Here is a 92,607-nt window from a genome sequence, read left to right on the forward strand (position 1 = left end):
AGACCCCCTCGGGAGGTGCTCGCCTCCATCATCTCTGTCAGCTCTCCTCGTGGAATCGCAGCCACCGGGTCAGGATCGCCTCCAGCGCCACCCGGTCCTCTGTGGAAAGCTGTTCCACCAGCCGTCGTTCGTTGGCCATGTGCTCGGTGAAGGCCGTGTCGATCACCCGCACTCCCTCCGGGGTCAGCGCCACGATCCGGCGCCGCCCGTCCCGCTCGGCCGCCCGCCGCTCCACCAGCCCGGCCGCCACCAGCCGGTCGATGCGCTTGGTCATCGCCCCCGTGGTCACCATGGTGTGCTCGGCCAGTTCCCCGGGAGCCCGCTCGTACGGCGCGCCCGCCCGCCGCAGCGTGGCCAGCACGTCGAACTCCCCCTCTCCCAGCCCGTGCCGCGCGTAGAGCGCGACCAGTTCCCCGGTGAGGTGCGCGGCCAGCCGGTGCAGCCGCCCGATGACGCCCTGCGGCGCGACGTCGAGGTCGGGCCGCTCCCGCCGCCACGCCTCCTGGATCCGGGCCACCCTGTCCCCATTAGCTTCCATAGAAGCTATATTAGCTTCCATGGAAGCCAGATGGCGGTGGGCGCTCATCACGGCGATCGCGCCGATCGCATGGGGCTCCAACTACTACGTGACCCGCTGGTTCCTGCCCCCCGACGCCCCCTTGTGGGGCGCGCTCCTGCGCGCCCTGCCCGCCGGCCTCCTGCTCCTCCTCCTGGCCCGCCGCCTGCCCAGCGGCTCCTGGTGGTGGCGTGCGCCCGTCCTCGGCACCCTCAACGTGGGCGCCTTCTTCATCCTCGTCTACCTGGCCTCCCAACTCCTCCCCTCAGGTGTCGCCGCCACGATCATGGCCGCCTCGGCCGTCGTGCTCATGCTGCTGGCCTGGCCCCTGCTCGGCGAACGCCCCGCCGTGCTCGCTCTGACGGGCGGCGCGATCGGGTTCGCCGGCGTCTGCCTGCTCCTGGTCAACGGCGGGACGGCGGTGCGGCCCTGGGGCGTGGCGGCCTCCTTCGCCGCCATGCTCATGTCCTCGCTCGGCTTCATCCTCACCAAACGCTGGACGCCTCCCGTCTCGGCCACGGCCGCCACCTCCTGGCAGCTCCTCGGCGGCGGCCTGGTGATCGCGCCCTTCGCCCTGCTGGTCGAAGGCGCCCCGCCCGCGCTCGACGGGGCCGCGCTGCTCGGCTTCGGGTACGTCACGGTGATCGCCACCGCCCTGGCGTTCGTGGCCTGGTTCGCCGGGCTGCGCCACCTGCCCGCCGCCTCCGTGGGACTGGTCGGGCTGCTCAACCCGGTCACCGGGGTCCTGCTCGGCACCCTGCTCGCGGGCGAGCCGTGGGGCTGGCGGCAGGCGGCGGGGACGGCGCTGGTGCTGGCCGGGGTGGTGATCGGGCAGCGAGTCACGGCCGGTGGCGAGGCGCCGAAGCACCGGGGTGGTGATCGGGTAGCGCGCCGCAGCCGGGCGGAGCGCTGAAACGGTCACGGGGCCCCCGGCGTCCGCCGGAGGCCCCGCTGTTCGACGGTCACGACGCCGACCGGCGAACCGCTGCTAGCCGCAATGCTCGAACGGGCTGGTGTACGAGCTGTTGCCGACCGATCCGCCCCACTTCACGCAGGTGTTGGGTGCGGCGGCACTGACCGGGCCGGCGTAGTAGGAGAAGTTGCCCTTGTCCTCGGCCCTCGGACTGCCCTGCACCTCAAGGAAGGCGCTGGCAGGCGAGGCGGTGCCGAGCTGGGTCTGCTTCATCGTGGCCACGCAGTTCTTGCCCGAGGCCGCGCTGTAGAGCAGGTAGACCGTGCCGTCGGTGCCGAGCGGCGCGGAGTCGATGACCGAGTAGCCCGTTCCGCAGACCGACGCCGGCGTGTGCGGGTTGCTCGCGCCGCCGGTGATGTAGCTCATGTACTTCGCCCAGTCCCAGTTCGGGCCGGGGTCGGTGTGGTCGTTGCCGGGTACTTCCACGTGGCCCAGGATGTTCGCCCGGGTCTTGGGGATGTTGTACCTGTCGGCGATGTTGCGGACCAGCGCGGCGGACGAACGATACATCTGGTCGGTGAACCAGGCGGCGTTGTCGATGTAGCCCTCGTGCTCGATGCCGATGCTGTTGGTGTTGGCGTTCCTCGCGTGCCAGGCCCGGTCCTTCTCCCGGACCATCTGCGTGATCTGCCCGTCGGAGGAACGGATCACGTAGTGCGAGGAGGTCTTGGCGCGGACGTCCTGGAACCAGGAGATCGTCCCCGCGTAGGTGCCCTGCGCCACGTGGATGATGATCTTGTTGATCGGTGCGCTCGCCGGCCGGTTGGCCACGGTGTAGTTCGACGAGAGCGCCGGCTTCCAGATCGCGTCCGGGTAGTCGACCGCGGCCGCCTCCGCGAACGGCTCGCCGTCCGGGCCGCGCTCAGGCTGTACGGCCTGGGCCTTGACGGTGACGCCCCTGGTGTCGATGCCCGTGGACAGCGCCTCGTAGACGGCGTCGGCGTAGATCGTCGCCGTGTTGGAGCTGCCCCCGTAGGCGCCGACCGCGGCGTACCACTTGGACAGGTCCTTGCGGGCGCCGGCGTCCATGCCGAGCGCGTCCGCCTTGGCCCGCAGGACGGCGGCACCGCCCAGGATGTTGGCGGCGTCGTCGGCCCGCAGCCGCTCGACCGGCGTCGAGGTGATCTCGGCGGCCTGCTGCACGGCCTTCGGGACCAGGTGCATCATGCCGTAGCCGCCGCTGGCACTGGGCTTGCCCTGGTGCCCGTCGAGACGGCTCTCGGCGTAGGCGAGCGCGACCAGGAGGTCGCGGGGGACGTCGTAACCGCTCGAAGCCTTGGCGAAGGCGTCGGACAGCGGGTTCGACTCAGCGGTTGCGGCCTGCTGGCCGGACATCACGAGGAGTCCGGCCAGGGCGAGGATCCTGATTCTCATGAACCGCAGTGCTCGAAGGGGGAGTCGTAGGCGGCGGAGCCGATGCTGCCGCCCCACTTGACGCACTTGTTGGGCGCGTTGGCCGTCACGGGGCCCGCGTACCACTGGAAGTTGCCGCTGTCGGTCTTCCTGGTACTTCCTTGGACTTCCAGATAGGCGCTGACCGGGGAGGCCGTGCCGATGTTGGTCGCCTTGATGGTGGCCACGCAGTTGTTGCCGTTGGCGTTGTTGTACAGCAGGTAGGTCTGGCCCTGGTTGCTGCCGAGGGCGGCGGAGTCGATCACCTTGTAACCGGCGCCGCAGACCGTCTCCGGCGTGTGCGGGTTGGTGTTGCCGCCACCGCAGTTGCGCGAGGTCACGGTCTGGTTCGGGTAGCCGAAGGTGACGCCGTTGAAGACGGCCTTGCGGATGTTGCCCGGGTAGCCGGTGCCCTCGCGGACCTCGAAGTGCAGGTGCGGGCTGATGTTGTTGCCCGGCTTGCTGGTGTTGCCGACCGTACCGATCGCCTCGCCCTGGGTCACGGTCTCACCCACGGAGACCGAGCGCCGCTGCAGGTGGGCGTAGTACGTGGTCCAGCCACCACCATGGTCGATCTTCACCAGGTTGCCGAAGCCGTTCTCCGAACCCTGGTGGGAGGAGATGGTGACGGTGCCCGCACCGGCGGCCACGACGGTGTCGCCGAGGTCGGCGTCCGCGGTGCTGCCCCGGTTGAAGTCAAGTTCCCACGACCGGTGCGCACTGCTGTTGCTGGAGTTTCCAACCCAGGCCTGGCCACAGGGGAATGGCAGTTGCAGACTCGGTGCGGCGGCGACGCCGACATCAGGACTGGTGGGTTCGGGTTCGGCCGAGGCGGCCGAAACCGTGCCGAGAGAGAGTAAGAAGGCGATGCCCGTGACCAATGCCACTCTGAGCTTCATACACGATCCTCTCGCGAAAATGGATCTCTGACACCAGGGTGTGCATAAGGCGCACAAGAATCGTTCAGAACAGATACAAAGGGCTGTCGGTTCTCTAAAGGGAGCGGATGCGCTCATGTCGGTCACCTTCTCTGTGCTCGGACCGTTGGAAATCAGATCCGCAGGCCAGATCACGCGGATCTCTGGCAAGAAGACCCGGCTGCTGCTCGCCACGCTGCTGCTGAACGCGGGGCACGCGGTCGGTACCGACCAGATCGTCGAGGTGTTGTGGCCGGAGCGCCCGCCCCGCTCCGCGCAGGCGAACGTGCGCACGTACGTCAGCACACTGCGTTCGGACCTCGGCGGCGGCTATCTGCGCGGCGACGGCTGCGGCTACGCGATCGAGGTGCCGGACGGCGCCCTCGACCTGCTGGAGTTCGAACGGCTGGTCGCGGCCGGGCGGCGCGCGGAGGCGCTCGCGCTGTGGCGCGGGGCGCCGCTGTGCGACCTGCCCGGCAGCCCGCTGTGGGACCGCAGGCTCGAACCCCTCAGAGAGGTACGGCTGCGCGTCGCCGAAGAACTCGCCGTCAGCCGGCTCGAACAGGGCGAGCACGCCGAGGCCGTCGCCCAGTTGCGCGGCCTGCTGGCCGAACACCCCTACCGCGAGGACCTGTGGCAGCAACTGCTGTCCGCCCTGCACCGGGGCGGCCGGAAGGCCGAGGCGCTGCGCACGTACGGCGCGATCCGCGCCCAGCTCGTGGACGAGCTCGGCGTCGAGCCCGGCCTCGACCTGCGCAGGACCTACGAGACGATCCTCGCGGACGAGGAGCCCGGCTCGGTGCCGATGCAGCTTCCGCCCGATCTGCCGGACTTCACCGGCCGGGAGGTCGCGCTGGCGGCGCTGGCCGGCCCGTTCCGGCTCGCGGTCGTGTCCGGGCCGCCCGGTGCCGGCAAGACCGCGCTCGCCGTCCGCGCGGCGTACGCGCTGCGCGAGCGCTACCCGGCGGGGCAGCTCTACCTCGAAGTGGGCGACAGGGACCCGGCCGACCTGCTGGCCGAACTGCTGCGGGCGATCGGCGTCGGATATCCGCCGCCGTCGGTGGCCGAACGTTCGGCGCTGCTGCGCTCGCGGCTGGCCAACCGGCCGATGCTGCTGGTGCTCGACGACGTGGTCTCCGTCGAGCAGGTACGGCCGCTGCTGCCGGGCAACGACAGCGCGGTGCTCATGACCAGCGGCCAGCGCATCGCCGGGCTGCCCGGCGCCCTGAGCGTCGAGGTCGGCGGGCTCACCCCCGACGAGGGGCTGCGCCTGCTCGGCCGGATCGTCGGCAGCGACCGGGTGGCCCGCGAGCCGGAGGCGGCGCTGGCGATAGTGGCCGCCTGCGGGGCACTGCCCCTGGGCGTCAGGAGCGCGGGCGCCCGCCTGGCCGCCCGGCCCGGCTGGTCGCTGGCCGTACTGCGGCAGCGGCTCGACGACGACCGGCTCGGCGACCTCAAGGAACTGCGTGCCAGCCTCGACCGCACCTATACGCGGCTGCCCGGCGAGGCCGCCCGCATCCTCGGCACGCTCGGCCTGCTCGGCGAGTTCGCGCAGCCCGGCTGGGTGGTCGGCGCCGCGCTCGACCGGTCGCGTGCCGACGACGTGACCGACCTGCTCGTGGACGCCAACCTGCTGCGCCTGGTCGGCACCGATCCGGTGGGACAGCCGCGCTACCTGGTGCCGGAACTCATCGGCACGCACGCCCGCCGCCGCGACCTGGACCCGGCCGGGCTGGGGCGGGTGCTCGCCGCCTGGACGGTCGCCGCGGAGCACGCCATGCGCAGGCTGCCCACCACCGTGTTCAGCCTCACCTCCGCGCGGGCGCCGCGCTGGGCGCTGCCGCCCGCGATGCTCGACCGGCTGACCGCCGACCCGGCCGGTTGGTTCGAGGCCGAGCACGACGCGCTCGTGGGGGCGGTGACGGTGGCCGCGCTGTCCGGGCTGGCCCAGTCGGCCTGGGGGCTGGCCGCCGCGATGGTGCCCTATTTCGACCTGCACTGCCATTACGACTCGTGGGAGCGTACGCACCAGGTGGCGCTGGCCGCCGCGAGAAGCGCGGGAGACCGGTACGGCGAGGCCGCGATGCTGCGCGGCCTCGCCCAGGTGAGCCTCTACCGGGACCGGTACGAGGAGGCCGCCGAGCAGTTCATCCGGGCCCGGACCATCTTCCGCGAGCTGGGCGACGTCAGGGCGGAGGCCACCTCGATCTGCGGGCTGGGTGCGGTCAGCCAGTTCGACGGCAACCTTCCGCAGGCGCTCGGCCACTTCCGGCGGGCGCTGTCGATGTTCCTGGAGCTCGGGGACCGGAGGGGGGAGGCGTTCACCCGCCAGGCGATCGGCCGTTTCCACCTCAGGACCGGCGACCGGGCGCAGGCGTCGCGGTGGCTGGAGCAGGCCATGCGGCTGGCGCAGGAGCTGGGGGACTCCCACCGGGAGGGCTGCGTGAGCCTGCAGATCGGGCGATTACACCGGGAGATCTCCTTCCACCGGCACGCTCTCGACATCTTCGAGTCGCTGCGCGACCGGCACTGCGGCGCGTACGCCCTGCAGAGCCTGGCCGGGCTGCTGGTGGACAGGGGCGAGTGGTCGCCCGCCTCCGACGGGCTCGAACGCTCGCTGCTGATCTTCCAGGAGCTGGGTGACCGGAGCGGCGAGGCGCAGACCACGCAGATGCTCGGTGAGCTGCACCGCTCGGCCGGACGCGGCCGGCTCGCCCGCGACTACCTGGAGCACGCGAGCACGCTGCGGCGCAGCTTCTAGGGGAGGACCCGGCGGAACAGGCGGCGCAGCCGGGACTTCGGGGGCGTGCCCTTCAGCGCGTCCAGGCTCTCGGCGGCCGTGGGGCGTTTGCCGGGGTTGTGGTCGAGCATGCGGCGGACCACGTCGGGCACATCGGGTCCGTGGGCGTCGGGGCCGGTGGGCAGCTCGCCGGTGAGGAGCTGGTAGGCGAGGACACCGGCCGCGTAGACGTCGGCGGCGCCGGTCATGCGGTCGGGGCGGGCCCGGCACTCGGGGGCCACGTAGTGGTAGTCGAGCACGTTGGACAGCTCGTGGGCGACGGTGTAGGCGCGGGCGCCGGGCTTGGCGTAGTCGAAGCCGGTGAGGACGGCGTGGCCGTCGTCGGTGACGAGCACGCTGGCCGGGGTGAGCGCGCGGTGGATGACGCCGTTGGCGTGCAGGTGGGCGAGGCCGCGCAGCATGTCCTGGATGACGCCGAGCCGGACGCCGGTGCCCAGCCGCAGGTGCAGGGCCTCGCCGTGGACGTCGTCGAGGACCAGGACGAAGCGGCTCTCGTCGTCGATGGCGAAGAAGTCGCGCGAGCGCACCACGCACGGGTGGGGCGGCACCTTGGCCAGCGACTGGTAGGCGTTGGCGATGCGCTGCCGTTCGGCCACCCGGTCGTCGTGGTCGGCGAGCGGGTCGGCCTGGTAGACGCGCAGGAGTACGGTCTCGCTGCCGGGCAGGGTGGCGTTGAAGGCGCGGTACTCGGTGACGCGGGCGTCGCCGCCGAGTTGCTCCTCGACCTCCCAGTTGCCGAATCTGGGCGGGGCGGTGCTGCGCCGAACGGTCTGGTTGAGGGCGTCGAGGATCTCGGTGAGGTACGGCCGGACGTCGGGGCTGCACCCTCTGCGGACGCGGGAGACGTCGCTCAGCGTGGTGATCAGCGCGTCGAGGGAGGTGACGTTGACGGCGTCGCGTCCGCCGGGGTCGACGAGCTGGGCGTCGGGGGAGCTGAGGACGACGAGGCTGTCGACGTACACGCGGGAGAGGCGGCGGTGGCTGTCGACGAGCAGGCCCTTGACCGCTCTGGCGGTGCCCCTGAGTTTGGTGACGGGGGAGCCGTAGGCGCCGCTGCGCGGGGGGAACCAGCGGGAGCCGGAGACCTCGATGCGGCCTCTGGTGCCCTTGACGTCGACGACGACGAGGGAGTGGCCGGTGAGGACGATGAGATCGACCTCGAACAGGTCGTCGCCCCGGGGGACCTCGACGTTGTGCAGGAGCAGCCAGTCGTCGGGCGCGTGGTCGCGAAGGTGGGCGATCACCCTTCTCTCGGCGTCGTTGACCGGAATTCCGCCGCCGACGATCTCAGCCATAGCCGCAATCCTCGCACGGTTTCAGTTGACAACATGTTGTCGTTTTGACAGAATGTTGCCATGAAGCGAATCGTTCACCACGCTGTGTACAACACCTTCGCCGACTGGGAGACCGGGCACGCGACCGCGCACCTGCGCTCCATGGGCGGCTTCGAGGTCGTCACCGTCGGCGCCACCCTCGACCCGGTGACCAGCATCGGCGGCATGCGGGTCCTGCCCGACATCACGCTCGACCGGCTCTCACCGGCCGACAGCGCGCTGCTGATCCTGCCCGGCGCCGAAGCCTGGGACGGCGGTGACCTCGACGCTTTCGGGCGTCAGGCCGTCCGCTTCCTCGCGGCGGGCGTGCCGGTGGCGGCCATCTGCGGCGCCACCGGCGGGCTGGCCAGACAGGGGGCGCTCGACGGGCGGCGGCACACGAGCAACGTGCTGCAGTACCTTCAGGCGCAGCCCGGCTATGCGGGCACCGAGCACTATGTCGAGGCCGACGCCGTCACCGACGGTGACCTGATCACGGCCGGGGCCACCGAGCCGGAGGCGTTCGCGCGGGAGATCTTCGCCAGGCTGGAGGTGTTCTCGCCGGAGGTGCTCGACGCGTGGTTCCGGGTGTTCAAGGACAGTGACGCGTCCGCGTACGAGGTGCTGGCGGGAGCATGAGCGAGCCGCACGAACTGCTGTCGGCCAGCGCGTTGGCGGCCTTCCGGCTCAACGGGCAGTTCCTGGAGGCGGCCGAGGGGCTGGCCCGGCCGGTCGGGCTGACGGCGGCGTGGTGGCAGGTGCTCGGGGCGGTGCTGCACGAGCCGATGCCGGTCGCGGGGATCGCGCGGGTGATGGGAATGACCAGGCAGGGGGTGCAGCGTATCGCCGACCTGCTGGCGGAGAAGGGGATGGTGGAGTATCAGCCCAATCCCGCGCATCGGCGGGCCAAACTGGTCCGGCTGACGCCGGAGGGGCGGGCGGCGGTCGAGCGCATCGCCCCCGCACACCGGGAGCTGGCCGCGCGACTGGCGGCCGAACTGGGCGACGACTGGCCGGCGTGCGTGGCGGCGGTCGCGCGCCTGTCCGCCGCGCTGGACCAGGTGCTCGACTGACTGCCCACCGGGTTTCGGCGGGGTGGTGGGGCTGGGAGCATGGGGCAATGGCCACACGTGACTGTCCGTGCGGGTTGCCCGCTTCCTACGACGAGTGCTGCGGGCGGTTGCACCGCGGGCCGGCGCGGGCGCTCACCGCCGAGCGGCTGATGCGCTCGCGGTACAGCGCCTACGCGGTCAAGGACGCCGCATACCTGCTCAAGAGCTGGCATTCCAGCACCCGGCCGGATCAGCTCGGGTTCGAGCGCGGCCTGCGCTGGGAGGGCTTGGAGGTCGTCGCGGTCACGGGCGGCAGCGCCGTCCACACCGAGGGCACGGTGGAGTTCGTGGCGCGCTTCAGCCGGCGCGGGCAGTCGGGGGAGATGCGGGAGACGAGCAGGTTCGTCCGGGAAGCCGGAGAGTGGGTCTACCTCGACGGGAAGTGAGTCCCTCGGGGAGGCCGGAGAGTGGGTCTACCTCTCCCACAGGTGAGTCCCTAGGGTGGACGCCATGGCGGACCGCCCGGAACTTCGCGCCGGTGACCACGACCGAGACCGGATCGCCGAACAGTTGCGCGACGCCGCCGGAGACGGGCGGATCGACCTCGACGAGCTGACCGACCGCCTCGACCGCGTCTACGCCGCCCGCACCCTGAACGAACTCGACACCGTCGTCGCCGACCTCGTCGTCCCCGCCGCGCAGGTGCCCGTCAAACCTCTCGAACTGCACACCAGGGGCGGCAGGCTCCGGCAGGTCGGGCAGTGGACGGTCCCCGCCCGGATCAGCGCGCGGGCCGGGCGATGGGGGACGGTCGTCATCGACTTCACCCAGGCCGACTGCCCGCACAGCGAGGTGCGGATCGACCTGGAGGTCACCTCCTGGTTCGGCGACATCGTGGTCGTCGTGCCGCGCGACTGGTGGGTGCGCGACGACGGCCTCCGGCGCCGGCTGCTCGGCGCCGTGTTCAACCGGCCGCCCTCGCCGCCGTCGCGGGCGCCGGTTCTCGTACGGTTGACCGGCACTGTCCGCACCGGCGACGTGTGGGTGAAGTACCGCTAGTTACTGTGGGCTCATGCGCACATGGCTGACGGAACGGTTCGGCGTGACGGTGCCCCTGGTCGGGGCGCCGATGGCGGGGGTCGGCGCCGGGCGGCTGGCCGCAGCGGTGTCGGCGGCCGGGGCCCTCGGCATGATCGGGGTGCCCCCGGCGGCCGGCGGCTCGTGGATCGCCGAGCAGGCGGAGATCGCGGGCGCGGGCGGGCGACCGTACGGGATCGGGTTGATGGCCTGGGTGCTGCGCGACGGCACGGACCAGCTCGGCGCGGTCCTCGACGCGCGGCCCGCCCTCGTGTCGGTGAGTTTCGGGCCCTACGCCGAGTACGTCGAGCCGCTGCGTGCGGCCGGGATCACCGTCGTCACCCAGGCGGGCACCACCCGGGAGGCGATCGACGCCGAGCGCGCCGGGGTGGACGCGGTCGTCGCCAGGGGCGGCGAGGGCGGCGGGCACGGGCGTGCCGACGTGGCCACCCTGCCGCTGCTGCAGGGCGTCCTCGACGCGGTACGGATCCCGGTGCTGGCCGCCGGCGGCCTCGCGGGCGCACGCGGGCTCGCGGCGGTGCTCGCGGCGGGCGCGGCGGGCGGCTGGGCGGGTACGGCCTTCATGGCGTGCGAGGAGTCCGAACTGCCGGAGGGCGCCGTCGGCAGGCTGCTGGCCGCCGGCGAGGACGCCACCGCCTACGGCCGCGTCTTCGACGTCGCTCAGCGGCTGGACTGGCCGGTGGAGTACGGCGGCCGCGCCCTGCGCAACGCCTACTTCGACCGGTGGGCGGGCCGCGAGGACGAACTGGCCGCCGACGAGCGGGCGCAGGCCGAACTCGCCGACGCCCGCAAGGCGGGTGACTACGACACGGCCTACATCTACACCGGCGCGGGCGTCGGCCTGATCCGCGAGCGCCTTCCCGCCGCCTCGGTGGTCGCCGGGTTCGCCGAGGCGGAGGGGTTGCTGCGCAGGTTCTGCTGAGGGCCGGCCCGTGCGATGGCGGCCCTTGCGATGGCGGCCGGTCAGGTGCCGGCTCGCCCGTGCGATGGCGGCCGGTCAGGTGTCGGCGAGGTCGCCGAGGTCGGGGCGGTTGGTGATGATGCCGTCGACGCCGTACGAGAGCATTCTGCGGGCGACGGCGGGGTCGTCCACCGTCCAGGCGAGGACCTGCATGCCGAGCGCGTGCACCCGCCGCACGTACGAACGGGTGAGCGCCGAGTACGGTGGGTTGATCTGGCGGGCCCAGCCCGCCAGCGCGGGCAGGTCGGCGGCGGCCGGGGTGCCGAGCAGCCCTACCGGGACCTGCGGCAGCCTGGTGTGGAAGGCCCGCGCGGCGGCCCAGTCGAACGACTGCACGACCACCCGCCCCGGCTGCTGCCACCCGGGGTGGGCGCGCAGTTCGTCGGCGACCCTGGCTTCGAGGTCCGGCCGCTGCCCGTCGGTCTTGATCTCCAGGAGGAGGCCGAGGTCGCTGTCGGACATCTCCCGCAGCGTCTCGGCGAGTGTGGGGACGCGCTCGCCGTCATAGTCGCGCTCACCGTCGTCGCGCTCGCCGTCGTGGTCGCGCGCGAACCAGGATCCGGCGTCCAGCCTGCGGATCTCGGCGAGTGTGAAGTCGGTGACCCGCCACGGCGCGCGGCCGGGGAAGACCTGTTCGACGTCGGTGGTTCTGGCCAGGGTGGCGTCGTGGAGCAGGACCAGCCGACGGTCCTTGGTCTCCCGCACGTCGATCTCGAACAGGTCGGCGTCCTGGTCGTCGGCGAGATGGAAGGCGGCGAGGGTGTTCTCGGGCGCGTACGCGGACGCGCCCCGGTGAGCGACGACGACGGGTGCGGCGGCGGTGGCGGGCGAGGCGACGGCCGTCAGCGTGATCGCGATGGCGAGGCCAATACGTCGGACCATGACCTCGAAGCTGGCACCCCGACGTGGACGCCCGTTGAGCGTTGAGTGACGGGACGATTACATTCAGGTAAGTCGGCCGACGTGCGCGAGCGCCTGCTTCAGCACCACGCCCTGTCCGCCCGTCATCTCCTGCTGCACGGCGGGCGAGGCCGCCTCCTCCGGCGTGAACCACACCAGGTCGAGCGCGTCCTGCCGGGGCCGGCAGTCACCGGCGACCGGAACGATGTAGGCGAGCGAGACCGCGTGCTGGCGTGGGTCGTGGTACGGCGTGATCCCCGCCGTCGGGAAGTACTCGGCCACCGTGAACGGCTGCGGCGAGGCCGGGATGTTGGGCAGTGCGACGGGCCCGAGGTCCTTCTCCAGGTGCCGCAGCAGGGCGTCGCGGATGCGCTCGTGGTGCAGCACCCGGCCGGAGACCAGCGCCCGGCTGACCGTGCCGTCCGAGGTGATGCGCAGCAGCAGGCCCACGTGGGTGACCACGCCGGTCGCGTCGACCCTGACCGGGACGGCGTCGATGTACAGGATCGGCATCCGGCCGCGCATCGACTCCAGTTCGTCCGGAGCCAGCCACCCGGGCACGGTTTCGGTCTTTTCGGTCACCCGTCGATCGTACGTCGTAGCCGCCCGCTCGGCACCCCCGCCCCTCCGGACGTCACGGGTCGGCCGCTTCGGATCTCTCGGGCCCGGCGTCGGGGGTGGTCGGCTGGGGTATTGCGGGATCCTGGCGTCGGGGGCGGTCGGTTGGGTCTTCGGGCGTCAGAGGCCGCTGAGGCGGTCCGCGCCGTCCCAGATGTCGATCTCCACGATCAGCCCGTCGCGGATGAGGTAGACGCCCACGGTGGTCATCCTGCCGTCCACCGTGCGCATGAGTCCGGCGGCGCCGTTGACCAGTACGTGCTCGAAGTCCTGCGCGACGGTCCTGAACATCAGCGCCCGCGCCGCGACCTCCGCCGCGCCCTTGATGACCGTCAGCGTGCCCGCCATCTCGGCGCGCAGCAGCACGTCGGGGGCGAGCAGCGCGACCAGGGACTCGAAGTCGCCCACCCGGGCGGCCGACAGGAACGCGTCCACGACCCGCCGCTGCCCGGCCACGTCGGAGTCGGGTACGGCGGCGCCCTGCACCCGGCGCCGCGCCCGGCTGGCGAGCTGGCGGGTGGCGGCCGGGGTGCGGTCGAGGATGCGGGCGATCTCGTCGAACGACACCGAGAACATGTCGTGCAGGACGAACGCCAGCCGTTCCGCCGGATTGAGCTCCTGGAGCACCACCATGAGCGCGAGCCCGACGGAGTCGGCCGTCAGCGCCTCCTGCTCGGGGTCGTCGCCGAAGGTCAGGATCGGGTCGGGGAGGCGGTCCGGCATCGGGTCCTCGCGGCGGGACTCGCGCGAACGCAGCATGTCCAGGCAGACGCGCCCGACGACCGTGGTCAGCCAGCCGCCGAGGTTGTGGATCTCGCCGGCGTCGCTGCGGCTGAGGCGGAACCAGGACTCCTGGACGGCGTCCTCGGCGTCGCCGAGGGAGCCCAGCATCCGGTACGCCACGGCCCGCAGGTGGTGCCGGTGCTCCTCGAAGCGCTGGGCGAGCGCGTCCTTGTCGTCCACGGTGTCCCCCTTTGTCGGGGTCGAGCATACGGGTCAGCCGGTACGGCGCCGCTGCCGGTAGGCGCGTTGCTGGCAGGCGCGGGAGCAGTAGTCGCGGGGGCGGCCGGTGGGGGCGGGGGTGGTGACCGTACCGCAGACCTTGCAGCGTGTTTCATCACGTGTTTCATCACTTATGGAGGCGGCGATGCCGTCGAGGACCCGCTTCAGGCCGTAGGCGAACGGGTCGGCGGGATCGTCGTAGGCGCCCTGCTCGTACAGGCGGTTCAGGGTGGGGTAGCGGAGGTCCAGATGCTCGTAGAGCGTGTCTCTGCCGCCCCACCACTCCTCGTGGGTGACGCCGGTGGACTGCTCCTCGCGGTCGGCCTCGACGAGATGGCGGGCGGCGCCGCCGACGAAGTCGCCGAGCAGCGTCACGGCGGCCACGACCTCGGCGGGCGGCAGACCGGTCCTGACCGTGACGGACAGGGCGCGCTCGAAGTGGGCCACGATGTTGGGGCCCGGCATGCTGCGGGGGCCGCCGGAGTCGAGCAGCCAGGGGTGGCGCAGCGTGAGCGCGAGCAGCCCCCGCGCCCACTCCTCCAACTCCTCCCGCCACCCGGGCGCATCGGTGGCGCCCGCGCCCTCCAGGTCGGCGGCATGGCCACCCGCGCCCGCGCCCTGGCTGTCCGCGCCCGCGTTCTTTGCGTCGCCAGTGCGGTCGCCCGCGCCCGCGTTCTTCGTGTCGGCGGTGTGGCCGGCGCTGCCCGTGTTCCTCGCGTCTCCGGCGCCCGCCGGTTTGGGTGGGCGCAGGGCCTCGGCGAAAACGTGGTCGCGCATCAGGTCGACCAGTTCGGCCTTGCCCGGGACATGGCGGTACAGGGACATCGTGGTGAAGCCGAGCCGCTCGGCCACCCGTCTCATGGAGGCCGCGCGCAGCCCCTCCTCGTCTGCCAGGGCGATCGCGGCGCGCACGATGCCGTCGAGGCTGAGGCGCCGCTTCCCCTCGCTGCTCCACAGCAGTTCGGTGCTGCGCTCGGCGTTCGCCATCCCGGCTCCAGTGTGTATGGTGTACAAAGAATGTGTACATCATACACCGAGGAGGTTCTCATGCTCTTCGTCGATCCCTCCGGCGACGACTCCGGCCCCGGTACGATCGAGCGCCCCTTCGCCACCCTCGACCGGGCCAGGCGGTCCGCGACGCCGGGCACCGTGGTCAACCTCAGGGCGGGCGTCCACCGCCTGAGCGACACCTTCCGCCTCGGGGCGGACGACTCTGGGGTGGTCTACCAGGCGTACGGGTTCGGCACCGCCGTACAGGAGGAGGTCGTCGTCAGCGGCGGCCGGCCGGTCACCGGCTGGCAGCCCGGCGCCGACGGCGTCCACCGCGCCGAGCTTCCGGGCCCGCTCATCCGCCAGCTCTACGTCGCCGACCGGCGCACCCCTCGCGCGTCGATCGCCCTCGACCACGGACTGAGCAGAACCGAGACGGGTTACGTCACGGACCACCCGGCCCCCGCGACCTGGACCGGCCAGGTCGAGTTCGTCTACCGGAGCGTCTACCCCTGGTCCGAGGCGCGCCTCCAGGCGAGCGCGATCTCCGGCGAGGGCGTCACCATGGCCCAGCCCGCCTTCGGCTGGGCGGCGAAGCTGTACCACGCGGTGATGCCCTGGGAGGGCGAGACCTACGGCGCCGACCGCCCGACCTCGGCGGAGAACAGCCCCGCGTTCCTGACCGAGGGCACGTTCGCCCACGCCGACGGCGTACTGCACCTCAAGCCGAACGCGGGCGAGACACCGGGCGCGGGGGCGCCGGGCGCGGGTGCGGAGCCGGGCGCGGGGGCGTCGGCTGCGGGTCAGGAGTCCGGTTCGGGCGAGCTGCCGGTTGCGGGAGTGGCACCCAGTACGGTCGCGGGAGTGGTGCCCAGTACGGTCGTGGTGCCCGTCCTGGAGACCATCCTGTACGCCGAAGGCGCCACCGACCTGGCCTTTCGCGGGATCACCTTCGCCGAGGCGACCTGGCGGCGGCCGAGCACCCCCGAGGGGTTCCTGCACTACCACGGCAACGGCTACTACGACGGCGGCGAGATCAAGGTGGTCACCTTCGCCGAGGGCGAGGCGTCGGTGGCGGTGCCGGGCGACGATGTCGCCATCCCGGGCAACGTCGTCGTCGAGGGCTGCTCGCGGGTGGTGTTCGAGGGCTGCCGGTTCACCCGGATGGGCGCGGTGGCGCTGGAGTTCCGGGGCGCGGGCGAGGACAACGTGCTGCGCGACAGCGAGATCGACGACGTCTCGGCGGGCGGCCTGGTCATCGGGGCGGGGGCCCGTACGCACCGGATCGAGAACAACCGCGTGCACCATGTCGGCGTCGAGTACCACGGCTCCCCGGCCGTGCTGATGGCCGGCACCACCGGCACGGTCGTCGCCGACAACGAGATCGCGGACGTGCCGCACAACGGCATCGTCGTCTACAAGGGCAGCGGCGCCCAGATCCTGGACAACCTGGTGACCAGGTCCATGAGCACGCTGGCCGACGGCGGCGGCATCTACCTGTCGGAGGAGCAGGACGGGGCGGTCGTCCGGGGCAACGCGGTCCTGGACACGCTGACGCCGTACAACTTCGCGCTCTACGCCGACTACGGCGCCGCCGACATCACCTTCGAGGGCAACGTCGTGCGCCGCGCCGACCAGCCGGTCGTGCTGGAGGTGTGGCCGCCGCTGAAGAACGTGAGCTTCATCGGCAACTTCTTCGACAAGGCCCCCGCCCCGCTGGGCGCCGAATGGTCGGAAACAGAAGCCGACACAGAAGCCGGCCCGGAAACAGAAGACGCGGCGAAGTCGATCGTGATCCCCGAAGGGGTGATCTTCACCGGCAACGTCGTGGGCGACGACCCGAGGGCGGAGGCGATCATCGACCGGGCTGGGTGCCGGTGACATCAGCGTAGGGACGCTCCCGGAGACCGGCCACGTCAGAGGCAAGATCGTCCTCACGATGCCCGGCTAGGACTCCAGTGCCACCTCGATCCGCTGCCTGGTGTCCCAGCCGGGTCTGCGCATCGTGAACAGCGTGTACAAGCGGATCGGCAGGAGCAGGGCCAGGTGGGCGGCGCCGTACAGGGGGGCGAGGGCGAAGGTGAGCGTCCGGTGCGGCCGCACCGTCGGATGGCCGGCCGTGCGCAGGTAGCAGAACAGCACCAACAGCACCAGGTACTGGCCCGGCGCGGGCACGACGTACATGAACGGCATGCACACCAGCGCCAGCGTGGACAGCACCCAGCTCACCAGCTCGACCAGCGCCAGCGTCCAGACGAGCGGACGGCGCCGGGGGAAGACGCGCAGGATCCAGAGCGACTCCCGGAGCAACGCGCGGTTCCACCGCGCCTGCTGGCGCAGATAGTGGGCGAGACGCTGGGGCACCAGCGTCTCAGCCCTGGCCGTTGACTGCAGCACCACCCGTCCCTCAAGCAGGCAGTAGCCGGTCAGCCGCCGGTCGTCACCGACGAGCGCGGGCCGTCCCAGGAAACGCTGGGTGAGGAAGTCGCCCAGGTTCGCCCGCACCACTCGGCCTCGGTAGGCCGCCAACGAGCCGCAGCAGCAGAGAACGCTGCCAAGCGCCGAACATGCGGCTCGCTCGTACAGAAAAGCGGCGGCGTACCGCAGGTCGGTGAGCCGGGTCAGCACGTTGACCTCCGCGTTGGCGGCGAGCACCACGCCCGTCACCGCCATGACGCGTCCGTCGGCGAACGGCTTCAGCAGTTCGCCGAGCGCGTCGGGGGCCAGCACGGTGTCACTGTCCACCGTGACGTACACCTCGGACTCAGGGCAGGCGCGGATCGCCGAAGCGAGAGCCTCGCGCTTGCCCCTGTTACCGACCTGTCGCAGGACCCGCACGTCGCCGAACGTCTCGGCGACCTCGACGGCGGCCGTGTCGGCACTGCCGTCGTCGACCACGACCACCGACGCGGGCGGCCTGCGCTGCCCGAGGACCGAGAGAAGGCACCGCCGAAGCGTCTCAGGATCCTCGTTGTAGACGGGCACGATGACCACGACCTCGCCGTCGGGGCCCGTGCCCTCCTCGCGTCTGACCGGCAGATAGCAGAGCGCCAGCAGGAGCTTCACCGTCAGTACGGCGAGGACCAGCACTCCGAGCGGTCCCATGTCGTCGGGCACGCCCCACACGAAGACGGCCACCGTGAGTGGCGCGAAGACGATGAGGCTTGGCAACTGGTTCCCCCGGCTCAGAGCGCTATGGCAGCCACTATGGGGGGCGGGCGTCGCCGAAGCACGGACCACACGCCCGCCTGCGGAGTCGTTTGAGCTTTCATGACGCCGCGTTCACCAGCGGGCCGGTGTTCGGTCGCGGACGCCGGCAGCAGCGGGTCGGAAACTCAGTCGCAGACGCCGGGCAGCTCGCAGACCTTGGCGGCCATCGCCTTGGCGTCGCGTACCTGCTTGGCGAAGTCGGCCGCCCTGGGCTTGTTCCGGGTGAAGCCGGCGCTCTCGGCGTAGGCGATCAGCGCGCTGCCCTTGCGGACCACGATGACGCGCTCGCCGTAGCGGAGGTCCGGCCTGATGTCGTGGCGGCTCACCTGGAGGGCGCCGTCGCCGAGGCGGCGCTCGGCCACCGTGTGCCGGTACATGCCCGTCTTGGCGCACTTCTGGACGGCCGTCTTGTACGCCTCCAGCGCCTCGGTGGCCGCGTTCGCGTCGGCGTACAACGCGACCTGCTCCGCGTACCGGTACTCGGCGTCGCCGCTGGCGGCGGCCGTGCGCATCGTCGTGACGCCGGTGGGCGCGGGGGTGCGGCAGAGGATGAGCGGGGCGAGCCGGGTCGGCTTGTCGCTGACCTCCCAGCCGATCTCCACGGTGCCGAACGGCTTGCGGGCCTGCTTGCTCTCGTAGGTCAGGAATTTGGCGGGCAGTTTCGTCGCGGCGCTCGCGGGGGGTGTCAGGACCAGCCCGAACGCGCCCGCCGCCACCAGTCCGACCACAACAGTCCTCATCGCACTCACCTTTCGTCGATCACTCCGCCCTGGTGAGATGCACGGACGGCGGGCCTGGTTCGCGGCGATCTCCGGCCTTCTACAAGGTGCCACTGCATTGCCGGGCAATGTGCTACATGCCTGGCAAATCCTGATGAACGCTTTGCGGCCGCCATGCCGAACCCCCGGATCCGGCCTGTGCGGGCTCCAGTAGAGTCGTTTGGCAGAACATATCCATTCTCCTGTTCACGCCGAATATCACACCCCTCGACCGGGTCGTGAGCAGTCGTCGAAAATACATAATCCGTGAGGGTGAGGGCGTCCAGTTCATGTCGATAATGTCACGCGGGCTGTTGAGTGTCGGTATGGCCGTCTGCATGGTCGCGACAGTATCGAACGGCGAAGTGCTCCGTGGCGCCTTCGCCGAGGTTGGCGACGGCCCCGCTCCGGCCACGAGCAAAGGCCGTGAACGGGCCTGGTCGATCGCGAACTCGCCGGTCAAGGCGGTCACTGTCACTCCGTCCGGCGTGACAGTGACGATCACCAAGACATTGCGGAACGGCGCACGTATTACTCAAGCCGACGCATTCGAGGTGAATCCCGCCGCCCCGGACGACGAGTATCTAGTGCCCGCGAACGCCAAAGGCGCACCCGGCATCAGCGACCTCTACGAGGGCTTCGAGGTGACCCCGAACGACTGGAACGACGTGGCCAGGCTCACGTTCACATTCTCCCAGCCGGTTCGGAACCCACGACTGCATATTTCGGGCACCGGTGGGGCGACCGGCGACAAGAGCGGTAATCGAGAGGATTACTGGCCGGGACTCGAAATCTCGGCGGGAACCCCCGTCATGCCGACATTCTCCAATGCGGCCGGATTCCCCGGATTCAAGGTGACGAAGCGCGAGATCGTCCCGGCGAGCGTCGCCCGGAGCAAGGAGACGACCTGCGGGGTCGTGTACATGTGCGGGACCGCCCGGGTGGACGGAACCGTGTCGGCGTTCACCGTGGACATGCGCGCGCGCAACGTGCGCAAGACGCGCTCGGCCGGTCAGCCGTTCATGTGGGCGGCCTTCCGCGTCACCCTGGAGGAGGACGAGTCGGACGCCCCCGCCTCGTACGGCGCCGCCACCCACGTCGTCACCGACCAGTTCATCGGCTCCGGCGTGAGCGCCGACAACCTGACGGCGGTGGCCTTCCAGCCGCGCAGGCGGACCGATGCCGACGCCGACAGCCCGTTCCAGCCGCCCTCCGGCGCCCTGACGCCGGGCGGCAGCCTCACCTTGCACGTGCCGGTGACCGGCGCGGGCCGGGGCTCGGCGGTGGCCGGCTGGATCGACTTCAACGACAACGGCCGCTTCGAACCGGGCGAGCGGGCGCAGTCCCTGGTGCTGCCGGGACTGACACGGACGGCGCTGACCTGGACGGTGCCGCGCGACGTGCGCTCGTCGGCCTCGTGGCTGCGGCTGCGGATGGCCGGCGACCCGGCCGAACTGGAGCTGCCGACCGGGTACGCCTCCGGCGGCGAGGTCGAGGACCACCCGTTCGCGATCACGGCGAGCGGCCTCACGATCACCCAGAGCGCCCCGCGCGACACGGCGGCCAAGGGGGAGCGGGTCACCTTCGTCACCACGGTCGGGAACCCGACCGAGTTGGCCCAGCCCGCCCGCGTCGCGATCGGCCTGAGGGACGTCGTGGACGACGCCAGGTACCGGGGGGCGAGCGGCGGCGTCACGCTGACCGGCAAGGAGACGCTCACCTGGGCGGGCGACCTGGAACCCGGTGAGCAGAAGGTGATCAGGGCCTGGTTCCGCGTGGGCGGCCGGGAGTCCGGCAACGGCGAACTGGTCGCGAACGTGACCGGCAGCGGTGTGACCCAGTGCCGGCCGGGCACCCTCATCCAGTGCGGCAGCAAGGTCAAGGTGAAGAGCGGCAAGGCCCGGAAGTCCAAGTAGTCCGGGGTGTCCGGCGTGGCCCAGGGATCATCCCCTGGGCCACGCCGTTTTCGTGTCCACGCCGAAGGGACTCCGGTTCTGGGCGGCCGTGTCCGTGAGACCCACGTTCGAGGGATTCCGGGCCTGGCGGTCCGCATTCGTGGGATTCCGGGTCCGTGGGATTCGGGCGTCCGGCGGTCGGCATTCGTGGGATTCCGGGTCCGTGGGATTCCGGCGTCCGAGAGTTTTCCGTGTTCGAGAGAAGGAGCTCCAGATGAAGCGTTCTTTGCTGAGCCTGCTCACCGTCACCGCCGCGATCCTCGCGGGGACGCCCGCGCCGCAGGCGGGGGCGGCGGAGGTGCGCACCTACGTGGTCTCGCTCGAACCGGCGGCGGCCACCCGCAGCGGGAGCAGTACGCGTGAGCTGGCCAGGCGTCTCGCGGCCCGTTACGACGGCACGATCAAGCACGTGTACACCTCGGCGCTCCAGGGCTTCGCGGCCTCGATGAGCGCGCGGAACGCCCGCAAACTGGCGGAGGACCCGCTCGTGGCGGCGGTCGAGGCGAGCCGGGTGGTACGGCCCATGGCGGTGCCGTCGTGGGGGCTGGACCGGATCGACCAGCGGCGGCTGCCGCTCGACGGCAAGGCCGTCCAGGGCGGCAGCGCGGCCGGGGTCACCGCCTATCTGGTGGACAGCGGGATCCTGCGCACCCACGAGGAGTTCGGCGGCCGGGCGCGCTACGGCTTCGACGCGATCGACTCGGACGCCGTCGCCGACGACTGCTACGGCCACGGCACCCACGTGGCCGGGATCCTCGGCGGCCGGACCTACGGGGTGGCCAAGGACGTGAGCATGGTGGCGGTCAAGGTGCTCGACTGTCAGGGCAACGGGGCGACGGCCGACATCGTGGCGGCGGTCGACTGGATCACGCGGAACGCGCGGCGTCCGGCCGTGGTCAACATGAGCCTGGAGAGCGCCTCCAGCGAGATCATGGACACCGCGGTCGAGGGTTCGCTCGACACCGGTCTCGTGTACGTCGTCGCGGCCGGGAACCGGGGCGGCGACGCCTGCCGCAGGTCGCCGTCCGGGGTGCGGGCCGCGGTGACCGTGGGCGCGACCACCATGCGCGACACCAAGGCGACGTTCTCCAACTGGGGGGCGTGCGTCGATCTGTTCGCCCCGGGCGAGGACGTCGCCTCGGCCTGGAACACCGGCGACACCGCGAGTGCCGTGGCGAGCGGGACGTCGATGGCGTCACCGCACGTGGCGGGCGCGGCGGCGCTGCTGTTGCGTACGCGGCCGGAGGCCACCCCTGCCGAGATTGCCCGATTGATACAGAATCAGGCGACTAAAGGTGTTCTAACCGATATTGGTGCTACGTCGGAAAATAGTCTGCTTTATGTGGAGGACGTACTTTGACGGGAAATGGCAGTGCGATCCGGACTGTTGATCTCGCTATTTGAACCAGCCTCCCTTTAATGCCAAGGAATCCAGGTCGGCCTTTGACTTTAGTCTGGAGAGAATCGGTGGAATAACTCTGCATGACACGGCAAGGTTAGTCATGCATCGTGCAGCCGAATCCAACGGGCGGCGCGAAAATCCATTCGTACACTGGAGGAAGTAACATGCTCCGTCGCATTCTCGTGGGCACCATTGCCGCAGGGGCGTTCCTGGCTGCTTCGGCCACCGCGGCATCTGCGGCGACGTACGGCGGTGACGAGGGCGCCAACGTCCACAGCCCCGCGTCCATCGGCATCCCGGTGCTGAACCACGTCCTCAACGGCGCCGAGGTCGACGTTCTGACGATCGCCCACCTGGAGGACATCAACCTGAACCTCCTCACCAACAACACCAGCCTGACCGACATCGATGGCCGCAAGTACTAAAGGCCATCAGGCAGTCTGAGGTATTCGCTTTCCGAGGCCCGGGTGCCGACGGCCGTCGGCACCCGGATCGGGGCGCAGCAGTAATCGGCCAGCAGCTCGCGGAAGGGCACTCCGCGACGTAGCGGCCGATACCGCCTCTGGCGTGACCCACCCTCAGCAGGGACGCGCCGGAGGCCCTTTTCGGGGACCGAGAAAAAAGCGACAATGCGCGGATCGGCGACGGCCGGTCCGCGCATTCTCATGTCCGCAGCGGGCTACGGCAGCGCCCGCCCGACGGGTCTGCCGCTGGTCGGCGGGGAATGCCGCACCGGGTCCGAGTCGGTCGGTGGGGGGAGTGCCGGGCCGGGGCTCGTGTCGGCCCGGCGGGGCCGGGTCAGTGGCGGGAGCGCCGGACCAGGCCGCGGGTGACGGTTTCGGCGGCGAACCGGGCGCCGTGGACGAAGCGCATCGCCGGGCCGAAGGTCGGCGCCGCCGCCAGGCCGATCGCGAACAGGCCGGGTACGGTCGTCTCGAAGTGGGCCGACAACCTCGGCGCCGAGGCCGGCCGCCCCACCCGGCGGCGCAGACCGGGTTCGAGCACCTCGAAGCGCTCGGCGTCGACGGTGTAGCCGGTCGCGCAGATCACGTGGTCGGTGTGGATCACCTGTTCGCCGGAGGGGCCGGCGAGCTCCAGCCGTACGTCGTCGCCCGCCTTCGCGCCTGTCACCCGCATGCCCAGGTGGACGGGGACGTCGGCGAAGCGCTCGCGCAGCCACCAGGAGCCGGCCGGGCCGAGCGTGGTGGCCACGATGTGCCGCCTGGTCGCGGCGGGCAGGTGCCTGACCAGACCCGGCCGCTCGGCGTACAGCCGCGAACGCCACCCGAGCCCCAGCCCGGACTCGGGCGCCAGCAGCCGGGCCAGCGCACTCCGGTCGGCGACCGGGTCGGCGTTCCAGCGGAGGGTGTCCGTCCGTGCGATGACGCGCGGACGCGCGCCCGCCTCCTTGAGCAGGCAGGCGGTCTCGATCGCGGACTGGCCCGCGCCCACCAGGGTGACGTCCTGCCCGGCGAAGACCGACAGGTTGTTGACCTCGCAACTGTGCGAGGACACCTCCGGCGGCAACGCGGCCAGCTCGCGCGGCCGGTACGCGAAGGGCAGGAAGCCCAGGGCGAGGACCACCGTACGGGCCTCGACCAGGTCGCCGGTCGCCGGTGTGAGCGTGAAGCCGTGCGCGGCCGCCCGCACCTCGCGCACGTCGAAGGGCACCACCCGGTCGGGCAGCGCCCGCTCCTGGAACCAGCGGCCGTAGTCGACGAACCGCTCGACCGGGACCGGCTGGGCGTAGCCGTACGGCAGGCCGAGAAGGTCGCAGTAGGCGCGCAGGGTCCAGGTGCGCTCGGGGTCGGCCAGGTGGGAGGCGTCCGGCTCGGACTTCAGTTTCATGCCCATGGGCATGTGCCGGTGCCACGCCTCCATGGGACGGCCGAAGACCTGGACCGCAAGACCACTGGCGGTCGCGTGTGCCGCCGCTGAGAGGCCGTACGGCCCCGCGCCGACGATGGCCACGTCTAGCATCTCGATCCTCCTGATCGTTTGTCAGCGCCTGTTGAGGCCGCGCAGAGCCGTGTATTTGAGCATCTGGAGGAAGGGCCTGACGTCGTCGCGGCTGTACCAGGCCAACTCGTCGGCACGACGTACCGAACGCAGCCAGCCGGGCCGCGCCGAGGTGCGCACGGAGCGGCGCCCGACGATCTTGCGAAGCAGGTCGTAGTTCTCGACCAGATAGACCCGCCCGTACACCGGCCGGCAGGTCGGCGGCCGGCGTCCGGTGAGGCTGAGGTGGGCGGCCCGCACGACGTCGAGCCCGTTGCCGTCGCGGAACAACCGGAACTGCGCCCCGATTCTGGGATTGAAGTCGAGCAGGTAATAGCGGTCGTCGCGGGCGCTGTAACGGAAGTCCATGTCGAGAATTCCGGAGTAGCGCAGCGCCGCCGCGAGTTCTTTGGCGAGTTCCGCGACTCGCAGATTGGGCAGCCAGCGGCCGAGTGTGGTGAGCCCGGCGGCCGGCGGATAGGCGCGGTCCTTGCATCCGGTGCCCTCGAAGACGCAGCCGGCGTCGGGGTCGAAATAGCCGTGGAAGAACCAGTCGGCGCGCGGCGCGTAAGGGATCAGGCGCTGGAAGAGGAGTTCGTTGTCACCGGCCTGGCCGAGAAGGACGCGGGCCTGGTCGTCGGTGTGGACGACGGAGGTGCCGCCGCCGCTCACGAGCCACGGTTTGGCCCATTTGGCGATGAGCGGGTAGCCGAAGCGCATGGCCGCCCGCCGCAGGTCGCGCATGCTCTCGACCACCACGGTGTCGGGGTGGGCGAGGCCGAGTTCGGCGCAGATCGTGGCGAGTGCGTGTTTGTCGGCGAGGCGGCGGGGGAGTTCGTCGGCCTGTTTGGGCAGGTAGAAGGCGCTGGCCAGCTCGCGGGAGTGCTCGGCCAGCCGGATGGCGCTGATGTCGTCGAGGGGGAGGACGACGGCGCGCTTGCCGATGCGCTCGGCGGCTTCGAGCAGGCTCTCGACGAACGAGGACGGGTGCCAGGTCTGGTGCCCGGCGAGGAATCGCGAGCGGGCGACGGGGCCGGGACGCTCGTCGAGGACGGCGTGAACCTCGACGCCGAGCCTGCCGAGGGAACGAATCGCCGCAAGCGTTCCATGGTGGAACGGATTGCGGTCCAGGCGAATGAGCAGCGCCGGGACATTTCGGTCAATTGGCAGAGAATGTCCCGGGCTGTTATCGCAGCGCTGGGGCGTTCGCAGGTTCACCGCTAGTTCCTATCACAGGGTCCGGTGAAGTCCGCTGCTGCTTCCGTTAATTGACCTTACGGCGTTTTTTGCCGGTGTATTGGCGTGGCCTGGGCGTCTCTAGGTGTCAACACCAGCAATATGGACCTATGCCCCTTAATATCGCAAAGCACGGCTGGCAGTCGGAGTCCCACACCGAGACGGAGCGGGAATAGAGGGCGGCATGAAAACGTGCGGCGTATTTCAGTGCAGACCCGGTAAATGGGCGCTGCTCGGCGGTGCGGTCATGCTCGCGGTGACGGCGACCCAGCCTCTCGGCTCGGACGCCTCCCTGCGTACCCGTGACACCCCCGCCGCCGCCCTCGGCGTCTTCACCGGCTCGGACGCCCAGGGCGTCACCCGCCTGGAGCAACTGGAGTCCTGGCTGGGCCGCGACGTGACGGTCGGCAGAACCTACCTGCCCGGTGACCAGTGGGGCGCCTTCACCGGCCCCTCCTTCATCCTCGACCCGTGGATGCGGTGGCGTGCGGCCAAGCCGGGGCGGGTGCTCGCCCTCAACGTGCCCATGGTCGCGCCCAACGAGGGCAGCATGCCCGACCTCGCCGTCTCCGTCCTGCTGCAGGCGGGCGCGGGCGGCGCCTTCGACCTCATCTACCAGCGGCTGGCGAGCAGGCTGGTCAAGGGCGGCGCCCCCGACACCATCATCGTGCTCGGCTGGGAGATGAACGGCGTCACCTACTCCAGCCGCTGCAAGCCCAACCCGTCGGCCTGGAAGAGCTACTGGCGGCGCATCGTCACCGCCATGCGCGCGGTGCCCGGCCAGCGCTTCCGCTTCGACTTCACCGCCAACCGGGGACTCGACGCCATCGGCTGGACGCAGTGCTACCCGGGCGACGACGTCGTGGACATCATCGGCCTCGACAACTACGACCAGCCGCCCGGCCTGAACTTCTCCGAGTTCGTCACCCAGCCGTTCGGGCTCCAGCACCACGCCGACTTCGCCGCCGCCCACGGCAAGCCGATGTCCTTCCCCGAATGGGGGCTCTTCAGGTACGGGGACCGTCCCGACTACGTGCGGCGGATGCTCGACTGGATCGACCGGCACAACGTCGTCTACCACTCGCTGTCCGACTACTGCCCGCACGGGGTGTGGCGCTGCACCGCCAACCCGCGCTCCGCCGAGGTGTTCCGTTCGACGCTGGCCCGCTCGGCCGCCGGCGCGACGCCCGCCCCGTCGGCCACGCCTGCGGGCACCGGACCGTCCGTGGGACCGACCGGCCCCGCGAACAGCCCGACCGGCCGGCCCGGCGGCCCGGCCACCGCCCCGGGGACGGGCACCGGTACGGGCACCCGTCCCGTGACCGGAGTCCATCCGGACACCCGCCCGAGAACCGGCACCACGCCGGGAGGCCGCCCTGGAGTCGGGCCCGTCATCGGCCCGGGGACCGATTCCGCGCCCGCGGTTCCGCCTGCGGGCGCCTCCGGGCGGCCGGTCACCGGTACGGTGCCCATCTGGACGCCGGTCCAGGACCGGACGCCCGCTCCCGCTCCGGCGCCCAGTCCCGCCTCCACGATCACCGGCACCGTGCCCGTCCAGAAGAATGACCACGCCGAGCCGACGCCGACCACCATGCCGGTGCCGGCGCCGACCCGGCTGCCGGTCATGCGCAGGGGCGACGAGCCGTAGCAGAGGTGAGTTCGGCCAGCAGGTCCAGGGTGACCCGCAGGTCGAACTCCTTCGCCCGGATCACGGCGGCCTGCCCCTCGTCCCAGACGAGCGGCGGGTGCCCCAGCCGCCGGGCCAGGGCGGCGGTGAGCGCGGTCGTGTCGTCCGGCGGCACCAGGGCGCCGACCTCGGGTGTGAGCACCTCGGCCAGACCGGGGATGTCCGTCCCCACGACCGAGCGCCCGCTCGCCAGCGCCTCCAGTGCGATCAGCGGCAGCCCCTCCCATCGGGAGGGCAGCACGACCAGGTCGGCGGCGGCGTACCAGGGCCGCACGTCGGCGGCGGGCCCGGCGAACACCACCCCGGGCCCGGCCACGCGTTCCAGCGCCGCTCTGAGGTCGCCGTCGCCGACCAGCGCGAGCACGGCGTCAGGGCAGCGGCGCCGTACGGCGGGCCAGGCGTCGAGAAGCACGTCCTGGCCCTTCTGTCGGGTGAGCCGCCCGACGCAGACGGCGAGCGGCGCCCCGAGCGGCAGCCCGAGCTTGCCGCGGGCGGTGGCCCGGCCCACCACGTCGGCGGGGACGAACCGGGCCGGATCCACCCCGTTGCGGATGACCACGAGCGGGTGGCGGATGCCCGCGCCCCACCCCTGGGCGGCCTCGCCGTCGCCGACGCAGACGAGGGCGTCCGTCCAGCGGGCGGCCAGGCGTTCCCATGCGGCGGAGGCCGAGGCCATCGGGCCGTCGCAGGCCAGCCAGGACCAGCCGTGCGGCTGGAAGATCGTCGGGATGCGGCCGCGCAACGCGAGGCGGCCGGCGAGCCCGGCCTTGGCCGAGTGCAGGTGCACGACGTCCGGTGCGAAGCCCGCGACGACGGCGGCCAGCGCGCGGGCCTCGCGGAGTGTGGCGGGGCCCGGCGACCTGGTCGCCTCCCAGGGCAGGCACGCGACGCCGCGAGCGGCCAGTTCGCGGGGCAGCGGGCCCTCTGCGGGCGCGGCGACCGCGACGGACCAGCCACGGGCGGCCTGGTCGGCGGCGGCCTCGCCGACGTACCTGGCCACCCCTCCGTCCACCGGCTGGCTGACGTGCAGGACCGACGGCGTCACGAGCCGGGCCGCAGGATCCGCGCCAGGCCGGGCCAGTGGTCCTTGGCCACGGCGGCGGCGCTCGCCCGCCCCTCGACCAGCGCCGTGTAGAACAGCGCCCGCTGGTTGCGGCCCAGCACCAGCCGGTGGCTGGCCACGGGGTGCGCCCCCCACCTGGCCTTGTGCGGCTCGGAGCCGCGCAGCATGCTCAGCGTCGGCAGCCCCCGCTCGTGCGCCTCCCGCAGGCTGTGCCTGAGCACCAGCGCGAACGTGTCGATCCGGCTGCGCAGCGCGGGGTCGGCGCCGTAGAGGTAGCCGCCGCAGAAATCGCGGCCGACCAGGCACAGGTTCGCGGCCACCAGCCGCCCGTCGGCGCGGAACTCCGTCACGCTCGCCTGGCCGCCCGCGACCATCAGGCAGGCGGCCTGGGCGAGGTGGTTCCTGAAGCGGGGGCGCAGGTGCTCCTTGTTGATGCCGCGCCCGGTCCACTGCTGGGCGTGCAGGCGCAGCAGGCCGTCCACGGCGCTCTCCACCCGCTCCGGAGGCACGTCGGTGATCTCGACGCCGAGTTCGTCCACCTTGCGCAGCGAGCGGCGCAGCTTGCCGGCCGACCGCCCGCCGATCCGGGCCAGTTGCTCCTCGATCGGCAGCGCCGCCATCGCCAGGCAGGTGGAGGCGGGCAGGAACCGGCTCTGGCGCGGCCACAGCCCGCCCAGGTAGCCGACCGCCGAGCCGGGCCGGGTCTCCGGGAAGTCCATGACGTCCCAGTCGGGCTGGTCGAGCAGGGCGCGGATCGCCGCCTGGCCCGCCTCCTCGCGCTGGTCGTCGTCGAGCAGGATGTCGGTGAAGTCGGACAGCGCGCCGCCGATCGGGCTCAGCACCCGGCAGCCGAACCGGCGCCCGCGCAACAGCGGCAGGCCCGCCAGCAGCCTGCCGTCCCGCCGTACGAGGATGACGAGGAGTTCGTGGCCCCGGCCGTAGTGCTGCCACCAGGACGTGAGCCAGGCGTGCGTCTGGAACGGCGTCGCGGTCGCGCACCGCCGGTAGAGCTCGTCCCACTCGGCCCCGAGGCCCACCCAGTGCCCCGGCTCGGTGACGGCCAGGGCCTGCCAGTCTTTTCCTGCGAGTGACGCCTTCATACCTCGACCCTCTGCTTGGCCTTCTGCCTGCGGGCGGCGTACTCGCGCGCGGGCGGCTCGCCGCCGTCGCGGCGGGGCCGCCGCGCCGGGCGGACCAACCATGACAGCGCGCCGATCAGGCAGCCTCCGGCGACGCCGACCGTCACGCTGACCGCCGTTCCCGGCGAGGACGGCTGCACCGGCGCGGACGCCGTGGACAGGCCCGCGATGCGTACCCCGGTGTCCACGGCGTGCCGGTTGGCGTAGGAGATGAGCGCCTGGGCGACCGCGTTCGCCTGCGTGGCCGCGTGGCCCGCGTTCGGCGCCGAGGCGCTCAGGCGGATCAGCGGCGCCTCCGGCGAGGAGGAGACGCGGATGGACTGCTGGAGCTCGTCCACTGTGCGGGCGGGCAGCCCCGGCCGCACGGCCGCCGCGATGATCGTCGGCTGCGTGACGATCTTGGCGAACGCCTGGGCGAAGTTGGTCGCCTGGTCGATGTTGGAGCGCTCGTCCGAGACCACGACCACGTACGCCTCCGCCGTGTAGACGGGCACCTTCACCAGCGAGAACACAAGTCCGGCCGAACCACCCAGAAGCGCGGCGGCGACCAGCGGCCACCCCCGCAGGGCCGAGGCGGCCATCTGACGCACGTACTTCATCGACGCTCTCCCGAAACCAGCCTGGCGAAGCGCGGGCGGTCGTCCCGCTCGCGGATCCGCGTGTACAGGGTCTCCACCCGATCGACGTGATGGTGGATGTCGTAATGCCGGACGGCGGCCGGCGGGGGATAGCGCGACGGCCCGGCCGCGACCAGCACGTTGATCGCCTGGCCGAGATGCCACGGGTCGTCCACGATCGGCCGCGCGGCGGGCGCCGCCTGCCTGGGCAACTCCTCCAGGGCGGGGCAGGCGCCGTACAGGACGGGCAGGCCGGAGGCCAGCGCCTCGATGACCGCGAGCCCGAACGTCTCCTCGCGCGAGGGGGCGACGAACACGTCCATGGCCGACAGCAGCGCGGGCACGTCGGCGGCCTCACCCGTGAAGACCGTGCGGTGGCCGAGCCCGAGGCTGTGGACGAGCTTGAGCAGCTCCAGCTTGTCCGGCCCCTCGCCCACCAGCATCAGTACGGCCTGCGGCACCTGCACCATGGCCCTGATCAGGATGTCGAACCGCTTGCCCGCCTCCAGCCGGCCCATGCCGCCGACGACGACCGCGCCCGGCCGGATGCCGAGCCGCGCCCTGGTCGCCTCGCGCAGGATCGAGTCGAACGCGAACGCCTGGCCGACCAGCCCGTTGGGGATGACCTCGATCCGCTCGCGCGGTATCCCCCACCGGTGCAGCAGGTCGGCGGCCGTGGCGGAGACCGCGATCGTGGCGTGGCCGAGGCGTTCGCAGCCGCGCGCTAGCCTGCGCACCGCCCAGGTGACCCGGCGGCCCTCGAAGCGGTGCACGCCGATGGAGTGCTCGGTGGCCACGATGGTGCCGACGCCCGCCAGTCTCGCGGCGAGCCGGCCGTACAGACCGGCGCGGAACAGATGGGTGTGGACCACGTCGAAGCGTCCCTCGCGCATCAGGCGCGTGAGCGGGCGCAGCACGCCGAGGTCGCGGTTGCCGCGCATGCCGAGGTGATGGACGGGGATGCCGTCGGCCCTGATCGCCCCCGCCATCACGCCGGGGTTGCTGAGGACCGCGACCTCGGACTCCATCCGGTGGTGGGCCACCAGGTCGCGAAGCTGCCGTTCGGCGCCTCCTGCGGCCAGCCCGGTGATCACGTGCAGCACCTTCATCCGCCGCGCCCGCTCTTCCACCGGTGCACGGCCCGCTTGGCGTGCAGCCTCAGCCACCGGTCGCGCTGCCCGATGTAGGTGCGCGGCAACGTGTGCGGGCCCGGCCCGGCCGGGTTGATCGAGCAGGCGTAGGCGTACCCGGCCGCGCGCACGGCTTCGACCGCGTCGGCGTCGTGGTCGCCGTAGGGGTAGGCGAGTCCCGCCACGTCCCCGCCCACGATCTCCTCCAGTACGGCCTTGCTGCCCTTGACCTCCTGCTCGACGTCGAACGGGTCGGCCCCGGCGAGCCTCAGGTGGGTGAGCGTGTGCGAGCCGATCTCCATGCCCGCGTCGGCGGCCCGCAGCACGTCCTCGCGGTCCATGAGCGGTTTGCGCGGCCCGAGCGGGTCCCAGTCGTTGGTGCCGCCGAGCCTGCCCGCGACCACGAAGACGGTCGCGGTGAAGCCGTGGCGCAGGAGCACCGGCAGCGCGTGCACGCCGAAGTCGGCGTAGGCGTCGTCGAAGGTCAGGCCGACCAGGCCGGGCGCCGGGGCGCGCAGCAGTTCGCGCACCGACACCCCGCGCAGCCCTCGGCGGGCCAGCCAGGCCATCTGCTCGGCGAAGCGTCCGGGCCTGATCGTGATCAGGTAAGGATCTTCGTCGAAGTGGTCGATCGAGTGGTACATCAGCACGTAGGGCGCGGTCATCGCGGCCTCACCATGGTCATGAACTCCTTCCTTGCACCGGTCAGGGCGGCAATGAGGACGAAGGTGACCGCTACGGCGGAGGCGCCGCAGGTCACGGTGAGGACCGGGTGGAGACCCGTGAGACAGGGGCGGAGGAGGGCGCCCGCCAGCGCGGCGCCGGCCGCGGCGAGCGCGAGCCGGCCGACCGAGGCGGCCATCGCCCTGGCCGGCAGCACGGGCAGCGGCTCGTCCCGGCCCGCGTCCAGCCGCCTGGACAGGAGCACCGCGGTCAGGCTGATGCCCGCCGCGTTGGCGAGTGCGACGCCGCCGACCCCGAGCACGGGCGCCAGGGCGAGCGCGGCGGCGGTGGTGACGGCCAGTCCCGCGCCCATCGCGACCGCCGGGTACCAGGAGGGGCGCGGGCCGCAGAAGAACACCCGGCACAGCACGCCGACGAGCGTGTGGCCGAGCAGGCCGAGGCAGTACACGCGCATGCACCAGGCCGTCGCCTCGGTGTCGGCGGCGGTGAAGGCGCCGTGCTCCAGGAGCAGCCGTACCACGTCGGGGGCGAAGACCAGGAAGAACGCGGTCGCGGCGAGGACCAGCGCCCCGGCGAAGACGGTGTCGGCGTCGACGCGGCGCCCGGCGCCCGGCGCGTCGCCGTCGGCGACGGCCTGGGCCAGCACGGGGAACGACACGGTGGCCACCACGAGCGCGATCACCATCGGGACCTGGGCGATCTTCTGCGCGTAGTTCAGGTAGGAGATCGAGCCGGCGGGCAGCGACGAGCCCACGAACCGCTCGACGAACACCTGGCTCTGCCTGATCAGGGTGAACGAGGCGATCGGCGCGAACGCCCCGACCGACAGCGTGACGGCGGCGGCCCCGAGGCGCGGCAGCCCGACGTGCCTGACGAACGACGGCACCTGGACGGCCACCATGAGCAGCCCGCCCACCGCCACCCCCCAGGCGGCACCGGCGATCCCGAGGCTCTCGTGGGCGAGTACGGCGAAGGCGATGATGCCCACGTTGTAGGCCACGTAGATGGCGGCGGGGGAGCCGTACACCTGCCGGGTGCGCAGGGCCGCGCTGAGGTAGCCGGCCAGGCCGAAGGCGAGGATGGTCACCGAGGCGATCCGCGTGCACGCCACGGCCAGGTCGTGCTCGGCCACCCCCGGGGCCAGCAGCGACACCAGCAGCGGCGCGCACAGCGCGGTGAGCGCCGAGCACAGCACGAACGCGGTGGCCGCGCGGGGCAGCGTCGCCGAGACGACCTCGCGCAGGCCCGTGCCGTCGGCCGCCGCCCGGCTGAACAGCGGGATGAGCAGGTAGGCGAGCGCGCCCTCGATGAGCAGCGGGGCGGCGGTCTCGGGCACCGTCCAGGCGACCAGGAAGGCGTCGGTGCTCGCCGTGGCGCCGAAGATGCCCGCGATGAACAGGTCGCGGGTGAAGCCGAGGCCGGAGCCGAGCACCGTGAGACCGGCCGTCAGGCCCGTGGCCCTGACCAGCAGCTCCCTTCTCTCCCGTACGGTCACCGCGCCGCCACACCGTCCGCCCGCACGGCCCACGCCAGCGTGAACCCGGTCATCACCGCCATGACCACGGTGGGCGGGCCGCCCACGTCGCCGTAGCAGAAGTGGGTGAGCTGCCAGACGAGGAACCCGGTGGCGGTCAGGCTCATCAGCCGCCGCTCCCCGCTCGCCCACGGCAGCTCCGCGTCCTCGCGCGGGCGCGGGGCCCCTCGGCGATGGGACCGGCCGGGCCCCGGCCCGACCGGCCGGGCGGGAGCGCGCGTCCGCAGGCCGCGTGCCGACCAGGCCAGCAGGCCGCAGCCGAGCAGCAGGAACGCCGACAGGCCGAGTATCCCCTGCTCGCTGAGCACCAGCAGGTACATGTTGTGCGGCGACAGCAACTGCTGCCGCCGGTAGCCGTGGTCGGGGTCGGCGGTGTCGCTCGCCGCCGACACATGGACCGGCGCGTAGGTGTCGCGGTGCTCGGCGAAGCCGCGCGGGCCGACGCCCACGAGCATGTGGTCGTGCCACATGCCGACGGCCGCCGCCCAGAGCCCGTACCGGTCGAGGACCGACTGGTCCGGCTGGGTGAAGGAGGTGGTGATCGACGTGACCCGCTGGGTCAGGGTGCTGCCGCCGAGGCCGAGCCCGACGGCGAGGACGGCCACGCAGGCACCGGTGGCGACCAGGCGCAGGGCCGTACGCCAGCTCGACAGCGCCGTCATCACCAGGGCGGTCAGCGCGAACGCCAGCCACGCGCCCCGGCTGAGCGACAGGACCAGCGCGGGCGTCAGCGTGATCACCAGCGCGAGCCCCCACCAGCGCTGCCGCCCGCGCCCCTCCAGCGCCAGCGCCAGCGCGATGACCAGCCCGTAGCTGACGACGCTGGCCATGCCCATGACGTCCACGGCGCCGAAGGTGCCGACCGCGCGGACGAGTTGCCCGGCGAACGAGGCGCCGGTGCCGGTCGCGGCCTGCCAGCAGCCGACGGCGGCCTCGGCGAGCGCGGCGGCGAGCACCGTGCCGAGCACGATCCGGCGGTCGAGGGCGTCGCGGACCGCGACCGCCATCGCCAGCGGCACCAGCACGAAGATCTGGAGGAAGCGCAGCCAGCCGGGCAGCGCGCTGAGCATGTCCGCCGTGGCGAGCGTGGCGGCGGTGACGGCCAGCGCGGGCGGGCCCAGGATCCACAGCCGCCTGGACAGCCGAGGCCGGTTCCGCAGCACCGTGATCGCCGCCGCGAGAATCAGCGTGGCCGCCGCCAGGTCGGCGTAGGAGACGTTGACGTCGGTCCCGGCCCTGGACTGGGGGACGCATGCCATCACCACCGTCAGCGCGGCGAGCAGACTGGGCCGCGACAGGAGCCTGCGGCGGCGGGCGGCCGCGTCGGGGGCCGCGCTCTGGTACAGGAGGGCCGGGTGCATCACGCACCGCCCAGGCGGAGTACGCAGGCGACGGTACGCCACAGGATCCGCAGGTCCAGCCCCGGCGACCAGTCGTCGATGTAGTGGTTGTCGAAGCGGGCCCGGTCCTCGATCGAGGTGTCGCCGCGCAGCCCGTGGATCTGGGCCCAGCCGGTGATGCCGACCGGCACCCGGTGGCGCAGGCCGTAGTGGTCGATCGAGCGCGAGAACTGTTCGACGAAGTAGGGGCGTTCCGGACGGGGGCCGACCATGCTCATGTCACCTCTGAGCACGTTCCAGAGCTGGGGCAGCTCGTCGAGTGACGTGCGGCGCAGCATCCGGCCGACCGGCCCGGTGAAGTGGGAGCTGCCGACGCTCCACCGGGTGGCGGACTCGTGCGCGTCGGACGGGATGATCGTCCTGATCTTGAGCATCTCGAAGCAGCGCCCGCCGAGCCCGACCCGGCGCTGGCGGAACAGCACGCCGGGGCCGCCTTCGACGCGGGCGGCGAGCAGGCAGGCCGCGAGCACGGGGGCGGTGAGCGTGAGCGCGGTCAGCGCCATGGCGATGTCGAGCAGCCGCTTGGTCCCCCAGCCCGGACGCCGCTGGGCGCGCGGCGCCATGGGCAGCACCGGGAAGCTCCTGATGTGGCGGCGCCGGGGCACGAAGTCCAGCACCAGGCTGTCGGGCGCGGGGGCGTACAGGATCTCGTGGCCCCTCGCGTCGAGGGCGTCGACCAGGGTGCGCGACAGGGACAGGTCCCCGGCCACCACGAGGGTCCTGGAGCCGGTGGCGCGCAGGGTGTCGGCGCAGTTCGCGAGGGTGCCGAGGACGGGCAGCCCGTCGTGGGAGGTGCCGATCGGCCAGGTGTCGTCCACGAAACCGACCGGGGTGATCCCGAACTCGGGATGCTCGGCGAGCGTGTTCGCCAGCCTGCGTCCGTGCTCGCTCGCGCACACGACGACGGCTCTGCGGTGGGGGCCGCGACGGCGGACCGTACGGAGGAGGGCGGCCCAGCAGGCGAGGAGCGCGCAGGTGAGGAGCGCGTAGACGGCGCCGGCCAGCAACCAGGTCTGCCAGGCGACGGCGGTGGTGATCCCACGGGTGAGGGCGGGTTCGAGCATCAGCGTGACCAGGCCGACGCAGGCGTACCGGGGGGCGCAGGACCAGACCGGGCGGGCGTCGTGGGCCGGGCGCAGCGAGGCGTTGAGCGTGAGGGCGATCGTCGTGGCGGCGATCACGCTGGTGACGGTCCATCCGGCGGCGACGGCGGCGCCTTGCAGGCACGCGGTCTCGCGGCCGATTCCGGCGAGGAGGCCGCAGACGCGTACGGCACGGAGGCGGACGCCGTAGGCGGGACGGTTGGAGGCTCTGGCCGCACGTGTGGGGGAGTTTTTCTGCAGTGTGGCAGCCATCCCGTGCCTCCAGGGGTCACACTCGTCTTTTCAGCTCCCGAGGGGCCGGTGGGCTGAACGGTTTCGTGGGGCGGCGCCTTTTCCGAAATGCCGTGGAGACGAGCGCCGGTCGATATCTCGGCGCTGCCAAGATCTTTTCGATCGTAACGGCGGAAGGCGCCGGATCGAATGAGGCGAGTCCTCCGTTGAGTTCACCTGAAGGCAAAGATTGTGCTGGCGCGTTGAATATCCGTCGGAATCGCGAAATAGGGGGTTCTTCGGCTTTGGCCCACAGGTAGGTGACCTCGACCCAGTCGTTTCCCGTCATCTTGAGCACGTCCCAGAACAGGCCGTCCGCGAGGTCGATGCCCGCCGGGTTCAGGACCTTGCGGGCCCGGTCGTCGCGGCCCCCGTTGTAGGAGTCCTGGTACGCCGCCTGGGCCTGCGGCCTGCCGTGCGGCAGGTCGGACCACATCTCGCGCTCGTCCGGCGGGTTCCAGTAGTCGTCGCGGATGTTCCACGGGCCGACGTCCCAGACCGGGGCCACCGTGCAGCGGCCGTTGCGCGGGTAGCAGATGCGGACCAGGTAGTCGGTGGCACGGACCGAGGGGTTCAACGCCCGCCGGGACGGCAGCGCGACGAACACGTCCCGCTTGCCGATCGTGTGGCCGTTGGCCGTGCGCTCGCCGACCTCGCCGATCCGGGTGGCGAACACCCGACTGGTGATCTTCTGCGAAGGGGTCTTCTGCGCGGGGGCGGTGGGCGGGTCGGGGCGCGGGGTGAGGCGCAGCCCGCTGATCCGCGGGCCGCCGTACGGGTCGCCGTCGGGCGCGCTCAGCGCGATCCTGACCTGGACGACCTGGGCGGGATCCGGCAGCAGGACCTCACTCACCTGCTCGGCCGGCGACGGCTTCGGCGGCAGGGACGGGCCGAGGTGGGCGGTTCGCGGTGGGGTTGGCGGTGCTGTCTCTGTGGCCGTGCGCCATTCGGTCCACCGGCCTGCCGGGGTGCGGCCGCGTACCTCCAGCAGGACGCGGCCCCTTGCGGGACGTTCGGTCCGCAGTGTCGCGCTCAGCCTGCGGGTGCTGTCACCCGTGTCGATGGGCGGGCTCACGTAGAAGCCCTGATGTCGGCGGGTTCCCCGCACCTGTCTGGAACGGTAGCCCGGGTGCGCGGCCTGGGCCCAGCGCGGGCTCCGCGCCCGCGAACGGAAGGCCCGGGGCGCTCCCGCGCGTTCGGGGGCAGCGGTCAGGCGCAGGCCGTCCGGCGTGTGCTCGACGTTGTGCTGGTCGGTCGTCGTGGCCGTCAGATCGACGGGCACCCCCGCCTCGAACCCCGTCTGCTCGGCCACGGCCACCACAGGCGGGCCGCCGACGACCAGGCCGAACAGCAGCAGTTTCCCGAGAGATCTCTTCATAGAGGCTTACGTCGCAATCGAAGATGGTTTGCCGCACTTGACCTACCCGTGCGCTCGCGACGCGTCCCGCCCTGCCGATCAAGGAAAGGACAAAGAAAGGCCCTGGCGTGTGACACGCCAGGGCCCACGATCGTGGTGCCGTCCTGAGGCACCGGACGCCATGGCCGTACCCACGCACTCCCTGAGGCCGACGGCACCGGAAGGCCGGAAGGAGTGGGACGGCGGCGCCCGCAGGACGCCGGGAAGAAAGCAGTGTTACTTGGCTGCCAGTCCGCTCAGCGCACCGGTGGCCGTCTGGCTGATTCGGCCGATGGCCTCGTTCAGAGTGGCGGTGCTGCTGGGGTCGGTCACCTTCGTCGCCGCCCCTTCGACGAGCGGGGCGACCTCGTCGACGCTCACGATCTCGGCGCCGGCGGTGCCGCGCATGGGCTGCCGCTGCGCCGGGCCGACCACCGGGGCCAGCTCACTGCCGAGGATGTCGGGCATGGCGCCCTTGACGGCCTCGGTCGGGCCCATGAGGGTCGGGCTCAGCGGGTGCGAGGACAGGTTCTGGGTGACCGAGTCGGCCATCGTGCCCGCGTGCTCGGTGTAGTTGGCCAGGTGGTCGAAGACGCTGGGGACGGTGCCCTTGGTCACCGGCTCCAGCATCGGGGCGGCGGAGATGCCCATCGCCCGCTGCGACAGCGAGGCGAAGACGCCGTCCATCGGGTTGTCCTTGTGGGCGACGCCCAGGACCTCGCGGCCGTCCAGCACGCCCATCTCCAGCGGCGGCGTGCCGGCGGCGGTGAAGCCCTTGCCGCCGGTGTCGACGCCCGCGGCGCCGGACAGGTCGCCGAGCGGCAGGCCGTTGCGCAGGTTGTACTGCGGCGTCAGGCGCCTGGTGGTGCCGTCCAGCGAACCGGAGGCGCCGTCCACCGAGCGGGTGAGGCCGTCGATCGGGCTCTTGCTGCGCATGAGCGCGTTGAGCGGTCCGGTCAGCGCCATCAGGGGGTTCTGGCCGCCCTTGCCGCCGCCGCCCATCAGGCTGCCCATGCCGCCGCCGGTGATGCCGCCGAGGGGGCCGCTCTTGCCGCCACCGGCGACGGGGCTCTTGCCGCCTCCGCCGCCCAGCAGGCCGCCCGCGCCTCCGCCGATGCCGCCGCCGACGGGGCCGACGGGGCCGCCCTTGCCGCCGCCGCCCAGCAGACCGCCGCCCAGCAGGCTGCCGCCCGCGGCGCCGCCGAGCAGGTCGGTGATGGGGTCGGCTGACCTGGCCGATGCGCTGGCCAGGGCGGGGGCGGACAAAGCCGCCGCCAACCCCAGTGACACGACCGCGATCGCGGTCGTCTTGATGACTCGTTTCATGATTGCCTTCCCGGCTCGTATCGATCTCGGTCGCGAATCTGAAATCTGCGTGGCGAGTCGATAACTTCCGTAAGCCGCGGCGTACACGCTATGGGCACCACACGATGCGCGCCGTCCCGGCAGAGCTACTGACGGCAGTTGTATCACCACTCACGGGACGGAAGCGGTCCCGTAAAACGAATTTTGACGCACCCCATGTGTCATGGATAAATCGGGAAATAGTGGCGGGCTATTTCGGATATTCGGCAGTCGCGCCCGGCGGTTCCGTCGTTGCGGACAAAGTCGGCCGGTGCCAGATTTTCCGGAGGCTGGGTCCGCCCTTGACCGCCCGCGCCGAACCGGACGCCGGGGATGATGTGCCCGCGACAGGGCGAATTCGAGTGACCGGGCGTCCGGTCACTGGCAGAATCCGGGGACAGGACCACGAACCACCGGAACCAGCATGGACGCACGCCGCCTGAACCGACCCATCCACCGACTCCTCTGCTCCTCCTGCCGGCAGTCCCAGCTGGTCTGGATCAGGCATCTGCTGCGTCCGCGACGCATGCGGCGCCCGGGTTCGTCCTCGCGCACCTGAAGCGTCCCCATTGCTACCCTCTGCTGTTGATCGACTACTAGCCGGGGGGCAGCGTTGAGGATCGTATGCGTGGGCGGGGGGCCCGCCAGCCTGTACTTCTCGATACTGATGAAGCTGCGGGACCCGGCCCACGAGATCAGCGTCCACGAGCGCAACCCTCGGGGCTCCACGTACGGCTGGGGCGTCACCTACTGGCGCGGCCTGCTCGACCGGCTCCAGGCGGGCGACCCGGTCTCGGCCCGCGCCATCAGGGACGCCTCGGTCCGCTGGGGCGGCGGGGTCGCCCACGTGCGCGGCACCACGACCACGCAGCAGGGCGACGAGGGCTTCGGCGTCGGCAGGCACCGAATGCTGGAGATCCTGGCCGAGCGGGCCGGGTCGCTCGGCGTCGAGGTCCGCTACGAGGACGAGGTCACCGCCGAGCCGGACGCCGACCTGGTGGTGGCGGGCGACGGCGCGGGCAGCGCCCTGCGCGAACGCCACGCCGACCACTTCGGCACCCGGACGGACGTCGGCGCCAACACCTACATCTGGCTCGGCACCACCCGCGTCTTCGACGCCTTCACCTTCACCTTCGTCGAGACCGAGCACGGCTGGATCTGGTGCTACGGCTATGGCTACAGCGCCGACCGCAGCACCTGCGTCGTCGAGTGCCCGGTGGAGACGTGGCAGGGGCTCGGGCTCGACCGGATGTCCGCCGCCGAGGGGCTGGAACTGCTCGAACGACTCTTCGCCGGTACGCTCGACGGCCACCGGCTGATCGGGCGCGACGACGGCAGGTCGCAGTGGCTGCGCTTCCGCACCCTGACCAACCGCACCTGGCACCGGGGCAACCTGGTGCTGATGGGCGACGCCGCCCACACCACCCACTACTCGATCGGCGCGGGCACCACCCTGGCGCTGGAGGACGCGATGGCCCTGTCCGGCGCACTCAGCGGATGGGGCACGAGAGAACCCGCGCCGGGCACGCCCCGGATCGCGCCGGAGGCCGAACTGCGGGCCGCAGGACCGACTGGGCCGGCAACGGTGCCGCAGGTCGGAGCCGGGATGGTGTCGCCGGTGGGAGCCGGGTCGGTGTTTCAAGCCGTGTCCCCGCCAGGGCCGGACACGGCCCTGGCGGCTGCGCTGGAGCGGTACGAGCGGGAGCGGAAGCTCGCGCTGCTGTCGGTGCAGAGCGCGGCGCGATACAGCGCCCGGTGGTACGAGAATCTGCCGCGGTACATCGACCTGCCCGCGCCGCAGATGTTCGCGCTGCTCGGGCAACGCCACTCGCCGCTGCTGCCGTACGTGCCGCCGAGCCTGTACTACCGGGCCGACCGGATCGCCACCCGGCTGGAGCCGCTGCGCAAGGCCAAGCGCTGGCTCGGCCCCCGACTGGCCCGCACCCTGCATTCCCGTACCTGAACCACTCGGGAACGAGAGCGCTTGCGCATCCCACTGCCCGAAGCCGGACGACGTGCCGACGGTGGCGACCCAGCGTGTCGGTCTGCCAGACGATGAGGCCGCCCATCCTGAAGATCTCCCGCAGCACGGCTTACGTCGCGCTCGCCGCCGACCAGTAAGTTCGAGCCCTCTGACGGCTTCGTCAGGGGAACACGGCGAGCATCATCATGCTGGTTCCGCCAGCCTGTCGGCTGGGCGGCGCGACAACCCGGTGGCGACGGCGATGATCCAGCAGAACCCGGCCAACAGGGCGAGGTGCTCAAGCAGGCCGGCCGGAGCGGGACGCCAGATGCCCAGCGTGTCGAGGCGGTAGGCGATGCCGGCGGCGAAGGCGAAGACGATGACGAGGGAACCCGAAGTGCGCAGGTAGCGGGCCCAGGCGCGGTTGGAGACGCTCAAGCGCCGGGCGAGGACGAAGGCGGTGCCGCTGAGTCCCGCGAACAGGGCGAGGCCGGCTACCTGGTGGACGCCGCCGGCGGGGGTGAGGCCTTCCGGCTGTCCGGGCGGGTAGCCGAGGGCGGGGTCGGTGGGCACCAGCCCGGCCACGGCCAGGCCGACGGCTGCGGTGGCGATGAGGGCGGGTCCCCAGGTGGCGCCGCGACCGCCGTACAGGGCCTGTCGCAGGCCGATGGCGAACAGGCCCAGCAGCAGGGCGCCGAGCAGGAAGTTCGCGGTCTGCAGCCAGGCGCGCTCGCCCGTGCCGAGTTGGCTGGCGCCGTGATGCCACAGGCTGTAGCCGGGGCGGGTGGCGCCGTCGGCCCACAGCACTGCCGGGACCAGGACACCGGCGGCCAGGCCGCAGCGCAGCAGCCATGTGGTGGACATAGGGGAAGCCCTCCTTGTTCTCCGCGACGCGTGTCGCGGGCCGACCAGACTTCCCGGCTCACCACCTTGTTGAATACACAGACTTTAGCTCATACTGAAACTCGTGAACAGTCCTGAAAACGACAAGCTGCTGGAGTGGGCCGAGCAGGTCGCCATGCGCCTGGCACGCGACGGTGTGCCGCCGATCGCCGGGCGGATCCTGGGCTGGCTGATGGTCTGCGATCCGCCGGAGCAGTCGGCCGGCCAGATCAGCGCCGCCATCGGCGCCAGCCGCGCGTCTTTGACCATGAACCTGCGGGTGCTGACCGGCATGGGTTTCCTCACCTGGCGGACCCGGCCGGGCGATCGCACCATGTACTACCGGATGGCCGACGACGCCTGGCAGGCGGTGGTACGGCAGCAGGTGGCGGGGATCGCCTCGTTCCTCGACATCACCCGCCGGGGCCTCGATCTGGTCGGCCCCGACGACGAACGGGCCGCACGTGTCCGACAGGCGCACGCCACCTTCGCGTGGATGGCCGAGGTGTTCGAACAGGCCCCACCGCCAGGCAAGGAGGAATCATGACCGGCCACGCGATCGTGATCGGGGGCGGCATCGGCGGTCTGGCCGCCGCCGTCGCCCTGCGCCGCATCGGCTGGCAGGTGGATGTGCTGGAGCGCGTGCCCGCCTTCGGCGAGGTGGGCGCCGGGCTGTCGCAGTCGCCCAACGCGATGCGCGCCCTGGCCGCGCTCGGCCTGGCCGAGCAGGCCGAAGCGGCGAGCATGCCGACCTGGGCCACCCACGCCATGCGCCTGCCCTCGGGTCGCCACCTGATGCGTGCCACCACCGGCCGGAACCCGCCGCTGCGCGCCTTTCGTCGCGCCGCCCTGCACCGGCTGCTCCGCCAGGCACTGCCCGAGGACGCGGTGCACACCGGCGTCGAGGTCACCGGCCTGGCCCAGGACTCCGAGAAGGTGACCGTCACCCACACCGCCGGCCGACAGGACGCCGACCTGGCCGTCGGCGCCGACGGCATCCACAGCCTCACCCGCCGCCTGCTCTGGCCGCACGCCCCCGGCCCACGCTTCCTCGGCTACACCGCCTGGCTCGGCCTGGCCGAGACCTCCGTCCCGGTGAGCGGCAGCATGACCCTGGGCCGCGGCTGCTACTTCCTCATCCACCCCGTCGCGCCGGGCCAGGTCTACTGGGCGCTGGGCATCGCCGCCGACCAGAGCGGCGTCCGCTTCGACGACGAACTGGAGCAGGTACGGCGACGCGTCTCCGGCTGGCACGACCCGATCCCCGCCCTCCTGCAGGCCACACCGCCCGAACAGGTCCGCCACCTCGACATCCACGACCTACCCGAGCTGCCCGCCTACACCAGCGGCCGGATCGCCCTGCTCGGCGACGCCGCCCACGCCATGAGCCCCGATCGCGGACAAGGCGCGGGACAGTCGATCGAAGACGCCGTCGTCCTGGCCGCCGCCCTGGCCGGCGACGCTTCCGTACCCGCGGCGCTGAACGCCTACGATGCCCAGCGCCGCCCCCGCACCCAGGCCACCGCCCGCAACGCCCGCCAGGCCGGTCTTCAAGTGATCAACGCCGGGCCGATCGCCCACGCCCTGACCGCTCTCGCCCTCCGGCTCACTCCCTCAACGCTGTGGGCGCGCCTCGCTCCCCGCACGCTCGGCCCCCTGTGGGACTGGACACCCCCGACCCTGCCGGCAACGCCTGACGCACTCCCGCATAGCTGACCCGCCGAGTCTCCCCGAAGGCCGAGCTGCCCGAACTCGAAACCGTCACCAACCAGCGTGAACGCCACGATGCCCAGTGAAGGTGATCAAGGACGCGGCCCGTATCCGCCGTACTTCGGTGGCACCCGTATTGCGGGCGTCGGGGGTGCTCAGTTCGCCTGGACGATTCCGGGGCTGTGCGGATCACCCAAATCCGCCGCCGGGGTTGGGCGACAGGACGATTCCGTCGTCCCGGACCGGTGACACGCTGGCAGGACCGGCGAAGGGAGCGGTCTGGTGCGGGTGTACATCTCCATCGACATGGAAGGCGTGGCGGGCATCGCCACGATGGACCAGGTGGTGCGCGGCGGCACCGGCTACGTCCGCGCGCAACGGCTGATGACCGGCGAGGCCAACGCCGCCATCGAGGGCGCCTTCGCGGCGGGCGCGCAGAGCGTGCTCGTCAACGACAGCCACGGCACCATGGACAACCTCCTGCACGAGGAACTGGATCCGCGTGCCCGGATCGTCTTCGGCTCGCCCAAGCTCGACTGCATGGCGGAGGGCGTCTCCGCCGACCACGACGTCGCGCTGTTCCTCGGCTACCACGCGGCGGCGGGCTCGCCCGGCGTGCTCTCCCACACCTACTCCTCCCACTTCAACGAGGTGCGGGTGAACGGCCGGGTGGTGTCGGAGGCCGAGGTCAACGCGTTGCAGGCGGCGACGGTGGGGGTTCCGGTCGGGCTGCTCACCGGGGACGACGTGATCTGCGCGGTCGCGGCCGAGTCCTTCCCGGGGGTCAGGACGGTGGAGGTCAAGGTGGCCCACGGACACACGGCCGCCGACAGCCTGTCGCCGTCCGAGGCGCGGCGGCTCATCAGGGCGGCGGCGGAGGAGACCGTACGGGGAGCCGGGGAGCTCCAGCCGTTGCCGTTGCCGGAGCGGCTGGAGCTGGAGATCGACATGCCGAGCACCCCTGCGGCCGAACTCGGCGCGCAGATCCCCGGCGTACGGCGCATCGCGGACAAGACGCTGGCCGCCGTCTTCGAGACGCCGCGCGAGCTGCTGGGCTGCGTCATGGTCTGCTACCAGATGGCCGCCGAGGCGATGACCAGCCGAATGGCCCTCTTCGGCCGCCGCTGAAGCCGTCCGCCGAGCGCTCGGCAACCCGATCACGGCCTCCCCTGGCGGGAACGGCGGCAGGGGCCTCGGATGCTCCTGGACGACTCGCTGTGCCGCCGTCCCGTCAGCGCAGGGCAGGGACGACCTCGCGGGCCAGTCGCTCGATCTGCTCGTCCCGTCCGTCGCCGACCGGCATGAGGTTGAAGGCTGTGAAACCGAGGTCCTGGAAGCCTCGCAGGGCGTCGCAGAGGAAGGCGGGCGAGCCGACGAGTGCGCCGGCGTCCGGCTCGGCCTTCTCGTCGACGCGTCGGGGGCACCCGGCGGCAGCGTCCGGCTGACCGAGCTGGCCGAGCACATGAAGTGGTCCAAGAGCCGCCTGTCGCACCACCTGACCCGCATGCAACAGCGGGGCCTGGTCACCCGCCGCGAGCACCCCTCCGACGGGCGGGGCGCGGTCATCGCGCTCACCGACGACGGGCTGCGCACGATCGGGGAAGCCGCTCCCGGCCATGTCGCCTCGGTGCGCAAGCACTTCATCGACCTGCTGACGCCGGAGCAGATCGAGGCCATCGGCGACATCTCGTGGACCGTGGTCGAGCGGCTGAACCGGGCCTGACCGCACACCACCGGCGCCAGGACCCGGGGCTCGCCGGTCGCGTCGAGCAGCTCGCTGCGGTGAGCTGCTCGACGCGACCGGGCCCGTACACCGGTTGCCCAGTGCGGGCGGTGGCCGCGCGTGGTGGGCCTGGTCGGGCGGACTGCACCCGGCTCAGCAGCGCCACGGGAACAGGAGGGTCCCGGGCGTCCGAGAATCCCGGGTCACCGTCCCCCGCGACGGTCCGGCCGACCAAACCCCTCGCGCGGTCACGGATGGGAGGTTCAGGCGATCACCCTCCACCGCACACCGGACAACCGGAGTCATCTGTGTTTCATGTCCGAAACTCTGGCAAAGGCCCGCATGGATCGTGCATGGAACGTGCATGGATCATCCGCCTCCAAGTGTTGATCATGCGGAACGCCGTGCACTAGCGTCTGACCATGCCCTTCGCGGGGGTCCGGGCCGACGCCCTCGGCCCGCTGGCAGTCGAGGTGGACGGTCGGGACGTGGTTCTGACCGCACGGCAGCGCGCACTGCTGTCCGCGCTGCTGCTCGACCTCGGCCGCGTGGTCTCGGTGGAGCGCCTGGCCGACCGCCTGTGGGGCGAGGACCTGCCCGCCGCACCCGCCGCCCGGATCCGCGCGCTGGTCGCCGAGGTGCGCCGCGCCCTCGGCCCGTACGGCCCGGCCGCCGTCGTGACGCGCAGCCCCGGCTACCTGGTGCCCGCGAACGCGGTGGAGGCGGTCGCCGACACCTTCGAGGACCTGGTGAGACAGGCCGCGGCGACGGGCGGGCTGAACCGGTACGACGCGGCGCTGGCGCTGTGGCGCGGCGAGCCGTACCAGGATCTGAACGGTCCGGAGGCGGAGGTGGAGCGGCAGCGGCTGCGCGAGGCGCGGGCGGCGGTGGCGGAGTGCCGGGCGGGTGCCCTGTCCGAGCTGGGCCGTCACCCGGAGGCGATCGCGGAGCTGGCCCGGCTGCTGATCGAGCATCCGCTGCGCGAGCGTCCCCATCTGATGCTGATGCGGGCGCTGCGGGAGACGGGCAGGCTGTCGGAGGCGCTGGAGGTCTACGAGGGGCTGCGCCGCAGGCTCGTCGACGAGCTGGGCGCGGAGCCGGGCCCCGAGGCGCGGCGGCTGCACCAGGAACTGCTCCAGGAGACCTCGGACGCGGGCGGGCCGGAACTGGTGCCGCGCCAGCTCCCCCCGGCGACCGCCCGGTTCGTCGGCAGGGACGCGGAGCTGAAGGACCTGGACGACAGCGGCGTCACGCTGGTCGTCGGCCCGGCCGGGGTGGGCAAGACGGCGCTGGCCCTGCACTGGGCGCACCGGGCGGCCGGGCGTTACCCGGACGGGCAGCTCTTCCTCGACCTGCGCGGGTTCGACCAGGGCGAGCCGATGCGGCTGGAGGAGGCGCTGCCGCTGCTGCTGCAGGGCCTCGGGGTCGCCTCCAAGGACGTGCCGGTCGCCCTGGACGGGCAGGTGGCCCTGTACCGCTCCCTGCTGGCGGGCAAGCGGGTGCTCATCGTGCTGGACGACGCGGCCGAGCCCGCCCAGGTGCGCAGGCTGCTGCCCACCCACCCGGGCTGCCGGGTGCTGGTGACCAGCCGCGACCGGCTCGGCGCGCTGGTCGCGCTCGACGGGGCGGAGCGGCTGACGCTCGACGCGCTCACCCGGCAGGACGCGCTGAGCCTCGTGGCCAGGGTCGCGGGCGCGCGGCGGCTGCGGGACGAGCCGGAGGAGGCGGCCCGGCTCGTGGAGCTGTGCGACCGCTCGCCGCTCGCGCTGTCGATCGCGCTGTCGTGGATCGGGGAGCACGACCACCGCACGATCGGCGGGTATGTCCGGCTGCTGGCGGAGCAGGGACGGCTGGCGCGGCTGCGGGTCGAGGGCGACGAGAGCGTCGCCGTACGGGCCGCTCTGGATCTGTCGCACGAGACGCTCGCGCCCGCCGCGCGCCGGATGTTCCGCCTGTACGGCCTGGCCCCCGGAACCGGCCTGTCGAGCACGGCCGCCGCCGCGATGGCGGGCCTCACCCCGGCCGAGGCCGACGAACTGCTGGGCGCGGCGGCCCGCGTGCACCTGCTGCGCGAGTCCGGCCCCGGCCGGTTCACCGCCCACGACCTGGTGGCCGAGTACGCCGCCGAGCGGGCCAGGGAGGACGAGCACGTGGCCGCGCGCGAGGCGGCGCTGCGCCGCCTGTTCGACCACTACCTGCACGCGGTGGTCAGGGCGACGCGGGTGTGCGGGTTCGACGGGCCGAAACTGCCCTACGAGCCGCAGGACGGTCTCCAGCCGGTGTTCGCGGACGCGGCGGAGGCCACCGCCTGGCTGGATGCCGAGTGGGACAACCTGGTGGCCGTCGTCTCCCACGCCGCCGCCCACGGACCGGCGGCGTACGCGTGGCGGCTGGTGGAGGCCCTTCAGGACCCGCTGCACCACCTGCGCACCCAGGGGGAGTGGACGCGGATCGCCGAGGTGGGGCTGGCAGCGGCACGAGGCGCCGACGACCTGCACGGCCAGGCGGCCATGCACTACTCGCTGGGGCTGGCCAGGTGGCGCATGACGGACCTGCCGGGCGCGCGCCGCGAGTACGAGCGGGCGCTCGCGTTGTCGGCGGCGGCCGGCTGGACGCGGGGGGAGGCGGCGGCGCTCCAGGGCTGCGGCGTGGTCCTCAAACAGTCGGGACGGCCGCGCGAGGCGATCGGGAAGTACGAGCGGGCGGTGCGGATCCACCGCGAGCTGGGCTCGATCAGGGCGGAGTCGCGCGGCCTGAACAACCTGGCGGTCGCGCACCTCATGCTGGCCCGGCTGGATCGTGCGGAGGACTGCCTGCGCGCCGCGCTCAAGCTCACCCGCCGGTCGGGCGACCGGCATCTGACGGCGTTGACGCTGGTCAACGTGGCGCTGGTACGGCAGCAGCAGGCCCGATTCCCGGAGGCGCTGGAGGCGCTCGGCGAGGCCCTGGACGTGTGCGCCGGCGGGCTGCGGTTCGCGGCGGGCGTCACCCACGAGACCTTCGGCTGGGTGTACCTCGACCTCGGCGACGACGACCTGGCGGCGGCGGAGTTCTCGCGCGCGCTGGAGCTCGCGCAGGAGGTGGAGAACCGGCGCGGGGAGATCGCCGCGCGGGCGGGCCTGTCGGCGCCCGCGCTCGGGAGGGGCGCGCGGGAGGAGGCGCTCGGTCACCTGCGGCGGGCCCGTGACCTGGCCGAACGTACCGGGACGGGCTTGGACCTGGTGCTGGTGGGGCTGGTCTCCGCCCATCTTCACGCGGGCGCGTACGAGCGCGCCCTGGCCGACGCGGAGGAGGTGCTGGCGCTGGCGCTGACCGCGAGTCCGCTGCTGGTGCCGAGGGCGCACACCCTGCGCGCGGCGGCGCTGCTGGGGCAGGGGCGGGCGCGGGAGGCGCTGGCGGCGGCCGGGGAGGCGCTGGCCCGCGCCCGCCGCTCGGGGCAGCGGCTGGAGGAGGCCCGCGCGCTGAACGCCCGCGCCGACGCCCTCGAACGCCTCGAAGAAGCCGGTGCCGCAGCGGACCGAGAACGGGCGGCGGCGCTTTTCACGGAAATAGGCGTCACCTGATATCAGGATATGTCGTGTATTGCGGCAAACACGCGCTGACCTGCGTGGACATTCTCCCGGATTCACGATCTCATGATCCCGATCCGTTTCCTGGAAGAGGAGAATCGCGTGCGCAAAACGCGGAAAACCACGAAAATCGCCGTCGCATTCGCGGCGGCGATTGCTTTTGCTGCGGTGGATGCGGGTTCGTCCGCCGCGGCCCCGGAGCCCGAGTCACGCGGCATCCGCGTCACCCGCTTCCTCGGCGAGCAGCGGCTGCCGCACCGGACGCTGTTCGAGGGCACCACCGTGGGCGGCCTGTCCGGCCTCGACCGCGACCCCCGCACCGGCACCTGGTACCTCATCTCCGACGACCGCTGGCGCTACAACCCGGCCCGCTTCTACACCGGGCAACTGGACATCGACCCGGCGACCGGCGCGTTCACCGGGGTCCGGCTCACCGGCGTCACCACCCTGCGGCGTCCGGACGGCAGCGCCTACCCCGCCTACGGCCAGGCGGACGCGGCCGACCCCGAGACGATCAGGTACGACCCGCACCGCCGCGCCCTGCTCTGGGGCCACGAGGGCGACCGTCCTGACGCGGAGCGTCCGAACATCCCGCTGTCGCAGCTGTTCCTGCGCTGGACCAGCACCGGCGGGCGCCACCTCGGCGAGGTGCCCGTCCCACGCAACCTGCACCTGACCACCACGGACAAGGGCCCGCGCCGCAACTTCGGCTTCGAGGGCCTGGCCTTCGCTCCGCACCGGATCGCCGCCGTGATCGAGGGCCCGCGCCACGAGGACGGCCGGCCGCCCACGGTCGAGCGCGGGGCGCCTACCCGGATCACGGTATGGGACCGGTCCGGGCGGGTGCTCGGCCAGTACGCCTACCAGATCGACAAGCTGCCCGCCGCGCCGATCCCGCCGACCGGCACCACCGACTCGGGGGTCTCGGAGATCCTGGCCGTCGACGACCACCGCTACCTCGTGCTGGAGAGGTCGTGGATCGAGGGGGTCAACTACCGGGTCAAGCTGTACGAGATCGACCTGCGCGGGGCGTCGAACATCCTGAGCCGCGACAGCCTGTCGAGCGGACGGCCCTACCGGGCGGTCTCCAAGCGGCTGGTGCTCGACCTCGACTCGCCCGCTCCGACGCAGAACCTGGAGAGCCTCTCGTGGGGGCCGAGGCTGCGCACGGGGGAGTGCACGCTGGTGATCGGCTCGGACGACAACTTCGACGAGCGGGAGGTCACGCAGTTCCAGGCCTACGCCGTACGCGGGTGCCGGTCGTAGCCGCTCGCGGCGCCCCGACGCCCGGGTCGGCGTCACCGTAGGAAACAGCTCCGGGCGGTCACGTGTTCGTGGCGCCCGGAGGCTTTCGCGTCCGGCGGACCGGGGTCAGGCGGCGACCGGCAGGTGCAGGAAGCCTCGGATCGAGGCCGACGGCCGTGGCTGCGCGTCTCCCGCGCTCCGGAGTCCGGGCAGCCGGGCGGCCAGCGCCCGCAAGGCGATCTCCCCCTCGATGCGGGCCAGTTGCGCCCCCAGGCAGTAGTGGACCCCGCTGGCGAAGGCGAAGTGCTCCGGGCCGCCCGTGCGGGTGATGTCGAAGACGTGCGCGTCGTCGTAGACCTCGGGGTCGCGGTTGGCCGCCGCCAGGAGGACGAGGACGCGCGTGTCCTTGCGGATCGGCAGTCCGCCCAGTTCCGTCCTGCGCTGCGCCATCCGGCCGGTGAACGGGACGGGTGGGTCGAAGCGCAGGATCTCCTCCACCGCCCCGGCCGCCAGGTCCGGGTCACGCCGCAGCAGGTCCCACTGCTCGGGGTGGCGGCCGAACCGGTGGACGCCGTTGCCGATGAGGTTCACGGTGGTCTCGAACCCGGCGATGAGCAGCAACTGGCAGGTGGAGACCAGCTCGTCCGCCGTGATCCGCTCGCCGTCGACCGCGCTCACGAGGACGCTGATCACGTCGTCGCCCGGGTCGGCCCGGCGGCGCTCCATCAGCTCCGTGAACAGCCTGCGCATGGCGAGCATCGCCGCGTCGAACTCCGCCTGCTCGCGCGTGGTCAACCGCCCGTCCAGAGCCTGGCCGGTGAGCGCGCCGTAGCGGGCGAACTCCCCGCGCCGGTCCTCCGGGATGCCCAGCAGTTCGCTGATGACCGTGATCGGCAGTGGCGTCGCGAACTCGGTGATCAGGTCGAAGGGCCGCTCGCCGATCCGATCCAGCAGTCGCTCGGTGGTCTGCTCGATCCGGGCCCGGAACTCGTTGATCAGCTTGGGGCGGAACGCCGGTGCGACCAGGCGCCGCAGCCGGCTGTGGTCGGGAGGGTCCAGTTCCAGCAGGGAGGGTGCCGTACCGATGGGCAGCGCCTGGTCGGCGGGCAACCGTCCGGCCGAGTCGCGCATCCCGAACTCCGGGCCGCGCAGGACCCGCGAGCACAGCTCGTGGGAGGACACCGCGGCGTAGCCGAGCGGGCTCCGGTAGACGGGGCCGCGCTCACGGAGGCGTTCGTAGATCGGCCACGGGTCGCGTCGTGGCAGGAGGAGCTGGGCGGCGGGATCGCCGCAGGCGGCCAGCGTGCGTGCTGCCGCCCGGATCGCCAGATCCTTGATCGCGGACATACTTCCTCCTCAGGTGCTGTCAGTGCGACTTCGAGTGCCCTCCCGGCGGCGTGCCGATGCCGCCCAGCAGGGTCATCACCACCAGGTCCGGCGCGTCCAGCGGCGCCAGCCTGCCTTGCGTGATCGCTTCCCAGGCGCTGTAGACCAGGCTGTTGAAGGTCAGGACCGCCCACCACACGGGTGCCTCGGCACGGAAGATCCCGGCCTGCTGCCCGGCGCGGAACAGCAGCTCGACCGGGGCGTCGAAGGTCTGGACCCGGGCCGTGAGCCCTTCGTCCAGCTCCAGCGACGGCTGGCACACCAGGAACTGGATGCGGGGGCCCAGCGGGATGACCAGGGTGACCAGGCGCCGCAGGGCCTCCAGCGCCTGCTCGCCCGGCACGTCCAGGTGGGCCTCGACGTAGGCCTTGTCCAGCCGGTCCATCGCGTCGTGCGCGACCGCCACGAGCATCGCCTGGCGGGTCGGGTAGCGCTTGGTGATCGTGGTGCGTCCCAGGCCCGCGGCGGCGGCGATGTCGGCCATGGAGGCGGAAGGATCGGCGATGAGCACTTCGGTGGCGACGTCGAGGATGGACTGCCGGATGCGGGACGCACGTGACCCTTCATGACCGATCATGATGCTAAGTGTACAACGTTGTCCCCCTTGGGACGCAAGTGTTCCGGCATCTGGAGGACGCCTCGCCGGATGTTGGGTAATCCCTATAAAGCCGATAGGAAATATTGACTTAGCAGGATATGAGATCTAATGTCGGGATTTATGGGCACTGGTTATCTTCTGACTGGAACGCTGGAATGACCGACACGCTGCCCGAGCAGGGCATCGCCGCGGAACCGTTCAGGCAGGCGCTCGCCGTCCACGCCAGTGGTGTCGTGGTGATCACCGCGCGCTGCGGAGCGGAACCCGTCGGACTGACCGCCACCTCCTTCTCCTCCGTCAGCCTCGAACCACCCCTCGTCTCCTTCTACGTCGACAGCTCCTCCACCACCTGGCCGAGGCTGCGCACCGCCGATCACTTCGCGGTCAACATCCTCTCCAGCGATCAAGCAGACCTCGCCGCCCGCTTCGCGCGCAGGGGCGTCGACCGGTTCGAGGGCACCCGCTGGCAGCCGGGGCCGTTCGGCGCCCCCCTTCTTCAGGACGTCTCGGCACACCTGGTCTGCCTGCCGTACGAGCGGGTCGAGGTCGGTGACCACATCCTGGTCGCCGGGCTGGTCGCCCAGGCCCGGGTGCACACACCGGGCCGTCCCCTCCTGTACCACCAGGGCCGCTTCGGGCGGTTCCTTGCCCATCCGGAAACCTAGACGCTGGAGCGGCCGAAATGACGCGCAAGCAGGTTCACCTGGCGGCGCACTTCCCCGGCGTGAACAACACCACGGTCTGGTCCGACCCGCGTTCGGGCAGCCAGATCGACTTCTCCTCCTTCGTCCACCTGGCGCGGACGGCGGAACGGGCCGGATTCGACTTCTTCTTCCTCGCGGAAGGGCTCCGGCTGCGCGAGCTCAAGGGCCGCATCCACGATCTCGACGTCGTGGGCCGCCCGGAGTCGCTCACCGTTCTGTCCGCCCTCGCCGCCGTCACCGGGCGACTCGGGCTCGCCGGTACGGTCAACGCCACCTTCAACGAGCCCTACGAACTGGCCAGGCGGCTGTCCACACTCGACCATCTGAGCGAGGGCCGGGCCGGGTGGAACGTCGTCACCACCTCCGACGCCTTCACCGGCGAGAACTTCCGCAGAGGCGGCTACCTCGACCACGCCGACCGCTACGAGCGGGCGGCCGAGTTCGTCCGGCTGTCCCGCGCCCTGTGGGACTCCTGGGAACCGGACGCGCTCGTCGCCGACCCGGACGCCGGCCGCTTCGTCCGCGAGGGCGCCATCGGCACCGTCTCCCATGAGGGCAGGCACTTCACCGTCGAAGGCCGCTTCTCCACGCCCCGCAGCCCGCAGCGGCACCCGGTCATCATCCAGGCGGGGGACTCCGAGCAGGGCAGGGAGTTCGCCGCCGCCCACGCCGACGTGATCTTCAGCGCGCACCGCTCGCTGGAGGACGGCCGGGCGTTCTACGCCGACGTCAAACGCCGCCTCGGCGGGTACGGCCGCGCCCGAGGCTCCCTGAAGATCATGCCGGGCGCCACGTACGCGCTCGGCGACACCGAGGCCGAGGCCGCCGAGAACGCCGCCGAGATCCGCCGGGCCCAGGTCGGCCCGCAGACCGCCATCGCCCACCTGGAACAGGTCTGGGGCCGTGACCTGTCCGCCTACGATCCCGACGGCCCGCTGCCCGACCTCGAACCCGACCTGTCCGGCGAACTCGCCCAGGGCCGGGTCCGCGTCATGGACCGGGCCGCCGTCGCCGCCAAGTGGCGGGCGCTGGCCGCCGAGCGCGGGCTGAGCATCCGCGAACTGGTCATCGAGGTCAGCGGCAGGCAGACCTTCGTCGGTACGCCGGAGAGCGTCGCCAGGCAGATCGACGAGTACGTCCAGGCGGACGCCGCCGACGGCTTCATCCTCATCCCGCACCTGACGCCGGGCGGGCTCGACGACTTCGCCGACCGGGTCGTCCCGATCCTCCAGGAACGCGGCGTGTTCCGTACCGGCTACCGGGGCACCACCCTGCGCGACCACCTCTTCGGCCCGTCCGCCGCCCCGGCCGCGGCCGACGTCGTCGAGATCGCGCCCGCCGTCGCGGTCGGAAATGTTCAGACTGTCGTGAGGGAGGGGCGATGACGCTGCATCTCGCTGTCGCGCTGGACGGCGCCGGATGGCATCCCGCCGCCTGGCGGGAGCACGGGCTGACCGCCAGGTCGATCTTCTCCGCGCGGCACTGGGCCGCCCAGGTGGTCGAGGCCGAGCGCGGGCTGCTCGACTTCGTCACCTTCGAGGACGGGTTCGGGCTGCAGTCCACGCTGCCCGACGGGCCGGACGACCGTACGGACCAGGTGAGGGGGCGCTTCGACGCGGTGCTGCTGGCCGCCAGGCTGGCCCCGCTCACCAGCCGGATCGGGCTGGTGCCGACGGCCACCACCACCCACACCGAGCCGTTCCACGTCGCCGTCGGCATCGCGACGCTCGACCACGTGAGCGGTGGCCGGGCCGGGTGGCGGCCGCAGGTGTCCCCGCGGGCCGGGGACGCGCGGCACTTCGGGCGCAAGGAGATCCCGCCGCTGGCGACCCTGCTGAATCGTCCGGGTGGCGCGGACCTGGCGGCGTTCCCGCACGTCAGAGAGCTGTTCGCGGAGGCCGCCGACGCGGTCGAGGTCGCCAGGCGGCTGTGGGACAGCTGGGAGGACGACGCCGAGATCCGCGACGTCGCCACCGGCCGCTTCGTGGACAGGGACCGGCTGCACGCCGTCGACTTCAGCGGCCCGCACTTCTCGGTCAAGGGGCCGTCGATCACGCCACGGCCGCCGCAGGGGCAGCCGGTGGTGACGGCGCTGGCGCACTCGCGGCTGCCGTACGAGTTCGCCGCGAGCAGCGCGGACGTCGTGTACGTCACGCCGCAGTCGGCGGAGGACGCCCGTGCGATCGTGGGCGAGGTCAGGGAGCTGTCGGCGGAGCTGAAGATCTTCGCCGATCTGCTCGTCGTCCTCGGTCCCGACGCCGCGCGGCGAAAGGCCAGGCTGGACGAGCTGGACGGGGCCGAGCTCCGCTCCGACGCGCTGGTCTTCACCGGAACCGTGAAGGAACTGGCCGACCTGCTGCTGGAATGGCGGCGGGCCGGGATCGAGGGGTTCCGGTTGCGGCCGGGTGCGGTGCCGTACGATCTGCGGCAGATCGCCAGGGGGCTGACGACCGAGTTGCGGGCGCGGGGGGCCTTCAGACGCAGTTACGAGGCCGCGACGCTGCGCGGGCTGCTCGGGTTGCCGCGCCCGGCGAGCAGGTACGCCCACGCCCGCTGAGGAACCGTCCGCTTGGGGCCGTCGCCGAGTCTCGCCGGCGACGGCCCCGGGCGGAGGTCCTTCACGCGCGTGCGGCCCTGGCGGTTCTGGCGGCGGGCTTGACGGTCTTGGCGCCGTTCTTGGGCGCGGCGGCGCGTCGCTTGGTCGCGGCGGCAGCGGCGGCGGCGCGCTGGACGTGGATGATCGCGCCACGGGCGTCGTACTCGTGGGCCGCCTCCTCGTCGAACCAGCGTCCGCCGTCGCCGAGGTAGCGGAAGGCGTAGGAGTTGCCGTGCGGCACGGCGACGGCGACGCGGTACTGTCCGTCCGCTCCCAGCGTCATCGGGTGCGCGAACGGGTCCCAGCCGTTGAAGTCGCCGACGACGGAGACGGGGCCGACCTCAGCGGGGAGGGTGAAGAGAATCTCCACCTGTCCCTTTCTGTTGGATTTGCCATGAGTGAACATGCTTCCCCCGAATGGAGCTGTATGGGCTATTGCCGCGGTGAGTCATACCCTCAGGTCAGGCCGGTGATTTGTTGATCTCCACGAACTTTAGTGGTCCCATGGCGGAGAATTCCTGAAATGGGCTATGGAGCGAGGGACGCCAGGTCCCCCGTGCACCGTCGGTGCTCGGCGTGCTCCCAGTCGACGTCGGCGCCGACCACCACCACGCCGCCGTCGGTGACCATGAACCGCTCGCGGTCGCGCTCGGGGTCCAGGCCGATGCGGGCGCCGTCGGGGATGACCGCGTTCCTGTCCACGATCGCCCGCCGTACGACGGCGTCGCTGCCCACCCGGACGTTCTCCATGAGCACCGTGTCCTCCACCAGCGCCCGAGCCTGTACGGTCACCCTCGGCGACAGCACCGACCGCTGGATGACCGCGTCACCGGTGACCACCACGCCCGGCGAGACGATCGCGTCGACCACCCGCCCCGCGCGCTCCTCCTTGCCCCGCAGGAACTTCACCGGTGACAGCTGGTCGTGGCAGGTGCGGATGGGCCAGCGCTCGTTGTGCAGGTCGAAGGTGGGCTCGGGCGCGACCAGGTCCATGTGGGCGGCGTAATAGGCGTCCAGGGTGCCGACGTCCCGCCAGTAGCCGCGCTCGCGCTCGCGGGCCCCCGGCACCGTGTTCCTGGCGAAGTCGTAAACATCGGCTCGGCCAGCATTAACGATCATTGGGATGATATTTCCGCCAACATCATGTCTACTAGCGACATCCAGGGCATCGGCGGACACGGCGTCGATCAGGGCCTGTGTCCTGAAGATGTAGTTGCCCATCGAGGCGTAGATCTCGTCCGGTGAATCCCGCAACCCCGTCGCGTTCTCGGGCTTCTCCGCGAAACGAGTGATCCGCCGCCCCTCGTCGTCGGTCTCGATCACCCCGAACTGCGACGCCAGCGTCAGCGGCTGCCGCGTCGCGGCCACCGTGACGTCCGCGCCCGACTCCACGTGCTGGGCCACCATCTGCTCCGGATCCATGCGGTAGACATGGTCGGCGCCGAAGACCAGCACGTGGTCGGGCAGGTCCTCGCGGATCAGGTGCAGGTTCTGGAACAGCGCGTCCGCCGACCCGGAGAACCACTCCGGGCCCAACTGCGTCTGCGCGGGGACGGGCGCGATGTAGTGCCCCATGAGCGGCGACAGCCGCCACCCCTCGGTGATGTACCTGTCAAGGCTGTGGCTCTTGTACTGCGTCAGAACTGCGATCTTGAAAAAGCCGGCGTTGGTCAGATTGGACAGCACGAAATCAATCAGTCTGAACATTCCGCCGAACGGCACCGCCGGCTTGGCTCTGGCCCCCGTGAGCGGCAACAGCCGCCTGCCCTCTCCACCGGCCAGCACTATCGCCAGGACTCGTCGTGAGGTCATGGGGGAGACCATATCCGGCACATTCTCCGACTTATCGCAAGAGCTTTCTCGGTCCGGCCCATAGCTCTGCAAAACCATCTACGTGCGACGTACTGGGCCGGTTCGAGAGTCACCCCGCGTTGATCGCCTTGCTGCCGTCCTCCCAGCGGTTGCCGCTCCACACGTTGCCGCTCGCGGCGCTGTCGAAGTACGCCGTCGGGCCGTAGAAACCGCACCTGCCGAACAGGCGCTTGCTGAACACGTTGTCCTTGATGACGACGTTGTACGGCGAGTACGGGTGCCCGTTGTGCTTGGCGCCGCCGTAGATGCAGTAGCCGCCGCCCGCGAGCAGGTTGTCGGTGACGGTGACGTCGTGGATCGGGCCGAAGACCGCGCTGAGGATGATCGCCGAGGTCTGGCGCTCCGGGTTGAGCACGGTGTTGTGCTTGATCACCAGCTTGTTCGGGCCGCTGTTGCCGTTGGTCTGGATGCCGTCGGTATGGTCACCCGGCTCCGCCTGCCACAGGTCGTGGATGTAGTTGTCCTCGATCAGCCCGGACGCGGCCATGATGGCGGCGTTCGAGGTCGAGTGGATGTCGTTGCGGCGGACCGTCATCTGGCCGTTGCCGCCGTTCCAGATGCCGATGTCCAGCTTGTCCTTGCGGTTGGAGGCGATCTCGCAGTTCTCCACGGTCAGGTTGGAGAAACCGGGGCGCAGCTTGATGGCCCAGTAGCCCTTGGTGATGATCCGGCAGTTCCGGAACGTCACGTTGTTGGCGTAGACGTCGAAGCTGTCGGTGACCTCGACCCCGTCGAAGACGGCGCCGTGCTCCTTGATCTCGCCGCCCTTGATCTTCCGGAAGGAGGTGGTGGTCGGGCCGGTGTTGCTCGCGTCGGGGAAACCGGCGAGCGGGGGCGGGGTGACCGTACGGGTGGGGGTGGGTTTGTTCGTCGGGGTCGGCGAGACCGTGGGACGGCCGGTCGTCGTCGGCGTCACGGTCGGACGGCCGGTGGACGTGGGGCGGCCTGTCGGCGTCGGCCGGACAGTGGACGTCGGCCGGCTGGTGGTGGTCGGTCGGCTGGTGGACGTCGGCGACACCGTCGGCCTGCTTGTCGGGGTCGGCGACACCGTCGGGCGGTTCGTCGGCTTGCTCGTCGGGGTCGGGGAAGGGTTGCCGCTGGGGGTCGGTGAGGCCGTGGGGCGGTTCGTGGGGGTCGGTGTCGTGGTCTGCTGGTACTCGAAGATCACGTCGGCGAAGTAGTTGAACCGCGCCGGGTTGGAGCGGGCGGGGAAGCGCGGGGTGCGGCCGTAGGCGTACACGCCGTTGCGGTCGGCGGGCGCGGTGAGCGGACCTGAGACGATCGGGGTGGCGAAGCCGCCGCGCTGCGCGAGGTACACGCCGTTCCTGGTGTGGTACGACGCGACGTAGACGGCGCCCGCCCGCACCGGCACCGGCGTGGCGAACCGCGCGCTCTGCCAGCCCGTCCGGGTCTCGCCGGTGAAGCGGACCCGGGCCAGCGGCCGGCCCAGGGCGTCCCACAGCGTGCCCACGTGGGTGCCGCGCTCGCCGCGCGCCTTGTAGAAGCGGATCCCGGCGATCCGGCCGTCGCGGTCGGCGGTGAAGCGCACGCCGAGTTCGACCGGGAGCCGCTCCCTCTTGCGCTCCGCCCAGACGGGCCCGTCGTCCCACAGGCTGGCCTGCTGCGGCTTGGCGTGCTGGGGGGTGGCGGGCTGCGGGTCTGCGGGTTCGTGCGCGAGCGCGCCGGTCGTTGGGGCGGCGACGAGGACGGCGGCGATGAACGCGCCGAGCGCCAGTCGCGATCTTCTTTGGGCCACGGTTCGACGCTCCGTTATTTGAGGGTATCCGAATTTATTCTTTTGAGATATCCCCTAAAAGGGTCGTTTCTGTTTTCCCGGTGGCAGAGCTTACAGATGTTGCGGTGCCGTACACGGGAAATGTGAATTTCTTCTTTCCGTCCTCCCTCCCCCGTGGGAGGGAGGACCGGAATCGCCCGCACCGGCGATGTGGGCTGACCTGCCGGAACCCGAGGATTGCCGCCATGAACACACGCCTCGCCTTCCTCGCCGCCCCCGTCCTCGTCTTCGCCTACGGCGCCATCCGCATTCTCGACGGCCTCGACGGCAGCTACGGCCCCGGCCTCGCCTGGACCACCGGGCACCTGGCCTTCATGGCGGCACTCGTCCTCTACGTCCCGATCTTCGGGGAACTCCGGCGGATGGCCGGGCGCGGTGCCGTCGCCACCGTCTCCGCGGCCCTCGGGGTCGTCGGCGTCGCGGTGCTGCTCGTGCAGTTCGGCATCGACATCGTGGTCGGGTTCATGTCCGAGGACAGGGCCGGGATGAGCACCCTGTTCGGGCAGATCCAGGAGGTGCCCGGAGTGAGTTTCGCGATCTACGCAGTACTGCCGTTACTCTTCTACCTCGGCCAGCTCGCCCTGATCGTCCAGCTCGGCGTGACGCGCAGGATCAAGCCGTGGATCCCGGTCGTCTTCCTCGTCCATATGGCGCTGCCGTTCGTCGCCAAGGACCTCATCGCCGTCAGCGCCGCCGTCCTGCTGATCTCCTTCGTCGCGCTCTCGCGGCAGGTCGAGGCGCCCCCTTCCCGGACCCCCGCTGTCGCGTCGACCTGAGCAGAGGGCAAGATGCAGTCCGTGTCAGAGATTCAGGTGTTCGCCAGGTTCCGCCGGTGGCTGGGCGGTCTGCCGCCGATCCGGGTGGACCTCGCGATCACGGCCGCGGTGATCGTCCTGCACCTCTGGCCGTTCATCAGCCGGCACAATCCGTTCGGCGTCCCCTGGCACTGGTGGGGCTACGTCGTCGTGGTGGCCGCGTCGCTGCCGCTGATCTGGCGGCGCCGCGCCCCCGTGCCCGTGCTCCTGGCGAACGTCTGCACGTTCGTGCTGTACGACTTCGTCGAAGTGGTCCCCGCCCAGCCCATCACGTACGGCGGGCTGATCGCCCTCTACACGGTGGCCGCCTACTCCAGACTCTGGGTGCGGGTGCCCGCGCTGGTCGTCGTGACGGTCGGCGGCGTCTGGGCGGTCGGTTCGGCGGAGACCGCGCTGCGCGGCCTGGTGCAGTTCGCCGCCGCGTACGCCATCGGCAGGGCCGCCGCCTCCGCCCGCGCCCACGCCGCCGCCCTGGAGGAGCGGGCCGCCCAACTGGTCCGCGAACGCCAGGTCGAGGCCGAGCGGGCCGCCGAACGCGAACGGGCCAGGATCGCCCGCGACATGCACGACATCCTCGCCCACGCCGTCAGCCTCATGGTCGTGCAGGCCGAGGCCGGACCCGTGGTCGTACGGCACGACCCGGACAAGGCAGAGGCCGCATTCGACGCCATCGCGGAGGCGGGCCGCGACGCGATGGTCCAGCTCAGGCGGGTGCTCAAAGTGTTGAAAGAAGAAGAGGGACCGAGGGCGCCGCAGCCTGCGGTCTCCGCCATCGAATTCCTGGCCGCCCAGGTCAGGGAGACCGGGCTGGAGGTGGTCTACTCCAGCACCGGCGAGCCGCGCCGGCTCCACCCCGACGCCGAGGTCGCCGCCTACCGCATCGCGCAGGAGGCCCTCACCAACATCGTCAAACACGCGGGCGCCACCCGCGCCGACCTCCGACTCACCTGGCAGGACGACACCCTCGTGCTCGACATCACCGACGACGGCCTGTCCGTCTCGAAGAACTTTCCTGAGGGCGGCAACGGCCTGATCGGCATCCGCGAGCGCGCGGCGGCCTGCGGCGGCACCGCCCGCACCGGACCGCGCGCGGACGGCCGCGGCTTCCAGGTCCTCGTGACGCTGCCGCTGCTCGCACGGGCGGTGGCCGCATGACCATCCGGGCAGTGGTGGCCGACGACCAGGAGCTGGTGCGAGCCGGGTTCAGCATGATCCTGGACGCCCAGCCGGACATCGAGGTGGTGGCAGAGGCGGGCGACGGCGCCGAGGCGGTCGCCGCCGTCCGCGCGCACGCCCCCGACGTGCTGCTGCTCGACATCCGCATGCCGGTCATGGACGGCATCGAGGCGGCCAGGATCGTCTGCGCCGAGAGCCCCTGCCGGGTGATCATGCTGACCACCTTCGACCTCGACGACTACGTCTACGACGCGCTGCGGGCCGGGGCCAGCGGGTTCCTGCTCAAGGACGTGCGCAGGGACGACCTCACCCACGCGGTGCGGGTGGTCGCGGCGGGGGAGTCGCTGCTCGCCCCCACGGTGACGACCAAGCTGATCGCCGACTTCACCTCCAGAGGCGCCGTACGGCCGGCCGTACCGGTGTCGGAACGACTGGCCGTCCTGACGGCCCGCGAGCGCGAGACCCTGGCACTGCTCGCCCGGGGCCTGTCGAACGCCGAGATCGCCCGGTCCCTGGTGGTGAGCGAGCACACGGTGAAGACGCACGTCAGCAACGTCCTGACCAAACTCGCCCTGCGCGACCGCATCCAAGCGGTGATCGCCGCCTACGAAAGCGGCCTCATCGTCCCCGGCGACACCACGCCGTAACGGCCCTCCAGCTCCGCGAGAGCGTCCCCCCAGGGAAAGGCGTCGATCCGCTCGCCGCCGGAGCCGGGCAGATGAGGCTCGACCCACCCAGGCCCGAACAGCACACGTACGCCGTCCGCGCGAAGGTCTCCCACACTGCGCCGGAAAGCCGCACGAGCGGCCAGCGCACTGTTCACAAAGGGCAACACGACAACCGGCACCCCCAGCCCCGGCGCCTCTGACAGAACGCCCAGGGCATAGGTATCGGCGATCCCCTGGGCGAACTTGTTGATCGTGTTATAGGTCGCGGGCGCGACGACGATCGCATCCGCCCGAGGCGAACGCGGCTCACCCGCCGCCCGGTACCGACTGCGCACCACACGCCCGCTCTGCCGTTCAAGCGCAGCCACATCGACGAACCCCAACGCCGACGGCGTGGCGATGACCTGCACAGCCCACCCTTTGTCCTGCGCCAGGCCGACGAGCCGTCCGACCTGTCCTGCAGGCCCGGCGGCACACACGACGACGTAGAGAACCTTCATGAACGGACCCCCAGGGATTCGGCATACGCGCGGGCCTCGCTTCGGAGGGTGGTCGGCGCCGTGGCAAGGATGTCACGGGCGAGGCGAAGTGGCGCGGTGCGGCCCGAGATCTCCTCCGGCGCCAGACTTCCTGCGGTCCGCAGGAGGTGCAGGGCTCTGCTGTGCTGCCCGCGCATGAGGAACGCTCGGGCAACATCGATGAGCAGGGCCGCCTTCCGCTCGTTGATCGGGAGCAGGTCAAGGTCGACCTGCCGGGCGTAGTCGATCGCCGTGCCCGCGTCGCCGAGTCGGACGGCGATGTTCACGCGATGACAGAGCACGTTGTTCGGGCCGAACGCGGTCCACATGTGGTTGCTGTCGTGCCCGAGCACGCTCCCGGCTTCGGCTGCTTCGTCCAGGAGCTCGGCTACGGTGTGCCGGTTACCGCTCTGGGCGGCGGCGACGGCTCCCCGGAGCAGGAGGGATCCGTAGACGGAGAGGTCGGCGGGCGATGCGTCGGCCAGGTCGACGCTCATCCTCAGGGCCGCTCCGCGCGCGGTGTCAGCGGCGGTCCGATGATGACCGCCGTCAATGAGCGCGTGGGTGATGATGCGTGCGCTTGAGCCGATCATGAGCGGATTCTCGCTGGCCTCTGAGGCCCTGACGCTGCGGTCTGCCGCGAGCCACGCCGGACCTCTGTCATCCTGCTTGAGCAGGACTGAGGCACACACGTGGTACGCCTCGGCGGACAGGGCGTGCGCCCGCAGCCGATCATCGCCCTCCAGAACCGAGCAGGCGATCCGCAACCTGCGCAAGAGCATGGGGAGCTCGGCGATCACCTGGGAGTAGCGGCAGGCTTGATAGCCCTGCTTGGCCGCCGCCACGGCGGTGGCGAGTGACGCGAGGTCTACGAAGCCATCGGCGGGCGCGGAGTTGTCGACGAGAACGGCGGTGAGGTCGTCGAGGGGGTGGGCGATGTCCGTCGCTTCTGCCGGCGGGCCGAGAACCGCGTTGAACAATGCGGCTCCTGTGAGTCCGACGAATTCGCGTCTTCGCACGTCGTTATCGTCCTCCCTCGCTCGGTCGAGAGGCGCGGCTTCTTCTGGACGCCTTGCCAGCCCGGCGACATCCTGCATGTGGTGCAGGAGCTTCCCATCTGCTCCGAGTGCTCTGTCGAGCGCCGTTGCGATCGCCAGGCTGGGGATCCGTCGTCCGTTCTCGAGATCGGAGACGTAGCTTTTACCGCAGACGGCAAGCTGGGCCAGATAACGGATGGACATTCCGGCCTGGTGGCGTAGGTGCCGAAGTGCCTCGCCGAACGATTCTGCGCCCATGAGGATCTCCCTCACAATGTCCGTCGTGTCCGCAACCGTTGCGGACACGGTGCGGACTACTTAGCTCTGGCCGACGCCTTCCCTCATTGGCAACGCTATCTCTGCGGGCCGCTGTTGTCGGCGCCCTTACTCATCAAAGTGGCTCGGCTCGGTGCCTCACTCCGGGAACTTTCGGGCCTCGATTGGGAAATGAGGTGCTAATTCGTGCTCAACTCTGGATCAGGCGACAGCAGCTTCACCGCGACAGGCGGGGCGGAGTCCGAGAACGCGGCTCTCGGATCCGTCCACCGCCAAGCGGCCATAGCTAGCGCCTTGGCCACTATCGCTGGGTGCTTGAGTCCGCATGTGGCGGCCATGCGTCGGGATTGCGGGCGCTTGGAGTGGCATGCGGTCCGTTCTGGGCGGCATCGGGTGAGGGTGGTCGTCTGGACGTGTTCGTGCCGGGCGACGGTGTACGAGTTGTGCGTGTCGGGTGGCCGGGCCTTCATCCGGCGGACGGTGCAGGCGGAGCCGGTGGCGGTGGTGTGTGAGACCGCGTGGGGATCGCTTCGGGAGGTGTGGCAGATCTGGGCGGCTCTGCTCGCGGGAAGTTTCCGCTGAGCCGGCTCTCGTAGGCGGTGATCGGTTGGTGACCTGCGCGTCGAGCAGGGCACGTCGGCCATGGTCCGTCCGGGGCGGTGCCCCAGGAGTTGCCGTTGTAGATGTTCATGTAGAGCGAGAGATCACCGTACAAGTTGCCGACATGGGCGTCCGATGTCCAGGTGTGGCCGTCGGTGGTAGAGCTGACGGTGATCTCGTTGTGGCAGTGGCGACGAACCGGTACAGACGCCCTCCGTACACCACGGAAGTCACGTTCGACGTGGTCTTTTCGGCGTGGCCGATCGCCTCCGGCCGGGATGCCGTTCACCGCGTACTTCACTTGCGGCAACGCGGCCGGACATCACCCAGTGGCAGGGCGGGTGTGCGGCGGCGTCGCCGTGGCTTCCGCAGACTTTGGCGAGCGCTGTTTCTCCTGCTCCCATTGGTCGAGGAGGTTGGGGAACTCTCGGCCCATGAACGCGTACATGTCGCGCATCAGTTCCAGCCTGACCCTGCCCCGGGGGTTGTCGCCGATGACGGCCAGTCCTTGTTCGGCGAGCTGAGCGAACGCCGTGAACTCGGCCATCTTCGCCCGGAACGCGCGTCCGAAGACGTCTTCGGCCAGCCGGTAGTGATCGCGGCGCCCCCTGGGCGGGCGGAAGCGTTCGACGAGGCCGCCGCGTTCGAGCTGTCCCAGCGCCACGCTCATGCTGCTTTTGGCCACTCCCAGGCTCTCGCACAGCCCCGGTGCGTCGGCCGACTCGCCGGGGTCGACCAGCAGGGAGCCGATGACCCGGCCGGCCGTCCTGCTGAGTCCCAGCCGCTCGAAGTACAGTCCCGCGCTCTCCACGAACTCCTCGACGTTTGCCACGTCGATATTCTATATTGTTCGGATCGTTCCGAACGAATAGGATGCGAGTATGCCCCTCCTCACCGACATGAACTTCCATGAGAACCGCCACCACGCGTGCGCCCTGCTCCGCCCCGTCACTGCCTGGTACGGGATGGGGTGAACGGCGTGCTGCAGGAGTTTCTCGACTGGGCCTACGCACGACACACCAACACCCTGAGCTGGTACATCCGCCCGCTGTTCGTCCTCCCGCTGGCCTACTTCGCCTGGCGGCGAAGCTGGAAGGGCATCGCCCTGACGATCGTGGCGCTGCTGTCCAGCATGTTCTGGTTCCCGCCGCCGGAGCGGATCGACCCTCAGGTGCAGGCGTTCCTGGACATGGAGAAGGAGCTCATCCTCAGCATCGGCGACCTGTCCCCCCTGTACCTGCTCAGCGTCCTGGCCGTCGTCGGCAGCCTGACCGCCCTGTGTCTGGCGTTCTGGCGCCGTTCCCTGGGCTGGGGCCTGATCATCATCAACCTCATGGCACTGCTCAAGGTCGCCTGGAGTATCGGCGAAGGAGGCGACAGCGGCCGGGCGGTCCTGCTCCCCGCCATGGTGGGACTCGTCCTGTGCGACCTGGCCATCATCTGGATCGCCCGGCGTCTCCACCTGCCCATCTCGCTGCGCCGCCCCCGGGGCTCGTAGCGGTACTTCCCGATGGTCGGGCTGCGGTCAGCCGCCCTTGCGGTGGTGCTGCCAGCGCAGCAGGAGGTCGGGCAGTTCGGTGAGCAGGAATTCGTGGAAGTCGCGCATCTCGACCAGTCGCCGGTGGGCGAGGTCGTCTTCGGCGACGGCCGTGATGCCGGTCCCGGCGGCGTCGAGCATGGTCTGGATGACGGTGTTCTGGCTGGTGAACAGGATGGCCCAGGCGTCCTCGCGCAGCCTGTAGTGTTCGCGGCGGCTGCCCGGGGCGGGCAGCCGTTCGATCAGCCCGACGCTCAGCAGCGACTTGACCGCTCCCGAGACGGCGCCCGCGCTGGCGTCCAGCCGCTCGGCGATCTCGCCCGCGGTCACGCTCGGCCGGTCGGTGAAGAGGAACACCGCCAGTGTGCGCGCGGCCATGCGCTGCAGTCCGCCTTCGCTGAGTACCAGCGCCAGATGCTCGGCCGCCCGCCACCGTTCCTGCTCATCCTGCACCTTGTCACCTCCGGCTGAGAGGATACCGACGATCCCGAGACTTCAGAAATTCATGAAACTTCTGTATATTGGTGGCCATCGGATCCCCGGCGGGGTCTCGATGGTGTGCCGGGAAGCCTGGTCGGCGATGTGACTCTCATCAGCGTCGACAGGAAGTAGACCCGGTCATGACCCTGCTCAGCCGTCTGTACGGCGTGCGGCCCACTCTGCGCCATCGGGTAGGCGTGCGACGCGACGTGGAGATCCCCGCCGCCGACGGTGTGCGACTGCTGGCCACGCACTACTACCCGATGGGTCAGCGCCGTCCGCCGCTGGTGCTCCTCCGCAGCCCGTACGGCAGGGGAAGCGCACTGGACCGGATACCGAAACTGCTGGCCGAGCGCGGCTACCAGGTCCTGTATCAGAGTCTGCGTGGCACAGCCGGCTCCGGCGGCCGTTTCGACGGCTTCGTCATCGACCCGGCCGACGCCGACGGCACGCTGAGCTGGCTGCGCGCCCAGCCGTGGTTCGGCGGGGAGCTGGCCACGTGGGGCGCCAGCTACCTCGGCTACGCCCAGTGGGAACTGGCCGCCCGCGACGTCCCGGAATGGAAGGTCGCCCTCATCCAGGACGCGCCTTCGGAGTTCGCCCGCACCTTCATGTACCCGGGCGGCGTCTTCGCGCTAGGCAACGCGCTGGGCTGGGTGCAACTGGTCGACACCATGTTCACCGGCGGCCACTCGCTCATCCGCCAGTTCCTGGCCGTCCCCGGCGCGGATCGCAGACTGCGCCGGGCCACGCACACGCTGCCGGTGACCGACGCCGACCGAGTGCTGACCGGGCGCCGGGTGCCGTGGTTCCAGGAATGGATCGCCCACGGCCCGGACGAGGCGTACTGGCAGCGGATGAATCACCGCGCGAACACCGGCCGCATGCCACCGGTCGTGCATTTGCAGGGCGGCTGGTACGACCTCTTCCTGCCCGGCATGCTGGAGGACCACGCCCGCCTACTGGCAGCCGGGCGCCGGGTGCGGCTGCTCATCGGGCCCTGGGGGCACGGCAAGGGCCTGTACACCCGCGCGGGCATGCGGGACACGCTGGCGACGCTCGATGCCGCCTTGCTCGGCAGGGACGGCCCGACCGGCACGCGAGTGTTCGTCACCGGCGCCGATCAGTGGCGTGACCTGCCGGAATGGCCACCCGCACACCAGCCCACCCCCTGGTACCCGTACGCCGGGGGCGGGCTGGGCCGTGACCCCGCCGACCGGGGCGCGCCGCCGTCGCGCTACCGCTACGACCCGGCGGACCCGACACCCACGATCGGCGGGACGACGGTCGGCATGTCGGCGGGCCCCGCCGACAACCGCGCCCTCGAAGCCCGCGCTGACGTGCTCACCTTCACCGGTCCGCCGCTGGCAGCCGACGTCGAGGCGATCGGCCCGGTACGGGTACGTCTGTACGCCCGCTCCACGACGGCGCATGCCGACTACGTGGCGCGGCTGTGCGAGGTGGACGGGCGCGGGCGCTCGCGCAACCTCTGCGACGGCGCGCTGAGAGTCGGCCCCGACAGCGAGGCCGACGGCGTACGCGTCCTGGACATCGAGCTGTGGCCGCTGGCCCACCGCTTCCGCGCCGGGAACCGGATCCGGCTGCAGATCTCCAGCGGCGCCCACCCCCGATACGGCCGCGACCCCAGCCACTCCGCCGCCATCGACCACGAGATCTTCCACGACCCCGACCACCGGTCAGCCGTCTGGCTGCCCCTCATCGAAGGATCATCATGAAACTGCTCGTCATGGGCGGAACCCACCACGTCGGCCGCGCCGTCGTCGAGACCGCGCTGGAGCGCGGCGACGAGGTGACCACCCTCAACCGCGGCCTGTCCCGCCCGCCCGCGCCCGGCGTCCACGCCCTCGTCGCCGACCGCACCGACGCCTCCGCCATGACGGCGGCGCTCGGCTCAGGGGAGTGGGACGCGGTGATCGACACGTGGGCGTGGGCGCCGCGCGTGGTGCGTGACAGCGCGCGGCTGCTGGCCGGCCGGGTCGGGCACTACGGGTACGTCTCCAGCCGTGGCGTGCACAGCTGGCCCTGGCCGCCGGGCGCCGACGAGCACGCGCCGCTCGTGCAGGCCGACCCGGGCAGCGACGACGCTCTCGACTACGCCGCCGCCAAGCGCGGCGGCGAGCTCGCCGTCCTGGAGTCCTTCGGCGAGCGGGCGCTGCTGGCCCGCGCGGGGATGATCCTCGGCCCGTACGAGGACGTCGGCCGCATCCCGTGGTGGCTGCGCCGCCTGGAGAAGGGCGGCCGGGTCCTGGCCCCCGCCCCGGCCGAGACGCCCCTGCAGTACCTCGACGTCAGGGACCTGGCCGCCTGGATGCTCCGGTCAGCCGAACGTGGCCTGGGCGGCGCCTTCACCGTGACCGGCCCGCCCGGCGCGGTCACCCTCGGCGACCTGCTCACCACGGCGCTGGAGGTCACCGGCTTCGACACCGAGCTGGTGTGGACCTCGCCGGACCTGCTCCAGCAGCACGGCCTGCCCCTCGGCATGGAGTTCGGACTGCGAGCGCCCGATGGCAGCGCGCCGAGCGGCATGCACGACGCCGACGTCACGGCCGTCCTCGCCGCAGGACTCACCGTCCGCCCCCTGCGTCAGACCCTCGCCGACACCTGGGCCTGGCTGCAGGCCGAAGGCGACCCGGCACCGCGCGCGGACGCGCCCTCACCCGACACCTGGATCGACGCCGCCGCGGAACAGCGGCTGCTCGACCACCTCTCCAGCTAAGGAACAACCGACTCATGCGCGCTGTCATCATCGGGGCAGGCATCGCCGGACTGGCCGCCGCCCTGCGCCTGTCCCAGCTCGGCTGGGACACCCTCATCGTCGAGCGGGCTCCCGCCCGCCGCGGCGGCGGGTACGCGGTCACCTTCGGCGGCATCGGCTACGACGCCGCTCACCGTCTCGGCATTCTGCCCGCCCTGCGCGAACACTCCTTCCTCACCGAGGAGCTCGTCTACCACAAGAGCGACGGCTCGCGCCGCTTCTCCCTCGACCGCGCCACCATCGCCGCGACCACCGGCCCCCGCTCGATCACCATCTTGCGCGGCGACCTGGAAACCGCGCTGTACGAGAAGGTTCGCGACCACACCGAGATCCGCTTCGCGACCTCGCTCACCGCCGTCGAGCAGGACGAGCACGCCGTCCGGGTCACCCTCACCGACGGCACCGTCGAGAAGGCGGACCTGCTGATCGGCGCCGACGGCCTCCACTCGGCCACCCGTGCCCTGGTCTTCGGCCCCGAGAAGGACTTCCTGCTCGACCTGGAGCACAAGGTGTGCGTCTTCATGCTGGACCGGCGTCCCGCCGCGATCACCCAGGGGACGACCGGCACCCTGTCCTCGCGTGGCCGTACCGCCGCCGTCATCAGCCTCGGCGACGGCCGCAACGTCGCCTTCTTCGGCTACCGATCCGACCACGCCCGCCCCGGCGAGGACGCACTCACCCAGCTCAGCCGGGTCTACGGCGACCTCGGCTGGGTGATCCCCGAAGCCCTGGCCGGGCTGAAGCGGGCCGATGCCGCCTACTTCGACACCATCAGCCAGGTCGTCGCCCCCACCTGGAGCAAAGGTCGTGTGGTACTGCTCGGCGACGCCGCCTGGTGCGTCACGCTGTTCGCCGGGTACGGATCCTCGCTGGCCGTCGGCGGCGCCGACCGCCTCGGCGCCGAAATCGCCGCCCACCCCGGCGACATCCCGGCGGCACTGGCCGCGTGGGAGGCCGCCATCAGGCCCGAAGCCGAACGCAAGCAGAAGCTCGGCCGCCGCGTCAAAGGCGTCTACGCCCCGTCCAACCCGCTGGTGTTGTGGCTGAGCCTGCTGCCGTTGCGGCTTTCATCCCTGCCGCCCGTGCGCCGCTACATGACCCGCCGCTTCATCAAAGGCTGAACTCACCGGAGCGGGCGAGTTCCCAGCAGGTCCGGACGGCTGGGGCGTGCTGTTCGCTCGTGAGGACCGACGGCAGGGGGCGCGGGCCGAAGGCGGTCGGCGCACGGACTCGGAAGCCCGACATGTGCTATCCGGTAGCACGCGATGGCACATGTCGTAGGCTAAGGAGTATGAACGCTCCTGAGCCTGATCGATCCCACGAGATCTCTCAGCGCGACCTGCGCAGCAGATCGGCGGAGATCATGGACGGTCTGGAGCGGGGGGAGAGATACGCCGTGACCCGTAACGGCCATCACATCGGTGACCTGGTTCCCCTGCGTCGTCGTCGCCGGACCGTTTCACGCGCCGAGTTCGCAGCCGCTTCTCGCGGCATGCCTCGACTGGACGACCGCGAGTATCGCTCGGACATGGACCGCCACGTGAACGACGACCTCTACGATCCATACGACCGCGCATACGGCAGGCGAGAGGGTGAGGAATGACCCACGCCCTCGGATTGCTGGACACCAATATTCTCATCCTGCGCGCCGGTATCGACCCCGGGGAACTACCCGATGAAATGATGATCAGCGCTGTCACCACGGCGGAGTTGTCGGTCGGTGTCCTGGTGGCGACGGAACCGCAGGAACTCGCTCGACGAATGAAGATCCTGCAGACCGCCGAAGCCGAATTCGATCCGCTGCCCTTCGACGACACCGCCGCGCGCGAGTACGGTCAACTGTGGACGGCGGTCATCGCCTCAGGCCGCAAGCCACGCCCCCGAACAGCGGATCTCATGATCGCCTCCGTGGCCATCGCGAACCGGCTACCCCTTTACACCTGCAATCCCAAGGATTTCAGAGGCCTGGACCACCTGGTCACGGTGGTACCGGTCACCCGCCCCACCTGAATCGCGGCGATCGCCGCCTCGTCAAGCGGACTCGGCGAGCTCCTTCAGCAGGCCCGGACGGCTGGGGCGCCAGCCGAGTTCAGTGCGGGCCTTGGCGCCGGTGGCGACTTGGTCGAGCATGAACGGCTCGACCATGACGCCCCAGTGCCGGGCGGCGTCGGCAGGATCCCATGCCTCGACACGGGCGCCGTGCCGGGCGGCGACGGCCAGGGCGACATCGCGGACCCGCACAGGTCGGTCCATGGTCCATTTCGGGGCGCCAGGACACCACCAAGGGCGGGTCGAACGGGGACTCTTCGGTCGCGGGGGCGTCTCCGGTATTGCCGTGCAGCCAGAGTCCGCTGGTGTAGACCAGCGGCTTTCCGGTGCCTTCAAAGCCGTTCAGCAGCGTCTCCAGCACCTTGCGGTCGAGGTCGCCGGCCCGTTCGTCGTTGCTGGAGGCCGCATGCACGGCCCCGTCCACCTGGTGGGCGACCTCGGTCAGCACCGCCGGGGTGAACAAGTCGGCCACCAGAGGTTCCACGCCTGGCGGGACGGGCCGTCCGAGGGCCGTCACCACTCCCATGACCTGGTGTCCGCGCCGCAGCAGCGCTCGGGCGGCAGCCTCCCCGATGGTGCCGGAAACGCCTGTGACCAGAACTCGCATCGATTCCGCAAGGTCGCCGACCGGGTCGGCTACGCCGCGCCCGTCGTCTACGAATACTTCGCCAACAAGCAGGCCCTCCTGTTCGGCGTGGTCGAACAGGGCTTCGCCGACCTCGCCGCCGACCTCGGGCGGGCCCAGTGTCCCGACGTCCGGCGTTCGGCGGGTGGAGCGCTGCGTGCGGTCGCCCAGGCCTACTGGGAATTCGCGACCGGCCGTCCTCATCTCTACAGGTTGATGGGCAGCCTGCCCGATGTGCCGTTCGGGACGCCCGCGACACCGGCTTCGGCCCGCGAGTGTTTCCGCCTGCTCAAGGCCGCGATGTACGCCGAGGGGCCCGATCACCCCGCCGACGCCTACGACGAGGACGCCGCCACCGACCTGTTCTGGGCCCACCTGCACGGCCTGGTCACACTCACCCTCGACGGCCGGATCAAGGGCGGCCACGCCCGCGCCCACGACCTGCTTCACCAACTCGTCGACATCAACCGCCGATGACCTGGATCCGGTCTCCCGCCGTGGCGTTCAGTCCGGAGACCGTCCCCATACGGTCGCAGGCCCGGCCGGGTGATCGGCCGCCTTAGAGGAGGAGTCCGTGCGCCGATGTTTCCGCGCTCCGGCAGGGCCGGTCTCTCCGCGAGGAAGTCGCGCATCCGCGTCAGGCGAGTCACCGCCACGACAGGCGGGACCCGATGTCATGTCAGGACGCTTCGAACCGGACGGACCTGATCGTCGTCAGGCCGCCATCCCACGTTTCGTTGGGGATGAGCGCCTTTTTCAGGTGGTCTTCGTTGCACGAATATGTCGTATAAAGAAGGGCCTTGAAATTGGTTTTGTTCTGCGCGAAGGTGGCGTCGAATTGGAGATCGTAGCATCCCTCGCTTGGGTCCTGGATTGTGGTCCAGGACGTGTCGGAGGCGGCGCGGTAAGAAAAAGCCGAGCTCATGTGAATCACCTCTCATAATGCCGCGTAATAGGCTGGCGATTCGCCTGCGGCCATGTGCACGTTGGCCGTCCAGGAAATCTGACATGCCTGCGCAGTCTCGAATACCCTCCTAGATCTCCCATATTCTGAGGCTGAAGCAATCGTTGCCAAAAGCGGCGCTACCTTGGACTGTCCACATTGCCGCATGACACCGGCCCTAGGCGGAGCGCAATCCGGCGAAGAAGGCACGGATGTCGGCTGCGACGGTCTCGGGCGCCTCCATCGCGGCGAAGTGGCCGGCCTCAGGGAACTCGTTCCAGTGCACGATGCGGCTGTTGTCGCGTTCGGCGAAGACCCGCAGGGTCTGGAAGTCCGAGGCGAAGACCGCGACGCCGGTCGGGGCGGAGTTCACCGAAGGCTTGGCCTCGGCGCGGGCCTGCTCGTAGTAGTACCTGCTCGCCGTCGCCTGCGTGTTGGTGAACCAGTAGAGCGAGACCTGGGTGAGGATCTGGTCGCGGGTGACGAGGCTGGTGCCGTTGCCGAAGGAGTTGAACAACTCGCTGTAGGCCAACTGGCCCACGGGAGAGTCGGCGATCGCGGCGGCGACGGTCTGCGGGCGGGCGGAGTTCATCGCGTTGTATCCGCCGACGGACTGGAACCACTGCATGTGCTCCAGCGCCGCGTACTCCTTCGGCCCGAACCCGTCGAACTCCGTCGGATCGCCCGACGGGAACGAGAACAACTGCAGGACGTGCAACCCGAGGAACCCGGCCGGGTTCCACAGGCCGAACTCCCGCGCGATCATCGCGCCCATGTCACTGCCGTGTACGCCGTAGGAGTCGTAGCCGAGGCGCCGCATCAAGACGTCAAGGGTGCGGGCGACCCTCTCCTGCGTCCAGCCGGCCCCTTCCAGCGGGGTGCTGAAGCCGAAGCCGGGGATCGAGGGGACGACCACGGAGAAGGCGTCCTCGGCACGGCCCCCGTGGGCGACCGGGTCGGTGAGCGGAGCGATCATGTCGAGGTAGTCGACGAACGAGCCCGGATAGGTGTGCAGGAGCAGGATCGGCGTCGCGTCCTTCTCAGTGGACGGCACATGCACGAAGTGGACCGTCTGGCCGTCGATCTCGGTGAGGTAGTTCGGGAAGAAGTTCATGCGCGCCTCTTGCCCGCGCCAGTCGAAGGACTCGCGCCAATACTCGACGGTCTCGCGCAGATACCCGTTCGGCGTGCCGAGCGCCCAGTCGTCCGCCGCCGACGGCCGGGGCAGCCGGGTCCGGGCGAGGCGGTGCCGGAGGTCGTCGATCTCGGCCTCGGAGATCTCGATGCGGAAGGGGCTGGGGTTGTGCGTCTTCGTCATGAAACCCAAGGTAGGAGCCGTATAGGAAGACTTGATTCCGTTACTCGGGTCATACTCACCCAATGTTGGAAACGTCCTCCCGGCTGCTCGCGCTCCTGTCGCTGCTCCAGTCGCGGCCCGACTGGCCGGGCCGGGAACTCGCCGAACGCCTCGGTGTGAGCACCCGTACGATCCGCAACGACATCGACCGGCTGCGCGAACTCGGCTATCCGGTCGAAGCGGGACGTGGCCCCACCGGCGCCTACCGGCTCGGCCCCGGCGCGAAGCTGCCGCCGTTGCTGCTGGACGACGAGGAGGCCGTCGCCGTGGCGATCGGCCTGCGGGCGGGGACGGGCGTCAGCGGCATCGCCGAGAGCAGCGCACGGGCCCTGACCAAACTGGACCAGATGCTGCCACACCGGCTGCGACGCCAGATCGCCGCCGTGTACGGCTCCACCTCGAAGGCGCCGGAGAACCTCGACACGAACGTCGACGACCCCGAGGTCGACACCACGAGCCTCACCGCGATCGCCGCGGCGATCCGCGACCACCACTGGCTGCGGTTCGACTACGTCGTCCCCGCCGAAGCCGAGGACGCGTTCGACGGAACGTCCTCGGCGCCGTCCGGTCGCAGGCTGGTCGAGCCGTACCGCCTGGTCGTCTGGCGGCGCCGCTGGTATCTCGTCGCCCGCGACCCTCACGACGCCTCGTGGGCCGCCTACCGCGCCGACTGGGTCGCCCCACTCGGCCCCACCGGCCGTGTCTTCACTCCTGACCCCCTGCCCGGCGAGGACTACACGGCTTTCGTCCTGCGGGACGTCGCCGCGACCGGCTGGAAGGTTCACCCCCGTATCACCGTCCTGGCGCCTGCGGCGGAGGTACTGGCCCGCATCAACGCCGCTGTGGGCGTCGTCGAACCTCTCGACGATCAGACCTGCGTCCTCGTGACCGGCGGCGACAGTCTGGAGACCGTCGCGGTCTACATCGGCATGCTCGGCCTCGACTTCCGCGTCACCTCCCCTCCGGCCCTCGTCACCCACCTGCGCACCCTCGGCACCCGCTACCTCCGCGCAGTCTCCCCCGACTGACCTATGCGCCCGAGCGCCATCCGCTCGGAGTGAATTCTGGACACGGGTGAGCCCCGCGCATCTAGCCTGAGGACGTCGAAGTCTCCACGCTGGAGGTGCAGGGCTTGACCGAAGACCGCATCCCCGCCACTGGCACCGACCGCCCGCGATCGCATCGCCACTCCTCGGGTGGGCACTCATGATCAGAGACATTCCTTCCGGTGAATCCACAGGGCAGCGGGTCGCTCACTGGCGCAAGACCCGTGGGTTCACCCAGAAAGGGCTGGCCGGCGCCGCGCATCTGTCCGCCTCCTACATCTCAAAGGTCGAAAAGGGGTTCAAAGCACCCACGCCCGCGTTCGTCTCCGCAGTCGCCCGCGCGCTGCGGGTCGATCCCACGCTGCTGTACGGCCAACCGTTCGCCGACGCCAAGGACGACCCCGTCCAGGACGTGATCCCGGCCATTCGGCGAGCGTTCGCTTTCACCGAGTTCACCGCGCCGGAACTCGGCGCGCCACCCCGCCCCGTGGGTGCGTTGGACGCCGAGGCCAGGCGACTGCGCGGACTCCAGTCCGACGGCGCTTTCAGTGCGGTCGGCGTCCGCCTGCCCGCACTGTTGGAAGAGGCGGCGGTGCGTGCGATCGAGACCGACCGGCCCGAAGCCTGGCGCGTCCTCAACATGGGGACGGGGGTCGCCATCTCGATGGCGCGTCGGCTCGGTTACCCCGACCTGGCGCAACTCGGTGTGGAGAAGGCGGTCCAGGCCGCCCGCCGCGCCGACGACTCCACGCTGGTGCATCTGACGACTCTGCCGCTGTCACTGCTGATGATCGCCCGGGGCGAATGGGACACCGCGCTGGCCATGGTGCGGCGCGCGGCCTCCGCCGTCGATCAGACCCATCCGGACGGCCGCGCCGTCTACGGCTCCCTGCACCTGCGGGCGGCCATCTCGGCCGCACGAGCCGGAAAAGAAGGCGAGGCGTGGGAACACCACGGCATCGCCACCGAGGTAGCCGGGGAACTGGTCGCGGCCCAGGCGCCCGATACGCACCTGCTGATGGTCAATCCCGCCAACGCCTCCATCCATGGCTGCGCCATCGCCATCGACGTGGCCGACTACGACAAGGCCATACGCCTTGATCAGGAAATCACTTTTCCGAGGAGTCTGGTAGCTGAGCGGATAACCCATCACCACGTCGACATGGCGCGTGCCGAGTTGTGGCTGGGCCGGCACAAGCAAGCCTTCAAGCGCATCCTCAAGGCCGAACAGTTGGCACCGATGATGACCCGCTACCACCCGACCGCCCGCGAGACGGTCATGCAGATGGAACGCCATCGCTACACCGTCCCGGAGCCGCTGCGCCAGTTGATGCGCCGCATGGGCATGTGAGCTAGAACAGCGGGTCCGTTCGTCAAGGGGCAGAGCTTTCACAACTGGTGAAAACTTTGCCCCTTGCGCGTTCCTACAGTCGAAGCATCAAGGCTCCACGCGCCCGTGACCACTGTCGGAGGGCAGCACGTTCGTGGGCCGATCGGCGACAAATCGGGCTCGCCGCACGCGTCGGAAGCGGTGTGGCGAGCCCTTGATCAGGAACAGAGGTCCTGACCCATGCCCAACCCTAGACCAGACTGTACAACTGCCACCAAGACCATCGAAACGGGGCACACCCCATCTGTCGCTCTCGGCTCGGCTGAATCGCCCGTCACCTGTCGTTCGGCAGGGACATCCTGTGATCACATAGGAGGTTGCCGGGTGATGGCCACCGCATCCGTCCAGGCACCAAGCGTCCTGACGTTGGCGTTGCCGCAGAGTCCCGAGTCCATCGGGAAAGCCCGTCGTGTGGTTCGCGGCGTCCTGACCGCACGTGGCTGGCCCGAAGAGCTGGTCGCTTCGGCCGTGCTCGTGGTTTGCGAACTCGTCACGAACGCGGTCGTCCACGGGCTTCCGCCGGTCGGGCTGCGGGTGCAGGTGGTCTCCGGGTTCGTCGCAGGGCGGGTCACCGACCGGTCGTCGGAACGGCCCATCCTGGCTGCGGCCGATGTCGAGGCTGAGGGCGGTCGTGGCCTGGCGATCGTGCAGGCGATGGCCGACCGCTGGGGCACGTACCCGCTGCCTGGGAGTGAAGGGAAGGCTGTCTGGTTCGAGTTCCGGGGCCCTCCCGATCCTGTACGCCTCGCGCGGTCGTCGCCGGTCACAAGGTCGCGATCATGAACGATGTCCTCGAAGCGTGCTTGAGTCCGCATGTGGCGGCCATGCGCCGGGACTGTCGGCGCCTGGAGTGGAATGTGGTCCGTTCGGGGCGGGTGCGGGTGGTCGTCTGGACGTGTTCGTGCCGGGCGACGGTGTACGAGTTGTGTGCGTCGGGCGGGCGGGCCTTCATCCGGCGGACGGTACAGGCGGAGCCGGTGGCGGTGATCTGTGAGACCCCGTGGGGGCCGCCTCGGGAGGCGTGGGAGATCTGGGCGGCTCTGCTCGCCGGACGTGCCCGCTGAGCCAGCTCTCGTAGGCGGTGGTCGGCCGCCTACGAGAGCGTGGCCTGATCGTTCCTGGCGACGCCGAGCTTTCGATCGTCGGTATGTCGATGCCTCAGCGCCGACGCTGTGGAGATGATCGGGAAGGCCCACCCCGTGCCAGGGTGGCAGGGTCGGAGTGGTGGGGTATTCGGGCCGCTAGACACTCGGTCGCTGGGGCTGGCGCCACACCTCGCGGCCGGTGCTCCACAGCTCTGAGGCGTGGTAGGCGAAGCGGTCGAAGAGGCCGTCGTCCTGGTATCGGCGCAGGTGCAGCATCGGGGAGTCATGCCCGACGAGCTTGGCCAAATGCGGTGTCACGAGCATCTCGGCGTCGAAGCGGAAGACGCTCATGGCGATGTGGTCGTCGCCGAACCGGGCCTCGACTCCTGGGACGTCCCGTAGCTGCTCGATCTCCGAGAGCGTGATGCGGATGCGGGTGGACACGGTCAGCGGTACGTTCTCCACCTCCTCGCGGTGGCGGGTCACCTCACTTTCCGGGTCGCCGAGGAGGAATCGGATCTTGCACCCCTGCTGCGCCTTGCGTTCGAGGACTTTGGCCAGATTCGGGTGTTCCAGCCATAGGAAGTAGTTCGTGTATCCGGCGAGGACGATCTCGTTGCGACCGGTGTTGATGAGGTTGCGCCAGATGGATTTCGGGCATGCGGAACGATAGGGATAAACGGTCAGCACTTCTCTATCTGGCCCCGTTTTCACCGTATTTCGAATTGCGTCTGGCCAAAGCATGGCTGTCTCAACTCCCAGTGCCTCCGCAGCGGCCCATTGATGCCGCTGGTGCGGAATGCGAGTTTCGTCCTGCAACCAGCGTTCCACCGTTTTGACGTCCACTCCACACCGGTGGGCCAGGGCTTGGTTGGTGACCTGCGCGTCGAGCAGGGCACGGCGTAGGGCGACGTTGGCCACGGTGCACCTCGTAGGGCGAAGGACGCCAGGGACGTTCTGAGCGTAACGCTGTAACGTCCTGGACGTCTCGACAATGGGGTGGGTTCGTCACCTCCGAGTAAGCACGCTGGATGTATGTCGAAGCCGATTCTTCTCGAAGATCTACAGGAAGCCTTTCCCGGTTGGTGCATCTGGCGAAGCTCGGCGGGACGCCTGTGGGCGACTCGGAACGGACGGCGCCTTACGCAGCGGGAACATGAAATAGGTCTCTTCCAGACGCTCGATGCCGACGATGTGCCCCAACTCGCTTCGCTACTGAAGGAGCAGGAGCGGGTGGAACAGGCACACATCGCGAATCCGGCCAGCGGTGATACCCCATGATCTCTCTCGACGAATGTCTCAGTCCGCATGTGGCGGTGATGCGCCGGGGTCGCGGGCGCTTGGAGTGGCATGCGGTCCGCTCTGGGCGGCACCGGGTGCGGGTGGTCGCCTGGACGTGTTCGTGCCGGGCGACGGTGTACGAGCTGTGCGTGTCGGGTGGCCGGGCCTTCATCCGGCGGACGGTGCAGGCGGAGCCGGTGGCGGTGATCTCCGAGACCGCGTGGGGGGTACCTCGGGAGGCGTGGGAGATCTGGGCGGCTCTGCTCGCGGGGGGTGTCCGCTGAGCCGGCCCTCGTGGCGATAATCGACCGCCCGTGAGATCGGCGAGCACACCCCGCCCACCGTAGAGGCGAAGCACGTGCCGAGGGACCGTCCCCGCGTGCGCCGGGGAGGTCTCTCGCGAGTGGTGATGTTACGACCGGAAGCGTTCGTGGGCGGCCTGTTTGGTGATGCCCATCGCCTGGCCGATCTCCGACCAGGATGAGCCGCCGGCTCTGGCGGCGGCGACGGCCTGGTCGAGGAGGGTGCGCTGCCAGCTCTCGACCTGCGACAGCAGGGTGAGGGCCGCCAGCGGACGGTCGCCCGCGAGCTTGACGATCTGCTCGCACAGCAGGTTGGACTTGACCACCAGCCAACTGGGCGCGGCGGCCTGTAGCAGCGGACCGGCGTGCCGGTACCAGCGTTCCTCCGCGTCCTTCGCCCCGGCGGGCGTCGGGGGATGGCGGCGGCCGTCGGCCCAGCCGCACGAGCAGGCGCCCTGGTAGCCGATGTAGTCCTTGGTGAACGCGCCGGTGCTGCCCGTCGGGCAGCACCGGCGCCGCGAACCCTTCGTGGCCGGGGATGTCGGCAAGCTTCAACGTCATAACCGTCAGGATGCCCTGACGACTACAACAAGGGGGTTGCCGAATCGTATGCTGTACGGTACGTTGTACGGCATACGATGAAATGGAGCGTGCATACATGACGGCATTCACCACCTACACCCCCACCGACGCCGACGTCCGTTCGGTCCTCGACTGGTTCGGGCGTTACGACGCGCTGGTCAGGAAGGGCGAGGTGGAGAGCATGGCGGACATGGCCATGTTCCCGCTGAACAACGTCACCGACGACGCCGAAGGCAACGGCAAGGCCACGCCCGGCACGAGGGAGGAGTTCGTGCGTGACATGGCCCAGATCGTCAGCGACGTGGAGATCCACTCGACCCGCACGCCGCACTTCCTGTCGGCGTCGCTGGTCTTCGTGGTGACCGAGGCGTACTTCACCGTGGAGGGTCAGACCCAGCACATGCGCTACGGCGACCTGCTGGTCAAGAACGGCGGCGTCTGGTACTTCCAGACGATGGTCCAGGGCGGATGGGGATGATCACTTCCGGTCGAGCCGCCGGTAGGTGCGCGCCGACAGCGGCAGGAAGATCGCGGTGACCAGCACAGGCCAGCCGATCGCCAGCAGTACGGCGTGCTGCGCGGCCCACGAGTCGCCGCCCCAGCCGGGGTTGCCGAACAGCTCCCGGCACGCGTTCACCGTCGCGGACACCGGATTCCACTCGGCCACGAAGCCGAGCACGGCCGGCATCTGCGACGGTGACGCGAACGTGCTGGCCGTCATGGTCAGCGGCAGCAGCACCATCCAGGAGGCACCGGCCGCCTCCGGCGTGAGCCTGAGACCGAGATAGATGCCGACCCAGACCAGCGAGAAGCGCAGCAGGAACAGCAGCCCGATCGCCGCGAGCGCCTTGCCGGGCCCGTTGTTCCAGTTCCAGCCGATGAGCAGGCCGCACCCGACGAGTACGGCCAGCTCGATCGCCGAGCCGACCATGTCGGCCAGCGCCCGCCCGAGCACGATCCCGGACTGTGAGACCGGCATCGAACGGTACCTGTCGGTCACGCCTCGGGCGGACTGCTGGGCCACCACGATGATGGTGGTGCCCACGCCGACGGCCATGGTCTGGGCGAACATCCCGGGCATCAGGAACTCGCGGTAGTCGCCGCCGCCGGCGACCGTCATGGCGCTGCCGAAGACGTACCCGAACATCAGCACCATGATCAGCGGGTACAACATCGCCCCGATGAGCGCCGCCGGGTTGCGCACCAGGCCGATCAGGTTGCCCTGGGCCAGGGTCCAGCCGTCGGAGAACATCCAGCCCAGGCGCTGGGCGGCGGTCGTGGGGACGATCGGGGCCGGAAGGGCGCTCATGCCGCAGTCCTCTCGCCGGTGATGGACAGGAAGACCTCGTCCAGCGTGGGACGCCGCAGGGCGATGTCCTCGACCTCCACGCCGGACTCCTCCAGCCGCCGCATGACCTCGGTCAGCGTGCCGAGCCGGTCGGCGACCGGGGCGTTGAGCCTGCGCGCGTCCTTCTCGACCACGGCAGGCTTGCCGGTGGCCGTCGTCAGCACCTGCTCGGCGACCGGCAGGTCGGCGGCGTCGCGCAGCACCAGGTCGATCTGGTCGCCGCCGACCCGTGACTTGAGTTGGTCCGGCGTCCCCTCGGCGACCACCCGGCCCCTGTCGATGACCGCGATCTGGTCGGCGAGCCGGTCGGCCTCCTCCAGATACTGCGTCGTGAGCAGCACCGAACTCCCTGTGGACACCAGCGTCCGTACGGCGTGCCACACCTCGCTGCGGTTGCGCGGGTCGAGCCCGGTGGTGGGCTCGTCGAGGAACAGCACCTCCGGCGCCAGGATGAAGCTGGCCGCGAGGTCCAGCCGCCTGCGCATGCCGCCCGAGTAGTGCTTGATGCGCTTGTCGGCCGCCTCGGTCAGCCCGAACTGCTCCAGTAGTTCGTCGGCCCTGGCGGCGGCGGTCCTGGCGCCGAGGTGGTAGAGCCGTCCCCACGTTCTGAGGTTCTCCCGGCCGGTGAGGATCTCGTCGACGGCGGGTTCCTGGCCGGCGAGCCCGATCCGGTAGCGCACCTCGGCCGCCTGCTTGGCGACGTCGAACCCGGCCACGCGGGCCCGGCCGCCGTCGGCGCGCAGCAGCGTGGACATGATGCGGACCGAGGTGGTCTTGCCCGCCCCGTTGGGACCGAGCAGTGCGCACACCGTGCCCTCCCGGACGGCCAGGTTGAACCCGTCGAGCGCGTAGGCGTCGCCGTACCTCTTGCGGAGCTCCTCCGCAAGCACTGAATAAGACTCCATGACTCAAAAATAGGACTCTAATGTCTCAAAGTCAATCTCGTATGTTACGCTTTGGGAGTGAGTAGTATGAGCCCGGAGTCGGGTACCCGCAGTCGTACGCGGCGCGCCATCCTGGCAGCTGCCGCCGCAGTCCTCGCCCGCGACCGAGCGGCGACACTCGCCGACATCGCCGACGCCGCCGACGTGGCCCGTAGCACGCTCCACCGGTACTTCACCGACCGCGACGAACTCGTCAGAGCGGCGATCGTCGACTCGCTGTCGATGGTCGAGGAGCAGCAGAAGGCCGCCGCGATCGACCAGGGCCCGGCGGACGAGGCCATGCGCAGGCTGCTGGTCGCCATGGTCGACGCGGGCGAGCGCCTGGCGTTCCTGTTCGCCGATCCCGACCTCGCCAAGACGCTCGACCAGGCGAAATGGGATCCCGACCCGGCCGTCCCCGGCACCCTCGACCTGATCAGACGGGGGCAGGCCGAGGGCGTCTTCGACCCCGGGCAGAAGCCGGAGTGGGTCCAGCGGGTGATCTGGGCGCTGACCTATTCCGGGTGGGAGGCGGGCGAGAAGGGCGAACTGGCCAGGCACGAGATCGCCGGAGCGGTGATCCGCACCTTCGAGGCCGGTACGCTGACCCGGCCCTGAGCCGTGGGCCGCGCGACGGCCTGAGCCGTAGGCTACGCGTCGCGGCCTGAGTCGTCGGCCGCGCAACGCGGCTAGACGACCGGGCCGACCGCGCGCACGACGATGGTGTGCGAGCCGAGCGACAGATCCACCTGATAGGCGTAGCAGCCGGGCGCCCTGACGCGCGTGAGCGACGGATACTGCCGCCAGCCGCCCGGCGAGGCGTCGGTGACCGGGTCGAGCAGCAGTTCGCGGACCACCGGATCGTCGAACCCGAGCCGGCCGGGCGCGTCGATCCGCCGCCCCCTGACCAGGACGGGCTCGGTCACCGTCGGGTCGACGGCCCAGGCGACCTTCTGCGCTCCCCAGTCCAGGGTCTTCAGCAGGTTGCCCTCGGAGGGGGCGTAGTACTCCACGCGGGCGGAGGTGATCGGACCGGCCGGGCCGCCGCCGAGGACCGGGGCGGTGTCCGGGTCGGGGGTGGCGGTCGTGGTGGAGACCGGGCAGGTGGCGCCGGGCGCCAGCATGGGCTGCTCCCACGCCCGGCGCAGACCGGCGGCCGGGTCGCCCTCCACGGGCACCGCCGTACAGCCGACGGCCAGAGCGAGGACCACGAGTGTGAGTCTCATGCCCCCTCTACCCGGAGGTGGGCCGAATGGTTCTCGGTCGGGCGGCCGGTGGCGGGAGAGGCGGGCCGAATGGTTCTCGCGGGTGGGAGGGCGGATGTCGGGTTCTGGGCGGATACTCTGATTCTGTGCGTTTCGGGGTCCTAGGTGCGGTGACCGTACACGCCGGTGGTGAACGGGTTCACGTGCCCGAGGCCAAGGTCCGTACGCTGCTGGCCGTGCTGCTCGCCCACCGGGGCAGGCCGTTGTCCGTCGCGCGCCTCGTCGAGCAGATCTGGGGCGACGATCCGCCCGAGCATCCGGCGCCCGCCCTCCAACGCAAGATCTGGCAGCTTCGCCGTACCCTCGACCAGGCGGAGCCCGGCGCCAGGGCGCTGGTCGAGTCGCGCCCGCCCGGCTACGCGCTGCGGGTGGAGGAGACCGCCGTCGACGCCGGGAGCTTCCGCGCCCTCACCGGCCGGGCGCGGGAGAGCGCGGACCCGCGCGAGCGCGCCCGGTTGCTCACCGAGGCGCTCGGGCTGTGGCGCGGCCCCGCGTACGCCGACTTCACCGAGGCGGACTTCGCCCGCGCCGAGATCAACCGGCTGGAGGAGGAACGCCTGCTCGCCGTCGAGGAGCGCGCCGAAGCGCTGCTGGAGGCGGGCGAGCACGACCGGGTCGTCGCCGAGCTGGGCGAACTGGTGGCCGCCCACCCCGTCCGCGAACGCTTGCGGGCCGCGCACATGCGCGCCCTCCACCGCCTCGGACGGCAGAGCGAGGCCCTCGGCAGCTTCCGCGAACTGCGCTCCCACCTGCGCGAGGAGCAAGGCGTGGACCCAGAGCCCGCCGTCGTCGCCCTCCACCAGGAGATCCTGGAGCAGCGCGTCGCGGGCGGCTCCGGCGGCAACCTGCCCGCCGCGCTCACCCTGCTGGTCGGCAGGGACGACGCGGTCGCCGACGTACGGGCGCTGGTGTCCGAGGGCAGGCTGGTGACGCTCACCGGCTCCGGCGGGGTCGGCAAGACGCGGCTGGCCGTCGCGGCGGCGCAGGGCCTGGTCGGTGAGTACCCCGACGGGGTGTGGCTGGTCGAACTGGCCGGGCCGCGCGAGCCGTCGGAGACCAGCGTGAGCGGCCCGCCCGCCGAGACCGTCGCCGTCACGCTCGACCTCCGCGACGGCGCCGGGCTCGGGCGCGGCGGCCGCGACCAGCGGGCGCCGCGCGGCGAGCTGACCCGGCTGGTGCACGCGGTGCGCGGCTGGCGCGCGCTGCTCATCCTGGACAGTTGCGAACATGTCGTCGATCAGGCCGCCGAACTGGCCGGGGCGCTGCTGCGCGGCGCGCCGGGCATTCGGGTGCTGGCCACGAGCCGGGAACCGCTCGGTCACGCGGGCGAGGTGGTGTGGACGGTGCCGCCGCTCGACGTCCCGGACCCGGACGCCGACCCGGCCGAGATCGCCCGCGCGGGCGCGGTGCGGCTGTTCGTCGCGAGGGCGTCCGCCGCCGCGCCGGGCTTCCGGCTCGACGCGGGCAACGCCGCCGACGTCGCCACCCTCTGCCGCAGACTGGACGGTGTCCCGCTGGCGCTGGAGCTGGCCGCCACCCGTGTGCGCGCGCTCGGCGTGCGGGACGTGCTGTGCCGTCTGGACGACCGGTTCCGGCTGCTCGCCTCCGGACACCGGGGGGCGCCACCGAGGCAGCAGACGCTGCAAGCGGTCATCGACTGGAGCTGGGACCTGCTCACCCCACGGGAACGAGTGCTGCTCAGCCGGTTGGCGATCTTCGGCGAGGGCTTCACGCTGGAGGCCGCCGAAGCCGTCTGCTCCGGCCCCGACCTGCCCGAGGCCGACGTGCCCGACCTGCTGGCCCGGCTGGTCGACCGCTCGCTGGTCGCCGTCGTCGAGGGGCCGCGCTACCGGCTGCTCGAATCGGTCGCCGAGTACGGCCTCCGGCGGCTGTGCGAGGCGGGCGAACTGCCCGCGCTGCGGCGCCGCCACACCCGCCACTACCTGGAGCTGGCCGAGCGTGCGGAGCCGCTGCTGCGCGGCCCGGCCCAGTTCGAGACCACCCGGAGGCTGGACGAGGCCGCCGCCAATCTGCGCCTCGCGCTCGACGGCGCGGTCCGCGAACGGGCCGCCGAGTTCGCGCTGCGGCTGGTCGACGCCCTGGCCTGGTACTGGTTCCTGCGCGGGCGCTGGAGCGAGGCGCTGCGCTCGATGGACTGCGTGCTGGCCATCGACCCGGCGGCGCCCGCCCGGCTCCGGGCTCGGGTCGGCGCCTGGGAGGCCGGGATCACGGTCCTGAACGGCGGCCCGGTCGACCCGCGCGCCGTACTCGGGCGCTTCGACCTGGCCGAGGACCCGTCCGGGCGGGCGCGGGCCGAGTGGTTCCTGAGCTTCGCCCTGTACGGCGGCGACCTGCGCACCGCCGAGTCGCTGGCCGACCGGGCGCTGGCCGGGTTCCGCGCCGTCGGCGACGCGTGGGGCGTCGCGGCCGCGCTGACCACGCGGGCGGCCCAGGCCATCGCCGGGGGCGACCTGGTGACGGCGGAGGACGCGGGCGAGCGCGGGCTGGCCGCTTTCGACCGGATCGGCGATCCGTGGGGACGGCTGTACGCCATGGAGTCGCTCACCGTCCTCGCCGAGGCCCACGGCGACCACGCGCGGGCCCGCCGCCTCCACGAGGAGAGCCTGCGCCTGGCCGACAAACTCGGCCTGCCCGTGGGCACCTGGGCCAGAGGCACGCCGATAGCGGAAGCCGCCCCCCGCAACGCGGACGACTGCCGGTAGGCGTCTACACGAGCGCCTGTTCCCGGTCGCGCAAGTACCTGGCGGTGAGTGCGGCCAGTACCAGGATGATCACGATGCTCGTGTATCCCGCCACCGTCAGCCCCGTCTGGAACGCCGCCCTTGCCGCCGCCAGCACCTCGCCGCCGAGGTCGGCGGGCAGCGTCTGCGCCGCGCCCAGCGCGCCCGGCATGTTGTCGCGCGCCGCCGCCGCGACCGGCTCGGGAACCCCGGCGGGGACCTCCACCCCTCCCCGGTAGACCGCCGTGACGAGCGAGCCCAGCGTCGCCACCCCCAGCGCCATTCCCACCTCGGACGAGGTCTCCGACAGCGAGGAGGCGGCCCCGCTCTTCTCTCTCGGAGCCACTGCGATGACCCGGTCGAGCACCAGGATCAGCAGCGGCCCGATCCCGATGGAGATCACCATGGCGCCGATGACGGCGAGCGCCGGTCCGGAGTCCGTCCGGCTCTGCGCCAGGGTGAACAGCAGCCAGCCGACCGCCATGAGCACCAGGCCGTAGGCGACCGCCCGGTGGGTGCCGATCCGCGCGGCCAGGGCCGGAGCCCCCATCGATCCGATCACGTTGGCCGCCGCGAACGGCACCATCCACAGCCCGGCCTGCAGCGGCGACATCCCCTGAACGAGCTGGAGATACTGGGCCAGGAACAGGATGAGGGCCGCCTGCACCAGCTGTCCCACCGCCATGCTGCCGAGCCCCACGCTGAAGACCCGGTGCCTGAACAACGACAGGTCCATGAGCGGCTTGGCCAGGCCGCGCTGGCGCCGTACGAACAGGATCGCCGCCACCACGCCGATCACGAGCCCGGCCGGAACGGACGGTTGCCAGCCCTCCTTGGCCCCGGTCTTCAGCGCGTACACCAGCGGCAGGATCGCCAGCAGCGAGAGCACCACGCTGAGCGGGTCGAGCCGTCCCGGCTCCGGGTCGCGGAACTCCGGCAGCAGCATCGGCCCGGCCAGCAGCAGCACGACCATGGCGGGCACCCCCAGCAGGAACACCGACCCCCACCAGAACCACTCCAGCAGGATCCCGCTCAACACCGGCCCGAGCGCGCCGCCGACGGCGAAGCAACTGCCCCAGACGCCGATCGCCAGGCCGCGCTGCCTGTCGTTCTGGAACATGTTGCTGATCAGCGCCAGCGTCGAGGGCATCAGCGTGGCACCGGCCACACCCAGCAGCGCGCGCGTCACGATCAGCATCTCGGCGCTGGTGGAGAAGGCGGCGGCCACCGAGGCCAGGCCGAAGGCGGCGGCTCCGATCAGCAGCAGTCTGCGTCTGCCGATGCGGTCGCCCAGCGTCCCCATGGTGATCAGCAGTCCGGCCGTCAGGAAACCGTAGATGTCGAGGATCCACAACTGCTGCGTACCGGTGGCGCCGAGGTCGGCGGCAAGGTGGGGCAAGGCCAGGTGGAGGGCCGTCAGGTCGACCGAGAGCAGGAAGACCGGCATCGTGAGTACGGCGAGGCCCACCCACTCCCGCACCCCGGCACGTGGCTGGGACATGAATCTCTCCTCAATGAGACGTAGGTGAGATTCACGGTGACGGGCCGGACTTTCGGAGCGGTGTCAGTTCACTCCTGGCGGCCGAGTGTCATCTGATACGACGACCACCAGGCGCCGTCCACCTCGACGATCTTCTCCTCGGTGCCGGTGGTGGCGAAGCCGAGGCGCTCGTACAGGCGCAGCGCGCCCTGGTTGTGCGGGTAGACGCCGAGGCTCACGCGCTGGGCGGACGGGTCGGCGAAGGCGGTGCGGACCGCGGCGCGCAGCATGGCCTCGCCGTACCCCTGGCCTCGGGTCTCGGGGGAGATCAGGACGAAGCCGAGCCGTACGGTCTCCCGGTCGGGCAGGTCGCGCAGCATGAAGTGGCCGACGACCGCGCCGGACGGGGTGAGGGCGGTGTGGCCCCGGCGGGTGGGGTCTGCGGCGTAGAAGGCGGTGAGCTGGTCGGCGAGGCCGGGGAGGGTGAAACCGGAGTTGCCCGACCAGGTGTAGAGGGCCCGCTCGTCGTCGATCCACGAGGCCACGCGCGGGGCGTCGGCAGGCTCGAAGGCACGTATCCGGATCATCCGGTCATGCTTCCATAAAGCCGGACATCGAGGGGTGGAGGCGCGGGCGTCGAGGCCGGTGCAGACAAATGTCGGCCCAACGCCCTCGCCTCCTGCGGGTCGCCCCCTCCTAAGTCGAACCCGCATATCGCCAAGTATCGGCGTTGCGGCTCGACTACGCAGGGTGCATAGCAGAATTGGGGGCCATCACTTATCCGACATATCTCGCGGATACGGCGATTCTTCTGCCGAAAGTCGTGGCGCGACGCCCCCGAGCCGCACCCCTGGCGGTCGCGGCCGGTGCATCGGTGGCTCTTGAATACGGGGCGGGGGTATGGGAGTGTCTGGGGAGTTCGCAGGCTCAAAGGAGAGGTTCATGGCTGAACGCGTACTTCTGATCGGCGTTTACGGGATGGAACTGGTGGAGTGCGGCGGCGCGTTGGCCGCCAACGTCGCCGCCGGAGGCGAGTCGTTCGCCACGATGATGCTCTGTCGGGAGCGCATGCAGTCCGACGTCCGCAAGGCCGGAGAGGTGCTCGGCGTCGAGGTCGACTTTCTCGGTTTCCGCAACGGCCACGTGGCCGTGGACGAGGAGCACAAGCGGGCCGTCGTCCGGGCGATCAGGCGCGTACGGCCCACCATCGTGATCACCCAGGACCCCGAGCACTCGCTGGCAGACCTGGACCCCGACCGCAGGCCCGCCATGACCCTGATCCTGGAGGCGCTCGGCCTGGCCAGCCGCGAGTTCGCCCTCGACGAGGGGCTGGACCCGCACCCGGTGCCGACCGTGTACTACATGACCCCGTCCCACCCCAACTGCGTGGTCAACATCGCCCCCTTCTGGGACAAGAAGACCGCCGCGATGGACGTCCTGGAGTCGCAGCTCGAATTCTCCGGGCGGCACTGGAGCGAGCAACTCGACCCCAAGGACGCTGAGGCGCTGGTGCCGGGCTTCGCGGAGCTGGACAGCGACCTCGCGCGGGGCCGCGCGGTGCACCGGGCGCTCGACCGGGCCGTGCACATCTACCACGGCATAGGCCACCACGGGCACTACGCCTTCGCCGAGGCGTACCGGCGTGAGGGCGACTTCCACCTGCCCGCCCTCGTCCGCTGACGCCCCGGCCATGACCGCGACGACCGCCTGTCCTCCCTCCGGGCGGTCGTCGCCTTTCCCTGAGCTACGGGCAGGAGGGGACGTCGCGCAGCGGGCCCAAGTCGGCCAGTTTGGGGCAGCTGCGTATGTACATCGAGCGCAGGTCGGGCATTTCCGGCAGACCGTCGAGGGTGCGCAGTCCTGGGATCGAGAGGATCGTAAGGTCCTCGACCCCGGGCAGCGCGGCCGGCAGGACCCAGGCGTCGAAGTCGTCCACGTAGCCGATGCTGAGCTCTCGTAGTGCGGGCAGTGTGGCCAGCACGGTCAGGTCCTTGACCTGGGGTCCGAAGATGCCCACCGTCGTGATCGACGGGTTACCGGCCAGTTCGTCCAGCGAGGTGAGCCCGGACTCGGGCGAGACGAGGATCTCGGTGAGGGCGGGGAAGGCGGACAGCCATCCGAGACCGGGGAGCGGGCGGTAGGCGATGCCGAGCTTCGTGAGGTGGGGGTGGCCGACCTTGTCCAGGTCCGTCACCGGGTTCTCGCTGAGGAAATCGAGTTCGCGCAGGGCGGGTAGCCCTTCCAGGCCGTTGAGGCTGATCCGCCAGTCAGCGCTGATCGTGAGTTCGGTGAGCGCGTCGAGCCCGTGCAGGTCCGCCAGCGAGGTGATCCGCATCGGCTGGCCGGAATCCATCCTCAGTCTCTTGAGGCCGTGCAACCGGGTGATCTGCCGCAGATCGCGGACGGACGGGCACTTGGAGATCGAGAGTTCTTCGAGTCCGTCACCGAGTGTGGTCAGGTCGTACAGCGCCGGGCAGTCGTACAGGTGCAGTGACCGCACCTCGGGGATGCCGTTGAGTGTGGTGAGCCGCTTGCTGCTGATCTCAAGTTTCGCGAGCGGCGGCAGATCCGCCAGCGGGGTGAGGTCGTGGCTGCGCAGATCCAGGAGCTCCAGTTCCCGTAGGGCGGGCAGGTCGCCGAGCGGGGAGAGGTCCTTCACCTTCGCGCCCAGCTCCACCTGCACCCTGGCGAGGGACGGATGGCCGCGCAGCGCCTCCAGCGAGGTCAGGCCGTGAAAGGCCCAGAGCCTGATCGCGGTCAGGCCGGGGAAGCGGAAGACGATCCCCAGGTCGGTGATCGGGCCGAACGGCAGATCGAGTTCGGAGACCTGCGGATAGGGGCCGCCGCGGTCGAGCCGTTGGAGATCGTCGCAATACTCCAGGGAGAGCTTGCGCAGAGATGGCAGCGCGTCAACGCCGTCAAGCGAGACCAGCTCCGAGCCGACAGTGAGTTCCTCAAGCGCGGGCAGGTCGCGCAGGCCCGTCAGGCTCGCGACCGATGTCCCCCGCAGGTTGAGGCTTCTCAGCCCGGATGCCCCTGACAGCGGGCTCACGTCGCGGATCGCCTCGCAACCGGAGAGATCGAGATGCTCCAGGCGGGCGAACACGGCGGCCCCTGCCAGGCTCGACACCTTCGTCGCGGACAGATCCAGGTAGGTGAGCCGGCACATGCCCAGTAGCGGGGTGAGGTCCTTGATCCGGGTGGCCGCGAGGTGGAGGGATTCCAGGCGGGTCAGGGCGGCGAGCGGGGTGAAGTCGGTGACCTCGCTGGCCCGTTCGAGACGCAGGCTGGTCAGTTCGGTGAGCCCGGCGAGTTCGGAGATGTCCGGGTAGAGGCCCGCTCGCAGCAGGTCGATCATGCGCAGGTTGGTGAGGTGGCGCAGGCCAGGAGGCAGGGAGTCGCCGCTGACCGTCAGTTCGGTACGGCCCTCGCGGACGAAGGCGGGCGCCACGATGAACTCCGCGAACCCGTCGGGGTCGGGGGTCTTCTGCCAGATCTTCAGCAGTCGTTCCGTGGGCGGTAAGGCGATCTCGGCGAACTCGCCGGCGAGTTCGAGCGCGGGCCGGGTGACGTGCGGCGCGACGATGGCGAGTTCGCGGACGGCTTTCCACGCGCGGGTCGGGGTCGCCTTGGGGAGCAGGGCGCGCAGCGCCGGAAGGTTCGGGACCATGCCGCCGCACTCTATCCACGGAGACCGACAGTCCAGGCCCTGCTCCTCATGAGGGCGACCTACGCCAGCTTGGGGCAGTCGGAGATCTCTGCGGGGACGTCGCGCAGCGGGCCCAGGTCGCTCAGCTTGGGGCAGTAGGAGATGTGCGCATAGCGCAGGTCGGGCATTTTCGGCAGGCCGTCGAGGGTGCGCGTTCCGGGGACCGAGAGGATGGAAAGCTTCTCGACCCCGGGCAGCGCGGCTGGCAGAACCCAGGTGTCGAAGTCGTCCACGTCGCCGATTCTGAGTTCGCGCAGGGCGGGCAGTGTGGCCAGTACGGACAGGTCCTTGACCTGGGGCCCGAAGAGGCCCACCGTCGTGATCGACGGGTTGCCGGCCAGTTCGTCCAGGGAGGTGATCCCGGACTCCGGCGAGATGAGGATCTCGGTGAGGGCGGGGAAGGCCGACAGCCATCCCAGACCGGGGAGCGGGCGGTAGGCGAGGTCGAGTTTCTTGAGGTGGGGGTGGCCGACCTTGTCCAGGTCCGTCACCGGGTTCTTGCCGGGGAAATCGAGTTCGCGCAGGGCGGGTAGCCTCTCCAGGCCGTTGAGGCTGATCGGCTCGTGAGCGCCGATCGTGAGTTCGGTGAGGGCGTCGAGTCCGCGCAGGTCCGCGAGCGAGTTGATCCGTATCGGGTGGCCGCCATCCATCCTCAGCCTCTTGAGGCCGCGTAGCCGGGTGATCTGCCGCAGCTCCCGGACGGACGAGTACATCGTGATCGTGAGTTCTTCGACCCACTCGCCGAGCGCGGTCAGGTCGCTCAGCGCCGGGCAGCCGTCCAGGTGCAGTGACCGTACCTCGGGGATGCCGTTGAGTCTGATGAGCTGGTTGCTGCCGCTGATCTCAAGTTTCGCGAGCGGCGGCAGACCTGCCAGCTGGCTGAGATCACGGCGGCGCACATTGAAGAGCTCCAGTTCCCGCAGTGCCGGCAGGTCGCCGAGGGGGGAGAGATCCTTCAGCCTCGTCGTCAGGGTGAGCTGCACCTTGGCGAGCGACGGATGGCCTCTCAGCGGCTCCAGCGAGGTCACGTGGTTGGAGGCCGAGAGACTGATCTCGGTCACGCTCGGGAACCGGGAGACGATGCTCAGATCGGGCAGCGAGGTGAAGCGCAGGTCGAGTTCGGTGACCTGAGGATGGGGGCCGCCAGGGGCGAGGTGTTTCAGATCGGACCCCGGTCCGAAGGCGAGTTTACGCAACGACGGGAGCGCGTCGAGGCCGTCGAGCGAGACCAGTTTCTCGCCGACGGTGAGCTCTTCCAGCGCGGGCAGGTCACGCAGGCCAGTGAGGTCGGTGACCGACGTCCAGGACACGTCGAGCGATCTCAGGTTGGACGCCCCTGACAATGGGCGCACATCGTCGATCGCATCGCAACTCGTGACATCGAGCTCGGTGAGATGAGGGAAGGCATCGACGAAGCCTTCGAGGCTTGCCACCTTGGTCCGTGACAAGTTCAGGCGGGCGAGGCGGCGCAGGCCGAGGAGCGGGGAGAGATCGCTGATCCGGGTGTCCCCGAGGTCGAGATTCTCCAGCCGGGTCAGCTCGGCGAGGGGCGAGAAGTCGGTGATCCGGACGGCTCCGCGCAGACTCAGTGCGGTCAGCTCGGTGAGGCCGGAAAGCTCGGAGACGTCGATGTAGTCGGCGCTTCGCGACAGCTCGACCCTGCGCAGGTTGGTGAGGTGGCGCAGGCCGACCGGCAGGGAGCTCCCTTTGACCGGCAGCTCGGTACGGCCCTCGCGGACGAAGGCGGGCGCCACGATGAACTCCGCGAACCCGTCGGGGTCCGGGGTCTTCTGCCAGATCTTCAGCAGCCGCTTCGTGGGAGGTAAGGCGATCTCGGCGAACTCGCCGGCGAGTTCGAGCGCGGGCCGGGTGACGTGCGGCGCGACGATGGCGAGTTCGCGCACAGCCCGCCAGGCGCGGGTCGGGGTCGCGGTGGGGAGCAGGGCGCGCAACGCCGGGAGGTTCGGGATCATGCCGCCGCACCTTACCCATGGAGGCCGACAGTCGGGACCCGTGGAGGAACGGTACCGGGTTTCGCTGGGGGCGACAGTGTCGGG

General features: G+C 70.9%; 87 protein-coding genes and 1 pseudogene. 42 read left to right on the forward strand and 46 right to left on the reverse strand.

Annotated features, from left to right (window positions below; translation table 11 throughout):
- Nucleotides 1-37 precede the first annotated feature (37 nt).
- Nucleotides 38-538 carry a MarR family winged helix-turn-helix transcriptional regulator gene (locus ABD120_RS12645; protein ID WP_343950007.1) on the reverse strand — a complete coding sequence of 167 codons (501 nt, stop codon included), beginning with the start codon at nt 536-538 and terminating at the stop codon, nt 38-40.
- Nucleotides 539-557: 19 nt separating this feature from the next.
- Here ABD120_RS12645 and ABD120_RS12650 point away from each other — a divergent pair, with 19 nt between their 5' ends.
- Complete coding sequence (locus ABD120_RS12650; RefSeq protein ID WP_343950008.1) at nt 558-1,469, forward strand: DMT family transporter; 912 nt, start codon at nt 558-560, stop codon at nt 1,467-1,469.
- A 75-nt stretch (nt 1,470-1,544) separates the two neighbouring features.
- Here the strand turns inward: ABD120_RS12650 and ABD120_RS12655 are convergent, their stop codons facing one another.
- On the reverse strand, nt 1,545-2,903 hold the full coding sequence (locus tag ABD120_RS12655; protein WP_343950009.1) for an N-acetylmuramoyl-L-alanine amidase: 1,359 nt from the start codon (nt 2,901-2,903) through the stop codon (nt 1,545-1,547).
- On the reverse strand, nt 2,900-3,820 hold the full coding sequence (locus ABD120_RS12660; protein ID WP_343950010.1) for a M23 family metallopeptidase: 921 nt from the start codon (nt 3,818-3,820) through the stop codon (nt 2,900-2,902). The genes ABD120_RS12655 and ABD120_RS12660 overlap by 4 nt, the downstream gene beginning before the upstream one ends.
- A gap of 145 nt (nt 3,821-3,965) precedes the next feature.
- Here ABD120_RS12660 and ABD120_RS12665 point away from each other — a divergent pair, with 145 nt between their 5' ends.
- A complete protein-coding gene (locus ABD120_RS12665) occupies nt 3,966-6,599 on the forward strand; it encodes an AfsR/SARP family transcriptional regulator (protein WP_343950012.1) in 2,634 nt (877 codons plus the stop codon).
- Here the strand turns inward: ABD120_RS12665 and mads6 are convergent.
- The gene (gene mads6, locus ABD120_RS12670) at nt 6,596-7,933 is read right to left on the reverse strand and encodes a methylation-associated defense system protein kinase MAD6 (protein WP_343950013.1); all 1,338 of its coding nucleotides are present in this window, start codon (nt 7,931-7,933) and stop codon (nt 6,596-6,598) included. The genes ABD120_RS12665 and mads6 overlap by 4 nt on opposite strands.
- Before the next feature lie 60 nt (nt 7,934-7,993).
- Here mads6 and ABD120_RS12675 point away from each other — a divergent pair, with 60 nt between their 5' ends.
- The 5 genes from ABD120_RS12675 (at nt 7,994) to ABD120_RS12695 (ending at nt 11,023) form a co-directional block, all read left to right on the forward strand.
- Nucleotides 7,994-8,590, forward strand: a complete 597-nt coding sequence (locus ABD120_RS12675) for a type 1 glutamine amidotransferase family protein (RefSeq protein WP_343950014.1) — start codon at nt 7,994-7,996, stop codon at nt 8,588-8,590.
- The gene (locus ABD120_RS12680; protein ID WP_343950015.1) at nt 8,587-9,024 is read left to right on the forward strand and encodes a MarR family winged helix-turn-helix transcriptional regulator; all 438 of its coding nucleotides are present in this window, start codon (nt 8,587-8,589) and stop codon (nt 9,022-9,024) included. The genes ABD120_RS12675 and ABD120_RS12680 overlap by 4 nt, the downstream gene beginning before the upstream one ends.
- Nucleotides 9,025-9,071: 47 nt before the next feature.
- Nucleotides 9,072-9,449, forward strand: coding sequence for a YchJ family protein (locus ABD120_RS12685; RefSeq protein ID WP_343950016.1), 378 nt, complete (start codon nt 9,072-9,074; stop codon nt 9,447-9,449).
- 64 nt (nt 9,450-9,513) lie between these two features.
- Nucleotides 9,514-10,062, forward strand: a complete 549-nt coding sequence (locus tag ABD120_RS12690; protein WP_343950017.1) for a DUF1707 SHOCT-like domain-containing protein — start codon at nt 9,514-9,516, stop codon at nt 10,060-10,062.
- 13 nt (nt 10,063-10,075) lie between these two features.
- A complete protein-coding gene (locus ABD120_RS12695) occupies nt 10,076-11,023 on the forward strand; it encodes an NAD(P)H-dependent flavin oxidoreductase (RefSeq protein WP_343950018.1) in 948 nt (315 codons plus the stop codon).
- 75 nt (nt 11,024-11,098) lie between these two features.
- Here ABD120_RS12695 and ABD120_RS12700 read toward each other — a convergent pair whose 3' ends face one another.
- The 4 genes from ABD120_RS12700 to ABD120_RS12715 all read right to left on the reverse strand — a co-directional run bounded on the left by ABD120_RS12700 (nt 11,099) and on the right by ABD120_RS12715 (nt 14,569).
- Nucleotides 11,099-11,944 (reverse strand): glycerophosphodiester phosphodiesterase, encoded by an 846-nt coding sequence (locus tag ABD120_RS12700; protein ID WP_343950019.1) that lies wholly within the window; start codon nt 11,942-11,944, stop codon nt 11,099-11,101.
- 63 nt (nt 11,945-12,007) lie between these two features.
- Nucleotides 12,008-12,544: an NUDIX hydrolase family protein gene (locus ABD120_RS12705; protein ID WP_343950020.1), complete on the reverse strand. Its 537-nt coding sequence runs from the start codon at nt 12,542-12,544 to the stop codon at nt 12,008-12,010.
- Nucleotides 12,545-12,700: 156 nt separating this feature from the next.
- A complete protein-coding gene (locus tag ABD120_RS12710; RefSeq protein ID WP_343950021.1) occupies nt 12,701-13,543 on the reverse strand; it encodes a sigma-70 family RNA polymerase sigma factor in 843 nt (280 codons plus the stop codon).
- Between the two features lie 33 nt (nt 13,544-13,576).
- Complete coding sequence (locus ABD120_RS12715) at nt 13,577-14,569, reverse strand: TetR/AcrR family transcriptional regulator (RefSeq protein WP_343950023.1); 993 nt, start codon at nt 14,567-14,569, stop codon at nt 13,577-13,579.
- A 60-nt stretch (nt 14,570-14,629) separates the two neighbouring features.
- Between ABD120_RS12715 and ABD120_RS12720 the strand changes: the two genes are divergently transcribed.
- Complete coding sequence (locus ABD120_RS12720) at nt 14,630-16,453, forward strand: right-handed parallel beta-helix repeat-containing protein (RefSeq protein WP_343950024.1); 1,824 nt, start codon at nt 14,630-14,632, stop codon at nt 16,451-16,453.
- Nucleotides 16,454-16,519: 66 nt separating this feature from the next.
- Here ABD120_RS12720 and ABD120_RS12725 read toward each other — a convergent pair whose 3' ends face one another.
- A complete protein-coding gene (locus ABD120_RS12725) occupies nt 16,520-17,743 on the reverse strand; it encodes a glycosyltransferase (protein WP_343950025.1) in 1,224 nt (407 codons plus the stop codon).
- Between the two features lie 164 nt (nt 17,744-17,907).
- Nucleotides 17,908-18,522 carry a hypothetical protein gene (locus ABD120_RS12730; RefSeq protein ID WP_343950026.1) on the reverse strand — a complete coding sequence of 205 codons (615 nt, stop codon included), beginning with the start codon at nt 18,520-18,522 and terminating at the stop codon, nt 17,908-17,910.
- Between the two features lie 572 nt (nt 18,523-19,094).
- Between ABD120_RS12730 and ABD120_RS12735 the strand changes: the two genes are divergently transcribed.
- The 3 genes from ABD120_RS12735 (at nt 19,095) to ABD120_RS12745 (ending at nt 22,322) form a co-directional block, all read left to right on the forward strand.
- Entirely contained in the window at nt 19,095-20,456 is a 1,362-nt protein-coding gene (locus ABD120_RS12735) for a GEVED domain-containing protein (RefSeq protein ID WP_343950027.1), read from the forward strand.
- A 253-nt stretch (nt 20,457-20,709) separates the two neighbouring features.
- Entirely contained in the window at nt 20,710-21,855 is a 1,146-nt protein-coding gene (locus tag ABD120_RS12740; protein WP_343950028.1) for a S8 family peptidase, read from the forward strand.
- A gap of 206 nt (nt 21,856-22,061) precedes the next feature.
- Nucleotides 22,062-22,322, forward strand: a complete 261-nt coding sequence (locus tag ABD120_RS12745) for a hypothetical protein (RefSeq protein WP_343950029.1) — start codon at nt 22,062-22,064, stop codon at nt 22,320-22,322.
- Between the two features lie 373 nt (nt 22,323-22,695).
- On the opposite strand, the gene ABD120_RS12750 is transcribed toward ABD120_RS12745, so the two are convergent.
- On the reverse strand, nt 22,696-23,877 hold the full coding sequence (locus tag ABD120_RS12750; RefSeq protein ID WP_343950030.1) for an NAD(P)-binding domain-containing protein: 1,182 nt from the start codon (nt 23,875-23,877) through the stop codon (nt 22,696-22,698).
- Between the two features lie 21 nt (nt 23,878-23,898).
- Nucleotides 23,899-25,113, reverse strand: a complete 1,215-nt coding sequence (locus ABD120_RS12755; RefSeq protein WP_343950031.1) for a carboxylate--amine ligase — start codon at nt 25,111-25,113, stop codon at nt 23,899-23,901.
- Nucleotides 25,114-25,378: 265 nt separating this feature from the next.
- Here ABD120_RS12755 and ABD120_RS12760 point away from each other — a divergent pair, with 265 nt between their 5' ends.
- On the forward strand, nt 25,379-26,779 hold the full coding sequence (locus ABD120_RS12760; RefSeq protein ID WP_343950032.1) for a glycoside hydrolase family 26 protein: 1,401 nt from the start codon (nt 25,379-25,381) through the stop codon (nt 26,777-26,779).
- On the opposite strand, the gene ABD120_RS12765 is transcribed toward ABD120_RS12760, so the two are convergent.
- From ABD120_RS12765 to ABD120_RS12810, 10 genes are all read right to left on the reverse strand, one after another.
- Nucleotides 26,754-27,863, reverse strand: a complete 1,110-nt coding sequence (locus ABD120_RS12765) for a glycosyltransferase (protein ID WP_343950033.1) — start codon at nt 27,861-27,863, stop codon at nt 26,754-26,756. The genes ABD120_RS12760 and ABD120_RS12765 overlap by 26 nt on opposite strands.
- A complete protein-coding gene (locus ABD120_RS12770; protein WP_343950034.1) occupies nt 27,860-28,981 on the reverse strand; it encodes a GNAT family N-acetyltransferase in 1,122 nt (373 codons plus the stop codon). Before ABD120_RS12770 ends, ABD120_RS12765 begins: the two co-directional genes overlap by 4 nt.
- Complete coding sequence (locus ABD120_RS12775) at nt 28,978-29,619, reverse strand: YveK family protein (RefSeq protein WP_343950035.1); 642 nt, start codon at nt 29,617-29,619, stop codon at nt 28,978-28,980. Before ABD120_RS12775 ends, ABD120_RS12770 begins: the two co-directional genes overlap by 4 nt.
- Nucleotides 29,616-30,746 carry a glycosyltransferase gene (locus ABD120_RS12780; RefSeq protein ID WP_343950303.1) on the reverse strand — a complete coding sequence of 377 codons (1,131 nt, stop codon included), beginning with the start codon at nt 30,744-30,746 and terminating at the stop codon, nt 29,616-29,618. Before ABD120_RS12780 ends, ABD120_RS12775 begins: the two co-directional genes overlap by 4 nt.
- On the reverse strand, nt 30,743-31,432 hold the full coding sequence (locus ABD120_RS12785) for a polysaccharide deacetylase family protein (protein WP_343950036.1): 690 nt from the start codon (nt 31,430-31,432) through the stop codon (nt 30,743-30,745). The genes ABD120_RS12780 and ABD120_RS12785 overlap by 4 nt, the downstream gene beginning before the upstream one ends.
- Complete coding sequence (locus ABD120_RS12790; protein ID WP_343950037.1) at nt 31,429-32,946, reverse strand: lipid II flippase MurJ; 1,518 nt, start codon at nt 32,944-32,946, stop codon at nt 31,429-31,431. The genes ABD120_RS12785 and ABD120_RS12790 overlap by 4 nt, the downstream gene beginning before the upstream one ends.
- The gene (locus ABD120_RS12795) at nt 32,943-34,346 is read right to left on the reverse strand and encodes an O-antigen ligase family protein (RefSeq protein ID WP_343950038.1); all 1,404 of its coding nucleotides are present in this window, start codon (nt 34,344-34,346) and stop codon (nt 32,943-32,945) included. The genes ABD120_RS12790 and ABD120_RS12795 overlap by 4 nt, the downstream gene beginning before the upstream one ends.
- Nucleotides 34,346-35,740 (reverse strand): exopolysaccharide biosynthesis polyprenyl glycosylphosphotransferase, encoded by a 1,395-nt coding sequence (locus ABD120_RS12800; protein ID WP_343950039.1) that lies wholly within the window; start codon nt 35,738-35,740, stop codon nt 34,346-34,348. Before ABD120_RS12800 ends, ABD120_RS12795 begins: the two co-directional genes overlap by 1 nt.
- A 16-nt stretch (nt 35,741-35,756) precedes the next feature.
- Nucleotides 35,757-37,136 (reverse strand): hypothetical protein, encoded by a 1,380-nt coding sequence (locus ABD120_RS12805; RefSeq protein ID WP_343950040.1) that lies wholly within the window; start codon nt 37,134-37,136, stop codon nt 35,757-35,759.
- A gap of 255 nt (nt 37,137-37,391) precedes the next feature.
- Nucleotides 37,392-38,480, reverse strand: coding sequence for a hypothetical protein (locus ABD120_RS12810; RefSeq protein ID WP_343950041.1), 1,089 nt, complete (start codon nt 38,478-38,480; stop codon nt 37,392-37,394).
- A 646-nt stretch (nt 38,481-39,126) separates the two neighbouring features.
- On the opposite strand from ABD120_RS12810, the gene ABD120_RS12815 reads away from it, so the two are divergent.
- The gene (locus ABD120_RS12815) at nt 39,127-40,461 is read left to right on the forward strand and encodes an FAD-dependent monooxygenase (protein WP_343950042.1); all 1,335 of its coding nucleotides are present in this window, start codon (nt 39,127-39,129) and stop codon (nt 40,459-40,461) included.
- Between the two features lie 204 nt (nt 40,462-40,665).
- Here ABD120_RS12815 and ABD120_RS12820 read toward each other — a convergent pair whose 3' ends face one another.
- Complete coding sequence (locus ABD120_RS12820) at nt 40,666-41,325, reverse strand: DUF998 domain-containing protein (RefSeq protein WP_343950043.1); 660 nt, start codon at nt 41,323-41,325, stop codon at nt 40,666-40,668.
- Nucleotides 41,326-41,428: 103 nt separating this feature from the next.
- Between ABD120_RS12820 and ABD120_RS12825 the strand changes: the two genes are divergently transcribed.
- The 3 genes from ABD120_RS12825 to ABD120_RS12835 all read left to right on the forward strand — a co-directional run bounded on the left by ABD120_RS12825 (nt 41,429) and on the right by ABD120_RS12835 (nt 44,181).
- Nucleotides 41,429-41,890: a GbsR/MarR family transcriptional regulator gene (locus ABD120_RS12825; protein WP_343950044.1), complete on the forward strand. Its 462-nt coding sequence runs from the start codon at nt 41,429-41,431 to the stop codon at nt 41,888-41,890.
- The gene (locus ABD120_RS12830) at nt 41,887-43,059 is read left to right on the forward strand and encodes an FAD-dependent monooxygenase (protein ID WP_343950045.1); all 1,173 of its coding nucleotides are present in this window, start codon (nt 41,887-41,889) and stop codon (nt 43,057-43,059) included. The genes ABD120_RS12825 and ABD120_RS12830 overlap by 4 nt, the downstream gene beginning before the upstream one ends.
- Before the next feature lie 276 nt (nt 43,060-43,335).
- Nucleotides 43,336-44,181: a M55 family metallopeptidase gene (locus ABD120_RS12835; protein ID WP_343950046.1), complete on the forward strand. Its 846-nt coding sequence runs from the start codon at nt 43,336-43,338 to the stop codon at nt 44,179-44,181.
- 103 nt (nt 44,182-44,284) lie between these two features.
- On the opposite strand, the gene ABD120_RS12840 is transcribed toward ABD120_RS12835, so the two are convergent.
- A complete protein-coding gene (locus tag ABD120_RS12840; RefSeq protein ID WP_343950047.1) occupies nt 44,285-44,515 on the reverse strand; it encodes a hypothetical protein in 231 nt (76 codons plus the stop codon).
- Here ABD120_RS12840 and ABD120_RS12845 point away from each other — a divergent pair, their 5' ends adjacent.
- From ABD120_RS12845 to ABD120_RS12855, 3 genes are all read left to right on the forward strand, one after another.
- A complete protein-coding gene (locus ABD120_RS12845; RefSeq protein WP_343950048.1) occupies nt 44,516-44,776 on the forward strand; it encodes a MarR family winged helix-turn-helix transcriptional regulator in 261 nt (86 codons plus the stop codon). It begins immediately after the preceding gene.
- A gap of 422 nt (nt 44,777-45,198) precedes the next feature.
- Complete coding sequence (locus tag ABD120_RS12850; protein ID WP_343950049.1) at nt 45,199-48,339, forward strand: ATP-binding protein; 3,141 nt, start codon at nt 45,199-45,201, stop codon at nt 48,337-48,339.
- Between the two features lie 174 nt (nt 48,340-48,513).
- Entirely contained in the window at nt 48,514-49,611 is a 1,098-nt protein-coding gene (locus ABD120_RS12855; protein ID WP_343950050.1) for an esterase-like activity of phytase family protein, read from the forward strand.
- Between the two features lie 105 nt (nt 49,612-49,716).
- Here the strand turns inward: ABD120_RS12855 and ABD120_RS12860 are convergent, their stop codons facing one another.
- Nucleotides 49,717-50,937 carry a cytochrome P450 gene (locus tag ABD120_RS12860; RefSeq protein ID WP_343950051.1) on the reverse strand — a complete coding sequence of 407 codons (1,221 nt, stop codon included), beginning with the start codon at nt 50,935-50,937 and terminating at the stop codon, nt 49,717-49,719.
- A 19-nt stretch (nt 50,938-50,956) separates the two neighbouring features.
- Entirely contained in the window at nt 50,957-51,553 is a 597-nt protein-coding gene (locus ABD120_RS12865) for a TetR/AcrR family transcriptional regulator (protein WP_343950053.1), read from the reverse strand.
- 176 nt (nt 51,554-51,729) lie between these two features.
- Between ABD120_RS12865 and ABD120_RS12870 the strand changes: the two genes are divergently transcribed.
- Genes ABD120_RS12870 through ABD120_RS12880 form a run of 3 tightly spaced genes read left to right on the forward strand, consistent with a single transcriptional unit; the run spans nt 51,730 to nt 54,835 of the window.
- The gene (locus tag ABD120_RS12870; RefSeq protein WP_343950054.1) at nt 51,730-52,239 is read left to right on the forward strand and encodes a flavin reductase family protein; all 510 of its coding nucleotides are present in this window, start codon (nt 51,730-51,732) and stop codon (nt 52,237-52,239) included.
- A gap of 17 nt (nt 52,240-52,256) precedes the next feature.
- Nucleotides 52,257-53,663, forward strand: a complete 1,407-nt coding sequence (locus ABD120_RS12875) for an NtaA/DmoA family FMN-dependent monooxygenase (RefSeq protein ID WP_343950055.1) — start codon at nt 52,257-52,259, stop codon at nt 53,661-53,663.
- Nucleotides 53,660-54,835 (forward strand): LLM class flavin-dependent oxidoreductase, encoded by a 1,176-nt coding sequence (locus tag ABD120_RS12880; protein WP_343950056.1) that lies wholly within the window; start codon nt 53,660-53,662, stop codon nt 54,833-54,835. The genes ABD120_RS12875 and ABD120_RS12880 overlap by 4 nt, the downstream gene beginning before the upstream one ends.
- A gap of 61 nt (nt 54,836-54,896) precedes the next feature.
- On the opposite strand, the gene ABD120_RS12885 is transcribed toward ABD120_RS12880, so the two are convergent.
- From ABD120_RS12885 to ABD120_RS12895, 3 genes are all read right to left on the reverse strand, one after another.
- A complete protein-coding gene (locus ABD120_RS12885) occupies nt 54,897-55,244 on the reverse strand; it encodes an isoamylase early set domain-containing protein (RefSeq protein WP_343950057.1) in 348 nt (115 codons plus the stop codon).
- A 158-nt stretch (nt 55,245-55,402) separates the two neighbouring features.
- Nucleotides 55,403-56,686 (reverse strand): glucose-1-phosphate adenylyltransferase, encoded by a 1,284-nt coding sequence (locus tag ABD120_RS12890; protein WP_343950058.1) that lies wholly within the window; start codon nt 56,684-56,686, stop codon nt 55,403-55,405.
- Nucleotides 56,687-56,795: 109 nt separating this feature from the next.
- Nucleotides 56,796-58,502, reverse strand: coding sequence for a DUF4082 domain-containing protein (locus tag ABD120_RS12895; RefSeq protein ID WP_343950059.1), 1,707 nt, complete (start codon nt 58,500-58,502; stop codon nt 56,796-56,798).
- A 224-nt stretch (nt 58,503-58,726) separates the two neighbouring features.
- On the opposite strand from ABD120_RS12895, the gene ABD120_RS12900 reads away from it, so the two are divergent.
- Genes ABD120_RS12900 through ABD120_RS12910 form a run of 3 tightly spaced genes read left to right on the forward strand, consistent with a single transcriptional unit; the run spans nt 58,727 to nt 61,179 of the window.
- A complete protein-coding gene (locus tag ABD120_RS12900) occupies nt 58,727-59,317 on the forward strand; it encodes a hypothetical protein (RefSeq protein WP_343950060.1) in 591 nt (196 codons plus the stop codon).
- A 21-nt stretch (nt 59,318-59,338) separates the two neighbouring features.
- Entirely contained in the window at nt 59,339-60,511 is a 1,173-nt protein-coding gene (locus ABD120_RS12905) for a sensor histidine kinase (RefSeq protein ID WP_343950061.1), read from the forward strand.
- Complete coding sequence (locus tag ABD120_RS12910) at nt 60,508-61,179, forward strand: response regulator (protein WP_343950062.1); 672 nt, start codon at nt 60,508-60,510, stop codon at nt 61,177-61,179. Before ABD120_RS12905 ends, ABD120_RS12910 begins: the two co-directional genes overlap by 4 nt.
- Here the strand turns inward: ABD120_RS12910 and ABD120_RS12915 are convergent.
- The 3 genes from ABD120_RS12915 to ABD120_RS12925 all read right to left on the reverse strand — a co-directional run bounded on the left by ABD120_RS12915 (nt 61,137) and on the right by ABD120_RS12925 (nt 64,463).
- Nucleotides 61,137-61,700 (reverse strand): flavoprotein, encoded by a 564-nt coding sequence (locus ABD120_RS12915; protein WP_343950063.1) that lies wholly within the window; start codon nt 61,698-61,700, stop codon nt 61,137-61,139. The genes ABD120_RS12910 and ABD120_RS12915 overlap by 43 nt on opposite strands.
- Entirely contained in the window at nt 61,697-63,013 is a 1,317-nt protein-coding gene (locus ABD120_RS12920) for a helix-turn-helix domain-containing protein (protein WP_343950064.1), read from the reverse strand. Before ABD120_RS12920 ends, ABD120_RS12915 begins: the two co-directional genes overlap by 4 nt.
- A 940-nt stretch (nt 63,014-63,953) precedes the next feature.
- Nucleotides 63,954-64,463: a GbsR/MarR family transcriptional regulator gene (locus ABD120_RS12925; protein WP_343950065.1), complete on the reverse strand. Its 510-nt coding sequence runs from the start codon at nt 64,461-64,463 to the stop codon at nt 63,954-63,956.
- 147 nt (nt 64,464-64,610) lie between these two features.
- Here ABD120_RS12925 and ABD120_RS12930 point away from each other — a divergent pair, with 147 nt between their 5' ends.
- On the forward strand, nt 64,611-65,129 hold the full coding sequence (locus ABD120_RS12930) for a hypothetical protein (protein WP_343950066.1): 519 nt from the start codon (nt 64,611-64,613) through the stop codon (nt 65,127-65,129).
- A gap of 27 nt (nt 65,130-65,156) precedes the next feature.
- Here ABD120_RS12930 and ABD120_RS12935 read toward each other — a convergent pair whose 3' ends face one another.
- Nucleotides 65,157-65,621 (reverse strand): GbsR/MarR family transcriptional regulator, encoded by a 465-nt coding sequence (locus ABD120_RS12935; RefSeq protein WP_343950067.1) that lies wholly within the window; start codon nt 65,619-65,621, stop codon nt 65,157-65,159.
- Between the two features lie 167 nt (nt 65,622-65,788).
- Here ABD120_RS12935 and ABD120_RS12940 point away from each other — a divergent pair, with 167 nt between their 5' ends.
- From ABD120_RS12940 to ABD120_RS12960, 5 genes are all read left to right on the forward strand, one after another.
- Nucleotides 65,789-67,384, forward strand: coding sequence for a CocE/NonD family hydrolase (locus tag ABD120_RS12940; RefSeq protein WP_343950068.1), 1,596 nt, complete (start codon nt 65,789-65,791; stop codon nt 67,382-67,384).
- Nucleotides 67,381-68,385, forward strand: a complete 1,005-nt coding sequence (locus tag ABD120_RS12945; RefSeq protein WP_343950069.1) for a Rossmann-fold NAD(P)-binding domain-containing protein — start codon at nt 67,381-67,383, stop codon at nt 68,383-68,385. Before ABD120_RS12940 ends, ABD120_RS12945 begins: the two co-directional genes overlap by 4 nt.
- A gap of 14 nt (nt 68,386-68,399) precedes the next feature.
- Nucleotides 68,400-69,545: an FAD-dependent oxidoreductase gene (locus ABD120_RS12950; protein WP_343950070.1), complete on the forward strand. Its 1,146-nt coding sequence runs from the start codon at nt 68,400-68,402 to the stop codon at nt 69,543-69,545.
- 170 nt (nt 69,546-69,715) lie between these two features.
- The gene (locus ABD120_RS12955; RefSeq protein ID WP_343950071.1) at nt 69,716-70,027 is read left to right on the forward strand and encodes a type II toxin-antitoxin system Phd/YefM family antitoxin; all 312 of its coding nucleotides are present in this window, start codon (nt 69,716-69,718) and stop codon (nt 70,025-70,027) included.
- The gene (locus tag ABD120_RS12960) at nt 70,024-70,434 is read left to right on the forward strand and encodes a type II toxin-antitoxin system VapC family toxin (protein ID WP_343950072.1); all 411 of its coding nucleotides are present in this window, start codon (nt 70,024-70,026) and stop codon (nt 70,432-70,434) included. The genes ABD120_RS12955 and ABD120_RS12960 overlap by 4 nt, the downstream gene beginning before the upstream one ends.
- A 21-nt stretch (nt 70,435-70,455) precedes the next feature.
- On the opposite strand, the gene ABD120_RS12965 is transcribed toward ABD120_RS12960, so the two are convergent.
- Complete coding sequence (locus ABD120_RS12965) at nt 70,456-70,665, reverse strand: Rossmann-fold NAD(P)-binding domain-containing protein (protein ID WP_343950073.1); 210 nt, start codon at nt 70,663-70,665, stop codon at nt 70,456-70,458.
- A 259-nt stretch (nt 70,666-70,924) separates the two neighbouring features.
- Nucleotides 70,925-71,080 (reverse strand): annotated as a pseudogene (locus tag ABD120_RS39765) (NAD-dependent epimerase/dehydratase family protein); the annotation flags it as partial.
- A gap of 87 nt (nt 71,081-71,167) precedes the next feature.
- Between ABD120_RS39765 and ABD120_RS39770 the strand changes: the two are divergent.
- Nucleotides 71,168-71,575, forward strand: coding sequence for a TetR-like C-terminal domain-containing protein (locus tag ABD120_RS39770; protein ID WP_425563966.1), 408 nt, complete (start codon nt 71,168-71,170; stop codon nt 71,573-71,575).
- 202 nt (nt 71,576-71,777) lie between these two features.
- On the opposite strand, the gene ABD120_RS12975 is transcribed toward ABD120_RS39770, so the two are convergent.
- The gene (locus ABD120_RS12975) at nt 71,778-72,023 is read right to left on the reverse strand and encodes a hypothetical protein (RefSeq protein WP_343950075.1); all 246 of its coding nucleotides are present in this window, start codon (nt 72,021-72,023) and stop codon (nt 71,778-71,780) included.
- A 196-nt stretch (nt 72,024-72,219) separates the two neighbouring features.
- Nucleotides 72,220-73,359, reverse strand: a complete 1,140-nt coding sequence (locus ABD120_RS12980) for an epoxide hydrolase family protein (RefSeq protein WP_343950076.1) — start codon at nt 73,357-73,359, stop codon at nt 72,220-72,222.
- Between the two features lie 62 nt (nt 73,360-73,421).
- Between ABD120_RS12980 and ABD120_RS12985 the strand changes: the two genes are divergently transcribed.
- The 4 genes from ABD120_RS12985 (at nt 73,422) to ABD120_RS13000 (ending at nt 76,898) form a co-directional block, all read left to right on the forward strand.
- The gene (locus ABD120_RS12985; protein ID WP_343950077.1) at nt 73,422-74,426 is read left to right on the forward strand and encodes a helix-turn-helix transcriptional regulator; all 1,005 of its coding nucleotides are present in this window, start codon (nt 73,422-73,424) and stop codon (nt 74,424-74,426) included.
- Nucleotides 74,427-74,604: 178 nt separating this feature from the next.
- Nucleotides 74,605-75,795, forward strand: coding sequence for a helix-turn-helix domain-containing protein (locus tag ABD120_RS12990; RefSeq protein ID WP_343950078.1), 1,191 nt, complete (start codon nt 74,605-74,607; stop codon nt 75,793-75,795).
- A gap of 366 nt (nt 75,796-76,161) precedes the next feature.
- The gene (locus ABD120_RS12995) at nt 76,162-76,617 is read left to right on the forward strand and encodes an ATP-binding protein (protein WP_343950079.1); all 456 of its coding nucleotides are present in this window, start codon (nt 76,162-76,164) and stop codon (nt 76,615-76,617) included.
- 74 nt (nt 76,618-76,691) lie between these two features.
- Nucleotides 76,692-76,898: a hypothetical protein gene (locus tag ABD120_RS13000; protein ID WP_343950080.1), complete on the forward strand. Its 207-nt coding sequence runs from the start codon at nt 76,692-76,694 to the stop codon at nt 76,896-76,898.
- 177 nt (nt 76,899-77,075) lie between these two features.
- Here ABD120_RS13000 and ABD120_RS13005 read toward each other — a convergent pair whose 3' ends face one another.
- The gene (locus ABD120_RS13005; RefSeq protein WP_343950081.1) at nt 77,076-77,840 is read right to left on the reverse strand and encodes a helix-turn-helix domain-containing protein; all 765 of its coding nucleotides are present in this window, start codon (nt 77,838-77,840) and stop codon (nt 77,076-77,078) included.
- A 114-nt stretch (nt 77,841-77,954) separates the two neighbouring features.
- On the opposite strand from ABD120_RS13005, the gene ABD120_RS13010 reads away from it, so the two are divergent.
- Nucleotides 77,955-78,200, forward strand: a complete 246-nt coding sequence (locus ABD120_RS13010; RefSeq protein ID WP_343950082.1) for a hypothetical protein — start codon at nt 77,955-77,957, stop codon at nt 78,198-78,200.
- A gap of 59 nt (nt 78,201-78,259) precedes the next feature.
- Nucleotides 78,260-78,484: a hypothetical protein gene (locus ABD120_RS13015; protein ID WP_343950083.1), complete on the forward strand. Its 225-nt coding sequence runs from the start codon at nt 78,260-78,262 to the stop codon at nt 78,482-78,484.
- Nucleotides 78,485-78,612: 128 nt separating this feature from the next.
- Here ABD120_RS13015 and ABD120_RS13020 read toward each other — a convergent pair whose 3' ends face one another.
- Complete coding sequence (locus ABD120_RS13020; protein ID WP_343950084.1) at nt 78,613-79,050, reverse strand: hypothetical protein; 438 nt, start codon at nt 79,048-79,050, stop codon at nt 78,613-78,615.
- A 110-nt stretch (nt 79,051-79,160) separates the two neighbouring features.
- Between ABD120_RS13020 and ABD120_RS13025 the strand changes: the two genes are divergently transcribed.
- On the forward strand, nt 79,161-79,562 hold the full coding sequence (locus tag ABD120_RS13025) for a nuclear transport factor 2 family protein (RefSeq protein ID WP_343950085.1): 402 nt from the start codon (nt 79,161-79,163) through the stop codon (nt 79,560-79,562).
- On the opposite strand, the gene ABD120_RS13030 is transcribed toward ABD120_RS13025, so the two are convergent.
- Entirely contained in the window at nt 79,563-80,393 is an 831-nt protein-coding gene (locus tag ABD120_RS13030; protein WP_343950086.1) for an ABC transporter permease, read from the reverse strand. It lies immediately after the preceding gene.
- Nucleotides 80,390-81,337 carry an ATP-binding cassette domain-containing protein gene (locus ABD120_RS13035; protein ID WP_343950087.1) on the reverse strand — a complete coding sequence of 316 codons (948 nt, stop codon included), beginning with the start codon at nt 81,335-81,337 and terminating at the stop codon, nt 80,390-80,392. Before ABD120_RS13035 ends, ABD120_RS13030 begins: the two co-directional genes overlap by 4 nt.
- Before the next feature lie 66 nt (nt 81,338-81,403).
- Between ABD120_RS13035 and ABD120_RS13040 the strand changes: the two genes are divergently transcribed.
- Nucleotides 81,404-81,973, forward strand: a complete 570-nt coding sequence (locus ABD120_RS13040) for a TetR family transcriptional regulator (protein WP_343950304.1) — start codon at nt 81,404-81,406, stop codon at nt 81,971-81,973.
- A 71-nt stretch (nt 81,974-82,044) separates the two neighbouring features.
- Here the strand turns inward: ABD120_RS13040 and ABD120_RS13045 are convergent, their stop codons facing one another.
- A complete protein-coding gene (locus ABD120_RS13045; protein WP_343950088.1) occupies nt 82,045-82,581 on the reverse strand; it encodes a hypothetical protein in 537 nt (178 codons plus the stop codon).
- A 125-nt stretch (nt 82,582-82,706) separates the two neighbouring features.
- Here ABD120_RS13045 and ABD120_RS13050 point away from each other — a divergent pair, with 125 nt between their 5' ends.
- The gene (locus tag ABD120_RS13050) at nt 82,707-85,343 is read left to right on the forward strand and encodes an AfsR/SARP family transcriptional regulator (RefSeq protein ID WP_343950089.1); all 2,637 of its coding nucleotides are present in this window, start codon (nt 82,707-82,709) and stop codon (nt 85,341-85,343) included.
- Nucleotides 85,344-85,347: 4 nt separating this feature from the next.
- Here ABD120_RS13050 and ABD120_RS13055 read toward each other — a convergent pair whose 3' ends face one another.
- Both ABD120_RS13055 and ABD120_RS13060 read right to left on the reverse strand, forming a co-directional pair.
- Complete coding sequence (locus ABD120_RS13055) at nt 85,348-86,862, reverse strand: MFS transporter (RefSeq protein ID WP_343950090.1); 1,515 nt, start codon at nt 86,860-86,862, stop codon at nt 85,348-85,350.
- A 68-nt stretch (nt 86,863-86,930) separates the two neighbouring features.
- On the reverse strand, nt 86,931-87,428 hold the full coding sequence (locus ABD120_RS13060; protein ID WP_343950091.1) for a GNAT family N-acetyltransferase: 498 nt from the start codon (nt 87,426-87,428) through the stop codon (nt 86,931-86,933).
- A gap of 355 nt (nt 87,429-87,783) precedes the next feature.
- Here ABD120_RS13060 and ABD120_RS13065 point away from each other — a divergent pair, with 355 nt between their 5' ends.
- Nucleotides 87,784-88,521, forward strand: coding sequence for a PIG-L deacetylase family protein (locus ABD120_RS13065; protein WP_343950092.1), 738 nt, complete (start codon nt 87,784-87,786; stop codon nt 88,519-88,521).
- Nucleotides 88,522-88,585: 64 nt separating this feature from the next.
- Here the strand turns inward: ABD120_RS13065 and ABD120_RS13070 are convergent, their stop codons facing one another.
- Complete coding sequence (locus tag ABD120_RS13070; protein WP_343950093.1) at nt 88,586-90,511, reverse strand: leucine-rich repeat domain-containing protein; 1,926 nt, start codon at nt 90,509-90,511, stop codon at nt 88,586-88,588.
- 59 nt (nt 90,512-90,570) lie between these two features.
- Complete coding sequence (locus tag ABD120_RS13075; RefSeq protein ID WP_343950094.1) at nt 90,571-92,523, reverse strand: leucine-rich repeat domain-containing protein; 1,953 nt, start codon at nt 92,521-92,523, stop codon at nt 90,571-90,573.
- Between the last annotated feature and the right edge of the window lie 84 nt (nt 92,524-92,607).

The sequence above is a fragment of the Nonomuraea longicatena genome (assembly GCF_039525605.1).
Taxonomy (GTDB): Bacteria; Actinomycetota; Actinomycetes; order Streptosporangiales; family Streptosporangiaceae; genus Nonomuraea; species Nonomuraea longicatena.

What these genes read in the sequence shown, in the direction of transcription:
- ABD120_RS12810 (WP_343950041.1), bottom strand. Translation starts at nt 38,480, where the DNA reads ATGAAACGAGTCATCAAGACGACCGCGATCGCGGTCGTGTCACTGGGG.
- ABD120_RS12915 (WP_343950063.1), bottom strand. Translation starts at nt 61,700, where the DNA reads ATGAAGGTTCTCTACGTCGTCGTGTGTGCCGCCGGGCCTGCAGGACAG.
- ABD120_RS12800 (WP_343950039.1), bottom strand. Translation starts at nt 35,740, where the DNA reads ATGGCTGCCACACTGCAGAAAAACTCCCCCACACGTGCGGCCAGAGCC.
- ABD120_RS12830 (WP_343950045.1), top strand. Translation starts at nt 41,887, where the DNA reads ATGACCGGCCACGCGATCGTGATCGGGGGCGGCATCGGCGGTCTGGCC.
- ABD120_RS12775 (WP_343950035.1), bottom strand. Translation starts at nt 29,619, where the DNA reads ATGAAGTACGTGCGTCAGATGGCCGCCTCGGCCCTGCGGGGGTGGCCG.
- ABD120_RS12750 (WP_343950030.1), bottom strand. Translation starts at nt 23,877, where the DNA reads ATGCTAGACGTGGCCATCGTCGGCGCGGGGCCGTACGGCCTCTCAGCG.
- ABD120_RS12690 (WP_343950017.1), top strand. Translation starts at nt 9,514, where the DNA reads ATGGCGGACCGCCCGGAACTTCGCGCCGGTGACCACGACCGAGACCGG.
- ABD120_RS12715 (WP_343950023.1), bottom strand. Translation starts at nt 14,569, where the DNA reads ATGGCGAACGCCGAGCGCAGCACCGAACTGCTGTGGAGCAGCGAGGGG.
- ABD120_RS12900 (WP_343950060.1), top strand. Translation starts at nt 58,727, where the DNA reads ATGAACACACGCCTCGCCTTCCTCGCCGCCCCCGTCCTCGTCTTCGCC.
- ABD120_RS12985 (WP_343950077.1), top strand. Translation starts at nt 73,422, where the DNA reads ATGTTGGAAACGTCCTCCCGGCTGCTCGCGCTCCTGTCGCTGCTCCAG.
- ABD120_RS12955 (WP_343950071.1), top strand. Translation starts at nt 69,716, where the DNA reads ATGAACGCTCCTGAGCCTGATCGATCCCACGAGATCTCTCAGCGCGAC.
- ABD120_RS13045 (WP_343950088.1), bottom strand. Translation starts at nt 82,581, where the DNA reads ATGAGACTCACACTCGTGGTCCTCGCTCTGGCCGTCGGCTGTACGGCG.
- ABD120_RS12745 (WP_343950029.1), top strand. Translation starts at nt 22,062, where the DNA reads ATGCTCCGTCGCATTCTCGTGGGCACCATTGCCGCAGGGGCGTTCCTG.
- ABD120_RS12780 (WP_343950303.1), bottom strand. Translation starts at nt 30,746, where the DNA reads ATGAAGGTGCTGCACGTGATCACCGGGCTGGCCGCAGGAGGCGCCGAA.
- ABD120_RS12760 (WP_343950032.1), top strand. Translation starts at nt 25,379, where the DNA reads ATGCTCGCGGTGACGGCGACCCAGCCTCTCGGCTCGGACGCCTCCCTG.
- ABD120_RS12695 (WP_343950018.1), top strand. Translation starts at nt 10,076, where the DNA reads ATGCGCACATGGCTGACGGAACGGTTCGGCGTGACGGTGCCCCTGGTC.
- ABD120_RS12655 (WP_343950009.1), bottom strand. Translation starts at nt 2,903, where the DNA reads ATGAGAATCAGGATCCTCGCCCTGGCCGGACTCCTCGTGATGTCCGGC.
- ABD120_RS12645 (WP_343950007.1), bottom strand. Translation starts at nt 538, where the DNA reads ATGGAAGCTAATGGGGACAGGGTGGCCCGGATCCAGGAGGCGTGGCGG.
- ABD120_RS12870 (WP_343950054.1), top strand. Translation starts at nt 51,730, where the DNA reads ATGACCGACACGCTGCCCGAGCAGGGCATCGCCGCGGAACCGTTCAGG.
- ABD120_RS13055 (WP_343950090.1), bottom strand. Translation starts at nt 86,862, where the DNA reads ATGTCCCAGCCACGTGCCGGGGTGCGGGAGTGGGTGGGCCTCGCCGTA.
- ABD120_RS12805 (WP_343950040.1), bottom strand. Translation starts at nt 37,136, where the DNA reads ATGAAGAGATCTCTCGGGAAACTGCTGCTGTTCGGCCTGGTCGTCGGC.
- ABD120_RS12675 (WP_343950014.1), top strand. Translation starts at nt 7,994, where the DNA reads ATGAAGCGAATCGTTCACCACGCTGTGTACAACACCTTCGCCGACTGG.
- ABD120_RS12980 (WP_343950076.1), bottom strand. Translation starts at nt 73,359, where the DNA reads ATGACGAAGACGCACAACCCCAGCCCCTTCCGCATCGAGATCTCCGAG.
- ABD120_RS13065 (WP_343950092.1), top strand. Translation starts at nt 87,784, where the DNA reads ATGGCTGAACGCGTACTTCTGATCGGCGTTTACGGGATGGAACTGGTG.
- ABD120_RS12650 (WP_343950008.1), top strand. Translation starts at nt 558, where the DNA reads ATGGAAGCCAGATGGCGGTGGGCGCTCATCACGGCGATCGCGCCGATC.
- ABD120_RS12680 (WP_343950015.1), top strand. Translation starts at nt 8,587, where the DNA reads ATGAGCGAGCCGCACGAACTGCTGTCGGCCAGCGCGTTGGCGGCCTTC.
- ABD120_RS12850 (WP_343950049.1), top strand. Translation starts at nt 45,199, where the DNA reads ATGCCCTTCGCGGGGGTCCGGGCCGACGCCCTCGGCCCGCTGGCAGTC.
- ABD120_RS12660 (WP_343950010.1), bottom strand. Translation starts at nt 3,820, where the DNA reads ATGAAGCTCAGAGTGGCATTGGTCACGGGCATCGCCTTCTTACTCTCT.
- ABD120_RS12880 (WP_343950056.1), top strand. Translation starts at nt 53,660, where the DNA reads ATGACGCTGCATCTCGCTGTCGCGCTGGACGGCGCCGGATGGCATCCC.
- ABD120_RS12940 (WP_343950068.1), top strand. Translation starts at nt 65,789, where the DNA reads ATGACCCTGCTCAGCCGTCTGTACGGCGTGCGGCCCACTCTGCGCCAT.
- ABD120_RS12795 (WP_343950038.1), bottom strand. Translation starts at nt 34,346, where the DNA reads ATGCACCCGGCCCTCCTGTACCAGAGCGCGGCCCCCGACGCGGCCGCC.
- ABD120_RS13060 (WP_343950091.1), bottom strand. Translation starts at nt 87,428, where the DNA reads ATGATCCGGATACGTGCCTTCGAGCCTGCCGACGCCCCGCGCGTGGCC.
- ABD120_RS12740 (WP_343950028.1), top strand. Translation starts at nt 20,710, where the DNA reads ATGAAGCGTTCTTTGCTGAGCCTGCTCACCGTCACCGCCGCGATCCTC.
- ABD120_RS12865 (WP_343950053.1), bottom strand. Translation starts at nt 51,553, where the DNA reads ATGATCGGTCATGAAGGGTCACGTGCGTCCCGCATCCGGCAGTCCATC.
- ABD120_RS12875 (WP_343950055.1), top strand. Translation starts at nt 52,257, where the DNA reads ATGACGCGCAAGCAGGTTCACCTGGCGGCGCACTTCCCCGGCGTGAAC.
- ABD120_RS12845 (WP_343950048.1), top strand. Translation starts at nt 44,516, where the DNA reads ATGAAGTGGTCCAAGAGCCGCCTGTCGCACCACCTGACCCGCATGCAA.
- ABD120_RS12730 (WP_343950026.1), bottom strand. Translation starts at nt 18,522, where the DNA reads ATGAGGACTGTTGTGGTCGGACTGGTGGCGGCGGGCGCGTTCGGGCTG.
- ABD120_RS12950 (WP_343950070.1), top strand. Translation starts at nt 68,400, where the DNA reads ATGCGCGCTGTCATCATCGGGGCAGGCATCGCCGGACTGGCCGCCGCC.
- ABD120_RS13025 (WP_343950085.1), top strand. Translation starts at nt 79,161, where the DNA reads ATGACGGCATTCACCACCTACACCCCCACCGACGCCGACGTCCGTTCG.
- ABD120_RS12785 (WP_343950036.1), bottom strand. Translation starts at nt 31,432, where the DNA reads ATGACCGCGCCCTACGTGCTGATGTACCACTCGATCGACCACTTCGAC.
- ABD120_RS13070 (WP_343950093.1), bottom strand. Translation starts at nt 90,511, where the DNA reads ATGGTCCCGAACCTTCCGGCGCTGCGCGCCCTGCTCCCCAAGGCGACC.
- ABD120_RS12820 (WP_343950043.1), bottom strand. Translation starts at nt 41,325, where the DNA reads ATGTCCACCACATGGCTGCTGCGCTGCGGCCTGGCCGCCGGTGTCCTG.
- ABD120_RS12860 (WP_343950051.1), bottom strand. Translation starts at nt 50,937, where the DNA reads ATGTCCGCGATCAAGGATCTGGCGATCCGGGCGGCAGCACGCACGCTG.
- ABD120_RS13075 (WP_343950094.1), bottom strand. Translation starts at nt 92,523, where the DNA reads ATGATCCCGAACCTCCCGGCGTTGCGCGCCCTGCTCCCCACCGCGACC.
- ABD120_RS12770 (WP_343950034.1), bottom strand. Translation starts at nt 28,981, where the DNA reads ATGAAGGCGTCACTCGCAGGAAAAGACTGGCAGGCCCTGGCCGTCACC.
- ABD120_RS12890 (WP_343950058.1), bottom strand. Translation starts at nt 56,686, where the DNA reads ATGACCTCACGACGAGTCCTGGCGATAGTGCTGGCCGGTGGAGAGGGC.
- ABD120_RS12720 (WP_343950024.1), top strand. Translation starts at nt 14,630, where the DNA reads ATGCTCTTCGTCGATCCCTCCGGCGACGACTCCGGCCCCGGTACGATC.
- ABD120_RS12945 (WP_343950069.1), top strand. Translation starts at nt 67,381, where the DNA reads ATGAAACTGCTCGTCATGGGCGGAACCCACCACGTCGGCCGCGCCGTC.
- ABD120_RS12995 (WP_343950079.1), top strand. Translation starts at nt 76,162, where the DNA reads ATGGCCACCGCATCCGTCCAGGCACCAAGCGTCCTGACGTTGGCGTTG.
- ABD120_RS12685 (WP_343950016.1), top strand. Translation starts at nt 9,072, where the DNA reads ATGGCCACACGTGACTGTCCGTGCGGGTTGCCCGCTTCCTACGACGAG.
- ABD120_RS13030 (WP_343950086.1), bottom strand. Translation starts at nt 80,393, where the DNA reads ATGAGCGCCCTTCCGGCCCCGATCGTCCCCACGACCGCCGCCCAGCGC.
- ABD120_RS12990 (WP_343950078.1), top strand. Translation starts at nt 74,605, where the DNA reads ATGATCAGAGACATTCCTTCCGGTGAATCCACAGGGCAGCGGGTCGCT.
- mads6 (WP_343950013.1), bottom strand. Translation starts at nt 7,933, where the DNA reads ATGGCTGAGATCGTCGGCGGCGGAATTCCGGTCAACGACGCCGAGAGA.
- ABD120_RS13010 (WP_343950082.1), top strand. Translation starts at nt 77,955, where the DNA reads ATGTCGAAGCCGATTCTTCTCGAAGATCTACAGGAAGCCTTTCCCGGT.
- ABD120_RS13035 (WP_343950087.1), bottom strand. Translation starts at nt 81,337, where the DNA reads ATGGAGTCTTATTCAGTGCTTGCGGAGGAGCTCCGCAAGAGGTACGGC.
- ABD120_RS12975 (WP_343950075.1), bottom strand. Translation starts at nt 72,023, where the DNA reads ATGAGCTCGGCTTTTTCTTACCGCGCCGCCTCCGACACGTCCTGGACC.
- ABD120_RS13040 (WP_343950304.1), top strand. Translation starts at nt 81,404, where the DNA reads ATGAGCCCGGAGTCGGGTACCCGCAGTCGTACGCGGCGCGCCATCCTG.
- ABD120_RS12700 (WP_343950019.1), bottom strand. Translation starts at nt 11,944, where the DNA reads ATGGTCCGACGTATTGGCCTCGCCATCGCGATCACGCTGACGGCCGTC.
- ABD120_RS12920 (WP_343950064.1), bottom strand. Translation starts at nt 63,013, where the DNA reads ATGGGCGCAGAATCGTTCGGCGAGGCACTTCGGCACCTACGCCACCAG.
- ABD120_RS12960 (WP_343950072.1), top strand. Translation starts at nt 70,024, where the DNA reads ATGACCCACGCCCTCGGATTGCTGGACACCAATATTCTCATCCTGCGC.
- ABD120_RS12910 (WP_343950062.1), top strand. Translation starts at nt 60,508, where the DNA reads ATGACCATCCGGGCAGTGGTGGCCGACGACCAGGAGCTGGTGCGAGCC.